Origin of the sequence: Sphingobacterium olei, from assembly GCF_005048855.1 — a bacterium.
GTDB lineage: Bacteria > Bacteroidota > Bacteroidia > Sphingobacteriales > Sphingobacteriaceae > Sphingobacterium > Sphingobacterium olei.
Map to the genome: position 1 here is coordinate 1 of NZ_SUME01000003.1, position 115,343 is coordinate 115,343.

General features: G+C 41.9%; 88 protein-coding genes (1 of these 88 running past the window's edge). 73 read left to right on the top strand and 15 right to left on the bottom strand.

Features of this window, described 5'->3' with window-relative positions; genetic code table 11:
* From FAZ15_RS07430 to FAZ15_RS07440, 3 genes are all read left to right on the top strand, one after another.
* On the top strand, positions 1-210 hold a 210-nt coding region (locus FAZ15_RS07430), incomplete at its 5' end, for a glycoside hydrolase family 88 protein (protein WP_202912346.1).
* A gap of 37 nt (positions 211-247) precedes the next feature.
* Positions 248-1,249 (top strand): alpha/beta hydrolase, encoded by a 1,002-nt coding sequence (locus tag FAZ15_RS07435; protein WP_136900698.1) that lies wholly within the window; start codon positions 248-250, stop codon positions 1,247-1,249.
* Between the two features lie 223 nt (positions 1,250-1,472).
* Positions 1,473-2,744 carry an acetylxylan esterase gene (locus FAZ15_RS07440; RefSeq protein WP_202912347.1) on the top strand — a complete coding sequence of 424 codons (1,272 nt, stop codon included), beginning with the start codon at positions 1,473-1,475 and terminating at the stop codon, positions 2,742-2,744.
* 67 nt (positions 2,745-2,811) lie between these two features.
* Here the strand turns inward: FAZ15_RS07440 and FAZ15_RS07445 are convergent, their stop codons facing one another.
* On the bottom strand, positions 2,812-6,159 hold the full coding sequence (locus FAZ15_RS07445; protein ID WP_136900700.1) for a DUF5107 domain-containing protein: 3,348 nt from the start codon (positions 6,157-6,159) through the stop codon (positions 2,812-2,814).
* Positions 6,160-6,192: 33 nt separating this feature from the next.
* Positions 6,193-7,578, bottom strand: coding sequence for a sugar porter family MFS transporter (locus FAZ15_RS07450; protein WP_136900701.1), 1,386 nt, complete (start codon positions 7,576-7,578; stop codon positions 6,193-6,195).
* A 117-nt stretch (positions 7,579-7,695) separates the two neighbouring features.
* Here FAZ15_RS07450 and FAZ15_RS07455 point away from each other — a divergent pair, with 117 nt between their 5' ends.
* The 11 genes from FAZ15_RS07455 (at position 7,696) to FAZ15_RS07505 (ending at position 22,832) form a co-directional block, all read left to right on the top strand.
* Positions 7,696-8,598, top strand: a complete 903-nt coding sequence (locus tag FAZ15_RS07455; RefSeq protein ID WP_136900702.1) for an AraC family transcriptional regulator — start codon at positions 7,696-7,698, stop codon at positions 8,596-8,598.
* Between the two features lie 164 nt (positions 8,599-8,762).
* Positions 8,763-9,647, top strand: coding sequence for a dienelactone hydrolase family protein (locus tag FAZ15_RS07460; protein WP_136900703.1), 885 nt, complete (start codon positions 8,763-8,765; stop codon positions 9,645-9,647).
* A 70-nt stretch (positions 9,648-9,717) separates the two neighbouring features.
* On the top strand, positions 9,718-10,392 hold the full coding sequence (locus tag FAZ15_RS07465) for an RNA polymerase sigma factor (RefSeq protein WP_136900704.1): 675 nt from the start codon (positions 9,718-9,720) through the stop codon (positions 10,390-10,392).
* Positions 10,393-10,472: 80 nt separating this feature from the next.
* Positions 10,473-11,669 (top strand): FecR family protein, encoded by a 1,197-nt coding sequence (locus FAZ15_RS07470; RefSeq protein ID WP_136900705.1) that lies wholly within the window; start codon positions 10,473-10,475, stop codon positions 11,667-11,669.
* A gap of 169 nt (positions 11,670-11,838) precedes the next feature.
* Positions 11,839-15,354, top strand: coding sequence for a TonB-dependent receptor (locus tag FAZ15_RS07475; RefSeq protein ID WP_238387189.1), 3,516 nt, complete (start codon positions 11,839-11,841; stop codon positions 15,352-15,354).
* A 12-nt stretch (positions 15,355-15,366) separates the two neighbouring features.
* Entirely contained in the window at positions 15,367-17,130 is a 1,764-nt protein-coding gene (locus tag FAZ15_RS07480; protein ID WP_136900706.1) for a RagB/SusD family nutrient uptake outer membrane protein, read from the top strand.
* Positions 17,130-18,047, top strand: a complete 918-nt coding sequence (locus FAZ15_RS07485; RefSeq protein WP_238387190.1) for a sugar phosphate isomerase/epimerase family protein — start codon at positions 17,130-17,132, stop codon at positions 18,045-18,047. The genes FAZ15_RS07480 and FAZ15_RS07485 overlap by 1 nt, the downstream gene beginning before the upstream one ends.
* A gap of 81 nt (positions 18,048-18,128) precedes the next feature.
* The gene (locus FAZ15_RS07490; RefSeq protein WP_136900708.1) at positions 18,129-19,823 is read left to right on the top strand and encodes a right-handed parallel beta-helix repeat-containing protein; all 1,695 of its coding nucleotides are present in this window, start codon (positions 18,129-18,131) and stop codon (positions 19,821-19,823) included.
* Between the two features lies 1 nt (position 19,824).
* Entirely contained in the window at positions 19,825-20,982 is a 1,158-nt protein-coding gene (locus FAZ15_RS07495) for a YdcF family protein (protein WP_136900709.1), read from the top strand.
* A gap of 25 nt (positions 20,983-21,007) precedes the next feature.
* Positions 21,008-21,889 carry a phosphodiester glycosidase family protein gene (locus FAZ15_RS07500; RefSeq protein WP_136900710.1) on the top strand — a complete coding sequence of 294 codons (882 nt, stop codon included), beginning with the start codon at positions 21,008-21,010 and terminating at the stop codon, positions 21,887-21,889.
* A gap of 145 nt (positions 21,890-22,034) precedes the next feature.
* Positions 22,035-22,832 (top strand): hypothetical protein, encoded by a 798-nt coding sequence (locus tag FAZ15_RS07505; RefSeq protein ID WP_136900711.1) that lies wholly within the window; start codon positions 22,035-22,037, stop codon positions 22,830-22,832.
* A gap of 15 nt (positions 22,833-22,847) precedes the next feature.
* On the opposite strand, the gene FAZ15_RS07510 is transcribed toward FAZ15_RS07505, so the two are convergent.
* The gene (locus FAZ15_RS07510; RefSeq protein ID WP_136900712.1) at positions 22,848-23,309 is read right to left on the bottom strand and encodes an Lrp/AsnC family transcriptional regulator; all 462 of its coding nucleotides are present in this window, start codon (positions 23,307-23,309) and stop codon (positions 22,848-22,850) included.
* A 215-nt stretch (positions 23,310-23,524) separates the two neighbouring features.
* Between FAZ15_RS07510 and FAZ15_RS07515 the strand changes: the two genes are divergently transcribed.
* The 4 genes from FAZ15_RS07515 (at position 23,525) to FAZ15_RS07530 (ending at position 29,835) form a co-directional block, all read left to right on the top strand.
* On the top strand, positions 23,525-24,538 hold the full coding sequence (locus FAZ15_RS07515; protein ID WP_136900713.1) for an NAD-dependent epimerase/dehydratase family protein: 1,014 nt from the start codon (positions 23,525-23,527) through the stop codon (positions 24,536-24,538).
* Positions 24,539-24,586: 48 nt separating this feature from the next.
* The gene (locus FAZ15_RS07520; RefSeq protein ID WP_136900714.1) at positions 24,587-25,576 is read left to right on the top strand and encodes a cobalamin-independent methionine synthase II family protein; all 990 of its coding nucleotides are present in this window, start codon (positions 24,587-24,589) and stop codon (positions 25,574-25,576) included.
* 375 nt (positions 25,577-25,951) lie between these two features.
* Positions 25,952-27,358, top strand: coding sequence for a glycoside hydrolase family 88/105 protein (locus FAZ15_RS07525; protein WP_136900715.1), 1,407 nt, complete (start codon positions 25,952-25,954; stop codon positions 27,356-27,358).
* Positions 27,359-27,465: 107 nt separating this feature from the next.
* Positions 27,466-29,835 (top strand): glycosyl hydrolase 115 family protein, encoded by a 2,370-nt coding sequence (locus tag FAZ15_RS07530; RefSeq protein ID WP_136900716.1) that lies wholly within the window; start codon positions 27,466-27,468, stop codon positions 29,833-29,835.
* A 79-nt stretch (positions 29,836-29,914) separates the two neighbouring features.
* Here FAZ15_RS07530 and nhaA read toward each other — a convergent pair whose 3' ends face one another.
* Positions 29,915-31,105, bottom strand: a complete 1,191-nt coding sequence (nhaA, locus tag FAZ15_RS07535) for a Na+/H+ antiporter NhaA (RefSeq protein ID WP_136900717.1) — start codon at positions 31,103-31,105, stop codon at positions 29,915-29,917.
* 250 nt (positions 31,106-31,355) lie between these two features.
* On the opposite strand from nhaA, the gene FAZ15_RS07540 reads away from it, so the two are divergent.
* The 4 genes from FAZ15_RS07540 to FAZ15_RS07555 all read left to right on the top strand — a co-directional run bounded on the left by FAZ15_RS07540 (position 31,356) and on the right by FAZ15_RS07555 (position 33,212).
* Complete coding sequence (locus FAZ15_RS07540; protein ID WP_136900718.1) at positions 31,356-31,592, top strand: hypothetical protein; 237 nt, start codon at positions 31,356-31,358, stop codon at positions 31,590-31,592.
* A 74-nt stretch (positions 31,593-31,666) separates the two neighbouring features.
* On the top strand, positions 31,667-31,951 hold the full coding sequence (locus tag FAZ15_RS07545) for a hypothetical protein (protein WP_136900719.1): 285 nt from the start codon (positions 31,667-31,669) through the stop codon (positions 31,949-31,951).
* A 23-nt stretch (positions 31,952-31,974) separates the two neighbouring features.
* Entirely contained in the window at positions 31,975-32,232 is a 258-nt protein-coding gene (locus FAZ15_RS07550) for a family 43 glycosylhydrolase (RefSeq protein WP_136900720.1), read from the top strand.
* 80 nt (positions 32,233-32,312) lie between these two features.
* A complete protein-coding gene (locus FAZ15_RS07555; RefSeq protein WP_136900721.1) occupies positions 32,313-33,212 on the top strand; it encodes a sulfite exporter TauE/SafE family protein in 900 nt (299 codons plus the stop codon).
* On the opposite strand, the gene FAZ15_RS07560 is transcribed toward FAZ15_RS07555, so the two are convergent.
* Genes FAZ15_RS07560 through FAZ15_RS07575 form a run of 4 tightly spaced genes read right to left on the bottom strand, consistent with a single transcriptional unit; the run spans position 33,209 to position 34,986 of the window.
* A complete protein-coding gene (locus FAZ15_RS07560; RefSeq protein WP_136900722.1) occupies positions 33,209-33,784 on the bottom strand; it encodes a DUF4256 domain-containing protein in 576 nt (191 codons plus the stop codon). The two genes, FAZ15_RS07555 and FAZ15_RS07560, sit on opposite strands and share 4 nt — an antisense overlap.
* A gap of 4 nt (positions 33,785-33,788) precedes the next feature.
* Positions 33,789-34,184: a DoxX family protein gene (locus FAZ15_RS07565; protein ID WP_136900723.1), complete on the bottom strand. Its 396-nt coding sequence runs from the start codon at positions 34,182-34,184 to the stop codon at positions 33,789-33,791.
* A gap of 6 nt (positions 34,185-34,190) precedes the next feature.
* Complete coding sequence (locus tag FAZ15_RS07570) at positions 34,191-34,658, bottom strand: SRPBCC family protein (protein ID WP_136900724.1); 468 nt, start codon at positions 34,656-34,658, stop codon at positions 34,191-34,193.
* Between the two features lie 7 nt (positions 34,659-34,665).
* Complete coding sequence (locus FAZ15_RS07575; RefSeq protein WP_136819306.1) at positions 34,666-34,986, bottom strand: ArsR/SmtB family transcription factor; 321 nt, start codon at positions 34,984-34,986, stop codon at positions 34,666-34,668.
* Between the two features lie 177 nt (positions 34,987-35,163).
* Between FAZ15_RS07575 and FAZ15_RS07580 the strand changes: the two genes are divergently transcribed.
* From FAZ15_RS07580 to FAZ15_RS07640, 13 genes are all read left to right on the top strand, one after another.
* Entirely contained in the window at positions 35,164-35,739 is a 576-nt protein-coding gene (locus tag FAZ15_RS07580) for an RNA polymerase sigma-70 factor (RefSeq protein WP_136819307.1), read from the top strand.
* A 210-nt stretch (positions 35,740-35,949) separates the two neighbouring features.
* A complete protein-coding gene (locus tag FAZ15_RS07585) occupies positions 35,950-36,942 on the top strand; it encodes a FecR family protein (RefSeq protein WP_136900725.1) in 993 nt (330 codons plus the stop codon).
* A gap of 128 nt (positions 36,943-37,070) precedes the next feature.
* Positions 37,071-40,487, top strand: coding sequence for a SusC/RagA family TonB-linked outer membrane protein (locus FAZ15_RS07590; RefSeq protein WP_136900726.1), 3,417 nt, complete (start codon positions 37,071-37,073; stop codon positions 40,485-40,487).
* Positions 40,488-40,509: 22 nt separating this feature from the next.
* Entirely contained in the window at positions 40,510-41,928 is a 1,419-nt protein-coding gene (locus tag FAZ15_RS07595) for a RagB/SusD family nutrient uptake outer membrane protein (RefSeq protein WP_136900727.1), read from the top strand.
* A gap of 17 nt (positions 41,929-41,945) precedes the next feature.
* Positions 41,946-42,698, top strand: coding sequence for a DUF4843 domain-containing protein (locus FAZ15_RS07600; RefSeq protein WP_136900728.1), 753 nt, complete (start codon positions 41,946-41,948; stop codon positions 42,696-42,698).
* Between the two features lie 13 nt (positions 42,699-42,711).
* The gene (locus FAZ15_RS07605; RefSeq protein WP_136900729.1) at positions 42,712-44,214 is read left to right on the top strand and encodes a PKD-like family lipoprotein; all 1,503 of its coding nucleotides are present in this window, start codon (positions 42,712-42,714) and stop codon (positions 44,212-44,214) included.
* Between the two features lie 51 nt (positions 44,215-44,265).
* Positions 44,266-46,218 carry a peroxiredoxin family protein gene (locus FAZ15_RS07610; RefSeq protein WP_162304898.1) on the top strand — a complete coding sequence of 651 codons (1,953 nt, stop codon included), beginning with the start codon at positions 44,266-44,268 and terminating at the stop codon, positions 46,216-46,218.
* A 10-nt stretch (positions 46,219-46,228) separates the two neighbouring features.
* Positions 46,229-47,299: an alpha/beta hydrolase gene (locus FAZ15_RS07615; RefSeq protein WP_162304899.1), complete on the top strand. Its 1,071-nt coding sequence runs from the start codon at positions 46,229-46,231 to the stop codon at positions 47,297-47,299.
* 205 nt (positions 47,300-47,504) lie between these two features.
* A complete protein-coding gene (locus FAZ15_RS07620; protein ID WP_136900732.1) occupies positions 47,505-48,722 on the top strand; it encodes an MFS transporter in 1,218 nt (405 codons plus the stop codon).
* 34 nt (positions 48,723-48,756) lie between these two features.
* A complete protein-coding gene (locus tag FAZ15_RS07625) occupies positions 48,757-49,317 on the top strand; it encodes a Crp/Fnr family transcriptional regulator (protein ID WP_136900733.1) in 561 nt (186 codons plus the stop codon).
* A gap of 161 nt (positions 49,318-49,478) precedes the next feature.
* On the top strand, positions 49,479-50,873 hold the full coding sequence (locus FAZ15_RS07630; RefSeq protein WP_238387192.1) for a TolC family protein: 1,395 nt from the start codon (positions 49,479-49,481) through the stop codon (positions 50,871-50,873).
* A gap of 8 nt (positions 50,874-50,881) precedes the next feature.
* On the top strand, positions 50,882-51,841 hold the full coding sequence (locus FAZ15_RS07635; protein ID WP_136900734.1) for an HlyD family secretion protein: 960 nt from the start codon (positions 50,882-50,884) through the stop codon (positions 51,839-51,841).
* A 9-nt stretch (positions 51,842-51,850) separates the two neighbouring features.
* Positions 51,851-53,044: an ABC transporter permease gene (locus tag FAZ15_RS07640; RefSeq protein ID WP_238387193.1), complete on the top strand. Its 1,194-nt coding sequence runs from the start codon at positions 51,851-51,853 to the stop codon at positions 53,042-53,044.
* A gap of 27 nt (positions 53,045-53,071) precedes the next feature.
* Here the strand turns inward: FAZ15_RS07640 and FAZ15_RS07645 are convergent, their stop codons facing one another.
* Entirely contained in the window at positions 53,072-54,034 is a 963-nt protein-coding gene (locus tag FAZ15_RS07645; RefSeq protein WP_136900735.1) for an isopenicillin N synthase family dioxygenase, read from the bottom strand.
* A 552-nt stretch (positions 54,035-54,586) separates the two neighbouring features.
* On the opposite strand from FAZ15_RS07645, the gene FAZ15_RS07650 reads away from it, so the two are divergent.
* From FAZ15_RS07650 to FAZ15_RS07740, 19 genes are all read left to right on the top strand, one after another.
* On the top strand, positions 54,587-55,039 hold the full coding sequence (locus tag FAZ15_RS07650; protein ID WP_136819317.1) for a MarR family winged helix-turn-helix transcriptional regulator: 453 nt from the start codon (positions 54,587-54,589) through the stop codon (positions 55,037-55,039).
* Between the two features lie 97 nt (positions 55,040-55,136).
* On the top strand, positions 55,137-57,563 hold the full coding sequence (locus tag FAZ15_RS07655; protein WP_136900736.1) for a 3-hydroxyacyl-CoA dehydrogenase/enoyl-CoA hydratase family protein: 2,427 nt from the start codon (positions 55,137-55,139) through the stop codon (positions 57,561-57,563).
* A 57-nt stretch (positions 57,564-57,620) separates the two neighbouring features.
* Positions 57,621-57,980, top strand: coding sequence for a four helix bundle protein (locus FAZ15_RS07660; RefSeq protein WP_136900737.1), 360 nt, complete (start codon positions 57,621-57,623; stop codon positions 57,978-57,980).
* Between the two features lie 65 nt (positions 57,981-58,045).
* A complete protein-coding gene (locus FAZ15_RS07665; protein ID WP_136900738.1) occupies positions 58,046-59,224 on the top strand; it encodes an acetyl-CoA C-acyltransferase in 1,179 nt (392 codons plus the stop codon).
* Positions 59,225-59,380: 156 nt separating this feature from the next.
* Positions 59,381-61,159 carry an acyl-CoA dehydrogenase family protein gene (locus FAZ15_RS07670; protein WP_136900739.1) on the top strand — a complete coding sequence of 593 codons (1,779 nt, stop codon included), beginning with the start codon at positions 59,381-59,383 and terminating at the stop codon, positions 61,157-61,159.
* A 432-nt stretch (positions 61,160-61,591) separates the two neighbouring features.
* Positions 61,592-64,183: a TonB-dependent receptor gene (locus FAZ15_RS07675; RefSeq protein ID WP_136900740.1), complete on the top strand. Its 2,592-nt coding sequence runs from the start codon at positions 61,592-61,594 to the stop codon at positions 64,181-64,183.
* A 243-nt stretch (positions 64,184-64,426) separates the two neighbouring features.
* Positions 64,427-67,591 carry a SusC/RagA family TonB-linked outer membrane protein gene (locus FAZ15_RS07680; RefSeq protein WP_136900741.1) on the top strand — a complete coding sequence of 1,055 codons (3,165 nt, stop codon included), beginning with the start codon at positions 64,427-64,429 and terminating at the stop codon, positions 67,589-67,591.
* 20 nt (positions 67,592-67,611) lie between these two features.
* Positions 67,612-69,114 (top strand): RagB/SusD family nutrient uptake outer membrane protein, encoded by a 1,503-nt coding sequence (locus FAZ15_RS07685; protein ID WP_136900742.1) that lies wholly within the window; start codon positions 67,612-67,614, stop codon positions 69,112-69,114.
* Between the two features lie 25 nt (positions 69,115-69,139).
* The gene (locus tag FAZ15_RS07690) at positions 69,140-70,120 is read left to right on the top strand and encodes a TlpA disulfide reductase family protein (protein ID WP_136900743.1); all 981 of its coding nucleotides are present in this window, start codon (positions 69,140-69,142) and stop codon (positions 70,118-70,120) included.
* A gap of 15 nt (positions 70,121-70,135) precedes the next feature.
* Positions 70,136-72,637 (top strand): M14 family zinc carboxypeptidase, encoded by a 2,502-nt coding sequence (locus tag FAZ15_RS07695; RefSeq protein ID WP_136900744.1) that lies wholly within the window; start codon positions 70,136-70,138, stop codon positions 72,635-72,637.
* A gap of 445 nt (positions 72,638-73,082) precedes the next feature.
* Positions 73,083-76,133: a SusC/RagA family TonB-linked outer membrane protein gene (locus tag FAZ15_RS07700; protein ID WP_136900745.1), complete on the top strand. Its 3,051-nt coding sequence runs from the start codon at positions 73,083-73,085 to the stop codon at positions 76,131-76,133.
* A 19-nt stretch (positions 76,134-76,152) separates the two neighbouring features.
* Positions 76,153-77,622, top strand: coding sequence for a RagB/SusD family nutrient uptake outer membrane protein (locus FAZ15_RS07705; RefSeq protein ID WP_136900746.1), 1,470 nt, complete (start codon positions 76,153-76,155; stop codon positions 77,620-77,622).
* 9 nt (positions 77,623-77,631) lie between these two features.
* Positions 77,632-79,221, top strand: a complete 1,590-nt coding sequence (locus FAZ15_RS07710; RefSeq protein ID WP_136900747.1) for an arylsulfatase — start codon at positions 77,632-77,634, stop codon at positions 79,219-79,221.
* 99 nt (positions 79,222-79,320) lie between these two features.
* A complete protein-coding gene (locus tag FAZ15_RS07715) occupies positions 79,321-80,946 on the top strand; it encodes an arylsulfatase (protein WP_136900748.1) in 1,626 nt (541 codons plus the stop codon).
* Between the two features lie 10 nt (positions 80,947-80,956).
* Positions 80,957-81,652 carry a thioredoxin domain-containing protein gene (locus tag FAZ15_RS07720; RefSeq protein WP_136900749.1) on the top strand — a complete coding sequence of 232 codons (696 nt, stop codon included), beginning with the start codon at positions 80,957-80,959 and terminating at the stop codon, positions 81,650-81,652.
* Positions 81,642-82,715 carry a formylglycine-generating enzyme family protein gene (locus tag FAZ15_RS07725; RefSeq protein ID WP_136900750.1) on the top strand — a complete coding sequence of 358 codons (1,074 nt, stop codon included), beginning with the start codon at positions 81,642-81,644 and terminating at the stop codon, positions 82,713-82,715. Before FAZ15_RS07720 ends, FAZ15_RS07725 begins: the two co-directional genes overlap by 11 nt.
* Positions 82,716-82,790: 75 nt before the next feature.
* Positions 82,791-84,224 (top strand): phytoene desaturase family protein, encoded by a 1,434-nt coding sequence (locus FAZ15_RS07730; RefSeq protein WP_136900751.1) that lies wholly within the window; start codon positions 82,791-82,793, stop codon positions 84,222-84,224.
* 3 nt (positions 84,225-84,227) lie between these two features.
* Positions 84,228-85,145: a TIGR01777 family oxidoreductase gene (locus FAZ15_RS07735; RefSeq protein ID WP_136900752.1), complete on the top strand. Its 918-nt coding sequence runs from the start codon at positions 84,228-84,230 to the stop codon at positions 85,143-85,145.
* A gap of 9 nt (positions 85,146-85,154) precedes the next feature.
* Positions 85,155-86,411, top strand: coding sequence for a YeiH family protein (locus tag FAZ15_RS07740; protein ID WP_136900753.1), 1,257 nt, complete (start codon positions 85,155-85,157; stop codon positions 86,409-86,411).
* A 74-nt stretch (positions 86,412-86,485) separates the two neighbouring features.
* Here FAZ15_RS07740 and FAZ15_RS07745 read toward each other — a convergent pair whose 3' ends face one another.
* Positions 86,486-87,223 (bottom strand): hypothetical protein, encoded by a 738-nt coding sequence (locus tag FAZ15_RS07745; protein WP_136900754.1) that lies wholly within the window; start codon positions 87,221-87,223, stop codon positions 86,486-86,488.
* A 557-nt stretch (positions 87,224-87,780) separates the two neighbouring features.
* Here FAZ15_RS07745 and FAZ15_RS07750 point away from each other — a divergent pair.
* Entirely contained in the window at positions 87,781-87,957 is a 177-nt protein-coding gene (locus tag FAZ15_RS07750; protein WP_136819328.1) for a histone H1, read from the top strand.
* A gap of 166 nt (positions 87,958-88,123) precedes the next feature.
* Here the strand turns inward: FAZ15_RS07750 and FAZ15_RS07755 are convergent, their stop codons facing one another.
* Complete coding sequence (locus FAZ15_RS07755; protein WP_202912348.1) at positions 88,124-88,339, bottom strand: hypothetical protein; 216 nt, start codon at positions 88,337-88,339, stop codon at positions 88,124-88,126.
* A gap of 145 nt (positions 88,340-88,484) precedes the next feature.
* Between FAZ15_RS07755 and FAZ15_RS07760 the strand changes: the two genes are divergently transcribed.
* The 5 genes from FAZ15_RS07760 to FAZ15_RS07780 all read left to right on the top strand — a co-directional run bounded on the left by FAZ15_RS07760 (position 88,485) and on the right by FAZ15_RS07780 (position 92,931).
* Positions 88,485-89,291 carry a CPBP family intramembrane glutamic endopeptidase gene (locus FAZ15_RS07760; protein ID WP_136900755.1) on the top strand — a complete coding sequence of 269 codons (807 nt, stop codon included), beginning with the start codon at positions 88,485-88,487 and terminating at the stop codon, positions 89,289-89,291.
* 109 nt (positions 89,292-89,400) lie between these two features.
* Positions 89,401-89,937: an RNA polymerase sigma factor gene (locus FAZ15_RS07765; protein ID WP_136900756.1), complete on the top strand. Its 537-nt coding sequence runs from the start codon at positions 89,401-89,403 to the stop codon at positions 89,935-89,937.
* Positions 89,938-89,987: 50 nt separating this feature from the next.
* A complete protein-coding gene (locus FAZ15_RS07770) occupies positions 89,988-90,575 on the top strand; it encodes a hypothetical protein (protein WP_162304900.1) in 588 nt (195 codons plus the stop codon).
* Between the two features lie 53 nt (positions 90,576-90,628).
* Positions 90,629-91,963 carry a sigma-54-dependent transcriptional regulator gene (locus FAZ15_RS07775; protein ID WP_136900758.1) on the top strand — a complete coding sequence of 445 codons (1,335 nt, stop codon included), beginning with the start codon at positions 90,629-90,631 and terminating at the stop codon, positions 91,961-91,963.
* A 26-nt stretch (positions 91,964-91,989) separates the two neighbouring features.
* Positions 91,990-92,931, top strand: coding sequence for a 1-phosphofructokinase family hexose kinase (locus FAZ15_RS07780; RefSeq protein WP_136900759.1), 942 nt, complete (start codon positions 91,990-91,992; stop codon positions 92,929-92,931).
* A gap of 74 nt (positions 92,932-93,005) precedes the next feature.
* Here FAZ15_RS07780 and FAZ15_RS07785 read toward each other — a convergent pair whose 3' ends face one another.
* On the bottom strand, positions 93,006-93,698 hold the full coding sequence (locus tag FAZ15_RS07785) for a potassium channel family protein (protein WP_136900760.1): 693 nt from the start codon (positions 93,696-93,698) through the stop codon (positions 93,006-93,008).
* A 13-nt stretch (positions 93,699-93,711) separates the two neighbouring features.
* Positions 93,712-95,451 carry a TrkH family potassium uptake protein gene (locus tag FAZ15_RS07790; RefSeq protein ID WP_202912349.1) on the bottom strand — a complete coding sequence of 580 codons (1,740 nt, stop codon included), beginning with the start codon at positions 95,449-95,451 and terminating at the stop codon, positions 93,712-93,714.
* A 583-nt stretch (positions 95,452-96,034) separates the two neighbouring features.
* Here FAZ15_RS07790 and FAZ15_RS07795 point away from each other — a divergent pair.
* From FAZ15_RS07795 to FAZ15_RS07840, 10 genes are all read left to right on the top strand, one after another.
* Positions 96,035-96,394, top strand: a complete 360-nt coding sequence (locus tag FAZ15_RS07795; protein WP_136900761.1) for a DUF7674 family protein — start codon at positions 96,035-96,037, stop codon at positions 96,392-96,394.
* A 5-nt stretch (positions 96,395-96,399) separates the two neighbouring features.
* A complete protein-coding gene (gene kdpF / locus FAZ15_RS23110; protein WP_136901194.1) occupies positions 96,400-96,477 on the top strand; it encodes a K(+)-transporting ATPase subunit F in 78 nt (25 codons plus the stop codon).
* An 81-nt stretch (positions 96,478-96,558) separates the two neighbouring features.
* Positions 96,559-98,247 carry a potassium-transporting ATPase subunit KdpA gene (gene kdpA, locus FAZ15_RS07805; protein WP_136900762.1) on the top strand — a complete coding sequence of 563 codons (1,689 nt, stop codon included), beginning with the start codon at positions 96,559-96,561 and terminating at the stop codon, positions 98,245-98,247.
* A gap of 20 nt (positions 98,248-98,267) precedes the next feature.
* On the top strand, positions 98,268-100,280 hold the full coding sequence (gene kdpB, locus FAZ15_RS07810) for a potassium-transporting ATPase subunit KdpB (RefSeq protein WP_136900763.1): 2,013 nt from the start codon (positions 98,268-98,270) through the stop codon (positions 100,278-100,280).
* Positions 100,281-100,362: 82 nt separating this feature from the next.
* Positions 100,363-100,923 carry a K(+)-transporting ATPase subunit C gene (locus FAZ15_RS07815; RefSeq protein ID WP_136900764.1) on the top strand — a complete coding sequence of 187 codons (561 nt, stop codon included), beginning with the start codon at positions 100,363-100,365 and terminating at the stop codon, positions 100,921-100,923.
* Between the two features lie 16 nt (positions 100,924-100,939).
* A complete protein-coding gene (locus FAZ15_RS07820; protein WP_136900765.1) occupies positions 100,940-102,019 on the top strand; it encodes a porin in 1,080 nt (359 codons plus the stop codon).
* Between the two features lie 152 nt (positions 102,020-102,171).
* On the top strand, positions 102,172-103,416 hold the full coding sequence (locus FAZ15_RS07825) for a glycosyltransferase (protein WP_136900766.1): 1,245 nt from the start codon (positions 102,172-102,174) through the stop codon (positions 103,414-103,416).
* Positions 103,417-103,571: 155 nt separating this feature from the next.
* Positions 103,572-104,483 carry a helix-turn-helix domain-containing protein gene (locus FAZ15_RS07830; protein ID WP_238387194.1) on the top strand — a complete coding sequence of 304 codons (912 nt, stop codon included), beginning with the start codon at positions 103,572-103,574 and terminating at the stop codon, positions 104,481-104,483.
* Between the two features lie 72 nt (positions 104,484-104,555).
* Positions 104,556-105,680, top strand: a complete 1,125-nt coding sequence (locus tag FAZ15_RS07835; RefSeq protein ID WP_136900767.1) for a sensor protein KdpD — start codon at positions 104,556-104,558, stop codon at positions 105,678-105,680.
* 83 nt (positions 105,681-105,763) lie between these two features.
* Positions 105,764-107,515 (top strand): HAMP domain-containing sensor histidine kinase, encoded by a 1,752-nt coding sequence (locus FAZ15_RS07840; RefSeq protein ID WP_136900768.1) that lies wholly within the window; start codon positions 105,764-105,766, stop codon positions 107,513-107,515.
* Between the two features lie 141 nt (positions 107,516-107,656).
* Here FAZ15_RS07840 and FAZ15_RS07845 read toward each other — a convergent pair whose 3' ends face one another.
* Together FAZ15_RS07845 and pepT are read right to left on the bottom strand one after the other, a co-directional pair.
* Complete coding sequence (locus tag FAZ15_RS07845) at positions 107,657-108,226, bottom strand: nitroreductase family protein (protein ID WP_136900769.1); 570 nt, start codon at positions 108,224-108,226, stop codon at positions 107,657-107,659.
* 27 nt (positions 108,227-108,253) lie between these two features.
* The gene (pepT, locus tag FAZ15_RS07850) at positions 108,254-109,516 is read right to left on the bottom strand and encodes a peptidase T (protein WP_136900770.1); all 1,263 of its coding nucleotides are present in this window, start codon (positions 109,514-109,516) and stop codon (positions 108,254-108,256) included.
* Positions 109,517-109,736: 220 nt separating this feature from the next.
* On the opposite strand from pepT, the gene FAZ15_RS07855 reads away from it, so the two are divergent.
* The 3 genes from FAZ15_RS07855 to FAZ15_RS07865 form a co-directional block, all read left to right on the top strand.
* The gene (locus tag FAZ15_RS07855; RefSeq protein WP_136900771.1) at positions 109,737-112,625 is read left to right on the top strand and encodes an exo-beta-1,4-galactosidase; all 2,889 of its coding nucleotides are present in this window, start codon (positions 109,737-109,739) and stop codon (positions 112,623-112,625) included.
* A 1-nt stretch (position 112,626) separates the two neighbouring features.
* Entirely contained in the window at positions 112,627-113,772 is a 1,146-nt protein-coding gene (locus FAZ15_RS07860) for a glycoside hydrolase family 88/105 protein (protein WP_136900772.1), read from the top strand.
* A gap of 83 nt (positions 113,773-113,855) precedes the next feature.
* A protein-coding gene (locus tag FAZ15_RS07865) for a glycoside hydrolase family 31 protein (protein ID WP_136900773.1) crosses the window boundary here: on the top strand, positions 113,856-115,343 show its 5' portion. 960 nt of this gene lie beyond the right edge of the window; only the first 1,488 of its 2,448 coding nucleotides appear in the window; its start codon is at positions 113,856-113,858; its stop codon lies beyond the right edge, outside the window.

The following is a 115,343-nucleotide window of genomic DNA, read 5'->3' on the forward strand; positions in this document are numbered from 1 at the left end:
GAAGCTTATGAACAATTTATCCAACATTTTACCAAGACAGAAAAGGACGGAACTTGGAGTATAACGAGCTGCTGCTCCGTGGCGGGATTAGGTGGTGACAAGAATTATCGCGACGGTAGTTTTGCCTATTATATTTCTGAACTGGTACGAGACAACGACCCTAAAGCCGTAGGTCCATTTATCATGACAAGTATTTTGTTGAACCGCTAGTGCAAAATCAAGATTTAAATAACGCTAAAATATACCTATGAAGAAGATGCTCTTCCATATAACGATGTTATTAGCTATACAGCTATGTTTTCAATCTGCACTAGCACAAATGTCGATTCCAACCGACACCACCTACAATATCATGCGGGTGTATCGACAGATAAAAAAAGAATATCCCTATGCAATGCCTGTCAAGGATAGCTTGCCGGCAGGTATTAAAAGGTATGACAATAATATATACCTTGAGCTAGAACACCCCACTTTTGGTACACGTCAGCTTCATCTTGATGTCTTTCGCCCTGACCATAAGAAAAAATTGCCCGCTATCGTACTGATTCATGGTGGAGGATGGCGTTCGGGGACAAAGGATATGCAGGTCCCTATGGCACAAATGCTTGCTACAAAAGGTTATGTGGCGGTTCCGGTGGAATACCAATTATCACTGGAAGCACAGTATCCAGCGGCCGTTCATAATATCAAGGAATCCATACGCTGGATTAAAGCCAACGCAGAAAGGTTTCATATCGATACGACGAAAATCGCAATCTCGGGCTGTTCAGCAGGGGGGCAGTTGGCTTCTCTAGTCGGCCTGACAAATGGTTTGTCGAGATTTGAAATGCCTGAAACTGGGCGTGGGGTCTCCAGCGAGGTGCATGCCATCGTCAATTTCGATGGCGTAATCGATTTTATGGCACCGAGCTCCCTGAATTTGGAACGAAAACCGGATGCAGCGGATATCTCTTGGTTAGGCGGAAGTTTTGAAAGCCACCCCGCTCTATGGAAAGAAGCATCACCTATATTTTGGGCCGACGAAAAGCGCATTGTGCCGATGCTGTTCTTCAATAGCGGTTTTCCGCGATTTCATGCAGGGCAAGATGAACTACTTGGTATGCTGAAAAGATGGAACGTCTATCACCAGGTTCACGAAGTTGATGTAAAAGTACATCCTTTTTGGCTGTTTCATCCTTGGATAGACGGCTGTGTTAATACCATAGATGCTTTTCTAAGTGCTATTTTTATGACGGATCATAATAGATAGCTTACGTGCTATCACAAGCAATTGACAAACCCTTTGGTGTGCGACCGGATATGCGGTTCGGGAAGATAGAACGTTCGCATAGAATTAACTTGCAAAGTCTGAAAGATTGCCTTAAGTTTGAAAAGCAGAACTTAAAAATTGCTAACTCATACATAAACCAACATCTAAATCAATGTATAAAATAAACCTCCTACAAGAAAATTTTTTCTTGAAAAGTATTTGGATGACGTGCTTCATCCTAACAACATTTATCGTCTATGGGCAGTCGGTAACTAATAATGACCTGAGGATTAGCGTATCCGCAGAAGCTCCGAATTGGACTTATGAGATCGGGCAAGAAGCTGTTTTTAATATTCAGGTGTATCGGGGACAGGAACTCGCTGATGATGTGGAGGTTTCCTACACGATTGGATTGGAAAAGATGCTGCCAACAGAAAAGGGAAAACTACGTTTGAAAGGTGGAAAAGGTACGGTTAAAGGCATGCTATCCGAAGCCGGGTTCCTGCGCTGCGCGGTTAGCATGGACGTGGACGGAACTCGTTATCGTGGTCTGGCGACGGCGGGTTTCGCGCCCGAAGCTATTCAACCTACACAGCAATTGCCTGACGATTTTTGGGAGTTTTGGAATAAGGCAAAAGCGGAGGCAGCACAAATCCCAATGGATGCTACGTTGACGCTGATGCCCGAGCGAGGTACGGAAAACGTCGATGTGTATCAGGTCTCTTTTCAACATTATGAAAAGGGAGCACGCCTTTATGGTATATTGGCAAAACCTAAAAAAGCAGGAAAATACCCTGCAGTTTTATCCGTGCCCGGAGCAGGCATACGCCCCTACGCAGGTATCGTGGACCTAGCAGAGCAGGACGTGGTTACATTACAAATCGGTATACACGGTGTGCCGGTTACATACGATGCCACACTCTACGACGATCTGCGCAACGGCGCACTGAAGAATTACCAGTTTTTTAATCTCGACGACCGGGACAAATATTACTACAAAAGGGTATACTTAGGTTGTGTTCGTGCCGTAGATTACTTATCATCTCTAGATGAAGTAGACAATGAAAAAATGTTGGTCTGGGGCGGTAGTCAGGGTGGTGCGTTGGCCATTATAACCGCAGCATTAGACGATCGTATCAAAGGATTAGCGGCTGCGTATCCTGCATTATGCGATTTAACGGGGTACCTGCAAGGCCGAGCTGGTGGCTGGCCACATATGTTCAATGAATCGAATGCGGCCTTCATGGTGAAGGAAGAAAAAATCAAGGTATCAGCATACTATGACGTGGTCAATTTCGCGCGTTACGTTAAAGTCCCCGGACTTTACTCTTGGGGATTTAATGACGAAACATGTCCACCGACCTCCTACTACGCTGCTTATAACATGATTCCGGCGGTTAAGGAAATTTCCTTGGATCCCGAAAGAGGACATAAAACATCCGACGAACAGAACCGTAAAGTGCGCGCATGGTTATTGGAAAAGTTGGGGAAATAAACCGGTATTTCGCCATTTGTCCCTTATCAGATTTGTTAACCTGTCGATTAGACCAGAGGAAATACGGTTATACACTCTGATACTGCTTCAATATCAAATGGCAGTCAATATGGTTTATATCTAATTGCAGTACTTTTTGCAGGTACTTTTTACCTTCGGCGGTATTTCCCAATCCCAATTCGCCCAGTCCGATTACATAATAGCAATGTATTTGGTTGCGTACATCCAGATCATCTTCCCAAATGGCTAAATCAGGGAGAGATACAGCAAAGTAATCGATGCGGCAGGTATCGAACAGGTGTTTTTTTCCATGGGCTATCAACTTGTTAAACCGGCTCCTGGCTTTATCTTCTAAACCTAAAGCCTTAAATGCGAGCCCTTGGTAGAAAATCTTGTCGGGCTGTTGATCATTATAGAAAAATGCTTGCTGGGGTTCTTGCGAGCCTACAGTTGCCAAATGAAGAAAATATAAAGATTGCTCTTGATCACCCAGACCGGCGTAGGCAACACCTTTATAATAATTGATGTCATTTTCTTCGGCATTGGCTAATTTTCCCTCGCCAAGATTATGTGGATAGCTGTCGATCTCGTGCAATAGCTGAAGCGCTTCGCGGTAATTTTGTTTTTCAATTTCCTGCTTTGCCAGTTCAACCCGACATACCGTATATTGCTTCGTAACCTTACCTTCACCGCCCTCCCAAGGATGGAAGATGTGATTGCTTATCATCTCCTTGGCAGAATGATAGTCGCCCGTTTGATTGTACAAGGTAATCTGCTCAATCAACAGGTCGTCCCGTTGTTCGATCAATTCGGGATAGGTATCAAACAAGGCCAGCCGTGATTCGTGGGATAAATTTAATTTCTTGTAAAGCTGGTCTAGCTCCATGAAAATCCGGGAGTCCGTTGGATCCAAAGAAAATGCTTTTTCCAATAATTCCCGCGCTTCACTTTTTTTGTCAAATTTGTTATAATAGGCCAATGCGAGATTACGCAAAGCTGTCGGAAATAGACCATTTAATTGAATCGAGGCTTCCCAAGATGATCTTGCTTCATCGTATTGACGATTTGCATACCAAAAATTGCCCAAATAGTAGGGCGCGAACGAATCTTCCGGATGGGTCTGTATGGCATCGATAAGGATGGTAACCTCCTCAAGCTTATTCGGAAAACATCTTTCGGGCGACATGGCCGAAGCCTTTTTGTAGTATGCTTTGGCTTTGACTTCATCCGCAAGCTGCTTGTAAAAATAACCGATCGCGTAGTAAACCATAGGGTAGACATTATTCTCGTCTTCAATGCCATGTTGTAAGAAGGTAATGGCTTCCGCATACAGGCCGGCGTTGGCGTAGTCCAAGGTGTACTCAATATAGGTATGGATCGATTGCGACAAGAGCTGCTGAAGTTCGTTCAGATCGTTTATGTCATTGGTGATCAGGTATTTTTCGAAGCGGCATCCAATGTTGAATTTATCAATGGCTAAGGAGTCTGAAATCAGTTGTAACGCATCTTCTGTTCTATTCAGCTTTCTTAATATAGTCGCCTTTAATTGACGGGCTTTATGGTTATGCCAATTTTTGATAAGGGCCCGGTCAATATTTTCTAAGGCTACGTCCCACGATTTGTTTCGTGTATCTATTTGGGCAAGAGTAAAATATCCCGAATCTTGCCATGCGGCATTCCAGGTTGCTTTAAAAAATGTTGCATATGCATCGTCAAACCGTTTTTGAAACTTAAGGCTTAACCCCAGATTATAATGCGGTTCTCCGTCATACGGATTTGGATTTCGTTCTGTTTGTGTTTTTATCGCTTCATCGAAATATTTTTCCGCTTTTTCAAATTGCCCTCTGCGTAAAAGCAGCAATCCGAGGGCATTATTGCATCGAATATCATGTGGTTCGCGACGCAGTGCTTCGGTATAATAATCTATTGGGTTATAGGTCGCATGGCGGTATTGTTCCAGATGCTGACCGGTTAAGAACAACTGCTCGATCGATGAAATATCTTTTGGATCTTTTGCACCTTTGGCAGGATCAGGTGTTGGTTCTATTTTGGGTTGCTCAGCCTGGTATTTCAATAGTTGTGTTCCCTCTGACGAAAGTACTTCGAGTAGCAGATTTTCAATCTTTTCTTCTCCAATTCGAACTTCTTTATGATAGGTATTCCGTGGACTACAGGAGGTGCTTTCATGTAAATATACTGTACCGTCCACATGGGATAGTTTGACGCCTAAATCGGCAAACTCAGCGGTTGTATAGAGGATTATATGTGCATGCCCGTCTATCATTTCCAAGTTTACAACGGCATCTTTGGTGGCGTTTTTGACATAACCAACTGCGGAATACGGCATAAAATATTGTACCCAGGATTTTTCCTCATTGGGCTGGATCCAGCTAAAATCAGGTTGGTTGTCGGTGTATACACCCGTCATCAATTCGATATAAGGGCCATCCTCGTCGGTGAGGTTACGGTCCCATGCCAAACCAAAATCACCGTTTCCCCAGGTCCACTGTTTCTTGCCCGGAGATACATGGTGGTTGGCAACGTGCAATAGTCCGGCTTGATGATCGTCCTGATAACCGCCAACAAAATCATACTTTGATTTAATGGCCATATATGAGGTTGGAACGGGAATGTTTTTGTATTTGGAAATATCGACACCTGCCGAGTAATCTTGTTTGTAATATTCGCCCGTAGCAATAGGAAAATTTGATACATCCCGCTTGCCGTGATCAAATACCGCATGAACATCAGGAGGGAAAACAGATTTATACGAATCATTTACGACAACAGCAGGATTCGCCCACCATAAGAATGTTTGGGGTAGCGCTGTTCTATTGTATACTTTTACCTTAATTTCGATATAGGCCTTGTCAGGATATACCGTAAACCCCTGCATACCCTTCATGCGGAATAAGCGCTCGACTTCGTTACACCAAATGGTGATGCTACCGTCGCTATTGTTTTCAATATAGTGGTCCGTAGGCAAAAAAGTACTGGGACGGTGATGCTGCGGCCAATTGAATTCTATTCCCCCAGAAATCCAGGGGCCGGTCAATCCGACCAAGGCAGGCTTCACGACCTGGTTGTAGTACACAAAATGCCGTTGTTTTATCTTATCGAATGCCATATGTATCCTGCCGCCCAATTCAGGAAGTACCATGATCTTAATATATTCGTTTTCGATAAATATGGCTTTGTACAGTTTGTCTTTTTTCTCGTCTGAAACTTTTTCAACAACGGCATACGGATACACCGCGCCCGAACTTCCCTGATAAACTCTCTTTTCCAAGAAAATGGGGTTTTTCTCTTCTTCGCCAATTTGATATGTGGGTAGCAATACGTCTTCTTCCCATGCACGCACTACATTTCTGTCATTCACAGTCGAACGCGTCAGATGATTTGTTATAGTTTCCATTGGATAGTATCTTAATATTTGATGTTTGTGTTGTTATTTAGTTAGTTCGTTCTCAATTTCTTCAAGTGTCTTCCCTTTGGTTTCAGGCAGATTTCTTTTGATAAATACGAATCCGAGAAGACAGATCACACCATACAGCCAGAATGTGCCGTAAGCTCCTAAAGATGAGTTGAGAATAGGAAAGGTATAGGTAAGTATGAAGCAGGCCGTCCACAGGGAGAACGTCGAAATAGCCATTGCGGCTCCTCTGATTTTTGTCGGGAAAATTTCAGAGATGACCACCCAGGTGATAGGAGCCAGGGTCATGGCATAGCAGCCGATGGCCAGCATAACCAGTACGAGTACGGCAAGACCCGATAACTCGTAATAATAGCATAGCCCCAAAAGTGTATAAATGCTTGCTAAACCTACCGATCCAAAAATTAATAGTGCTCTTCGACCGAGTTTGTCAACAGTATACATACCTATTATTGTGAATACTAAATTGGTAATCCCGGTGATGATAATATTGAAAAGAATATCCGAAACACCATATCCGGCAGCAGAGAAAATTTCCTCTGCATAGTTGAAAATGACATTAATACCACACCACTGTTGAAAAGCTGCGATGACGATACCGATTAACAGAATTCTAGGCATTTTTCCCCTAAACAGTGTTCCATAGTTGGTTTCTGTTTTTTCCGTGTGATCTATCTGATTCAATGCCAGCATTTCAGTCTTTGCATATTCTTCACCTCCAATTTTTGCTAAGGTTTTAGCCGCATCTTCCATTCTGCTGCGCGACATGAGCCATTTGGGACTTTCAGGTAATGCAAAAAGCAGTATAAAGAAAAGGATAGCCGGAAAGCCTTCAGACCAAAACATCCAACGCCATCCTGTTTGGCCGTTCCAGGTATCGATCAATTGTTCACCCTGACCGACAGGTTCCGCGATGAGGTAGTTCACGACTTGGGCCAGCAATATACCGATCACAATAGTCAACTGGTTAACGGAGACCAGTTTGCCGCGAATATTAGCCGGAGCAACCTCTGCAATATACATCGGTGATAGGTTTGAAGCAATACCTATGCCTATGCCACCAATTACGCGAAATATAATAAACAAGGTCAAGTCCTCGACGGCCCCGGTTCCATATGCAGAAATAATGAATATGAGTGCCGAAATAAACAACAGGGACTTTCGTCCAAACTTATCGGCTAAAAATCCCGTAATGAAAACTCCGATCAGACAACCTAATATAGCCGATCCCATTACCCAACCTTGCATATTGGGTGAATCGACAATCTCAAAATATGCTTCGTAAAAGGGCTTGGCACCACCAATTACGACCCAATCGTAACCGAAAAGTAATCCGCCCATGGCGGAAATAAATGTGATGATGTATAAAAAACCTTTTTTTGAATTTTTTGATTCTGACATAAGAGTGTCGTATAGATTTATAATTAATTCAAATTTATAGCTATTGTTGAGATAAAAGATGTAAGATTAATTGTAAAACATGTAAAAAAGAACTATTTTAGATATTTTATTGTGTTTATGGGAAATATCAAAGCAGATGGTTTTAAGGGCGAGAAGGCTATTGTTACACCGAATGTAATTCGCAGTATGCAAACGGAAAACCCCATTACGCGTCAATTGTACGTTACCCACATTGGTTATTATCCAAATGCAAGGTACCATTATCGCGAACGTCCGGATGGAGCTCCAGAGAATATCTTAATTTATTGCGATAAGGGCACGGGCTGGGTGGAGTATAACGATGAAAAGATATCTTTAAAAGAAAATGAGGTTTTTATTCTTCCGGCCAACCAAAAGCACGCTTATGGAGCGGATATCAACAACTTCTGGAGCATTTACTGGTTACATTTTAAAGGTGAGAATACGGTGATGTTTGATTCTATTTTGGGCAAAGTACTCCGTATTCCGGAAACGACCAATAACAGGAAGGCCGATCGCATGCAGCTTTTTGAAGAGATTTATAAAAATTTTGAGATGGGCTATAGCCATGAGAATATGGAATATATCACGTTTTGTTTGATGTATTTCCTCGCCTCACTCAAGTATATGCCGCAATACCAAGAACCCAATAGACTTGGACGCGATGACGTCATTCAAAACTGTATACATTATATGCGAGACAACCTGGAAAACAAGATTGTGTTAAAAGATATCGCAGATGCTGTTGGCTATTCTACAAGCCATTTAAATGCGCTTTTTGTGCAAGCAACGTCATTTTCACCGATTGAATATTACAATCAGCTCAAAATCCAGCGTGTGTGTTATTATTTACAGTTTTCTGATTTGAAAATTAAAGAGATTGCTTTTAAGCTCGGTTTCTATGACCCTTTTCATTTATCGAAGGCCTTTTTTAAAGAAATGGAAATAAGCCCGCGAGAATATCGCAATAGATATGGAAGAATGCATGCAAATAGGAATTAAAGCGGAGCGGAAACTATCGGCAAAACGGATAATACAAGCTACGCTGGGTGCTGTGCAAATGCCGGTTGTCTATTTGATTTAAAAGAAAATATGTAACTTGCTATATCGAACGAACTTCGCAGTAGCCCAGATAAAAAGAACGTAAACTTTAAAATAGAAACACGATGCGCACGCCAAAAAAAGAAGAAATAAAGCAGGAGATTTTTGACCTGTACGACGACTATGCACACAATCGTTTATCAAGGCGTGATTTTATGCGAGAGCTATCGCTATATGCAGTTGGCGGTCTTACGGTACCGACGTTGATGGGGTTTTTAATGCCCGATTACAAGGACGCTATTCAGATAGCGGCAGGAGATCCTAGGATCACGGAAAGTTATATAGACTACCCGTCTCCTCAGGGAGGGGGCACCATTAGAGCATTACTTTGTATGCCGAAAGGCAATACAAAAAAGTTGGGTGGCATCGTGGTGGTCCATGAAAACCGGGGCCTCAATCCACATATTGCCGATGTAGGGAGAAGAGCAGCATTGGCCGGATTTGTCAGTATTGCGCCCGATGCATTGAGCCCATTGGGGGGCTATCCGGGAACTGACGATGAAGGTCGTGAAATGCAGAGCAAGCGTGATCGGAACGAGATGCTGGAAGATTTCATTGCGGCTGCAGCGTACTTAAAAAGCTACGAGTACAGCAATGGTAAAGTCGGCGTCGTTGGCTTTTGTTTCGGTGGGTGGATCTCCAATATGATGGCTGCACGTGTACCGGATCTGGCTGCTGCTGTTCCGTTTTATGGCGGGCAGGCTCCGGTTGAAGAAGTGCCGAATATCAAAGCTCCCTTGCAGTTGCATTATGCCGAACTGGATACCCGGGTTAACGAAGGTTGGCCGGCTTATGAAGCGGCATTAAAAGCCAATAAAAAGCAATATACGATGTACATGTATCCCAAAGCCAATCATGGATTTCACAACGATACGACACCACGTTATGATAGAGAGGCAGCCGAGTTGGCCTGGAAACGAACGCTAGATTTTTTTAAGGATTCCTTATAACTCATGGGTTGACATGGAGGTCAGCACTCCTTATGTGGAGCGCACTTGTTTAACTTAATATTAAGTTAATATGCTAACCGTATCTTTGGATCAGATTGGATTTTTAGATTATTGTCTCTACCTTTATCAAGAATCTAAATTATCCTCGGTAATAGCTGACACCATGATTGCAGGCTCAACAGAGATATTATTACAAATTAAACAAGGGGACAAAGTTGCCTTCAGGCGGCTGTATGATGCCTATGCACCGTTGGTTTTCGATTTGGCATATAAGCTACTGAAAGATACTGCTGTTGCGGAAGAGATCGTGCAGGACTGTTTTGTAAAGATCTGGGCCAACCGCGAACAGATCCGAGTAGACCAGGATATCTGGCCGTTGATCTATGTGGTTGCAAAGCGATTGTGCTATAATCAATTAAGACATGCCCGCGTTGCACAAAGGTATCTCGGACAAGTAGAAAATACAGTCATCAACGATGTACAGGAGAAACTGGATCTCCGCGAACTGGAAGGCCAACTCGAACGGTCTATTGCGAAATTGCCCGAGCAACAAAAAACAGCTTTGCGACTGAGCCGTATGGAAGGTTACAGCCACCAACAGATCGCACATGAAATGGGAATCTCCCCCAATACGGTCAAAAATCATATTACACAGGCCCTGAAAAGTTTACGTAAGACGCTAACCCAAGCGGATTACAATTATTTCGTCCCTATCCTGTTAACTCTTTCATATTCTTTCATCTAGTATCTACATACTTTTTTTTATTCCAACTAGTCGTATGGTCCTACTTAGGTGTACTGTCTATAGATTAAGGATGTAAAAAGTTGGATAAAAATAAATTTAGGAATCTTTTTAAGCGGTATCTGGCTGGTACACTTGACGAACATGAGCGACAGGAGCTGGATGTCTATATGTCTCTATTGGATGAGTCCGACTTTTCGGAGGCCGTGGACGAGCTGGTAGAACTGGAAGAAAATAGGGACTTTGAGAAAGAGCGTGTTTTTCAGGGCATCTTGAATCGTATGGACAAGAAGGACGAATCCACAACAGCTTCCAGTCCACACTCACGGAAAATGCGCCTAGTACAATTCGGAAAGGTGGCAGCTGTGCTCCTCGTCTCGGGTTTATTGGGCTTGGTGGCGTATCAGATTTTTGATGTCAGACAGCATATGGATGAAGTGATATCGATGCAACCAGCTGTTTCGACTGGGGAAATAGAACTGCCTCAAGAAGATGCTCTTATTACGCTTGCTGATGGAAAACAGATGTCGTTGGATGAAATAAAGGAAGATACAATCTACTACAAAGGGTTGGCCATCACGCGTTTGGATGATGGTACAATCGTCATGAAACAAGATCGAGAGGCTCATTTTTTTCGGGCCGATGAAAAACATCATTTTGTAACGCCTAAGGGGGTTAGCCTACGTCTGATGCTCCCCGATGCCTCGATCGTGTATCTCAATTCCAATTCCAGCATGCAGATATATGCCGCCTTTGGAAAGAAGCAACGACAAGTGGCGCTATCGGGTGAGGCTTTTTTTGAAGTCGCACACAACAAAGAACTACCATTTGTAGTACATGCCAAAAATACAGAGGTAAGCGTATTGGGAACGAAGTTTAATGTATCGGCTTATAATGAAGACAGGCAGGTAGAGACCACGCTACTTTCGGGATCCGTGGAGGTGGGTGCTGACCAGAACCGATTGCGCATAAAACCTGGTCAACAGGCCGTAGTCCATTCATCGAATACGATCCAGCTGCGAAAAAACGTAGATATGGGTAATGTACTGGCTTGGCGGGACGGTTATTTTAGGTTTAAGGACGTGTCTATACGAACAATAATGGCCGATCTCGCCAAATGGTATCCTATCGAAGGTGTGGAATTTAAAGCAGGATCTTCAGATCAATTTACAGGTAGTATAAAACGTTCGAAAAAACTCAAGGATGTCCTGGAAAGTATAGAGCAGGTGTCTGATTTACGGTTTGATATTCAGGAAGGGAGGGTGATCGTGATGAAGTAAGAATTGGATATCATACAGGAGAAGAGGAGATGCAGCAACATCCCCTCTTCGATAGTACCCGCAAATAGCATCAGTTATGAATTAATAATATTTACCAAATACCTATCAAATGTATAAAAATATTACTGCAATCGTGCGGACTCATCGTCGATTGTTTACCTGTTTACTTATGATGAAGTTGTATTCATTCTTGCTCTTTGGTTTCTTCTTACAGGCGAGCGGAAGCACTTATGCACAGAAGGTGAGCTTGTCGGTGCAACAAGCCGAACTGGTTGATGTGCTGGCTAAGATTCAGGAGCAAACTAATTTAGATTTTCTTTACAACAGCAGCCAGCTGAAGTATGTGGACAAAATCGATCTGCATGTTAAAAATGTGGATTTGAAGAAGGTACTGGATGCCTGTCTTACCCCCCGCGGGCTCTTTTATGTTGTGCAGAACAAGACCGTTCTCATTAAGAAGGCTGTGGAACTAGATGGTACGGTACTGGAGGATGCGCAACAGCGACAGATCAACGGCGTGGTCTGGACCGGTGAAGGTGAGCCTTTGGTCGGAGCATCTATCCGTTTAGTAGAGAGCAATATTGCCGCAGCCTCGCAATTGGATGGTTCTTTTTCCATACCTGTGGTGCAGGATGAAGGTCAGCTAATGATCACAGCACTCGGATATGAAGAGCAGTTGTTAACATATGAGGTAGGTACTCCTCTGAACATTGTTTTACAGGCCAAGAAGAGTGACCTGGATGAGGTAGTCGTGGTAGGTTATGGTGTGCAGCGGAAGGCCAATCTCACAGGCGCAGTCGCGCAGATCAATGCAGAGGATATCGCTCTGCGCCCGGATGCGAATATCTCCGCGACCTTGCAAGGCTTAATGCCGGGGCTGAATATTCAGATCAATAACGGTGACCCTTCGGCTACGCCCGATATCAATGTGCGTGGATTTAACTCGATCAATGGAGGCAGTCCCTTGGTATTGATCGATGGGATTGAAGGGAATATCACCCGCGTCAATCCAAATGATATCGAATCAGTAACGGTATTAAAAGATGCGGCATCCTCTGCCATCTATGGAGCGAGAGGTACTTTTGGCGTGATATTGATCACTACCAAAACGGGCAAAGTGGGTACGACTTCGGTTAATTATACGAATAACTTTGGCTGGACAACACCCGCTGCACGGACCGATTATATTTCCGACCCTTATGTTTATGCGAAGACGGTGGATGCGGCCATATTCGGATACAATGGCAGCAGTTATAGCCAATACAATGCCATGGATTGGGAAGCCATTCAAATGGTAGCACGGGGAGAGATTGAACCCTTTCACGAATTGCAGGCGGATGGTACGAACAAATTTTTCTATAAGACGGATTGGTGGGATTACTTATTCCGCAAATATCAAGCTTCCAATTTTCACAATATATCGGTGTCTGGAGGATCGGATAAACTGAAAGGATATTTGTCTGGGCGTGTCTACGAGCGTCAAAGTATCAATAATATCAATAAGGACGCTGGTATTGACCGGCAGAATATGAAAGCAAATCTCGTATTTACGCCATATAATTGGTTGGAGGTATCCAACAATGTGCAGTTTATCAATGAAAAGGATAAAATGTATGGAGGTTATTCTAATGGTTTGGGCGGACTTTGGAGTACGACAACCTGGTACAACCTGATGCCTTTCTACCCTAATTTTGTAGATGGTGTCCCTACCGATATTGGTACGGGTTCGGGCGGCCAAGGAGGCAATGCAGGTCTAGTTTCTGGTAATTCGTGGGAAAATACCGGTGTCGAAGAGTTTACCAATACATTCCGGGTGGTAGCTAAGCCATTAGAAGGTCTACAGATTAATTTTGACTATAGCAATCGCATTGAAAATACAAGTCGCAGCACCCGTTTAAATCAATTTACCTATCTGAACGGCAATAGATTAACCCCGCAGACCGTAGGTTTAAATAGATTGTCGGAATATCGTTGGAAAGACAAATATAATGCCTTGAACTTGTTTGCTACATACAATAAATCGTTGGTGGATAAGCATAACTTTAAATTATTATTGGGATATAATCAAGAAGAATTTGACAGGGACAGGGTCATGGCAGCCGGAGATGACCTCTTGATCGACGATCTGTCTAACCTAGCATTAGCTACGACAATGAATAGTATGACTGGCAATGCGACCAATTGGGCCGTGCGTGGATTTTTCGGACGTTTTAATTATGATTATGACAATAAATATCTACTAGAGATAAACGCGCGTTACGATGGCTCATCGCGCTTCCCTACGGATAGCCGCTGGGGGTTCTTTCCGTCGGTTTCCTTCGGGTGGCAACTGGATCGGGAAACGTTCTGGGAAGACATCAAGCCCTACGTACCTTCCCTTAAATTAAGAGGTTCATACGGCAAGTTGGGAAATCAGACGGTAGATGTCAACACCTTTAAAGAGCTGATGAACGTCGCTCGGAATAACAGTTGGCTCAATATGGGCAATATGCTTACCATAGCACAGATGCCTGCTCCACTACCTAGTGTCGTAACATGGGAAACCACAAAGAGTTTAAATTTTGGAGCAGATTTAGGTTTGATTAAGAACAAATTATTCTTTAATGTAGATTGGTATCGCAAGGACGTCGAAGGGATGTATCTGCCCGGCGAACCCTTGCCATCTGTGTTTGGAGCGAATGAGCCCAAGGAAAATTATGCTGCGCTGCGCAACGATGGATACGAAATAGGTATTTCGTATCAGGACAAGGTTGACATGGCAGGTGCACCGCTAAGTTTCAATGTGACGGCAAACGTTTCTAATTTTAAAGGTATCATTACCAAATATAATAATCCCAAAGGTTTATTGAGCTCCTATTACGAAGGACAGCGTTTGGGCGAAATCTGGGGGTACCGTATTGATGGACAGTTTCAGTCGGATGAAGAAGCGTTGGCCTATCAGCAATCTTTTGATAACCCTTCGACCTCGTTGGGCCAAGTGTATGATGATGTCCTAAACATCATGCAGAACAGCGAGTGGAGTGTTTTGCGTGGAGGCGATATTAAATATCTGGACCTGAATGGCGATGGTAAGATTGATAAAGGCGATAATACGTTGACCAATCACGGTGACCTCGAACGCATCGGTAATGCCATGCCACGTTTCCCTTTCGGTCTAAACCTGAATGCAAAATGGAAGAATTTTGATTTGTCCGCTGCCGTAGCCGGAGTTGCTCGACAAGACTGGTATCCGACCGGAGAATTATATTGGGGAACATACCAACGACCATATCTATCCTTCATTCGGAAGGATTTAATCGATAACGCCTGGACTCCCGATAATAAGGACAATACTTACCCACAGATATATAGGGGATATTCTTCGTTGCAAAATAGACGGTCCCTGTACGAGATTAATGATTATTATCTGATAAATGTGGGCTATTTGCGCATGAAAAACCTTACTGTCGGGTATACAATCCCACAAGAATTGACGAGAAAAGTTAAAGTGGATAGATTGCGCATATTCTTCAGTGGCGAAAATATGTTTACCTGGAGCTTTGGGAAGCTGACCAAATACATTGATCCGGAGCAAGGTGGGTCTGCAATCAATTATTCATCTCCGGCGACAGCGGATGATCGAAGTGACCAAAGGGTGTACCCTATGGGTAAAACGTATTCTTTTGGTGTAATGTTGGGCTTATAAAATATGAAACTCATGAACTTAAATATAAAGACAATTGGACTATGGGTCGTAACTGCGCTGTTCTTCTCCTCATGTAACGAAGATTTTCTGGATCGTGCATCGGAGGATCGGGTAGAGGCTCCTTATTTTTTCAATACGGCGAAAGATCTGGAAGTAGCGACAAATGACTTTTACGCCATGCTGCCCGGTACAGAAAGTTACACCGATGATGCAAAATCGGACAACCTCATGCCGCTGAATCCGGACCCACGTATCCGTGGTGCACGGGTAGTTCCGGTTACAGGGGGTGGCTGGTCATGGACTAATTTGCGTAAAATAAATTATTTCTTAGCAAACTATCATAAAGTACAGGATGAAGCAGCAAGAGCCAAATATAGTGGTATTGCACGCTTTTTTCGGGCATACTTCTATTACGACAAGGTAAAGACTTTTGGCGATGTGCCTTGGTATGGGAAAGTGCTTGATGCTAAGGATCCTGAACTATACAAAGCGAGAGATTCGCGTACGTTGGTGATGGATTCGGTAATGGCCGATTTAGACTATGCCATCACAAATATTCCTGCCGAAAAGCAATTGAATCTGATCACGAGGTATACAGCAATGTTGTTAAAGGCAAGAGTAGCGCTATTCGAAGGAACCTTCCGAAAATATCATGGCCTTGCAGATGCGGATAAATATTTGGCGCTTGCTGCTGAGGCTTCGAATGCGTTGATCAGTACGGGGGCATATACACTGTATACCGAAGGTGGGGCGGAGTCGGCTTATCGAAATTTATTTTCCTTAATTAATCAGAATAACACCGAAACCATATTAGCGGTTGATTATGAACTAGGAATCAAAATACATTCTTTGGGATACTCTTTTACCTCAGCTACCGCCGGATCTTATGGGTTGCCCAAGGATCTCATTAATAGTTATTTGATGCGCGACGGTTCGCGATTTACGGATAAAGTCAACTATAACACGATGGGATTTTACGAGGAAATGCAAAACAGAGATCCTCGCCTTACGCAGACTACAGCTGGGCCCGACTTCCGGGTGAATGGCGAAACGAGAAATGAGCCTGTCAATCTGACCATTACGACGACCGGCTACCGGTTGGTCAAGGCTTTGCCGGAGCGTAGTCAATGGGCTACCTCAGCTGGTTATTTTGATATCATTCTCTTTCGCTACGCTGAGGCGCTGCTCATATTTGCTGAAGCAAGGGCTGAATTAGGTTTACTGACACAAGCTGATCTGAATCTGACGATTAATAAACTGCGTGCGCGCGCAGGTATGCCTAATCTCGATTTGATACAGGCGAATGCAAATGCGGATCCATATTTAGAGGCTATGTATCCCAATGTGGACAAGGGGGCTTTTAAGGGTGCGATTTTGGAAATACGAAGAGAAAGACGTGCTGAGCTATTTAACGAAGGTTTCCGCTGGGATGATCTGATGCGTTGGAAAGAGGGACTGAAGATTACGCAACCTATTGTAGGGGTGTATTTCCCAGGAGTAGGGGCTTATGATTTTACCGGCGACGGCGCGGCTGATGTATTTGTACATACCGGTAGTACTTCGGGAGCACCCTCGTCCGTAACATCGATGATCAATATCAACCAACGTACGCTACGTAATCCCATAACAGGTGCACAGAATGCGCCGGCGGGAAATATAGATCCTTTTCCGCAAGATGGAAAATTTAGGGAAGATAGGGACTATTTTGCACCACTGCCTACCGAGGATCTGCTACTGAATGATAACCTGAAACAAAATCCAAAATGGGACGAATAATGAGAAATGTTATCCATATAGTTATTTGGCTGTGGCTAATCGTTCCTTTCTCCGGTACTGCGCAACCAAGAAAGACGAATGAAATAGGCTATGCCCTAGATTTTCAAAAGATATCGCTGGAACGCATGCAGTATGCCAAATCTTTGGGTATCAATTATATCGAACTATCTGGTGTGTCCGCCGTGCTCGACAAGGATTTGAGCATCAAGGATTCTGCAATTTCCTGGACTCAAAAGATAGACAGCTTAAAAGATATATTGGATGCTTCCGGAATGAAGGTTTGGTCTATCCATATGCCTTTTTCAAAGCAAATGGATTTATCCATTTTGGATGAAGATACCCGACAAAAAGTGATAGAGGCACATCTACAAGTTGTAGCGTTATTCCGACCGTTGAAACCGCAAATTGTACTGTTCCATCCCTCATATTACCTCGAAAAAGGCGAGCGCGAGCATCGAGTAACACAGTTAATCAAGTCGGTAAAAGAACTGTATAAAGGTGTGCGTGGCCGCGGAGTAGAAATGGTGGTGGAGAATATGCTGGGACCACAACCGACAGTAGGCGAGCGTGAACGGCCGTTGTTAAGGACGGTAGCGGAATGTCAGGAAATCTTTAAGCACTTTCCTAAACAGGTGGGATTAGCGGTAGATATGTGTCATATCGCACAACCGGAGAAATTGTTGCTGGCATTCGGCAAACGGGTGAAGACCCTGCACGTATCGAATGGGAACGGGCAGGCCGAGCACCACTATCTGCCTTGTGATAGTCGCGGAGAAAACAATTGGGTAGCAATTTTTAAAGCCTTAGATCAAATCGGCTATAGCGGTGTATTCATGCATGAGTGTAAATATACGGACGAGCAGGAACTGGTGGATTGCTATCAGACTTTATGGAATCAATATTTAAATACTTTATAGGTAAGAATTTAAAAAAATAAACCGAGTGTAAAATGTGAACGCATTTTGTTGAAACGCTTACACTCTTAGAAAACTATTCCAATGAACAATATGAATTATATACTGCTTGCTGCGCTCATATTCCTGGGCTTGGGCAGCTGTAAAAAGGATAAGGACCCGTTTGTAGAAAAGCTTCTGATGGGCACAGACTATATGGAGGTAGGTAGTAAGTCCAACACCTACAATTTTGAAGTACTGTCGAATCAGACCATTTTGGTCGAATCGGATGTGGATTGGATACAGCTAGACACAGTGGCTTATGGCAAGGGAAAACAGCGCGTGGGATTTACAGTGGTGACTAATGCCGATGACGAGCGTACAGGAGTTATTCTGGTGCGGATTAACGACACAAATGTCAAACAGGTGCTCGTAGTACAGGAGTCCGGTAAAGTTCCTGTTTTCTATGTAGCTGTAGACGGTACGGGAGACGGGAAGTCTTGGAATTCGCCGACCGATTTGAATACGGCATTGGAGCAAACGACAACAGGTAGTACGATCTATCTGGCGGAGGGGGTGTATACACCTTCGAAGACAATCCGTAACGGAGATACCAATGAAGAATCGGATATGACGTTTGAAATTTCGAAGAATATTTCGCTGATCGGAGGTTTTGCCGCGGATGCCCTGCCTGGTGCTACACCAGATGCAGCTCGTTACAAGACGATATTGGATGGGAAAATGACATCAGGCAAAGAGGCCTTCCACACCGTAACGGTAACAGCTGTATTGGACAACGAATCCAAGGTGTATCTCGAAGGACTCACGATCCGTGGTGGAAATGCAACCGACAGGACCACCAATACCACTATCAATGGAACACGCTACAGTCGTGGGCAGGGTGGGGGCATAGTCATAGCAAATGCAATAGTGCACCTGAAGCAGGTAGAGATTATAGATAATAAAGCGACGGCAGACAAGGGGACTGCAGGTTTTGCAGCCGGTATGTATGTGTTCGCGGGAGCGAAGGTGACGATGGAAGACTCGAAAGTAAGTAATAATTCGAACAATAACAACAATGGTGGCGGGACCTGGGTCGCTGACGCGAGTTTAACAGCTTATCGATCACAATTTAATAATAATTACGCACGAGGTACCGCTGCAGGAATACATGGTTATCCGAATGCAACGATCCATCTGTATAATTCGGAAGTGCTAAATAACAGTAACACGTCATTTGGTGCAGGCATATATATGCGGGAAAAATCGGAAGCGATCCTTGTCAATTGTCTGATCATCGGCAATAAGAGCACGTCGCCTAATGGAGGTGGAGGCGTGATGCTGTATGCAGGAAGTAAGGCGGATATCATCAGTTGTACAATAACTGGAAACGAGATTGCCGGGCCTGGCGGAGGGGTATTCCGACAGTCTTTGGTGAATAATCTATCCATTGTCAATTCAATCATCTCGGGAAATACGCAGCGCAGTGGCTCTACGGATGTGGATGCCCATGCCGATAATGCTGCAGTAGTTCCGGTTATCAAGAATTCTGCTATCACAGCGGCGGTCTACGGAGGTGCAGGTTCTATTGTGGCTGGCGTATCGTTTTCTCCGGCCACGATGCTGAATAGTGCTTTCTTACCAGTAGGGGACAATAATCCGGCACTATCCTATGGATTGGATGGTACGCAATTGAAAGCGTTGGCGCAGACCTATAATCCGGTACTGGATGATGTGATAGCTGCAGATATCCAGGCAGAGAACAGATCTTCGGCTATCATGGGGGCTAAAGTGAAATAAGATGAAGAAAATACTGTGGATATCCGTGTATTGGATACTAGGAATAAACCTAGGGATAGCTGCTAACCCCAAGACCGTTATGTTGGTCTTGGGATCGGCAGACCCAACAACATTGGAAGAACGAATCGAAATCGCTGCTCGACTACATCGTACCCAATCTATCGATAAGATTATCGTTAGTGGTGGATGCGGTGCGCATGGCTCGGGTATATGCGAGGCGACGAGGATGCAACAGGGACTGCAAGCTAAGGGTGTCAAAGGAGAAAAGATCTATAAAGAAGAGAATGCCAAGACTACGGTGCAGAATTATATCTTTAGTAGAGTTTTGCGGGATGAGTATGATCGGCAAATTATACAACCTGGCGATACCGTATTTGTCGTGTCTAATCATTGGCATGCCATTTCGGTAGCGGCTAGGTTGCAGCAATATGATCATGTAATAGCCCGCTTCTATATCGAAGGAAATCTGATACCCAAGGAAACGGATAAAGTAGACTATGTTTCCATTTTTAATGGACAGCCCGATAACGATAAGTTTGTGTTGCGCGGAACATGGCTCACTCCTGAAGCGGTCTGGTCATCGTCGGATTCATTATACTACCTTTCGGGCGACCTGATTTATGCGACTGATGCAGGTAACAGTTCATTTACCTGGCAACAAAGTACACTGATTTTTCCTTTTTTGAACACATTGTGCCCCGATTGTTCGCGAGCTTTTATAGATGCCGGGGAGTTTTGGTGGATAAGGAGTGGTAATCGGCTGTTGAAAGTGGACAAAGACTCAAAACAGATCGTCAGCGAGGAAGCATGGGAAGAATGGATCGAGGGTGTACCCAATTCCTGGAAAAAGGCGGCATTTTCGACTGGTGTGATTTGGAATGAGACACTACTATTGTTTGCACCGGAAAAGATCTTGATTGCTAAAGAGGAGAAAGGAAGGTTTGTTTTTGTGGAAGAAACTGTAGCAGGCAATTATTTCAAGGATTGGCCTTTTTCCTGGGGAAATAGCAATGTGGCGTCGGCCATCGTCAATAGGGACAGCGGAACGCTAGCACTTTTTCGTAATAGGGAGACCGTTCGCATAGGCAAGGATTTGAGGTTGCAAGGCAAGCCTGAAGTTTTAAAATTGAAATGGATTGATGATTTAAATCATAGATAATATACACGCATAAATAAATAAGCGCATGAAAAAGAATTTTTTATATAGTTTGATGCTACTATTCCTTTTTATCTCTTGTAGTAAACAGGATGAAGGAACCCAGCTCCCTTACGATTATTCGCAGGAACAGCAGATAGATCTGACGGAATTATTGGCAAAGGCGGAATGGAAGAAAAAGGAGGTATCGGCAGGAGTAGTTTGGAAGTATTTTCAGTTTCCGCAGATTTTTGAATCCAAGCAGTATATCAACATATTTGAAATCGACTTGAGCAAGGGTTTTCAGATTGAAATACCGTACGTAACGTCGGGTTTTTTGAAAACAAGCGATGCCGCTGCGGCTAAGGATGCACTGGTTGCTTTTAACGGCAGTTTTTTCAATACCACTACGGGTGGATCTACAGTATTTTTTAAGAATGGTGGGCAACTTGTCAACCAAACCATAAATGGGTTTACAGCCTATCGGGAGAATGGTGCTGTCGTATTGGATAACGCTGGGCTGCCTAGTGTGGTCGCAAAACCCTCGGGCGGTTGGACTGCCCTTGCGCAGCCCGTTGCTTTGGCTGGAGGTCCATTACTTATCATGGACAGCAAACAGCTGTCCCAACTGGAAGTAGATTTTAACAATACTCGACATCCACGTACAGCGGTCGGCATTACGGCAGATAATAAGATGCTTGTCGTAGTAGTGGATGGCCGATCCTCGCAATCGCAGGGCTTGACCATACCTCAACTTTCTGAGCTGATGGCGGGGCTAGGCTGTACGCAGGCCTTGAATCTAGATGGTGGAGGTTCGTCTACAGCTTGGGTGAAGGGTGAGGGAATTGTTAACTTTCCGTCGGATAATGGAAAGTTTGATCATGAAGGCGAACGTGCTGTGGCAACAGTATTTACGGTAAAGAATAAATAGTAGCTAAGATGTATTATAAAAAAGCAGGAGGTGTGCTAAAACACCTCCTGCTTGCGCCAAATAGATATAAGTAGTACTACTTAGAATGCAAATAACAGCATAGGTACGGTGATAACATAACCCTTTGCCAAATAACTTTGCTGCTATGGAAAAGTATTTAATCAGTTTGGTAGCGGGTTTGGTATACCTATTCTCTTCATGCGCAGAAGATGCTGGCGACTTGGATCTGGATGATCCACTCAGCGACTACGAAGTAATCATCGGTTCTTCGAGAGCACAGCCAGGGCTGGGAGAAAATGACGGTACACCATTGGGTAGCGTACTGAATCTGCCTGAAGGAATCCGTATCGTCGAACGCAGCCATAAGGCTTTTGATCCAACTATTAGTAAACTTTACGCACATGCCAATTTTTTCTACACAGACGTTAATCTGGTAAACGACCGTATGCCCGGTACACCGCCGGTCTATGTGGAGTTTCCTCCGGGTTTGATCGTGGTGAGTATGGATCACGACAAACAGAATGGTGTCAGTTTTGAACGATTTCTGGTTCCAGTGCCACCCACGGAAAAGATAGGTGGGGGACGGGATACGACCACTGTTTACTTGGGAATGGCCTGTTTGAATGAAAAGCGTTCGATGCCATGGTATGATAATCAAGGGGATGAGCAACGGTACCCGATATCGCGAAACAATTTCAATACGTTCCTAGTCACTAATGATGTTAATCTGCTTAAATTCATCGACCTCGTCAAAGGCCATCCGGGCTTGAAGGTGACCCAGCATTGGGATCCGGTGGCAGCGCATGAAGAGGATTATGTGGTTCCAGAATGGATGAAGATACATGGTTATTTACAGGATTTAATCTGGAAAATCACAGATGGCCATGGCATCCTTAAAAAGGACATCAACGAGTTGAAACAGAAATTAGTGGCGTATAAGTAAGTGGGTTATTTGATCTCAGAAACTGATATTATGTAGGTTTTTGATTTCGGCCATCACAAAGGTGCTGTGTGTACTTCCAATACTTTGGACCTGGCCTAATTTATTAAATACAAATTCCTGATAATGCTTCATGTCCCTGGCGAATACTTTCAAGATAAAATCATAATCCCCCGAAATGTTATAACACTCTACCACCTCGTCGATCTTCAAGATATCGGCTACAAAGCGATGGCCAATTTTGCGGTCATGCTGTTTTAGCTTGATATTACAAAACACGATAAATCCCTGACTGAATTTTTCGGGGTTAAGTAAGGCGATATACTTTTTGATGTAACCGTTATGTTCCAGTCTTCGTACCCGTTGCAATACCGGCGTTGGCGACAGGTTCACCTGCTTAGCTAGCTCCTTAATTGTGTGACTCGAATCGTTTGCTAATATTTTTAACAACAGCAGATCCGTCTTGTCCAATTCATCCATAGCATAAAACTCTTTTATATTAGCGAATTTACTAAATAGAAAGTTAATTATGCTAAAATAGTTTTAAAGTAAGGTTTTTTCATCTGATTATTTAATTGTTTCTGGTAATTAATAATCAAAAAACTAACTTTGTGCAGTATATAAAACGGATCTGTGTAAGCAGCAGTTCTTTATATATTTTTTAGAACTGTTCAACATAAACACAGTGTTATTTTATGAAATTTTTAGTTACAGGCGGCACAGGATTTATTGGAGCTCGCGTAGTGGTCAACCTGTGGGAGCGTAAAATACCGGTAGTCGTTGCCGATTTGAGTCTGAATATAGAGTGGACGAAACAAATAGCTCTTTTAAAATATCAAGATGATACGGTTAAGCTTGCTGAGCTTCAGGAGCAAATCGATCAGACTTCTTTTATCAACCTCGATGTGTCAAACAGAGAACAGGTTAATAACGTGTTTCTCACATTTCCTGATATTACCCATGTGATCCACTTGGCCTACTTGATGAGTGCAGAAGTGGAAGCTGATCATCATCGTGGCGCTTCTGTCAATATGTTGGGGATGATCAATATCTTTGATATGGTGGTCGATCATAGGCTGTCACGTCTCGTGTTTGCCAGCAGCGAAACCATCTATGGAGCCAATCATAGTGCATACGGTGATGAGAACTATGCCGTGAAGGAAGAGGATTTCTGTTCGCTGGAAGATCATTTTTACACGTATGGTGTGATGAAAATGCTCAATGAATTTACGGCTCAGAAGTATATTAAAACAAAAGGAGTGAGTATTGCGGCTATGCGACCACCGATTGTATATGGTGACGGACGAATGAGAGGGTCGGTACTTTGGGCCTGTGAGTTTGCTACCAACCCTGCGCTCGGCAAGAAGGTTAGATTGCCGTTCTCGAAAGATTCCCGCGACTGCTGGATCTATGTGGATGATGTGGCCGAGCAGTTTGTGCGCCTTGCGCTCAAGCCAACACTCAACCATTTTGCATATAACAATGGAGGACATTCTGTAACGGCCGAAGAGCTCATGCAGACGGTTGAAGGCATTGTGCCTGATGCACAATATGAGTTTGACGAGAGTGTGCCGCGTACCGCATTGATAGACCGCTGTGATAGTGCCCGTTTGGAACAGGAGATTGGATTTACACCCCGATCCCTAAGGGATGGCGTCAGAGCGCAAATTGAGGAAGCCCGTAACAGACAGCTACAGGTCAATTACTAAAAAAGGTTATATTTATTTCGATTTAAGTATTATACAAAAGCAAGATATATGTCAGGATTTCGCAATACAGTAGTAGGTAGTTACCCCCGTCCGGAAAAACTAGAGGATACCATGAAACGGCCTGTGATGAACCGGGAAGAAGTGGACGATTACATCAAGTGGGCGGCAGAAGATCAGTCAGGTCTTGGTCTGGATACGATTACCGATGGTGAAGGGTACCGCGAAAATATGTACTATTTCTATCAAAAGCGTATAGATGGTATTACCTTCGAGGATATGCCTAAGGTCACATTCGGTACCGCTGGTTTTGGGATTGAATGCCCTAGAGTGATCGGTGAACTCAAGAACCCACGCTTTGATACTGCCCGTAACTGGAAAATCGCCCGTGATGCCGCACCAGCCGATGTAGAGGTGAAGCTGACCGTAACAGGCCCGCATGTGTTGTATCGCTTTAGTGTCAACGAACGTAAAGACCTTTACCCCGATGCGCAGGCCTTATGTCGTGCTTGGGCCAATGTTTTAAGAGATGAAATAGCTGAAGCCATAGCACTTGGGTGCGAGCATGTGCAGTTTGATGAGCCAATGTGGACAGAGTCTCCGGAGGAAAGTATTTGGGCGGCAGAGATCCTTGCCGAGTTGATCGAATCGTTGCCTAAGAAGGTGCGAATAGGGCTACATGTTTGCGGAGGTAACCCCAGACGAAAGCGGGTTTATTTTACCAAATACACCGATCTCGTTGAAGCCTTTAAAAAAGTTCCGGTTGATGAGCTCATGCTCGAACATTGTACCCTCAGCTACAATATGCTAGAGCTATTTGATGTGTGGGATTTTGAAGGCGATCTCGCACTAGGCGTAATAGATCAACGCAGTGATGAACTGGAATCTGTAGAGGAAATACGCGAGCGTATAAAGCCCGCCTTAGATTACTTCCCTGCTGATCGGTTGATATTGACCAGTGAATGTGGATTTGGACACGTACCCATTGATGTTACCCATGCCAAACTGCGACGCCTTGTTGAGGCTTCTAAAATTTTGTAACGAGAGATTGGTTGCGTCTCACCCAACCTGTACTTAAGACGGCGACGAGAAAGTCGATCAAAATATAAAAGCTCCTTTAAATTTACTCTAAGGGAGCTTTTAGTTTAATGGTAAAGCGGTACAGTCTCCGATTTATAGTAGCCATCTCAAATCTTAATACCCAATACTCAATACTTAATACCCAATACTACTGTTGATGTCAGGACGGTGCAGGTTGCTATTTTATGCATAATACAATATTTTTGATAATTATCGCAGTTAGAACCTAAAAGCTAAATTCGGAAATACGAAAAATATAATCGACATGGATATGCCTTATCGCAAGACAATCCATGCTGTTTTTAGATCTATATATTGTTTTATTTAGTAGAAAATATGAGAAAAAGACACGTATTAGCGGAGATTATTTCGGTAATGGGAATGATTTTATGTGTGGAAGTGACCGCTCAACAGACCGCGGTAAACGACTCGAATACCCCACTGCATTTGTTACAACCGGAGTATACGATTCCATATAAACAATGGACGACAGAAGAAATCAAGCAAAATTTGGATCGGATATTAGCGTATCTGGACAAGACGACCCCTACCCTTGTACGGGATACCTTATCGGGTAAAGAAATTACAGACTACACACAGTTAAACAAACATACCCAGTTGGAAAAGGGTGATTTTCGCCTAGCAAGTTACGAATGGGGAGTAACGTATACCGGTATGTTGGAAGCCGCGGCGGCTACGGCAGATCCTAAATACAGCGAATATGTCGCCAAACGCTTTGCTTTCCTTTCTGAAGTGGCCCCACATTTTCTGCGCTTGCGAAAAGAATATCGTGTCGTGGATCGGCAGATTAACCAGGTCATATTACCCGGATCGCTAGATGATGCCGGCGCGATGTGTGCGGCATTGGTTAAATTTGGGCGTACGGCATCCGGTGTGGATTACAAGGAGCTAATTAATAATTACCTAGATTTTATTGAGAACAAAGAACACCGTCTGTCAGACGGTACGTTTGCGCGTATGCGCCCACAGGCTAATAGCCTATGGTTGGATGATATGTATATGGGTATTCCGGCACTGGTGCAAATGGGCGTTTACACGGGAGAGAAGCGTTATTTTGACGAAGCTGTAAAGCAGGTAAAGCAGTTTACGCAACGTATGTTCGTGCCCGAAAAAGGACTGTATTTGCATGGTTGGATCGAAAGTTCGGACAGCCATCCCGCTTTTCACTGGGCACGCGCTAACGGATGGGCTTTGCTTACGCTTACTGAGGTGCTAGATGCCCTACCCCAGGATCATCCCGAAAGAGCGGATATTGTCTGCATTTATAAACAACATGTCAAGGGTATTACAGCTTACCAATCGGGCAGCGGATTCTGGCACCAGTTATTAGACAGAAACGATTCGTATCTCGAAACATCGGCTACGGCTATCTATGTGTATTGTATCGCGCGGGGTATCAACAGAGGATGGCTGGATCCGATCTCATACGGACCGGTAGCCCAACTGGGTTGGAGCGCTGTTGCCACCAAAATCAATGGGCAGGGACAGGTAGAAGGTACCTGTGTGGGAACGGGGATGGCTTTTGATCCGGCCTATTACTACCACCGTCCGGTAAATGCGTACGCAGCACACGGATATGGCCCGGCACTGTTGGCCGGAGCGGAGATGATCACCCTGATCAAAAAGTTTCATCCGAAGATGAACGACAGTGCTATTCAGTATTATGAAACAGATCCGAAAACTGATGCATCGATTTTCGGGGTAGATGGAAAGACATATTGATGTTTGGAACGAACGTACAGTAAGGATTTAACCAAGTGATAGAACGATGAAGTTTAGCAACTGGCTGCCGAAGTAACCTTAGAAATTACATTAAAAATTAAGTCACGATGAACAAAAAAATAACGCTTTTCCTTTTTTTTTCGATATGTATTTTTGATGCGCTCGCGACAGCCCGGTTTGAACTTGTCCGACGTGATAGGCAAACCCAGGTAACTTACAACGGTACGGATCCTGTCGTACAGACAGCAATCGATATGCTACACGATGATGCAAAACGGGTTACCGGGCAAGGCTTCATACATTCTCGAGAAGCCAAAAACGGCGGTATAATCGTGGGTATACCGGGTAAGGATGCAGTTTTAGATCAGTTGCTATCTCGATTTAAAGTTGATATTTCGGGCATAAAAGGGGAATGGGAAGCTTTTAAATTGCAGGTCGTGCAGGTGAAGAAAGAAAGCTACCTGCTTGTGATCGGCAGCGACGCACGCGGGGCTGCTTATGGCGTATTAGAGCTATCGCGTTTGATCGGTGTCTCGCCCTGGGTATGGTGGGCGGATGTGGTACCGGAGAAAAAGCAACAGGTATCATTACCTACGGATTTTAAGGTCGTGCAAAAGCCATCCGTACAATACCGGGGTATATTTTTAAACGATGAAGATTGGGGTTTAATGCCTTGGAGCAGTATGACGTATGAGCCCACTGATCGGAAGGGCCAGATCGGCCCCAAGACCTATTCGCGCATATTTGAACTGTTGTTGCGCCTACGAGCCAATACCATTTGGCCAGCAATGCACGAAGTAAGCATTCCCTTTTACTTTACTGAAGGGAATAGAGAAGCAGCTGATAAATACGGAATAATTGTAGGTACTTCACATTGCGAACCGCTGATGCGCAATAGTGCGACCGAATGGGATGTGTCGGGAAAGGGAGACTATAATTACGTTACCAACCGACAGGAATTACTGAATTATTGGTCCGAGCGTTTGCAGGAATTGCAGGGAGCGGAGAATATTTTTACCATTGGCCTCCGTGGTAAGCACGATGGAATGATGCAGGGGGTGAAGACATTGGCAGAACATAAAGCCGTACTTTCGCAGGTATTACCCGATCAACGTGAATTATTGAAGAAGTACATCAACTCAGATCCGACAAAAGTACCACAGGTGTTTATTCCTTATAAAGAAGTGCTTGATGTGTACAATGATGGTCTTGATGTACCAGAGGACGTAACGATGGTGTGGTGCGATGATAATTACGGTTATATCAAGCATTTTCCGGATGACAAGGAACGGGCACGTAGTGGGGGGAATGGTCTTTATTACCATGTATCGTATTGGGGGCGTCCGCACGATTACCTTTGGCTATCGACCATTAGCCCGGCCTTGTTACACCAACAAATGAGCTTGGCCTACGAAAAGGGGGTGCAAAAATTATGGATATTGAATGTAGGCGATATTAAACCGGCAGAATATCAAATAGAATTATTTTTGGATATGGCCTGGAATATTGAAGCTGTGAGTAAGACCGGTGTATCTGCACATTTGTTATCTTGGTTGAAAGGTAAATTTGGTGTGCCGGAAGCTAAAAGTCTATTGCCAATAATGAACGAATATTATCGTTTGGCTTATATCCGAAAGCCCGAACATATGGGCAATACCAGAGTAGAAGAACAGGATCCGTTGTATAAAATCGTCAAGGATCTGGATTGGAGTGAAGCTGAAATTCGACAACGTTTAAACGACTATGGTAAACTGTCGGATCAAGTAGCGGAAATTGCCAGACATATTCCTCTTGTTCAACAGTCCGCCTATTTTCAATTGATCAAATATCCTGTACAGTCTGCTGCGCAAATGAATAAAAAATTGTTGCATGCACAGCTATCACGCCACGGCAAAGGTTTATGGAACGACAGCCATAAGGCATTTGACAGTATTGTATCGCTTACTGCACAGTATAATCAGCTGGAAGGTGGTAAGTGGAATAGGATGGTAGATTACAAGCCTCGGGATCTAGCTGTTTATCAGCGGGTTCCCGAGCAGGAAGCGACGGGCAGTATGGCGCCGACGAAAGTTGTCCTACATGAATTTTCGGCTATGGATTTCAAATACAATACAAGTCGCGTAAGGACCATAGACGGTTTAGGTTATACGGGAAAAATGTTGGCTATCCCCAAAGGGGAGAAGATCACTTTTGGATTTTCTGCTTTGCAGAAAGATTCTGTACAGGTAGAAATTCGCCTGCTGCCTAACCATGCGGTAGACGGGAAAGAGTTACGTTTTGGTATTGCTATTGACGACCAACCAATGCAGGAAGTTTCTTACAAAACAGAAGGTCGAAGTGAAGAATGGAAATTGAACGTGTTACGCAATCAAGCCATCCGCGTCGTCACACTTCCGGCCAACGACATTTCCAAGCATGAACTTGTCGTGACAGCATTGGACGAGGGAGTTGTAGTCGATCAGGTAATCATATATTGACCGAAAAGTCTATTTAACTACCTAACTTGACGCAGTCTACCTATTTTAAATAGCTATAAAGTGATAATATCATCATGGCTTAAAGTTTTGCTGTTGTAATCATGGCCTTATTGCCCGCCGCCCGTAGCAGGTAGTATCCTGATAATCCGGCAATTAAAGATGCGATTAAGATCGATAGCTTTGCCTCGTTAACATATAAGGGGTGGTCAAAGGAAAGGATGGCGATAAAGATAGACATGGTAAATCCTATACCCGATAAGAGACCTACGCCAATAATATGCTTAAAATTGCTCCCGGCCGGTAAACTACTAATTTTTAGTTTGGTGCAAAGGAAGGTCATGAAAAAGATACCCAATGGCTTACCTAAAAATAAACCCAAACCGATTCCCAGGCCTAGCGGAGCGACGAGTCCGTTTAACATTTCATTTTGTAAGGTGATGTTGGTGTTGGCGAAGGCGAAAATAGGGATGATAAGAAAGTTGACCGGCTTCACTAAAGCGTGTTCCAAACGTTCCAATGGAGATTCTACATCCGTTTTATTCGTAGGAATGGTCATTGCCACGAGTACTCCGGCTATCGTAGCATGTATACCGGAATGGTGAACAAAGTACCAAATAAATATTCCCGGTATAAGGTATAGGTACGGATTCTGGACATTCATGCGATTCATAATGAGCAGTACAGCCATGCCTATTCCCGCGTAAAGGAGATAGGTTGCATCTACGCCAGAGGAATAGAAGAAGGCGATGACCATGATAGCAATTAAATCGTCAACTATTGCTGAAGCGGCCAAAAAGATTTTCAAACTTGCTGGAATGTGTTTCCCCAGTACGCCGATAACAGCTAATGCGAAGGCGATATCCGTTGCCATGGGAATACCCCAGCCTCCGGCGGTATCGGTACCTGCATTGAACGCTACGTATATCAGCGCAGGCACGGCAGCTCCGCCTAGCGCAGCTAAAATAGGTAACGATGCTTTACGGGGAGACGATAATTCGCCCTCTACAATCTCCCGTTTGATCTCAAGACCTACCAATAAGAAGAAGACAGCCATCAGTCCGTCGTTTATCCATAAGATTACACTGTAATTTAAATGGACCGCATCCGACTCATAGCCTAGCTCTACATTTAACACCGATTGCAGCGAGGGAGCTAGAGGTGTATTTGCTATAATAAGCGATAGTACAACGCCAACGAAAAGCAGTATACCGCCTGCGTTGGCGGATTTAAAGAATCTTCTAAAAACGTTGAGATTAATACGATTTGCCATGAACGGTGAATTTTGGAAGTCATTTTATGAGCACTTTTTTATATAATACAAATTACGTACGAAATGTTTTAAAAAAAATAAATCCGGCGCGGGCAGCTGCAACGCTGATCTTTGTCACCTTTGGCATATCGCTTTGCCCGCAAATGTCGGTACGAATAAACAATTTTGTATACAGAATGTTAAATATTAATATTGCCAAATAGTATGATACGATAAGGGAATCCAGATTTTTATTAGATGAGAAGTTCAGATGCGTAAAGAAGAGAAGCAAGGTGGCCAGCAGCGGGAGACGGTCGCCAGTGTGTTAAAGAAAAAGTTAGGTGCAGTTTACACGACCATACGAAACTGGATGCAGCCGTCTAAAGAGCAGCATACGATCGTCCAAGTCCTGGTTTTTATCTTAAAACTGCCGGTATTATTGCTGATTTTAGCAATGTCTCCGATATTTATACTGCTTATGGTTATTGTTGTTCTGATTGCGTTGTGAAGAAAGCCAATTATCAACACCTTTTTTTTGCGGTATGCTGTCTTCTTTTTTTTGTACATCAATATGTACAGCACATGAAAATTGTGTCGATTCCAATCGCACATAATTACCTCGATCCGCTACTGATCATGCCTATATTGTTTCAGACTGTAACATGGGAACACCAATACATTAGAGGAGAAAAAGATTTCTATCTGCCATGGTCCTATCTGCTAGGGTATTTTCTACTGGTATCGATATTAGCAGAAGTAGTTTTTCCAACGATTAACCGCCAACTAATCGGAGATCCATGGGATGTGGTATGCTATGCGGTAGGTACCGTTGGTTTTGCAGTAATGCAGAAAAAAAGAAATTTTTAGCGCATGGAAGAGCATGATAGTTAATCGTCGGTCGCTCAAAAACACTTCATGGTCCTTATCTGGATGATAAAGGGCTCGATATGAAAACTGCAGGTGGGAAATTGGTGATCGCCGGTGATCAGAATTGGCATGGCGTAGGACACAACGTGGTAGTGCGTTTGGATGATAACGATTATCTCGTATTCCATGGGTACGACGCTAAGGATGAAGGCAGAGCGAAGTTACGGATCGAAAAAATTACCTGGGACAATGCCGGATGGGCGCAGATAAAAAAATATTAAATTAAATCTATAGAAATGGTAGTCTTTTGGTTTTTTTATTTTACATTTGTATGTTGAATGTTTTACACAGCGTAATTTGTATGGAAAAAGCACTAGCGGTATTAAATCTGAATAAACTAAAAGGTAAGGTCACCTTAAAGCATGTGGGTTGGATTATTGTTTCTCTTAAAGTTATTATATTACTATATTTTATACATCTCGTCATTGAAGGTTTTCAGGCAAACACTTTTCAATTTGGATCTATGTTTTTCGGTTTTATATTAGCGGGATTCGTAGCACAGCTTATTGATGGAGCCTTAGGAATGGCCTACGGGGTCAGTTGCACGAGTCTATTATTATGGTTCGGTATTCCTCCCAAGTTTGCATCTGCGAGTGTACACACCTCTGAAATATTTACGACCGGCGTGTCAGGTTTGTCGCACATCCGTTTTAAAAATATTGACAAAAAGCTTTTCTTTCAAATTGCAATAACGGGAAGTATAGGAGCTATACTTGGCGCTTATTTGCTGTCTGACATACTTGATGGCAACCTAATAAAACCCTACATATCTGTCTACTTATTGGGATTGGGACTGTATTTGCTTTTCAAAGCCTACAGAAATAAGGCCAAGGCTGCACGTAAAATAAAGAATGCACCGCTTTTAGCATTCTGCGGTGGATTATTTGATGCCATCGGTGGTGGCGGGTGGGGACCCATCGTCACTTCTAACTTATTAAGCCAAGGGAAAAATGCCCGGGAATCCATAGGTACGGTTAATACCGCAGAATTTTTTGTCACCTATTTTGCGACCGCCGTATTTATTTTCGTTCTAGGCGTTCAACACCTAGAAATCGTATTGGGTCTTATCATCGGTGGTGTTATTGCAGCGCCCGTAGGCGCATATGTAGCTTCCCGAATAAATCCACGTGTTTTGCTTACGCTAGTGGGCGTAATGGTGGTGTTGATTTCTTCTTGGAGTATCTTTCAAGCCTGGTTCTAGACTTTCAACAGTCCGCGAAATCCCCTAGCTCCATAATACGACTCCGCGCCGTTGTGATAGATGAATACGCGGCCAAAACGCAAATCGCCAAAAATTGCCCCACCTAGCTCTCTAATTTCGGTTGGAGTCGCTACCCAACTGGACGTTTTGGTGTCAAACTTGCCCAATTGTTGCAGGTCACGGTACTGTTCTTCCGTCAGTAGCTCAATACCCATTTCGGCAGCCATACCAACAGCACTGTTTTTTGGTTTATGCTCTTTTCTTGATTCCAATGCCTCGTGATCGTAACAAACGCTTCTGCGTCCTTTTGGACTTTCCTGGACGCAATCGCAAAAAATAAATTCATCTGTTTTTGCGTCGTAACCGATCACATCCGGTTCGCCACCTGTTTCTTCCATTTCATTAAGCGACCATAACTTTTCGGCGTTATCTTCCAGTTTGGTTTGTATTTTACTCCAATCCAATCCTTCATGACGGTTCATGTTCTTCTCAAAGCGGGTATGTAGAATCTGGAATAATTCCAATATCCGTTCTTGCGGTAGTTCTATTTTATTGTTTACTGTTTTTTTCATCTATTTAAATTTTTCTATCTAACGGTCTGTAATACCACGATATTATAGTAAGTACCAAAAGTAACACGGACGGAAGTATTTCGGTTATGGGATCTCCAAGCACGATATGGGAGACTGTTGCTCCTGATGCCACAAAGAAAAAACCTGCATACGCCCACTCTTTTAATAATTGAAATTTAGGCAGCAATATAGTAACTACTCCTAATATTTTCCAAATACCTAATAAGGTAAGTAGGTAACTTGGATATCCTAAATGACTAAAGGCTTGAATCTCTTCGTCCATTTTAATGAATTGTACTATCCCGGTCGAAAGCATTCCCAATGCTAACCAGATAGTAGCAATCCAGTAGGTGATTTTTTTAAACTTTGTTGCGCTCTTAAATTCTGTGGTTGTTGTCATAGTGGTTTATTTTATGGTGGTCATAATTTTTTGCAGTTGATTGTGTGCCATATTGATTCCTTTCGCAAAAGGCATTTGTAGCATCAGATCCCTGTCGGCAGTTGACTTGTAAATAATGTGTATTGTCAATTTGCTGTTGTGCTCAGTCATTTCGGTAAATTCCAAAAACTCAAGCTGAACAGGAAACGGCGTGTTTTCCATTTCAAATGTCCGGGTAATTTTATGATTTGGAATGAATTCATGAATGACTCCATTGGCCCTGAATAGCACATTTCCTTGGTTATCTTTTGTTTCAAACTGATAACCTCCATGTACTTTGCTTTCCATCTTTAGTACTTTATTGCCCATCCATTGTTCTACGAGATCAGCCTCGGTATATGCTTTAAAAAGTAAGTTTACGGGCAATTCAAACTCCCGTGTAATGATTATTTCCTGTTTGCCTTCTTCGGCATTTACCTTCGTTTTTAATTCCATTGTACCGCTATTTAGATTTATAGTTTTTCATCACGTCTTCCAGTTTATTGAACCTCTCATCCCACATCTGACGGAACGGTTCCACAAAATCCGCGATTTCCTTTATTTTTTTTGGATTTAGCTGATAATAAATTTCTCGACCATTTTGCTCTTTTTCCAGCAAGTCACACTCCGTTAGAATTTGTAGGTGCTTCGAAACGGTTGGTCGTGCCGTATCAAAGTTTGATGCTATTGCTCCTGCTGTCATGGATTGCGACGCAAGTAACAATAGTATCGCTCGTCTTGTCGGGTCGGCTATGGCCTGGAACACATCTCGTCTTAAATTCATTATGAAGTCATTTGACTACAAATTTAAATGTAGTTATTTGACTACGCAAGTTTTTCTGGATATTTTTTTAACGATGTCCTTAGTCAGTAATAATTGACAGACAAAGAGAAGAATAATGTTCAAAAAAAAATATATTTGTAAACATACTAAGTGTAGGGGTATAGGGTAATTGGATCGATGGAAAAATCATTTCAACATACGGAAGACATTTATGTCACTGGGCTGAAAGCTCAGGATGAAGTGATCTTTGGTAAGGTATATGATCTCTTTTGGTCTCGTCTCTACATTTCTGCTTTTAATATACTTCGTGATCGGGAGCAGGCAGAAGACACTGTACAAGAGGTTTTTAGTTACTTGTGGGATAATGCGTCTACTTTAGAGATCAAGAGTCTGACCTCGTGGCTTTTTACGGCCGTACGGTACCAGGTGTTCAATGTGGTCAGATCTGGAAAGGTCCGGGACAGATTTGAGCGTTTACACCTCATAGAGGAAACAGCCTCAAACCTTGCGGAGATAAAGTTGGATAACCAAGATATCCAACGGAGACTGATGGAAGGCTTGGAGCAGCTTCCGCCACGATGTAAGGAAATTTTTGTAATGAGCCGTTTTGAATACCTGTCTTACAAAGAGATAGCACAGAAACTTCAGCTGTCCGAAAAAACGGTGGAAAACCAAATCGCCATCGCACTCAAAAAATTACGAATTTCTTTAAAAGATCTCGCGTTTATATTACCGTTTTTATTGGACAGATAACTCAGGGTTCTTGTTTTTTCTTTTCATATCTTTTTAGTCTTCTTGTTGGGAAAATAGCATTTGGCATGAAGTTTTTTTTAAGAATTAACCCTTATCTCATCTTTTTTTAACGAAAATTTAATTTCCCTTGGGGGTTATTGCTTTCGAATGTTACATACATATAAAGGCTCTTCTTGAGCTCCTCTAATTTTTATTAGCTTGTTTTCAAAAATGGAAGAAAATTTAAGAAATAATCTTATCGATAAGTTGCAAAATAATACCATTTCTTCAGAAGAGCGAGAAGAATTGTTTAAACTTTATAATTCCTATCAATTTTCGAAGGAGTGGAACGAAAATACAATGGGAAATTTTGAAGATGTGCGAAAAAAAATACTAAAAGGAGTGAAACTAAAAAGGAATGGAGCTTCGAGGGGGAAAATATATGCTATAAACTCTTTTCTACGTATAGCTGCAGCCTGTCTTTTGGTGTTTTTTACGGGCTGGCTAGGGTATACTCTTATTTTAAAACCCGATCCAAATGTAATCGTGGAATCTGGGAAATCAAGGAAAGAGGTTGTGCTGCCTGATGGTTCAAAGATCACCATGAATATCAATAGTACGCTGACCTATCCTAGGGTATTTGAAGCAAAGCGTCGTGAAGTAAAATTTGAAGGAGAAGGCTTTTTTGAAATACAAGCAGATAGATCTCATCCCTTTATTGTCGCTACGCCTCACGTTAAGGTAAGGGTATTGGGAACCGCTTTTAATCTTAAGGCGTATAAAGAGGATCCTGCTATTGAGACTTCTTTAATTCATGGAAAGGTCGAAGTGCTCACGGCCAAAGAAGAACGTACACTTTCTATATTGACACCAAACCATAAGTTTGTTGTAGATAAAATCGCATTGATTACATCTCACTTGCCACAGACAAAATCACAGATCGAAGTTGTTCCAATGGAATTTATCGATCCGAGCAATACTGCCCCTGTTGACCTAGCGTGGAAAGAGGGAAAGTTTGCCTTTGCTTCCTCTCCGTTTCAGGATATTGCACGGGAGATGAAACGTCGGTATGCGGTGGACATAATTTTTGAAAATAAGGAAGCGGCTGATTTTAAATACACTGCCTCTTTTGAGCAAGAAGATGTTGTTGATATCTTGGATGCACTTCAACTTGTCAAACCGTTCAAATATAGAAAGGAGGGGAACAAAATTGTAGTGTACTAACTATTAATTAATAGTGCACAAAATACGTTAAGAACGATTTTGTACACTAAAGGCTTTAATCGTCAAGAGGTGTTTAGATTGGCGTCCGACCCTCTTTATTGATCAACTATTAAATCCATTCTAAATTTATGAATAATATTTTAAAGCAGGAGCGCTTTAAGGAAACTTCTGCTTGTCTTCAAGCGATATTGTATATGAAGCTTACGCTTTTTCTGATGTGCATTGGGCTATTGAGCGCCTCTGCTGGTGCTTACTCCCAAAACAAGGTTTCGGTTAATCATCGGAACACATCATTAGCTCATTTTCTACAGGATATTGAAAAAAAATCCAATGTCCGTTTTGTTTACAGCGATGATATTTTAACGCAAAATATCCAGATTACGGTGCGTGCGGCCGATGCAGATGTGAGTGAAGTGCTTAAAGAGGCCTTGACCGGAAAGGGACTCGAAATATCGAAAGTAAATCCAAACTTATACGCTATTTACAAACCAGATAAAAGACCTTCATCAGCAGGTGCACAGGAGCGAGAGGTAAGCGGACGTGTAGTGAACGGTAAAGGAGAAGGGCTTCCCAAAGTTACTTTTTGGTTCGTGGGTACACGCATAGGCGGCGCGACCAATGAAGGTGGGTACTTTAGAATCGTATTTCCCGAGAATGCGAAAGAAATAGAATTCCGTTACATAGGATTCGTTACGAAAAAAGTTATATTGGGTGACGGAAACTTGGGGAACGTCGTGCTGCATAGCGAAGATAATACCCTTGAGGAGGTTGTGATTAACACCGGTTTGTATGAGCGGAAAGCCGGTACATTTACCGGAAGTACAGTGACATTTAACCAACAGCAAATTAAAGAGGTTTCTAATCAGAACGTACTTTCCGCATTGGCTATTTTAGATCCATCATTCCAGATGTTGACCAATAATGACTTCGGGTCTAATCCCAATATGATTCCCGAGATCCAATTACGAGGTCAGACTGGGTTTTCGGAAGATCTGCGTACCGAATATAGCAATATTGCAAACCAACCACTATTTATTGTTGACGGATTTGAGACGACTATTCAACGTGTATTTGATTTGAATATTAACTTCATAAAGAGTGTCACGATACTAAAAGATGCCGCTGCCAAGGCGATGTGGGGTGCGAAAGCAGGAAATGGTGTTATTGTTATTGAGACATTACGTCCGCAGGTCGGACAGATGCGTATTTCGTATAATGCCAGTGCCAATATTCAGGCTCCAGACTTGACAACTTATCACCTGACCAACAGTATGGAAAAAATCCAGGGAGAGGTGTTGTCAGGAAAATACAGCTCTCCTATTCCAGAGACCCAGGCTGCCTTGACAAAAGTGTATACCAATAATTTAAAGGCGGCGCTAGATGGTGTTGATACCTATTGGTTATCACAACCCTTGCAAAATGGTATTGGCCAGCGGCATACAATGACCTTAGATGGAGGTGAGGAAAACTTTCAATATTCGGTCAATCTAGGCTACAATAATAACAAAGGGGTAATGAAAGGTTCCGACCGAAATACGTATAGTGGCCAGTCCGTTCTCGTTTACCGTAAAGGTAAGATCTCCGCAACGAATAATCTCTCGGTGGATCGTAATTTTGCTAGGAATAGTCCGTATGGAACTTTCCGCGACTACGCGAGGATGAACCCCTATTGGCGGATTTATGATGAGAATGGCAATTTGATAAAGTCGTATACGATAGGTGCCGGTTCTTCCAGTACTCCGGTCGGTAATCCCTTATACAATGGAACACTGAATTCTAAAGACGGTAATAATTATACGACTATCACCGAGAATTTTCAGATTGACTACCGTCATAATGATAATTTGAGGTTTAATGCACGTATAGGGTATAACCAGCAAAATACACTAACGGAGTTCTTCCGATCCGCATCACATACAGATTACATCAATATTTCACCGTTAAATCCGGAATATCTGAACAGAGGGACTTATCGATTGAATAATGGATTCCAAAAGGCATATACCGTAGACTTAAGTACGGCTTACAACAAAATAATAGGCAAGCATGAGTTTTATTTAAATGGAATCCTTACCGCTAATGAAAACAAGACAGAAACTACAGGCATGACGATGGTAGGTTTTCCCAATGATGACCTGAATAACATTGCTATGGGTAAGCAGTATCAGGAAGGCACAAAGGCCGTAGGTACGGAGAATACCGTGCGAATTGGAGCGGCGACTGCTGCATTGAATTACGTTTTTGACAAACGATTCCTATTGGATGCTTCTTTCCGTAGAAATGCCTCGTCACAGTATGGAAAAGATTCCAAATGGGGTAATTTCTGGTCTTTGGGAGCTGGTTGGAATCTGCATGAAGAAGAGTTCGTTAGAAATTTGAACTGGGTCGATCTATTCCGCATCACAGCAAATACGGGGGTCACAGGTACGCCCCCGGGACAGAACGCATACCAGTCATTGGCTACGTACAACTATATCCTAGATAGGACCTACAACGGGGACATGGGCCTAGAGCTGATGGCTTTGGCGAATCCGAATCTACAATGGCAAAAGGTGGCCGAAACCAACTACCGTGCAGAAATTGGTTTTTTAAACCGCTTCAATGCCAGTTTCGATTACTATATCAAGAATACCAATAATTTGCTACTGAGCATGGAGATAGCGCCGTCTTTAGGCTTTACGGACTACGCAGAGAATATTGGTGATGTTCAGAATAAAGGCTTTCAAGCTACATTAAATTATAGAATGATTAAGGATGCAGGTAGAGGCTTAAATGTGAATATTTTTGGAAACGTCGCACATAATACCAATAAAATACGTCGTATTTCAAGTTCGTTGGAGGCATTGAATAATCTAAATAGCGATAAGTTTGATGAAACAGGCGGAGCAGGCAACGAAACTGCGCCAAAAAGCGATAGACAAAGACCGGCGAGACGCTACGAGGTGGGGCGATCGATGAATGCGATTTGGGCTGTACAATCCTTGGGTATTGATCCGTCCAACGGGCAGGAAATCTTTTTGAAACGAGATGGTACAATGACCTATGTATGGTCGGCTGAAGATCAGGATGTATTTGGTGACACGCAACCATTATACAATGGTACTTTTGGTGCCAATGTGCAATATAAGGACTTGAGTGTCAATTTCGCTTTTACTTACCGTTGGGGTGGGCAGATGTACAATTCCACTTTGGTTAGTTTGGTGGACGATGCCGACTTTAATTATAACGTAGATATTCGTGCATTAGAGGAACGTTGGAAGCAACCTGGAGATGTGTCTTTGTTCAAAGGTATTGCAGAGACTAGCTTTACAGCAACCAGACCAACTTCGCGTTTTGTTCAAGATTATAACGAGTTTATTTTCTCATCAGTCAGTTTGTCCTACAACTTTACACGGATGAATTTTGTGCAACGATCACCTTTCAAAAGTTTAATGGCGACTTGTAATCTGAATGATCTGGGTAGATTGAGTACGGTGCGTATCGAGCGAGGATTAGATTACCCGTATGCGCGTACCATTTCTTTTACCTTGGGCGCTAGTTTTTAATTGTGTTTAAAAGAATAGAAAGATGAAAGCATATAGAAATTACATACATATAGGGGTTGTTACCTACATTTTGCTTTTTGCCTCTTGTGATAAGTGGTTGGATGTGGCTCCACAAACCCAAATTGAAGCTGAAAGGGTGTTTGAAAAAGAATCGGGTTTCCAAGATGCGCTGACGGGCGTCTATGTCAAGATGACAAACGAACAATTATACGGTCGTGAACTCACTTTTGGAATGGTGGATGGATTGGGTGGACAGTTTAACGGACAGACCTCAGCGAATCAGTACTACTCTACGGTCAATTATGATTATGATGAGGAGAATTTTATTAGTAAATCCGGCGACTTGTTTGAAAACAGTTATAATACGATTGCAAATATCAATACACTTATCGATCAGATAAATGAGAAGGGATCGGGATTGTTTTCTGGTGTTAATTACCACGTTATACGAGGCGAGGCTTATGGTTTACGAGCGCTATTACATTTTGATCTGGTTCGTTTATATGGGTCTTCGATAGCCTCCAATGGGGAAACAGAGTTAGCATTGCCGTATATGGATGCGGTTGGTACAGTGCCCAAGGAAAGGTTAACTACTCGTGCTTTTTTAAATCGGGTCATTGCCGATCTGGATATAGCAACGGAGGAGTTAAGAGGTTATGATCCCATTGTGCCCACCAATGCAGCTAATGCCTCCGTGTATCTTCGTGACCGAACATTTAAACTCAATTATTATGCTGTTAGAGCGCTACAGGCTCGTGTTTTATTGTACGCTGGTGATAAGGTAGGCGCATTAGCTGCGGCTAGAGAAGTTATAGAAAGCAATGTGTTCGGATGGACACCATCTTCAGAAATCGCAACTTTTGACGAGAGTAACAGAAATAAGATTTTTACGCAAGAATTAATCTTCTGTCTTAATATCTCGAACATGGCTACTGTTACCAGTCCGTTCTATGATCCTGAGGTGTCGGGTAACTTGTTGGCCCGATCGCCCTATGAATATGAGTCCCTTTTTGATCCTGTTGATTATCGATTTGTATATCTGACACGATTCAATGAGAGCATTTGGAGGCGTTATTCTACAAAGCTTATTCAAAACGGATCGACAGCATTTTCGAATCGTATGCCGATTCTTCGAAAGTCCGAGTTGTATTATATTGCAGCAGAGTGCCTTTCTGATACGGACCCTACTGCCTCAGTAGCATACCTGGATGAAGTCCGCAGGCATCGAAATCTGCTTGATGAACTTTCTCCAACACTGACATCGGATCAGATTGAAGCTCAGATTCGGTTAGAATACAGGCGTGAATTTATTGGAGAGGGACAGCTGTTTTACTATTACAAGCGTAAAAACGCAAGTCAAATAGATGGTGTATACGTGACAATGAACGAGGAAACTTATGTGTTGCCGTTGCCTGACCGGGAAATATTTTATGGACAATAAATGAAAGGAAGAGCAAAATGAATTTTTTATATAAAGTAACCATAGGAGTATTATTAATTGTAGGCTTATTTGCTTTGGCCGGTTGCGAGAAGGATATTGACGGGTATACACAGGATCCTCGATTGTATTTTTTTGAGCGTGCTAACGATGTCAATCGTACACGTGTGAGCAGCCGCACATTTACATTTTTGACCTTAGCGGATGAAGAAATGAAGGATACGCTTTATATCAAGGTAAAGACTATGGGGGAAATCGTTAACCGCGATAGACAAGTTATGGGTAAAACGATTGCCGAGGGAACCACGGCTATAGAAGGAGTAGATTTCGATTTTATTCCTGGTTTGGTGCCCGCAGGTAATATTGAAGGGCTATTGCCGGTTGTACTTTATCGTACCCTACGCTTAAAAAATGAAACTGTTGTTCTGAATCTCACCATTGGCGAAACTGCAGATTTTAAAGCGGGTGTGATAGAAGACGAGGTTTTTACCTTGAGTTGGGCAGATCGACTGATCCAGCCGAACCCTTGGCCATTTTATTTTGGTGCGTATAGTAATGTAAAATATCAATTCATTATCGATGAGTTGGGTATTGCTGAGTTTCCCTCGCAATTGAGCCCACGAGTGGAAAATTTGCCGGGAGAATACTCACTTGCAGATTTACAGGACATGGCGAGTCGATTACGTGTTAGACTGAGAGAGGTGAATACCGAAAATTTTGGCAAGCCTAACTATCCGCTACGTGATGAGAATGGCGCATTGGTCGTATTTTAAATAAGGAAAAAGGATGAAAAGAATTTTATATATATATATAGCGCTAGCTGCAGTCTTTATACAGAGCTGTAAAAAAGATCTCGGCAATTATGATTATATGGATACCGAAGTTGTTCGGATAGACACGGGCGGTATAGGGGCGACATATAGGATCCTACGGTTGTCACACCTTCAAATCGAACCAGAAATACAAATTCCAGAAGGACAGGATTTACAATATCAGTGGTTACTTTATGGAAAGCAAACTACAAATAATGCTGTTCCACCGGCTAAAGAAGTGTCAAACCAGCTCAATTTGGATTATATTATTTCTGAACCGGTAGGCGAATATATTGCCGAATTAATCGTGACCAACAATACAAATGGATTAAAATCCAACGTGCTTTTTAACGTGAGTGTGACGGCAAATATGGAATTCGGGATGATGATTTTGTATCAAACGGCGCAGGGAGGCGATGTGGATTTTATCCGTACGCCTGCACTTTCCGCAGATATCGCTACCACTACCCAAACAAAAGGGCTGTATAGTTTAACAATGGGCAAATACCTTGCTGGGCAGGCCAAATTTATTTGGAGTGCACGTCAAGCTTATCAGATTACAAATTGGATTACGGTAGGAAGTGACAATAGTCTCGGTAGGTTTTTGGGTAGCGATTTCACATTGATACGGGATCAGGAAGAGTTATTTCGTAACAGAGAATTAGAGATTAATCCCCAAGCCTATGTGTTCACGATTGGTTCGCAGCAGGTCATGATTAACGGTGACAAATTATTGGTGGCGACTACAGGTTTTTTCGAAAGCGATATTAAATTTGGTAGCCCTGCGGACGGAGATTATGAATTGGCACCTTATCTATCACCTAAGGTTTCTTCTGGTCTGGGTGCAGTTGGATACGATACGAAACATAGTCGCTTTATCCGGTATTTTATATCAACCAATACTGTGGGTGATTTTTCTGCTCCAGTCGAAGGCCAAGCGTTTGACTTACGTAATATAGGTAAGGATATGCTCTATATGACTAGTGGCGCATCAAATTATACCTACGCCTTTTTCAAAGACAAGACTGGAGATGCGAGATGGCTTTACGGATTGAATTTTAGCGCAACGGACAATGGAGCTTTGGCAATTGGTGCTTACAACATGACTTCCCTTCCTGAAATTTCAAGTGCGAAGTTTTATCAGGTCAGTGGATTTGGCGGATACGCTTACTACGCGACAGCAGATAAGATCTATAATTATGCTTATCAGTCAACCAATACCGCTAGCCTTGCCTTCCAGATTCCTGAAGGAGAAGAGATTACCTGTATGAAATACTACCGACCTACACCGAATTCGATGGTAGCTGATAAAGAGGAACGGGTTCTATATGTCGCTACTTGGAATGGCACAAATGGAAAGGTATACGAACTTGCTATCAATGAAACCTCGGGTGTAGTCAATCAAACCCCGTTGAATGTGTTTGAGGTCGATGGTAAAGTGGCAGATATGTCTGCGAGAGCAAAGGGATTCGGCTAAGAAGTTATTTGTGATAGATACAGTAAAGAAATGATGTATAAAAAAAACAGCATGATATCAATAAGTAGTATAATAAGAAAATCAATTTTAAGTATAACAGGAACACTTTTATTAAGTGTTCCTGTTATAGCGCAGCAAATGCAACCATTTCGTGTTATCCCCGAATTTCCGAAAGAGCAAGATACCGTTCAGCTGGTATATGATGCCCGGACGACGGTGTTGAAAAATGCAACGGAAATATCAGCAGCAATGACTGGATTCCAGGATTTTAAATGGATACAGGATAATCTGAAATTTACAAAAAGAGATTCTGTTTGGACAGCAACCTATGTGTTGCCCCCGAATTTAGGTTTAATGAATTTGACTTTTCAATCTGACACTATTCAAGATAATGGAGGCGAGTTAACGTATTCCTATATTCTTACTGCAAACGACGGCCGTCAGGTCTCAGGTGGTTTGCTGGGCTGGGGTATGTTGCGTACCCCACATATTGTGAAAGGCGTTCCTTATGTGGTGGATACAGCGGCTTACAAGACAGATGAAATTTTGCTGATGTGGGTCAAGTATGAATTGCAATATCATCCGGAGAATCGCTTTAAGGTGTTGTATGCAGCCGCAAGTGCACTGAAGCATATGGATAAAGAGGAGTCTTTAGGTAAACTGAATAACGAATTGGATGCGCTCCAGCAGATTCCTGATTTAAAAGAAGATAACTTTATGCAGCTTATGAAAGTGTATAAAGAGGTATTGCAGGATACAAGCAAGGTCAAGGAAATTGAAGGTAAAATACGTTTGCAATTTCCCGATGGTAAATATGTAAGTGATTATCAGCGATTGGCTGATTTTAAATCAATACAAGAAGCAAAAACGGAGGAAGGGCGCTTAAAGGCAGCCATGTCATTTGTGGATAAACACCCTTACAACGAATCGGATGAGGAATTCAATGAAGCGAATCGCATTAGCCACATTACTGCCTATTGGATAATCTCGGTCTATACCAGTATGCAGAAAGACTTTGCGGCTTATTCCAAGTATATCTCAACAGCTGCCCCTTATGAATCGCTATCTAATGTCATTTACAGATCCTTATATGTTCCCTATATTTCTCAGGCTAGTATGAATGCGCAGGAGATTTTACCTTATACACGGGTGGTATTAGAACGTTTAAACTACTACAAGGATAACTTTCAAGGGGACCGATTTTCCACACTTTACTATGCCAACGCGGCTCTTTTTGCCAAGATATTGGTAGATAATAACCTGTATGACGAAGCCTTTGTTTACGCTGCCGCAGCACAGAGTACCAAAATGTATGAAGACGCTAATCTAAACGACAGTTATGTCCGTGTTTTAGAGGGGCAAGGGAAAGCAAAGGAACTGCAGATGGCGTTGGAGAAGAGTTATTCGCTCAACCAAAGTTCAACTTACATGTTAGAGCTGATGAAGACGTTGTATACCAAACGCAATAAATCAGAGAAGGGATACGAGAGTTATCTGGCTAGTTTGAAGGATGCGGATAAGGGAAAAGAATTGAAAGAGAAAGTTCAAAAACTACTAATCAATAAGGATTTTGCTGATTTTCAGTTGCTGGACCAGAATGGAAATAATGTGCGTCTGTCTGATCAGAAGGGTAAAATCATTGTCCTTGATTTTTGGGCGTCTTGGTGTGCACCTTGTAAAGCAGCCTTTCCAGGGATGAAACTTGCCGTGGACCACTTTAAAAATGACCCTAATGTTGTTTTTTATTTTGTAGATACCCAAGAGAAAAAGGATATGAAGGAGTATGTCACCAACTATATGAAGGAAAATGATTATCCGTTTACGGTGTTGTTGGATGGCGATAGTAAAGCGTCGAAGGCAGCTGGTGTGGGCGCAATCCCGCATAAGATGGTAGTAGGTCCTAATGGTAAATTGCGCTTTTCCGAAGTAGGCTATATGGGCAGTTCCTCCGAGCTTGCGGATGAAATTATTGAAATGGTACAGGTATTAAAAACGGAAAAATAAAATGACTAGGATGTTAAAAGGATGTTTGCTGATTGGACTCTGGTTCTCTGCTTTAAATATAGCAGGTGCGCAGCAGTTTAACTCGGAAGAGGTTATATTTGAAGCAAAGGGTGATACGATCCAAATCGGCGCAACAATTACCAGTCCCCGGGAGGCTGGACAATTTCCGGCGCTTGTGCTTCTCTCTGGAACCGGACCGCAAGACAGAGATTGTACGATGGCGGGTCAAAAGTTATTTGCCCAAATAGCCGGTTACCTGAGCGAGCGCGGCTATATTGTATTGCGAATGGATGACCGTGGCGTGGGGAAGACAACAGGAACCTATCAACAAGCTACTACAGCCGACTTTGCAAAAGATGCTTTGCAGGCTGTTGATTTCTTGAAGACCTATCCAAACGTAGATAGCAGAAAAATTGGTCTCTTGGGCCATAGCGAAGGTGGAGCTGCGATGTCTATCGCCGCGTCACAGTCTAAAGATGTCACTTTCCTCGTTAGTTTGGCTGGACTAGCCACCAACGGTATGGAGTCATTATTGATTCAGAATGAAAATATTGTACGCAATTCGCCTGCGACACCTGTGGATCAAAAGCGATATAACCAGATAAATAGACTGATGTTCTCGACAGCTTATCAGTATGCCCAATCCGATAGTTTGGAAAGCAAGCTGAATGAGGTTTATGACTACTGGAAAATCAAAGATGACCTCTATTTCAAAACCTTAGGTAAGGAATGGGATCACTTTCGTTTTCCGATCTATTCATACGCCATGCAGGCCGTTGGACCGTGGTACCGTTATTTCGTTCGCTATAACGCAGAATTGGTGTTGAGCCAGGTCGATGTGCCTATATTAGCATTAAATGGCGACAAGGATGTTTATGTGGATCCTACTAATCTGGAGGGATGGCAGAAATACAGCAAGTCCGGACAGAAGGGGTTGGTAACGACTCATTTATTGCCAAACGTCAATCACCTAATGCAAGCGTGTAAGACCTGTGACGCCAAAGAGTATGCGGAACTGGGGACGATACCGACAAGTACATTGGCTATCATTACCGCATGGTTAAATAAAACAGTAAAATAGTGAGCAGGAACCAAGGAAGAGTATAGTTGTCCTTCAAGGAATCCATGGACTCATTTGGCGTCGCAGTTCTTCCGATAACAATAGTGTAAATGAGCTCATTTTGTTGGGTTTGTGAATACAATACATTTTGTCTAAGTTTGCCCCTTATCTGTGATGAGGGGCATTTTTTTTAGTGTGGTTGGGTAGGAATTGAATTGAAAATTTTATGAATAGAGATATAGATACACCAACTTCTCCGGTAGTTAAAAATACAGTATATGCTATTTTGTTTGCTATTAGTTTCAGTCATTTGCTTAATGATCTATTGCAGGCAGTCGTGCCGGCTATCTATCCGATGCTTAAGGAGAATTTTAAATTGAGCTTTACGCAGGTGGGGTTAATTACGTTGGTGTTCCAGTTATCAGCTTCAATATTTCAACCTTTAGTGGGATATTATACGGATAAACGACCTAATCCGCTCTCCTTGGCCATTGGTATGGGATTTACATTGATTGGATTAATCTGTATATCGCTTGCCCCAAGTTATGGCTTTGTTCTTGCTTCGGTGAGCTTGATCGGGATAGGATCTTCCATATTCCATCCCGAAGCTTCGCGTGTTGCCCAGCTGGCATCAGGAGGCAGGAAAGGTTTGGCACAGTCCATCTTTCAGGTAGGAGGAAACGCAGGGAGTGCGATTGGTCCATTGATTGCCGCTCTAATTGTTATACCGCATGGTCAGGCTTATATCAGTTGGTTCGCATTGTTCGCGCTATTGGCCATTGTTATCCTGACGGCTGTGGGTAAGTGGTACAAAGCAAACATGGTCGTGAACACTTCTACATCCAGAGTAGCTAAACTTGAGATAGGGGCACCGGTTCTGAGCAAAGGAAAAATTACGCTTTCGATCGGTATTTTATTGGTGCTGATCTTTTCTAAGTATTTTTATATGGCTTCCATGACAAGTTATTTCACGTTCTATTTGATCGATAAGTTTGGTCTCTCGGTTCAACAATCTCAAATCTATCTTTTTGCTTTTCTAGCGGCGGTTGCTGCAGGTACTATTCTCGGCGGACCTTTGGGAGATCGGTACGGGCGCAAGCTTATTATCTGGGTTTCTATTTTAGGGGCTGCTCCTTTTACGTTGCTTTTACCTCATATGGATCTTTTTTGGACGGTTGTGTTAGCTGTACTGATCGGGGTAATTATTTCTTCGGCTTTTTCAGCTATTTTAGTCTATGCGACAGATTTGGTCCCAGGAAAAGTGGGGATGATAGCAGGTCTATTTTTTGGTTTTGCTTTTGGAATGGGTGGGATAGGATCGGCGCTCTTAGGATGGCTGGCTGATCACACCAGCATACAATACGTCTTTCAGGTTTGTGCTTATCTTCCGCTGATCGGTATTATTACAGGCTTATTGCCCAATATTGCAGGTAAACGGAAGTAAGGGTTTAAATTGGATATAAAAAATAGTAAAAGAGATGCAGCTCATCACTTATCTTAAAGAAAAATTCCGCTTATCTGACGACTTGTTGTCACAGATCGAACTGGTTTGTTCAACAAAGATCTTTAATAAAAGAGACGTGATTTTATCTCCCGCACGTTATTCCAAGCATATTTTTTTTATAGAGAAGGGATTGGTACGTATTTTTTACGAAAAAACGGATAAAAAGATCACCCATTACTTTTGTCCGGAGAATACGTTTGCGGCCGGGTCGGAAAGTGTTTTTTACAATAAATTGTCGCAGTACGGGATTGAAGCGATCGAACAAACTGAAGTAACCATTATTCCTTTCTCTGTTATTGAAAAGCTAGCGGATGAATCTCTTGCAATGAATAAAGTCGTTCAGCAGATATTGTTGGATGCATTAATTGGATTTTCTTCCCGATTGCACAGTATGCAGTTCGAAACCGCTCAAGAGCGTTATCAAAAATTTTTAGAGACGAATCCCGAAATTCTACTGCGTGCACCCTTAGGTGACATTGCGAGCTATCTCGGGATATCACAACAAACCCTAAGCGTAATACGCGCAGGCAAGTAGCCCACCCTTTTACTGCTTTCTTTCTGCTAATTCAATGTTTTGAACAACAAGTTTCGTTTTTTAAGATATCTTAAAAAAAGTAAATCAAATTTACGAGACCTTTGTTTTAGAATTGAAAATGTATAATGATACCATTATTACCACGGAATAAAAACAGGCAGATGAAGAATAAATCACGGGTGTGTTATGGTTTAGTAGGCACTATGCTTTTAATGGCACCCATTGTAAAAGCACAAGAATATGTCTCTCCGAAATTAAAACAGGTCGTGCAGCAGGCATTGCTGTCTAATAGGGGGTTGAAATTGAAATCATATGAGGTAACAAAGGTACAGCTAGAAGCGGAAGGTGTAGATGCGAAAAAGTTGCCGCATGTTTCGGCAACGGGATTATACACGTATATCAACGGAAGTGGTCAAATCGATCTACCTGCATCCAGTATCCCACTGTTTGATTTGGGGTTATTTGAAGGTGCTACTGATTTCGGTCTGCGTTCGCAGGCAGCCTTTGTGGGGGTCAGTGCCAAACAGATCATATTCTCCGGACTACAGATTCCAAACGGTCAAAAAGCACTTCAGGAAAAGGCAAAAGCACAACAGTATCTCGTAGAGGCCAACAAGGAAAATATCGTAAAAGATATCATCTCGACTTTTGATCAACTCATGTTACTTAAAGAGGTGGATAAATTAATAGCAGATTCTGAAATTAGATTAAAGAAAGAACAGGAAAAAGTAAATAAGGCGATAGAAAATGGACTGGCGATTCCGTATGACAGAGATAAGCTAAAGTTGGCCATGCTGGAGCTGGATGAAAAAAAGGTCGAAGTAGAAGGCAATAGAAATTTACTCTACAAGAAGTTGGAACAGGAAACCTCTTTATCTTTCGATGAGTTAAATCGTGTGGTTTATTCATTAACACCGTGGAACTTATCCGAATTGCCGGCTGGTGTAGAAAATCGATTGGAACTAAAAGCGCTAAATACTTCCGCTAAAGCCTATGAATATGTTTATAAGAAGGAAAAGGGGGCATCTCTACCTGCAGTTTTTGCTTTCGGGTCTGTTAATTATTTAAATGTATTTGATACGCAATTGACGATCAAGGATATGCCTGTTGTTGGGAACGTAGACTTATCATCAAATCACCTGAAGTTGCGACCTAATTTCATGGTAGGGGTGGGTGCGAAGTGGGACATTTTCACAGGAGGCGAACACCGGAATAAATTGAAGCAAGTTAAAATAGATCAAGAAATCAATGCAATGAAACTCGCTGATACGGAAGAAAAATTGAATCTATTGTTGGAAAAGAATAAGGTTACGTATGCGACCTCCCGGCAACGATATCGCGTGGGGGAACAACAGATCAAGATCGCAGAAAACAATTTGGTATTGGCGACTAAACAATATGAAGCTGGTTTGATTGAAATGACAGAAAGACTCTCTGCCGAAAATGATTGGTATAAGGTGAAGTTAAACTATTACAACAACATACTTCAGCAGAGGCAGGCCGCAATGGATTTATTGCACACCTCTGGCACATTGGTACAAACGATGTTTGAATAATTATACATATGAAGCATATACATATAATCCCATTTCTACTACTGATTGTGGCTTGTCAGAGTCAATCAAAAAGAGTCGACCAAGTTGACGGAAAAGTGGAACGCGAACAAATAACCGTCGTGACTAAAGTCCCTGGAAAAATCGAAAAAATCCTTGTTCAGGAAGGTGACATCGTACAGGCGGGAGATACCTTGGCTATATTGGATATCCCGGAAGTAGACGCAAAAGAAGAGCAGGCGTTAGGCGCATTGGAATCCGCCGAAGCCCAATATAATATGGCAGTAAAAGGAGCTACTGCTGGTCAGTTGGTACAGCTGCAGGCTAAAGTCGATGGCTTAAAGGAGCAATATGATTTTGCGCAGAAGTCGATTGATCGGTTAAATAATCTGCTGAAAGATAGTTTGATTTCCCAACAGAAATATGACGAAACGTATGCGAAATACCAAGGCGCTAAAAATCAGTACTTAGCGGCACAGGCCGAAATAGCTGAGGTGAAAAGCGGCACCCGGTATGAACAACAGGTGATGGCATTAGGCCAAAAGGACCGGGCGAAAGGAGCCGTGTCGGAAGTACGTGTCGCTGCAAGGGAAAAGTTTGTTGTCGCGCCTCAGCAAATGACCATTGAAACGATCAACCTCAAAATAGGAGAATTGGCTCTTGCTGGGTATCCTATATTTAACGGTTATTTAAATGAATCTACTTACTTCAGATTTACGATACCCGAGAATAAAATTGGGAAAGTAAAAAAAGGAGCAACGATAGCAATACAGGTCCCATATTTAGACAACAAGATTATACAGGGAAAAGTCGTTTCTTTGAAGACCTTGAGCTCCTACGCTAACATTGCGACAGCTTATCCAGATTACGATCAGCAACAGACCTTATTTGAAATTAAGGTGCTGCCTGTGGATCCGCAGGTTGGACAGGATTTACTCACCAGGACCACGGTGAAACTAACATTAGATTAGATGGGACGTATGTTGAAAACAATCTTAACATTGATCAAAAGGGAATTTAACCTATTTTACAACAATAAGGTCCTACTCGTCCTCTTTATTGGCGCTCCTATTATGTATAGCGTACTGATAGGAAATGTATACCAAAAAGGTAAGGTAACGGATCTACCCGTTATTGTAGTCGACGAAGACAATAGTCCTATGTCGCATACATTCATTAATATGTTGGAAGATAACGAGAGTGTTGTGGTATCGGCTATTTTACCATCTTTATTTAATTCAAGGGATTTCGCCATTAAAGCTGACGCAACAACGGTGGTACACATTCCCAAAGGTTTTGCATCTGGTGTACAACAAAATCGATTGCCCGAAGTAACGGTATTTGTAGATGGCTCCAATACGTTAACATCTAATACGGCATTAATGGCCGTAAATGTGGTTGCTATGACAATGAAAGCTGGTGTGCAGATCGAATCGCAAAAGAAAAAAGGTGTACCCGAATACATTGCTTCGCAACAGTATGAGCCCTTTAAAACGACTATTATAAAACAAAATATCCGAAGCGGGAATTATTTGTATTTTATGTTACCAGGTGTTTTGATTACTGTTTTTCAACAGGTTTTGCTGTTGGGTTTAGCGCTGTCTTTTGCGTCGGAGTTTGAAAATAAAACGTTTAAGGATCTGGCGACTAAAATGCCTAACGCCTTGGGATTGATGTTGGTTAAAGTGATTCCCTATATACTGATGTCTATTGGTATTGTGGTTCTATATTGGATGGTAGGTGTATATTATCACATGCCACTGCACGCTAGTTTCTGGTGGTTTATATTGTCCACTTTTGTGTTTGTCATGGCAGTTTGTGGATTAGGAATATTGGTAAGTATCCTGTTGCCCAGTCAATTAAAAGCGACGGAAGTGTTGATGGTTATTGCTACGCCGGCTTTTATTGTAAGCGGATTTACATGGCCGCTGAGCCAGATGCCGAGCTGGATTCAGCACATCTCGTCGGTTATTCCCACGACCCATTATTTAAAAATATTTAGACTCCTATTTATCCAACAGGCAGAAACATATCATCTCCATATGCCCCTGCTTGCTTTAGCAATAATCACTACAGTCTGCTTTATAGCAGCATGGATTATTCTTTCCATTAAGATTAAAAAAGTCGGGAGTATTGCACGAACAGGAAAAGATGAAAAAAGTTCGGTAACATAAAAAAGGGGTATTAAAATCCCCCTTAAATTACATTTTCAACCCTATCTCTCGCAGTCGCTCGTCCAAATATTGCCCCGCCGTATAATCGGGATATGCTTTTGGATATTCCTCCGAAATACAACTATCCAGACAGGTCAAACTCATAGTAGATTTTGGGTGTAGAAAGAACGGCACGGAATAGCGGGAGGTCGTCATCAATTCGCGGGGTGGATTGACCACGCGATGTGTGGTGGATTTCAATTTATTGTTTGTGAGACGTTGCAACATATCGCCCACATTCACGACGATATCTTCCCCTTTGGCCTTGATAGGAAACCAAGCTCCATCTTTAGTTAATACCTCTAATCCATCTGCACTGGCACCGATTAATAACGTAATTAAATTGATGTCTTCATGTGCCCCTGCCCGTACGGCGTCAGGCGATAAGGTATCGGGATTTTCAATCGGAAAATAATGTATTGCCCGTAATATGGAATTGCCGTTAATGACGAATTTTTCAAAATAATCTTCTTCTAAATCCAAATAAACAGCAATGGCTTTTAACAGGTTGCGTCCCGCATCTTCCAGTTTTTTGTAAACCTCCGATGTGATTTCATTGAATCGCGATAGCTCAGCTACTTCTGGATTATCTGGAAAGTCTGCTTTTGAATACGTTTCACCCACAATGGTCTGGCCACGTTGCCAAAATTCTTTCAGATCGGGTGTACTGGCATCTTTCGCTTTTTCACGTCCTTTTGCGGTGTACCCGCGCTGTCCGGCAAGTTCCGGAAATTCATATCGGCGTTTCGTATCTTCAGATAAGTCGAAGAATGCTTTCACCACTTCGTACAAATCATCAATCAGCTGTTGACTCAATCCGTGATTAGCGATGGTAACAAAGCCGGTTTCGTTGAAAGCCTTGCCGATATCCTGAGAAAACTGCTTGCGTTGTGCTGCTGATCCCTGTGTATAGTTTAAGAGGTCTAGCCGAGGTATGTTTACGATTGCCATATTTAACTGTTTGTTTAATGCAAAGTTACGGAATAATATTGTTTGGAAAATTTTTGTAACGAGAATGTCAAAGGGTATAGATTGAAATGGTAAATTTAAGGAACTTATTTTTTAATCAAATTTCTTTTACTGATTCTAGATTGTATTTGCATGCATTATTATCCTTATTTTCTATTTGCCACTCAAGCCGTGGCGGGGCTCTTCTTTTTACCTCAAAAAGAAGCAAAAACTCGTCGCTGTACCCATTTGCCACATTGGCTAGTGCCTCCTTCTGCAATTGGCAAATGACTAAGGCGACATCATTAGTGAATGTAAGGATAGTGCATTGATTATATTGTATTTTTATAATTTAGCGTAACATTGACCAAGTCTTGAATTTTGTCAAACTTTTTTTCAAGAAAAAGTTTGGAGCCCTGCCACGGCCAGTGGCGGAAAGGTGGTGAAATGGGGATGCCATTAAGAATACATTAAAAAAATCGAGAAAATATTTGGAATCTCAAATCAAAGTGGTAAATTTGATATGCTTGCATAATAAAAAAGCAAAATCCAAACATGAGCCAAGATAACACAATAGATTACTTTATGAAGACTGCGTGGCAGACCGTTGCGAACAAGTACAATTTTATTGCTACGCAGCATGGGTTCACTCAGGCCGCCGGTTATATTTTAATAAATATTCATAAAGACGGCACCCCTGTTTCCCAAATTGCAAATTCAACAGGTGTTAAAACCACATCGCTATCCCGTGTGTTAAACAATTTAGAGGCCTTGGGGTTTATCTATCGAGAGACCAGTGAAACTGACAAACGGTCCGTGAAAGTGTATTTAACGGAATTGGGTAAAGAAAAACGAAAGATTGCAAAAGATGTAGTCCGAGAATTTAATGAGTATTTAGAATCTCAACTTCCAGAAGAAGAGCGTATCCAACTCGTTAAGACGCTTAGTAAAATCAACGAGTTAGCGAGTAGCTACATGCCGGGATTGCGCTTAGAATCTTTGGATTAATAGATCTAATGAAGAAAAAATCATAGACAGATGGACCCGACGTGAATTATTTATTCATCGAAGGCTCCACTGACCATAACGAAAAAATCATAGAGAGATGAACAGAAGTATTAAAAAAATCGCTGTTTTGGGTTCGGGCGTAATGGGATCGCGCATTGCATGCCACTTCGCGAACATTGGTGTCGAAGTATTGCTACTGGATATTGTGCCAAGTACTTTAATACCTGCTGAAGAGGCCAAAGGACTTACCTTAGACAGTAAGATCGTGCGAAACCGCATTGTCAACCAATCGTTGGAAACCGCAGTGAAGTCAAATCCTTCACCACTCTTTAGTAAATCGTATGTAAAACGGATTAAGACTGGAAATTTTGATGATGATCTAGCACAGATCGCGCAGGTGGATTGGGTTATTGAGGTCGTGGTTGAGCGTCTGGATGTCAAAAAATCGGTATTCGATCGGGTAGAGCAATTTCGAAAACCGGGGACATTAATTACATCTAATACATCGGGTATACCCATACATATGATGACCGAGGGCCGCTCCGACGATTTTAAAAAGCACTTCTGCGGGACACATTTTTTTAACCCTCCTCGATATTTGCAGCTTTTGGAGATCATTCCGACGGCAGATACCGATTCCGATGTCGTAGCATTCTTAATGGAGTTCGGTGATAAGATGTTGGGTAAAACGGTCGTATTATGTAAAGATACACCTGCTTTTATCGGGAACCGTATCGGTGTCTATTCCATGTTGGCATTGACACATTTAGTTGAAAAACTAGACCTTTCGGTAGAGGAAGTGGATAAGTATACGGGGCCGGCAATGGGACATCCAAAATCAGCCACTTTCCGTACAGCTGATGTAGTAGGTCTGGATACCCTGGTAAATGTTGCCAAAGGACTGAAACAGAACGCCCCGGGTGATGAAGCGAAAGGCGTATTTCAGCTACCCGCCTTCATTGACAAGATGGTGGAAAATAAATGGCTGGGTGAGAAAACAAAAAAAGGATTTTATGAAAAAGTAAAAGATGATAAGGGCGGCTCGGAGATTCTGTCTTTAAATCTAAAAACAATGACCTTTGGTCCGCAGCAAAAGGTGAAATCGACCACCCTAGAAGCGACCAAACCAATTGAAGATATTCGTAAGCGCATGAAGGTTTACGAGCAGGGCACAGATAAAGCTGCTGAACTCTTCCGAGCGATGCATTATCCGCTGTTTGAATATGTGTCCAAGCGTGTGCCTGAGATTACGGACGATTTCTTCCGTATAGATGACGCGATGCGTGCTGGTTTCGGCTGGGAGATAGGTCCATTCGAGGTATGGGATGCATTGGGAGTCCGCGAAACCATTGAAAAAATAAAGACGGAAGAAAAACGACTTCCAGGACAAGAAGGTGCAGTTGCATCGTGGGTACATGATATGTTGGCAGCGGGGCACGAGTCGTTTTATAAGATAGAGAACGGGGTCCGTCAGTTTTATGATATTGCATCGAAGTCCTATAAGCCTATACCAGGGGCCGAGGAGCTCATTGTACTTGACCACATCCGCGAAGCAAAAACAATTTGGAAGAATTCGGGTGTGTCCATTATTGATCTTGGCGATGGGATCATCAACTGTGAGTTCCATACCAAGATGAACACGATTGGCGGCGATGTGATCCAAGGTGTGAATAAAGCGATCGATTTGGCTGAAAAGGAATATCGCGGTCTCGTCATATCGAACGACGGGAAAAATTTCTCTGCAGGGGCGAACATCGGAATGATATTTATGATGGCCGTAGAGCAAGATTACGATGAGCTGAATATGGCCGTCCGTATGTTTCAAAATACAGCCATGCGTATCCGCTATTCGTCTATTCCAGTTGTAGCAGCTCCTTTTCAACTCACATTGGGAGGAGGATGTGAATTTTCGATGCATGCTGATTTTGTACAGCTACATGCCGAAACGTACATGGGGCTCGTCGAATTTGGCGTGGGTGTTATTCCAGGAGGGGGAGGCTCCAAAGAATTTGCCTTACGCGCCTCCGATGAATACCGCGACGATCAAATTGTACAAAACACATTAAAGGATAGATTTTTGACCATCGGGCAAGCCAAGGTGTCGACTTCAGCCGTAGAAGCTTTTGAACTCGGTTATTTACAGCAAGGAAAATATGCTGTGACGATGAATAGAGCACGCTTATTGGCAGATGCAAAAGCAAAAGCCTTGGAGCTAGCAGTCGAAGGATATATACAACCTGCTCCACGAAATGACATTAAAGTGTTAGGTAATCAAGGTTTGGGTATCGTTTATGTGGGAGCAGCATCGATGCGGGCAGGTAATTACATCTCCGATCATGATAAAAAAATCTCCGAGAAACTAGGTTGGGTGATGTGTGGAGGAAATCTTTCGGCGCCAACTGAAGTCTCCGAACAATACCTGTTAGATCTCGAGCGTAAAGCCTTTTTAGAACTTTGTGCTGAGCGCAAAACACTGGAACGCATTCAGCATATGCTGACGAAAGGGAAGCCGCTTAGGAATTAGACAGAGAAGATATTAGATGTGAGATATCAGATGCTAGATTAATGATATTTAAGAATTATGCACAATTTACAAGAACTTCTAATATGGCAAAAGGCAATTGATCTTTCTGTACATGTATATAAATTAGTTGCTGATTTTCCCAATGACGAGAGATATGGATTGTCCTCACAGCTAAAAAGATCTGCCATTTCCATCCCGTCCAACATAGCGGAAGGAGCTGGACGAAATTCAGAAAATGAATTTGTTCATTTTTTAGGAATCGCTAACGGTTCTTCATATGAATTGCAAACACAGATAGTAATAGCTCATAAACTATCTTTTATCAGCTACGAAGAAATGAACTTTGTTTGTGATAGCGTGGCCGAAATACAGAAAATGAACTACGGTTTTCAAAATAAACTGAGAAATAAGAAATAATTATGTGCGGGTTTTGGACAGAGCAAATTCTCATATCTAAAATCTCACATCTCAAATCAAAAGCAATGGAAGCATACATAGTAGCAGGATATCGCACAGCAGTAGGAAAAGCGCCCCGTGGCGGATTTCGGTTTATGCGAGCAGACGACTTGGCCGCCGATGTGATCAAACATCTGGTCGCCTCAGTTCCAAATTTAAATAAGGAAGAAATCGACGATGTGATCGTTGGAAACGCAATGCCTGAGGCGGAGCAAGGATTGAATGTCGGGAGGCTGATCTCTTTAATGGGATTGCAGACCGATAAAGTACCTGGTGTTACCGTCAATAGGTATTGTGCCTCTGGATTAGAGACTATTGCTACAGCAGTTGCCAAGATTAAATCGGGGATGGCTGATTGTATTATCGCCGGAGGTGTAGAGGTGATGTCGGGAATGCCTTTTGGCGGGTGGAAAATCGTGCCGAATCCGACTGTTTCGAAAGACCATCCCGATTGGTACTGGGGAATGGGAATAACGGCCGAGGCCGTTGCAAAGGAGTACAAGGTGTCACGCGAAGATCAGGATGCTTTTGCTTTAAAATCACATCAAAAGGCAATTGAAGCCATAAAAAATGGACATCTGCGTGATGGTGTAGTGCCCATTACAGTAAGAGAAAATTATCTTAAAGACGGTAAGACGATGGAAACACGGGAATATATCGTCGATACGGATGAAGGTCCGCGTGCGGATTCTTCTTTAGAAGCGTTAGCGAAATTACGACCGGTTTTTGCTGCAGACGGAGTAGTAACAGCAGGGAACTCTTCGCAGACTTCGGATGGAGCAGCCTTCGTATTGGTGATGTCGGAAAAGAAAATGAAGGAATTAAACCTTCAACCTATTGCCAGGTTAGTGAGCTATGCTGTCGCAGGTGTACCCCCGCGCATTATGGGAATTGGTCCGGTTGCAGCTATTCCAAAAGCGTTGGCGATGGCAGGATTACAAAAGGAAGATATTGATCTGTTTGAATTGAACGAAGCATTTGCTTCACAATCCCTCGCGGTGATTCGGGAACTGGGTTTGGATGAAGAAAAGATTAATGTGAATGGAGGTGCTATTGCCTTGGGACATCCCCTCGGTTGTACGGGAGCAAAGTTAACTGTTCAAGTTTTGAATGAGCTTAAACGTCGAAATAAGAAGTACGGTATGGTCACGATGTGTGTAGGTACCGGACAAGGTGCTGCAGGAATATTTGAAATGATGAATTAGATTGGAGATCTGAGACATTAGATTGGAGATGTCACCTTTCTAATGACTTAAATCTCAAAAAAAGATTAAAATCAATTTTTTCTGTTATCAAGTTTAATAATTAAAATCCGATGTGAACGATGAGAAAAGAATCTCACATCTCAAATGTAATAAGAAATGAAACAGACTATTAAGGGTGGTGAATTTGTAATCAAAGAAACCGAATATGCCGATATTTTCATTCCAGAGGAATTTGACGAAGAGGCCCGGATGATACGGCAGACCTGTTTGGATTTTCTGGATACTGAAGTGTTGAACAAGCTCGATCGCATCGATGCACAAGAAGAGGGATTAATGACCAACCTGCTCGACAAGGCAGGAGAACTTGGAATGTTGGGTGTGTCGATACCTGAGCAGTACGGTGGTTTTGGCAAGAATTTCAATACATCGATGCTGGTTGCCGATGCGGTCGGTGGCGGATTTTCTTTTGCGGTAGCTTTATCGGCACATACGGGTATCGGTACCTTGCCTATCCTATATTATGGGAATGAAGCGCAAAAAAATAAGTATATTCCAAAATTAACGACCGGTGAATGGAAGGCTGCCTACTGCTTAACGGAGCCTAATTCGGGTTCAGATGCCAATTCAGGTCGCACCTCGGCCAAACTAAATGCAGAAGGGACGCATTATTTGATCAATGGCCAAAAAATGTGGATCACAAACGGTGGTTTTGCAGATATATTCATCGTGTTCGCTAAAATTGATAACGATAAGGATTTAAGTGCGTTTATTATCGAACGGAATTTTGGCGGTATTACCATGAATCCGGAAGAACACAAATTAGGTATTAAAGGATCATCCACCCGCCAGATATTTTTTAACGACTGTGCAGTTCCAGTAGAGAACATGCTTTCTGATCGTGAAAATGGATTCAAGATAGCCGTCAATATCCTAAATATTGGCCGTATTAAATTAGGTGCTGCGACCATTGGGTCTTCCAGAGCAATCTTGACGCAATCTATTAAATATGCAAATGAGCGGGTTCAGTTTAATCTGCCTATTTCAAAGTTCGGTGCTATTCGTTACAAATTAGCGGAAATGGCTACACGGCTTTTCGCGGTGGAATCGGCGGCTTATCGTGCAGGGCAAAATATTGATGATGCCTATGATGCATTAGTTGAAGGAGGAATGGATGAGGCGAAAGCGAAATTAAAATCTGTCGAACAGTTTGCTATTGAGTGTGCAATCATCAAGGTATGGTGTTCGGAGATGTTGGATTATGTGGTGGACGAAGGCGTACAAATCTATGGTGGGATGGGATATTCTGCCGAAGCCCCTATGGAAAGAGCTTATCGGGATTCTCGTATCAACCGTATTTTTGAAGGAACGAACGAGGTAAATAGGCTGTTGGTGGTGGATATGTTGCTAAAACGGGCGATGAAAGGCGAATTGGATTTAATGGGACCCGCGCAAGCTGTCGCCGGAGAGCTCATGTCTATCCCTGACTTTGGTGCAGAAGACGAAGCCCCATTTGCAGCGGAGAAGAAAATTATTGCTAACCTGAAGAAAGCAGGATTACTGGTTGCCGGTGCCGCGGTTCAGAAGCTGATGATGTCGCTTTCTAAAGAGCAGGAAATCCTGATGAATATTGCTGATGTGATTGGATACGTATATGTAGCTGAATCGGTATTATTGCGTGCAGAAAAACTCCACCATTCAAGAGGGGAAGAGGGGGCATCGCTGACTACCGATATGGCACGTGTCTATTTATATTCGGCAGTGGATAAAATAAATATCGCGGCCAAAGAAGCACTGTACTCATTTGGAGAGGGTGACGAATTAAATATGATGTTAGTTGGGCTACGACGTTTTACTAAAGCGCAGCCTTTCAATGTGAAAGACGCCCGCCAGCGGATTGCACGGAAGCTTATTGAGGAAAATAAATATTGTTTTTGAAGTTTTTAGGTTTAGATTGATATTGGGCCTGCAACGAAAGTTGCGGGCTTTTTTTAGGCATTGTAAAAAATAATTAAATAAAATCTACTTATTTGGTAGACTATTTAAAAAAATTTATATATTTGTCCCATAAACGTAAACAATGGGCGTTGGCTACGAAGTATTTATTATAAGAAACAATATGAAAACAAACTATCTAAACCGCGAGTTTTATTTCTGGAACTCGACAGATCTAATCAATCTTTATTGTCTTTCGATGCGCATGCGAATGTGTTCCTAAATTCGATGCTGTAGTATATTTAAATACAGACCATACATAACAATTTCTTTAACACAAGTGAAGGCGACGAAAATCGACTATCGATATGATGCGCATATATAGCGTCAAGCTATCGTGTTGACCTGTTCGTCAATAATTTAGAAAACAATTAGATGAAAACAAAACATACGTTTCAAATCTGCATCCTCATCAGTGCTTTTATACTGACAGTTTCTTCTGTTTATGCACAGAATGAGCCAAAACCAATTATTAATGCATCTTTAGCAGGGACGATCATTGACGCGCTTACGAAGGAGCCTATCTCCGGTGTAACCGTGCAGCTGGAGGCGGTAACCCATCAGGTAAAAACAGACCGTGATGGGAAGTTTCAATTCGTGACCGGACAAAAACTGCCTTTGACATTAAACGTATCATACGTGGGGTATGCAAGCCGAAAAGTAGTCGTTGAGACTTCGCCTACCGTGATAGAATTAACACCTAGTTCCACGGCTTTGGAACAGGTTTTGGTAACATCACGAAGAAGGACTGAACAGATTCAAGACATTCCGATTCCGGTATCGATCGTTAGGGCGAGTACGATAGAAGATGCAGGAGCGTTTAATGTAGCCCGGATTAAAGAAGTGGTCCCTACCGTGCAATTATATTCTTCTAATCCGCGTAACACGACGTTAAATATCAGAGGATTAGGTTCTACTTACGGTTTGACCAACGATGGAATTGATCCAGGGGTCGGTTTTTATTTAGATGGAGTTTATTTGGCACGTCCCGCCGCAACCTCATTAGACTTTATTGACGTTGAGCAAATAGAGGTACTACGCGGACCACAGGGAACATTATTTGGTAAGAACACCACATCAGGCGCATTTAACATTACATCTCGTCAGCCCGAATTTACACCTAATGCAAATTTTGAATTGAGCTACGGTAACTACGGCTTTATACAGGCTAAAACCTCCTTAACTGGTCCATTGGTCAAAGATAAGTTAGCTGCCCGCGTTTCCTTTTCAGGAACACAACGTGATGGAACATTATATAACGTCTACTCGGATCGGCAGATCAATGATATCAATAATTTAGGTGTTAGAGGACAATTGTTATTCACGCCAAACGATAATTTGAAGATATTATTGGCAGGGGATGTCACGGCACAGCGTCCAGACGGCTATGGTTGGGGTGTCGCCGGTGTGGTCGAAAATCAGCGGTCTGAATATAGACAGTTTAATAGCATCATCAAGGATCTGGGATATGAAATTCCGTACAAAAGCGCCTTCGAAAGAAAGGTCGATCTGGATACCCGCTCAAAGGCAGATAACGAATTAGGTGGAGCATCATTAAACGTGGACTATAAAATAGGAAATGGTACCTTGACTTCTACATCTGCATGGAGATATTGGAACTGGGTGCCATTAAATGATAGGGATTACCTCGGCGTGCCGGCCTATACCATCTCTGCGGGTAATTCGGTTCATGATCAATGGTCACAAGAGTTTCGTTATTCAGGCAATCTCAGTGAGAAGGTAAGTGGTGTAATAGGTGTGTTCGGATTGTGGCAGGATCTAAGAACAGATCCTGTACATACCGAAGAAGCGGGTGATGCGCTATGGCGATTTCAGCAAAGCAGTGCATCTCAGACACAATGGGCTCCAGGTTTGATCGATAAGGTAGGTATTCGTACGAAATACGGTATCAAGAGCACCAGTTTGGCCGTGTTCTCTCAAGTAGATTGGGCGATAACCGATAAATTGCATGTGTTGCCAGGAATACGCTACAACTATGATAAAAAAGTAGCCAACTACGACCGGACGAAATACATTGATAACAATATCGAATACACAGCGGAGCAACTTGCTGCAGTAAACAGCATTTATTCCAATCAGACCTTCGATGTTAATGCGGATGCCGGAAATCTGTCGGGACAATTATCCTTGCAGTATAAATTTACACCAAATTACAATACCTATGTTACTTATTCGAATAGTTATAAGCCAATAGGTATTAATGTCGGTGGGCTGCCGGTTATAGATGGGCAAGTAGCAACGGATTTAGCCGAGGTAAAACCGGAGTCCGTAAATCATGTGGAATTTGGCGTAAAAACTAACCCGAGCAGGAATTCCTTCCTAAACCTTACGGTGTATCAAACCAATATCACAGATTATCAAACGCAGGTTCAAACACCAGATCCTGGTGTAAACAGAGGATATTTGGCGAATGCAGAAGAAGTTCGGGTAAAAGGATTTGAGTTAGATGGATCTATCCGACCTTGGAAGTTCCTTCGGTTGAATGGTGCTTTGGCTTATACTGATGGGAAATATGAGAAGTTTACGAATGCACCTGTTCCGTTAGAAGAAGTGGGCGGCGCACAGGCATTCAAAGATATTTCAGGAGGTGAATTGCCTGGAATTTCTAAATGGTCTTGGACGCTGGCTGCAGAATTAACAACAAAAGGGAATTTTCTGAACTTACAAGGGAATTACTTCTTGGGCACAGATCTTTTTTACCGTTCAAAATTTTCTTCCAGTCCATCCCCCTCGCAATACCTAAACATAGACGCATATGCTTTATTGAATGCGCGTGTTGGATTTAGAGCCACCAATGGACTGTCTGCCATCGTATGGAGCCGTAACTTGACGAATAAGGATTATTACGAGCAGCTGCTTGCAGCACCAGGAAACTTTGGCCAATATGCTGGTGTAATCGGCGATCCGCAAACGTATGGTGTAACGTTGCGCTATAATCTTAAATAACCATCTAGCTGAAATAAATATGAACAATACCAACATCATACCAGAAAGGACGTTCTGGAAATCAATAGATTTTATTAATCTCTATTGCCTGTCCCTTCGAATGCGAATGTGTCGCTAAATCTCCCTCCCTTAATATAGCAACAGAAAGGGAAGCCGAGGCTTCCCTATTCTGTTCAATAATGAAACAAGTAATCAATTGGCGTTGGCACTTGCAAGTATTCACTATTAAAACGTAATAAAAATATGAAAAAATACGGAGTATTCCGCTATTCTTATATACTTATCCTATCCATATTGAGCTTTCACAGCGTACACGCTCAAGAGGAACCTAAACCCATCATTAATGCATCGCTTGTAGGAACAGTTGTTAATGCACAAACAAAAGAGCCTATAGCTGGAGCGACGCTACAACTGGAAGCAGTGACACATAGTGTCACGACCGATAAGTTTGGAAAATTTCAATTCGTTACCGGACAAAAGCTTCCTTTTACGGTAATTGTATCTTATTTGGGGTATGAAAAGAAAACGTTGGTTATAACGAAATCACCAACTGTCATTGAACTTGCTCCTTCCGAAAGAATTTTAGACGAGACTGTGGTAGTGGGATATACCACGGCCAAAAGATCAAGTTATACCGGATCGGTAGCGGTGGTGGGTGCTGCAGAATTGGATCGATTACAGATTACCTCTATTGGTAAGGCGTTACAAGGAACCGTTCCGGGACTTCAATCCATTGCGCAGTCGGGACAGCCTGGAAGCGATGCAGACTTGTATGTGCGTGGCGTCGGTTCTGTTAATGCCTCAACAGCACCACTCTACGTTGTTGATGGTATCCCAGGTGCGAACCCTAATAACTTAAACCCGAAAGACATTCAATCTATTTCCGTATTGAAAGATGCCACGGCAAGTGCACTATATGGATCGCGTGGTGCTAATGGCGTGATTGTCGTTACAACGAAATCGGGAATCCTAAACTCGAAAACAGCAGTAAATTTCTCGGCCAACTATGGCTACACAGGTCGTGCGGTGGCAGATTATGAATATTTATCTCCGCAGGAATATTATGAATTACAATGGGAAGCCATCCGTAATACACAGCTGGATCAAGGTAAATCGGCTACTGATGCAGCGATATATGCAACAGATTATTTGGTCGACGGTTCGCTGAAAGTAAATATCTTTGGCCCGCAATATGCTAAACCTGTAGGTTTAGATGGCAAATTGGTTGCTGGAGCCACACCTTTGTGGAACGACAACTGGGGTAAAGCGATCTCACGTCCGGGACGTCGCCAGCAATATGACTTGAGTGCAAGTGGCGGTAGTGCCAATACGAGATATTATTTTTCAGGAGGTTATTTAAATGAAGAAGGTTGGATAAGAACATCCAACTTCGAAAGATATAATGTTCGGACAAACATACAGTCAAAAATAAATAATTGGTTTGAAGCAGGGGCAAATGTATCGCTTTCATCGGGTTTTCAACGCTCTCCGAACCAAAGCGATAGCAACACGGGGAATTTCCCGAATTTCCAGCGACTTATTTCCAATATTTATCCGATTTACGAGCGTCATCCTGATGGATCGTACATACTAGACGAAGATGGTAATAAAAAATGGGACTACGGTAGATGGCGTCCCACAACTGCTGTCAGCGGTTCAAATATTCTGGGAAGTGCAGAACACGCCATATCAGGTAGCCGGACAGATGCCGTTTTATTGGGAACAAACGCGAGTATTAAGTTTTTTGAAGGGTTGTCTTTGAAGACAACTGCAAATGTGGATTATCGTGCGGGTAGTTCGCATTCATACTCTCATTCTTATTACAGTACTGGCGTTATCACAGAAGGCGCGGGATCAGCAAGCAGAAGTGCAAGTCGCACGCTTAATTACACGGTAAACAGCTTTCTGAATTATGCTCTTGATTTGGATAGTAAACACCATGTCAGTTTATTAGCTGGTCCAGAAGTATATGTGGAGAATTCTTCATCTTTGTCTGGTAGCCGTTCCGGTTTTCAAGTATTGGGGAAAACAGAACCTTCAGCGGGAACCGTAAGCGGCACATTTAATGGAACTTCCAGTGATTACCGCCTGGCCAGTTTGTTAGGTCAGTTAAATTACGATTATTTGGGTCGTTATCATTTTTCGACGAGCTTTCGAAGAGATGGTTCTTCTCGCTTTAGCAAACAGTCACGATGGGGTAATTTTTGGTCCGTGGGTGCCGCATGGAATGTTAAACAGGAAAACTTCTTAAAAGATGTATCTAATATCGACAATCTTAATCTTCGTTTAAGTTATGGAGCACAAGGTAATGATAAGGTTGGTAATTTTGCCTATGGCGGGTTTTACTCGATCTACAACAGTTTAGATATGTTGGGACTGTTACCCTCTGATCTTCCTACCCCAGAATTGAAATGGGAGACAAACCTGAACCTCAACTTCGGAGCGGATATTTCCTTGTTCAATAATCGATTAGTAGCCCAAATTGATGTTTTTGATCGACAATCGAGAGATTTGTTATTTACGAAACCACTTTCTCCTTCAACAGGTTACGATGGTATAAATGCCAATATCGGTTCCTTGAGTAATCGGGGTATTGATGGACAGATCACTGTTGTCCCCTTTCGTAATCAAGATTTCCATTGGAATGCGACCATTAATTTTGGACATTACACCAACAAAATAACCAAACTGCCCCAGAAGGAAATACTCACCGGTTCGATAGGGCAATATGGCAACACAAAGAAAATGGTGGAAGGGGGATCGATTTACGATTTCTACATCAAAGAATGGGCTGGAGTTGACCCCGAAAACGGGAAAGCCACCTGGTATAAGGATGTTGTTGACGACAGCGGCAATATTACAGGAAGGACCACTACCGCAAATCAAACTGAAGCAACCCCTTATTTTCAGGGAAGCTCACTTCCCGATCTATATGGTGGTATAAGTAATACCTTTGCCTATAAGGGCTTTGAATTTTCATTCCTTGTATCATACAACATCGGCGGGAAAATTTTTGATGGAGATCAACCTATGATTATGCATGTAGGATCTGCACCAGGGCGCAATTGGTCAAAAGAAGCATTGAATCGCTGGACTCCAGAAAACACGGATACAGATTTTCCAAGACTCTCTTATGTTTCCGACCCGTGGAATACAATTCCTTCGACACGCTTTTTGTACAGTGCAACACATGCCCGTTTGAAAAATGTTAACCTGTCTTATAGATTGCCAAATGATTTGGTATCTAGATGGTCTCTCACAGATGTGCGGCTTCGTTTTGTAGGTGAAAATTTGTTGACATTTTATGGACACCAAGGATTGGATCCCGAGCAAACTGTTTCCGGTTCAACGTTTTACCGATATCCTGCACAGAAAGCGTATTCACTCGTACTTAATGTATCATTCTAATAAAAATTACTCATCAGACTATGAAACTGAAATTTAGTTATATATTGACTGCTTTGGCACTATTAACATCCTGCAGCGACGATTTTTTTGATACCGCACCAGCGACACAGATTACCACGTCGGAAGTATTCTCTTCGGAAGATAATATCAATGCTTTCGTCAATGGTGCGATTCGTTACCTTTTGGAAAATAGTACCTCGCAGGATAATCCAGGGCTTCCTACAATTTTTCTTACGCACGATGTAATGGGCGAAGATGCCATCGCCCGGGATGGAAGATATGGATTCCGTGATTCGTATCCATATCGCGATCCCTTCGACAATACAACTCGTCGTGCGCTGTTTTTTTGGACATTGCAGTATACATCGATTGATCATGCTAACAATATCATCGCCAACATTCCGATTAATGAAGACAGCAAACCGAGTTTAAAATATCTTAAAGGACAAGCCTATGCACTACGAGGGCACAATTATTTAAACTTGGTGCGACAATATCAGTTTACGTATGCGAAAGATGCAAATGCTAAGGCCGTCCCGATTTACACAGAACCTACAACTCCAAGTACAGAGCCTAGACCGCTCTCTACAGTAAAAGAAGTATACGATCAGATCATAGGCGATCTAACGGAAGCAGAAAAACTATTGCCTGGATTTGAGCGCAATGTGAAAAATCGCCCCGATCTTAACGTCGTTTACGGACTACTGGCCCGTACCTATCTCACACTCGAAAACTGGGATCTTGCTGAAGCGTATGCTGCTAAAGCACGTATAGGGTATCCTATTATGACTGCCGAACAATACACCCAAGGGTTCAGTGATGTGAGTAATCCCGAATGGATTTGGGGACATCCACAAACACAAGCTCAAAATAAAGGAGGTGCATCGTTTTTAGCTTATATAGAGACCACACCCTATGCTACCGATGCCAACGGGACGAATTTGTATTATGGGTACAACAGTATCATCCCTGATCCTCATTTTATTGCATTGTTTGCTGATGGAGACATACGCAAGTCATTGTTCGAAATTGCCAAGCAACCCGCGGAAGCGATTTATAGGTCTTACCGGTATAAAAAATTCCGAAATAAATATCCCAATCATGACGGACATATTATTTTGATGCGTGCTTCAGAACAGCTTCTTATTGAGGCCGAGAGTAAAGCGAGGCTGGATAATGTAACAGGGGCGATAGAGACATTAAACGAATTGCGGCGAAAGAGAAATCTTTCCGATTTGTCCGCCAATGACTTTAATAAGACGACGATAATTGAAGAGATTCTGCTCGAACGCCGGAAGGAACTTTGGGGCGAGGGCTTTCGTTTATATGATATCCTGAGGACGCAAACTGCACCCGTGAGAAAGGAAACTACGGAAACGTTTGTTGACAATGCAGGAAACACAGTTGGGGTATTAGGACATTGGATTACAAAGTTTCCGGACAATTCAAATTTGGTGCCTAATAGTAAGTATTATCTTTTCCCGATTCCATTAAATGAAATCAGCACCAATCTCAATTTGTAAATAGAAACAAACAAAGTATATACATATGAAAAAGATTTTAATATTAATTGCAATCGTTTTTGTCCTCTCATCGGGCAAGAACCACAATAACCTAAATATTAAAGGTAAGGTTGAAGGAGTTCAGTCCGGCAAGGTGTATTTGCAGAAGTTTTACAATAAGATGTTCTTCGTTATTGACTCCGCAAGTATCGTGAATGGAGAATTCCAATTTGCTAAAAATGTAGAACTCCCCGAAATATATGGGCTGACGTTGGATACCACTAAAAGTACATACCTGGTTTTTTTGGATGAAAATCCGGTAACTGTACAATTGGACACATCAACCTATTACCGAAATACGGTAGTGAGCGGATCCAAATTACAGGATCAATATGTGGAATACGGAAAGCAACGGGGTGTCAAAATCGATGAATTTATAAAAGCTAATCCAGCATCATTGGTTTCTGCTTATGTCTTTTATCGATACTATTCATACCGTCTGTCCCCGGAAGAAATTAAATCTAATATCCAATTACTGAATCCTTCTTTAAGAGAAACACCTTATGTACGGGTTTTGACCGAATTGACAGAAACGCTTGAAACGGTTGCAGTAGGCAAGTCTGCCCCTGATTTCACTGCAAACGACACAGAAGGAAAACCTCGTGCTTTCTCAGCTCACTTGGGTAAGGGCTATGTGCTTTTGGATTTTTGGGCGGCTTGGTGTGGACCATGCCGAAGGGAAAATCCAAATATCGTGAAAGCCTATAATAAGTACAAAGAGAAAGGATTTGATATTGTCGCCGTGTCTTTAGATAAAAATAAGAATAGCTGGTTAGACGCGATTGCAAAAGATAATTTGACTTGGGCACATGTTTCGGATCTATTGTTTTGGGATAGTGAGCCAGCAAAATTATATGGCGTAAGAGCCATTCCTGCCAACTTTCTGATAGACAAAAACGGTGTTATTGTCGCGAAAAATCTACGTGGGGAAGATTTGGATAAAACTTTGGGAGAATTGTTAGACTAATTTATCCGGATAAACATGAGAGTATTATCGTTATTAACCATCTGTTTTTTGTGGCTATCTGTTAGCGGTGTTAAAGCGGAAAAAATAGATTATTTTTTTGGTTCTGAAATTGTATTTGATCCTAAAATCCCGTCTCCTCAGGAATTTTTAGGTTATGAAATCGGAAGTCGTGTCACCGAACATAGTCGGGTCAATTCTTATTATGAAAAACTCGCGGAACTTTCGGGTCGTACATCCCTAGTAGAAATAGGCCGTACGCACGAAAACCGTAAAATCTATGTGCTGATTGTTTCGTCTGCAGACAATATTAAAAACTTGGAGCGTATAAAAGATACACGTAAGAAAGTGCGTCAAGGAGAGCGCGTCACTGGTCCACTTGTTGTATTTTTAGGAAATACGGTGCATGGTAACGAAACGTCATCTGCCGAAGCAGCGTTGCTGTCTGCATACTATTTTGTTGCTGCGCAAAACGATTTTGTGAAGAAGCAACTCGAAGAAGGGATCTATTTCATCGATCCTGTCCGTAACCCCGACGGGCAAGAACGTTTCGCTTCGTGGGTAAACGCGAATTCAAGTGTGAATTTTTATAACACGTCTTCTATCGATAGGGAGCATACGGAAATATGGCCTCGGGGCAGGGGTAATCACTACTGGTTTGACCTGAACCGTGATTGGGTGAATATCGTGCATCCCGAGAGTAAGGCACGAGTTTCTCTGTATCAGGATTGGCTTCCACACGTGCAAGCCGACCACCACGAAATGGGGACAAATAGTACATTTTTTTTCGAACCGACAGATCCCGATGGAAACGAATCTCGGTTTGTACCGCAATCTACATACAAACTTAATAGGCTTTTTGCTGACCATTTTGCCAGGGCATTGGATAAAATAGGATCTTTTTATTACACAAAAGAGTCCTATGATAATAAAAACCCAAATTTTGGTTCGACCTACCCTGATTATAATGGGGGTGTAGGGATACTGTTTGAGCAAGGGTCTTCTAGAGGGCTACGTCAAGAATCTAATAACGGTTTGGTGACACTTGAGCATACCGTTCGAAATCAGTTGGTAACCAGTATCGCCACGGTCGATGCCGCTCATGCGAACAAAGACGGTTTATATGATTTGCAAAAAGAATTCTTCAATCCAGCACGCTCTGGTAAAGAGGCTTCGAAATCTTATATTATCGGTGACAACTATGATATATCCCGTTTACACAAATTTGTAAAACTGTTACTCGATCACAAGCTGGAGGTATATGAAAATGCAAATGACGTTACCATTGACAATGTGAAGTATGAAAAGGGTAAATCGTATGTCATTCCGGTAGGACAACCCAACAGCGCATTGGTTGGAATTATCTTTGATGATAAGAAGGATTATGCAGATGCAAGTAAATTAGGTTATGGGGCCGGATTTTCAGTTGCATACTCTACAGGTCTTTCTTTCGCGATTTCAACACCATCGCGTGGAGCGAAGGTGGAAACATTGCCACAAAAGGCTGTGGACAATTTGCAACAATCGGAGTATGCTTATTTGGTAGATTTTCGCGATTCAAAGAGTCAACATTTGCTGTTGAGGCTGTTGGAAGAAGGTGTTTTGCTAACTACTGCTTCCAAACCATTCTCTATCAATACCAATAATGGAGCTAGGGACTTTTCGTATGGTACGTTGCTTATCCCAGTTGCAAATCAATCCATTCCATCCGCAGAGTTGTTTGCCAAATTAAAAAAATTAAGTGAGCAAGAAGAGGTCGACCTGATTCCTATATCGACCGGTTTCAGCGTTAAGGGAGTAGATTTAGGGAGTAGTGCGTTTAGAAAAATAGACAAACCAAAGGTTCTTGTTGTAACCGGAGAGGGGGTAACATCTACGGAAGCAGGTGAAGTTTGGCATCTGTTCGATCAGGTCTTGAAGTATCCTTTGGTACGCGTAGAATCTAATGTCTTTGGACGGGCGGATCTTCAACAATTTAATCGAATTGTATTGGTAAGTGGTGACTATTCTTTTTTGAATCCAGAGGGTATTGAAAATTTAAAAAATTGGATTAAGAATGGGGGGACACTTATTACGATTAATCGAGCATCCCAATGGGCGATTAGCAACAAGATAGGTTTCGAAAGGCGGGTAGAAGCAAATGAATCTGACGAAAAGCAAAGAACCGGAAGTATTCCGACATCTATCTTTCAAACCAAAGTTAAATTGGAGCATCCGTTGGCGTTCGGGTTAACCAGCGCATATTTACCTGTAGTCCGCGAGGGATTTTCGTTTATTTCTTCGTCAGAAGTTGGAAATGTCGTTGCTGCTTTTACTGATGATCCATTGCTCAATGGCTATATCTCGACCAATCAATTACAAAGTTTAAAAGGTTCTGTTTCTCTAGCAGTAAATTCCTTTGGCAGAGGAAATATAGTTCTTTTTGCCGATAACCCTTTGTTTCGTGGAAGTTGGGATGGAACGAGTCGCACGTTTATTAATGCTATCCTCTTTGGTGGAGGTACTTCGGCAAGATACTGATCCTAATAAATTATAATAGGATCGTCGATTATACAGGATGATTGAAGTATTGGAAAATCCAATGTAGTACGTAGTGAATATTACTTGTTCTAATAAATGAATTAAATATTTTTTAAAAGTCTATTAATTTAGTAGACTTTTAAAAAATATATTTATATTTGTGGTGTGATCATTGAAATAGATTGATAGCGAGTTGTTTACTAAATCAAAATAAATTAACACAATGAGAAAAACTTACCAAAACTCAACGGATTTTTTCTGGAAATCTTCAGCAAATAGGAATTTTTATTGCTTACCTTTTCGAATGCGAATGTGTCGCTAAATTTCTCTCCCTTATAGAAACAGAAAGGGAGGCCTAAGCTTCCCTCATCTGTTCAATAATGAAAACAAGTAATCAATTGGCGTTGGCACTTGCAAGTATTCACTATTAAAACGTAATAAAAATATGAAAAAATACGGAGTATTCCGCTATTCTTATATACTTATCCTATCCATATTGAGCTTTCACAGCGTACAGGCTCAAGAGGAACCTAAACCCATCATTAATGCGTCGCTTGTAGGTGTTCTCGTGGATGCGGATACGAAGGAACCCATAGATGGCGCAACGGTACAGCTTGAAGCGGTTACACATAGTGTAAAGACAGACCGGGATGGGAAATTCCAGTTCGTGACCGGTCAGAAGTTGCCGTTTACATTGATCATCACATATGTAGGTTATCAAACAAAGACTATTGTCATTTCTCAATCTCCAACAGTCATTGAACTGAAATCTGATGATAAAAACTTGGATGAAGTGGTTGTGGTAGGATATGGTACCATAAAGCGTAAAGACTTGACAGGTTCTGTTGCATCGTTACCAAGTGATTTACTGAAACAAAATGTATCATCGTTGGATCAGACGTTGAAAGGAGGGATTTCAGGGGTTCAGGTTACACAGACATCAGGACAACCGGGAGGTGGGGTGAGCATTCGAATTCGTGGAGGAGCTTCTATTCAAGGTGGGAACGAGCCACTCTATGTTATAGACGGTTTTCCTATTTATAACCAGACAGAAAGTACTGGTGTAGGGTCTGGAGCATCAATTAACCCATTAGCGAGTATCAATCCTTCTGACATCGAGAGTGTTGAAGTGTTGAAAGACGCTTCTGCAACAGCGATTTATGGTTCTCGTGGGGCGAACGGTGTGGTATTGGTTACAACAAAAAAAGGTGTGACGGGGCGGGCCAAATTAACGTATGATGGGAGCTTTGGTTTACAAAAGGTACTGAAAAAAATTGATGTATTAGGTGCCAAGGATTTCGCAATTTTAAGAAATGAAGTCTTGTATGATGCAAATCCATCATTAGGAACAAATCAATACTTGACCCAATCGCAAATCGATGCTTTAGGGGAAGGTACAAATTGGCAAAATGAGGCTTTCAAAACAGCTCCTATTCGTAATCACCAATTGTCCCTGACAGGTGGTGGAGATCAAGTGCAATACTTTCTTGGTGCAAATTACTTTGACCAAGAGGGTGTAATTGTAAATACAGATTTTAAGCGGCTAGGGTTTAGAAGTAATATCAACGCTAAACCCTATGAAAGGCTGAGTGTCGGAGCCAATCTGTCCATAAATCGGACTCAGGGTCAGGTTGCCCCATCAGGCATCGTAAATTCATTATTGATCATGCCTCCTACCGCCACTATTTATGATGCTGATGGTTCATATACATTACGAAATCCTTTTGAAAATATTTTTGCAAATCCAATCGCAACATTGTTAGAAACTACGAATCAGGAAGTCGTATTACGTACACTCGGGACAACCTTTGCACAATACGATATACTTGACGGACTACAGTTAAAAGTTCTATTGGGTGTAGACCTGAATAATAGAACAAACAAGTATTATCTACCATCTTACATTTATGAGGGATCGGGTAGCAGTGGTAGGGCCAACCTTGGTAATTTGGATTATTATTCCTGGCTGAATGAGAATACATTATCCTATAACAAATCTTTTAACAACCATAATTTAAATGTATTGTTGGGATTTACCCAGCAAGAAGCGCGTAATGCCGTGTTTGGTGCCGGGGCAGAAAATTTTGTCACAGATGAATTGTTGTACAACAATTTACAAAGTGGATCAACATTATTAAGACCGACTTCAGGAACCTACGAATGGGTGCTTCATTCTTTTTTAAGCCGTATTAATTACAATTATCAAAATAAATACTATGTATCAGCAAGTTTAAGAAGAGATGGTAGCTCTCGGTTTGGTGCGGAAAACAAGTGGGGTAATTTTCCATCTTTAGCATTCTCGTGGCGAGCCAGTCAAGAAGGTTTTATTAGGGACAATCTATCCTTTCTGAATGATCTTAAACTACGCACAAGCTTTGGTACGACCGGGAATCTAGAGATCGGGCAATATCAATCTTTATCGACATTGTATTCTTTAAATTACCTTATCGGAGGTAACATACTTACAGGCTTCACCTCTCAACGGATCCCCAACGAGAATTTGGGATGGGAAACAACATATCAATATGATGCAGGAATTGATTTTGCATTGTTCAACAGTAGACTACAATTCACTTTTGACTGGTATTATAAGAAAACGGAGGATCTGTTGCTGAATGTAGAGATCCCATGGACTTCGGGATACGCAAGTTCGCTGCAAAACTATGGTTCAGTTCAGAACAAGGGGGTCGAGTTTAATGTAAAGAGTAAGAATATCGATAATGACTTCTCTTGGTCGACAGACCTAAACCTATCTTTTAACCGGAATAAAGTATTGTCGATAGGAAGTGGAACGTCATACATTACAGGGAACTACATTATAAAGGTAGGTAAACCTTTAGGAACATTTTACGGGACAGCGACAGACGGGATTTTACAGGTAGGTGAAGAAGCTGAAAAAGGAGATTTCACGGGTAATGCTACTCCGAAGGCCGGAGATCGACTATATAAAGATATCGATGGCGACGGAAAATTTACGACGGCGAATGACCGTACAGTCATTGGTAATGCGCAGCCAAACTATATTTTTGGTTTTACCAATACATTCAACTACAAAGGTTTCGATTTGAATGTCCTTTTACAAGGTTCGGTGGGCAATGAGATATTGAATATCAATAGACAGAATCTGGAAATGTTCACCGGTCAACAAAATGCTTCAACAGATGCGTTGCAACGTTGGACTGCAGGTAATCCTTCTCAATCATATCCCCGTGCAAAATTAGATCCTGCTCCTGTTTTTTCGGATCAGTTTGTTGAGGATGGTTCTTTTGTAAGATTGAAATCACTCCAGTTCGGATATACAGTTCCGAAGACATGGATTCACAGATCATTGTCGAATTTAAGGTTCTATGTTGTTGGTCAAAATCTTTTGACATGGACAAAATACGCCGGCTTTGATCCAGAAGTAACTTCGGGAAGCAATGTGCAAATTGGTTCAGATGCAGGAATCTATCCAGCTTCAAAGTCATTTTCATTTGGAGCATCAATAACATTTTAATTAGGAGGAGTAGAACAATATGAATGGTAAGAATATTTTAATCGGATTTATCGCTTTGGCTACCTTGTTTTCATGTTCCAAATTGGAGGAAAAACCAGACTCTATTTTGGTGTCCGAACAATTCTATTTAAATGAGGAACAAGCAATATCAGCAGTAACAGGTACGTATCGTAAACTATATGAAAGTGGCCAGTCGCTTTACAACAGTTTGTTTCAAATAGGTGTTGAAATGGCAACAGATGATTACGAAGCAGGGCCGCGTGCACGTAACGCACATGTACGTGCCATTAGTGGATTAACACACGACCCGTCAAATGATCGAATGGAACAGCTCTGGAAGCAGAGTTATGATGCGATAAACGCATCGAATCTGAATATAAAGAATATCAGTGAAATGACGGAGGGTCAGATTACTTCCACTGTCAGGGTACGTCTTGTTAACGAAGCAAAGTTCTTAAGAGCATTACATTATTTCAATTTAGTAAGATGGTTTGGCGATGTTCCTCTGGTAACTGAACCGGTATCAGTGTTAAGTCCGGAGCAATTGTATGTGTCAAAAGCCTCTGAAGAGGATGTTTATACACAAATCGTAACCGATTTGTCCGATGCGGAGAGTTTGCCGAATTATCTTGAATATGGAGATAAAGACAAGGGAAGGGCTTCACGAGGCTCTGCAAAGAGTCTATTGGCCAAAGTTTATTTGACGCAGAAGAAATGGGAATTGGCCCGAGCTAAGGCGAAAGATGTCATTGACAATGAAAAATATGATTTATTCGAGGATTTCGTGGATGTGTTTGCGGTGGATAAAAAAAATGGGAAAGAACATATCTTCTCAGCACAATTTCAGGGAAATAGCGGATATCATGGGAATAGTTTAGCGAGTCGTTCTGCACCGGCAGATATTCCGGGGATCAACGGAGATTACGCCGATGCCCTACATGTAGAAGGAGGCTTGTATGAATCTTTTGAAGTGCAGGACGAACGTTTGCCTATTACATTTACAGTAGGCAAAGTATCTCCGACTAATAATCAATATTATGCGTTGAGTACACCGCAGTTTAACAAATATTACGATGAAAGTGTCATCGGGAACCAGAGCCAATCATCTAAAAATCTACCCATAATTCGCTACGCTGAAATTTTGTTGATATATGCAGAAGCGGATAACGAGTTGACTTCAGTACCATCTAATAGTGCTATTGAATCCCTGAATAAAGTTCGAGGAAGGGCGAATGCAGCGCTTCATGTAGGAGCGGGTTCTAAAGATGTTTTCCGTGAGTTGGTATTTGAAGAAAGGCGTAAAGAGCTGGTATTCGAGTATCAACGTTGGTTCGACTTAGCGAGAAGAGGGGCGGAGTATTATGTAACTAAGCTGCGTGCTGCAGGTAAAACGCAAGCAGCGGCAAGACACATCCATTTCCCTACACCACAGCGAGAATTGAATTTGAACCCTAATTTAAAACAACACCCGGATTGGGTAAATTATTAATCAATAGCTATGAAAAGGACACTCAGTTTAATTCTATTTTTATCGCTCTGTGTGATAGGATTTGCACAGGACAAACGACCAAATATTATTTTAGTACTCGTTGACGATTTAGGTTTTACGGATATTGAACCTTTTGGAGGACTGGATGTAAAAACACCTAATCTCTCTAAACTAGCCGCTGAAGGAACACGGTTTCAGGAGTTTTATAATAATTCAATATGTGCACCTACCCGCGCGTCATTATTGACCGGTCAATATGCGCATAAGGCGGGGATCGGATATTTTAATGTGAATCTGGGTTTACCCGCCTATCAAGGATTTCTAAATAGGGAATCTTTGACGTTAGGTGAAGTACTGAAAAACGCAGGATATTCTACCATTTTGTCAGGAAAGTGGCATGTTGGCGACGATTATGACCAGTGGCCTGCTCAACGTGGATTCGAAAGATCGTTTGGATTTATTGGCGGTGCAGTTAATTTTTATGAGATCAATGATAGGGAAAATCCTTCTGTTCCTTTGTTGAAGAATAATGAACCTTTTTATTTGCCGAAAGATCGCTATTTGACAGATGAGATTACAGACCAAGCTATTTCTTTTCTTCATGAGCAAGACAACGAACAAAAACCATTCTTTTTGTATTTGGCTTACAATGCGCCACATTGGCCCCTACAGGCACCCGAAGAGGATATACAGAAATATAAGGGAGTATATCAGCATGGTTGGGATAGTTTAAGAACAGACCGTTATCATCAGGCTATTGAAAAAGGGGTATTCCCAGAAGGGCAAAAAATAGCGAAAAGAGATAGTACTATTCAATTGTGGGACAAATTGACGTATGATGAACAACAATATTGGCAAAGACGTCAACAGGTTTTCGCAGGAATGATAGATCATGTTGACCAAAGCTTGGGTAAATTATTAGCAACACTTAAAGAGTTGAAAAAAGATGAAAATACCGTAATCATCTTTTTATCAGACAATGGTGCACAAGGAGGTGAGCGTACCAGAATATATACGACACGCAATACCGAAACAGTGGGGCGTCCGGGCTCTTATGATGTCCAAAATAACAATTGGTCACAAACAGGCAATTCACCATTGCGTAGTTTTAAAGACAATCCCTACGAAGGAGGAATCGGAGCTCCGTTTATAGTTTGGTATCCAAAGGAAGTGAAGGCAAATGTCATAAAAAAGGGAACAGGTCATATTATCGACATCGCACCTACGTTGTATGATTTTGCCCAAGCTAGGTACCCTGAAACATTTAGCACTATCAAGACCAATACACTGTCTGGCGTGAGCTTCAGAAATTTGCTCTCCACCAATCAGAATCAAATTGATCGATCCAAACCTTTGTTTTGGGAACGTGCCGGAAATAGAGCTGTGCGTCATGGAAAATGGAAATTGGTTTCTTTGTACAGTAATAATTATCAAGTCGAGCTTTATAATATTGATGAGGATCGTGCGGAGAATAATAATGTAGCTGACCAATTTCCAGAAGTTGTTCAAGAACTGGAAAATCTTTACGCACAATGGGCGAAAGAAACAGGAGTGGTCGACTATGATCGTATAAAACCCCAAAGAAATTTACTCCGTTAATCAAGACTATTTTTATGAAACCTGCATGAATTACCATTCACAAACAGATAGAAGCAATTCATGCAAGTTTCATTGCCATTTTTAAAAAAAAATATTCCAATGAAAAAGATATTTATAACATTGTTTAGCGCATGCCTTGCTTTTACAGGTTTCGGACAGACAAAAGGCAGACCTAATATTGTCGTTATTCTGGCAGATGATCTTGGCTATTCAGATTTGGGCTCATATGGATCAGAGATTGCTACACCGAATTTAGACCGATTAGCAAAGGAAGGCGTCAGGTTTCAACAGTTTTACAACAATTCAATTTGTGCCCCCACTCGGGCGTCATTGATTACGGGTCAATATCAGCACAAAGCAGGTGTGGGATATTTTTCAAATGATTTGGGATTACCTGCGTATCAAGGTTATATCAATACCGAATCACTCACCTTTGCGGAGGTGCTGAAAGCAAATGGTTACGTTACCCTAACATCGGGTAAATGGCATGTTTCGGGAAAAGACCAGAGTTACCCGTGGCAACGCGGTTTTGACAAGGTATTCCCTAAGAATGATGGTGCCAATTCTGGTGCGCCGGGTTTTGGTAAAGTAGAAACAGACGCTGAAGGGTATCCTTTATCAGAATATTATTCAACAAATGTTATTAATGCGCATGCTGAGCAATTCTTGGATGAAATTAAAGACCAGAAGAAACCATTTTTTTTATACTTGGCGCATACAGCACCTCATTGGCCTCTGATCGCATTGCCAGAGGATATTGCCAAATATAGGGGAAGATATGACAAAGGATGGTTTACTCTTCGACAAGAGCGGTTTGAGCGTCAAAAACAATTAGGCATCCTCAATCAGGATGCGGTTCTCTCTACTCGAGACCAAGACTTATATGATTGGGATAGGTTGTCTTATGACCAGCGGCAGCTATGGGCGAAGAAGATGGAGGTTTTTGCGGCAATGGTCGATAGGCTGGATCAGAGTATCGGTTCTTTGTTGGATAAGTTAAAACAAAATGGGCAGTTAGAGAATACGGTCATCGTTTTCCTGTCTGACAACGGTGCTCCAGCTGAAGATTTAGTAAAATGGCACAATGGGGCTCAAAGAAATACAGGTCCGGTAGGAACTACTGGATCTTCTGAATCACAAAGTAAAAACTGGTCATATGCTTCAAACACGCCTTTCAAAGCCTATAAGGATTACCTGCACGAAGGGGGAATCAATACGCCATTTATAGCGTGGTTTCCAACTAAAATAAAAGCAAATACTATTGTTAGAGGAACAGGTCATATCATTGATATAGCACCAACTTTATATGAGTTGGCACAGGCTAAATATCCAAAAAATTATCAGGGGGTCAAATCAAATGAATTGCCCGGGAAAAGTTTAGTACCTGTGCTTACCAGTAAGGCTGATGCAGTGGAACGTCCAGAAGGGTTGTTTTGGGAACGTGCCGGGAACAGAGCCGCCCGGATAGGAAAATGGAAGTTAGTCTCCACCTGGCCATCTTATAATTGGGAGCTTTATGATCTGGAAAATGACCCAACCGAAACAAAAGACGTTTCCAGACAAAATCATGCCGTCGTTTCTCAATTGTCTCAGGCATATTTTAAATGGGCAAAAGAAAATGGTGTCGTAGATTTTGCTGAACTGGAGGACAGAGAGCCTAAGAGCATGAAGGATTTTAGAAGAAGTAAAGAACAAGAATTGGCACCGCCTGCTTTTGGATTTTAATCATAATACGATGAAAACAATATTATTAGCATTATTTATTACTTGGCAACTGGGATGTTTCGCACAGGAGGAGAGTTTCAAGATCAGTGCAGAAGATTTTTATTCAAAAATCAAAAAGGAGCAATCGCCTCAAATATTAGACGCCCGCTCAGAAGAAGAGTATGAACAAGCACATTTTCCTGAAGCGATTCAGATTGATCAAAAATCAGATGATTTTTCGCAAAAAGTCGGAAGTCTCGATCACAAACGACCTGTTTTTATTTATTCCATACAAACGGGACGTTCTTCCAGGTTAGCTGAGCATCTGAGTGAGCAATCTTTTAAGGAGGTTTATGTGCTGTCTCCTGGTATATCTGCATGGGTGGGTTCGGGATATCCTTTGGTTGTTTCCCAAACAAATAATAAAAGGGTAACACTACAAGCATTTAAGGATGTCTTAGCATCTAATGACTACGTATTGGTAAATTACGGTTCAAATTATTGTGCCCCATGTAAGAAAGTTGTGCCGGTTCTTGATTCACTACGAAGCGAATCTACAGATCTAAAAATTTTCAAGATAGAGATTGATGTGAATCCGGATATTATAAAGGAAAATGAAATTAAGACTATCCCTACCACAATTTTGTATAAGTCGGGGAATCCTGTTTGGGCAAAAACCGGTATACCAACTGTTGATGAAATCCGAATAGCGAAGAATGAAAATTAGTTTATCCGTGTCTTTTAAAGTAATGCTATCATCTTGTGTGATTTTTGCAATGATGGGAGAACTGTTTGCACAAGAAGTGCCTTCTTGTTGTGTCGAGGGAGTCGTTTCACGAGGTACATTCCTTGCACAGCAAAATGATAAAAGGGAAGTTTTTGTCGGGAAGGATAGTGCTAGAATGTTATTTATTCCGGGAGGCAAGTTTACCATGGGGTCAAGCAGATTTCAAGATGCGAATGTGCTCAGAGAGATCGAGTTATCCCCTTATTGGATAGATGAACACGAGGTAACGAATGCACAATTTGCACAGTTTGTAGCGGAGACCAGATATGTGACGGTAGCTGAGCGCGAGTTAAATTCCAAAGATTTTCCCGGAGTTGATCCTGCATTGTTGATTCCCGGTTCAGCGGTATTTAGTCCACCAAAAGAGGCGAACGGCTTAAACAATCATTTACAATGGTGGCAATATGTTGCTGCTGCAAGTTGGAAACAACCTGAAGGATCGGGTAGTACCATTGTAGGCCGTGAGGATCATCCCGTGGTACATGTGGCTTATGAAGATGCTGAGGCCTATGCCAAGTGGGCGGGAAAGCGATTGCCTACAGAAGCGGAATGGGAATATGCCGCAAAAGGAGGAGCAAACTCCGACGAAACATATTATTGGGGTACAGATCTGAAAAAGAACGGAGGCTGGCAGGCCAATATTTTCCAAGGAAAGTTTCCGGAAGGAAATACGGCTGATGACGGATATACTATTACCGCTCCTGTAAAGTCGTACCCGGCCAACAGTTACGGGCTTTATGACATGTCTGGTAATGTATGGGAATGGTGCTCGGATTATTACCAACCTCAATACGATAGCATCGAACAGAAAAATCCCAAAGGACCAAACGCCTCGTATGATCCTCAGGAACCCGGACTAATAAAGCGTGTCCAGCGGGGTGGATCATTTCTCTGTAATGACAGCTATTGTGAACGATATCAAGCCGGTGCCCGAGGAAAGGGTGAGATAAATAGCCCGACAAATCACATCGGCTTCCGCTGTGTGGCAGATGTAAAAGAATAAGTTAGCGGGGGAAGAATTATCATCAGGAAATAGTCTGTAATTTTGTAAATTGCACTATATTAAAATAGTAATTCTTTGAAACAATATGATGCGATAGTAGTGGGTTCGGGACCCAACGGATTTGCCGCAGCAATTACGCTGCAACAGCAAGGAATCAGTACGCTCTTGATCGAAGGTGCTGATTCTGTTGGTGGAGGCATGCGTACCAAAGAGCTGACAATCCCTGGGTTTAAGCATGATGTATGTTCTGCTATTCATCCAATGGCTCTAGCATCACCTTTTTTTGCAACACTTCCGCTCGAACAGTTTGGGTTGCAGTTTACCTATGCCCCGTATCAAGCTGCACATCCATTGGACAACGGGGAAACCGCCTTTTTACATAAAGATATTTACGAAACGGCGGCCGACCTAGGCAGGGATGGAACAACTTATTTAAAACTAATTCAACCCATTGTTAACCGCTGGAAAACTTTGGCTCTTGATACAATGGGACCATTACGTTTTCCTAAAGATCCTGTATTCTTGGCCAAATTTGGGTTGAATGCCTTGCAGCCTGCAACATGGATTGCAAAGCGTTTCAAAACGGAGAAAGCAAAGGCACTTTGGGGAGGAATGGCGGCACACGGCATTCAACCACTGTCTAATTTAACGACTTCGGCCATTGGTATCGTTTTATCTGGTGTAGGACACAAATACGGCTGGCCTATACCTGTGGGTGGCTCACAATCCATAGCGAATGCCCTGGCAACTTATTTTCGATCTTTAGGAGGTGAAATACAGACCGATTTTTGGTTAACCGATACGGCAGATTTGCCCGATCATAAGATTCTTATTTTGGATTTGACGCCACAACAGATATTGAAGATCAAAGGCTTAGATTTGCAGGAAAGCTATAAAAAGCAATTGAAACGTTACCGGCAGGGAATGGGGGTTTTCAAAATCGATTGGGCGCTTTCAGAACTCGTGCCATTTAAAGATAAGCGTTGTCAGCAGGCGGCTACTGTTCATTTAGGAAATACATTTGAAGAAATAGCTCGAAATGAGAAGCTTAGTCATGAGGGGAAGTTAGTGGATAAACCTTTCGTATTATTTACGCAGCAGACTGCATTCGATAAAACTCGTGCACCCGAAGGGAAACATACCGGCTGGGCATATTGCCATGTACCAAACGGTTCAACGGTTGATCGTACGGATGTCATTGAAAATCAGTTGGAACGCTTTGCTCCTGGATTTAAAGACACGATTATTGCGCGATCGACAATCAATACACGTCAATTGGAAGAGTATAATCCCAATTATATAGGAGGTGACATCAATGGAGGAGTAATGGATATTTTGCAATTGTATACACGTCCGACCTGGAGCTTCACACCCTATCGTACCTCCAATAAAAAAGTGTATATTTCCTCCTCAGCAACGCCTCCGGGAGGCGGAGTGCACGGGATGTGTGGATTCCATGCTGCGAAAACGGCATTACAAGATCATTTTAATATAAATGTTAATCTTTAAACAATGGCAAAAATAATTTTAGCAGGAGGATCTGGAAATTTAGGACAATTGCTGGCTGATCTATTTTTAAGAAATGGTGATAAGGTTAGTATTCTGACCCGTTCAGCGCGTCAGTCTTCCGTACTGGGACTCGATTATATCCAATGGAACGGTACCACACCCGGGAATTGGGCTATGGCATTGGAGGGTGCAGATGTACTCATTAATCTGAGTGGAGAAAGTATCAATACCCGCTTTACGCCGGAGAACAGGAAAAGGCTCGAAGACTCGCGTTTCCTGCCTACCGCTGCGTTGGGGGAGGCTATTGAACATTCCGAAGACCCTCCCAAGTTATGGATCAACATTTCTGGAATTTCCATTTTTGGAGGGGTACAAGGCATACAAGACGAAGACAGTCAACACTATGGTCATGATTTTTTAGCGGAGCTGGCGAAAGAATGGGAACGAATTTTTTTGGCATCAAATACGCCAAACACAGGAAAAGTTATCCTGCGTTTAAGTCCGGTGCTAAGCAGGTCTTCCGGGATGTTTCAGGAGCTGTATCCCTTAGCCAAATGGGGGCTGGGAGGCAAAGTAGGGACTGGACAACAGTACATCAGTTGGATAAACGAGCAAGACTTTATCCGCATCGTAGCGTGGATTAGTTCGGGTTCGGCTAAAAATACGCTATATCATGCCTGTAGTCCTTTCCCGGTAACCAATGCCGAGTTTATGAAAAGCCTGAGGGAATCCGCGGGAACGGCAATTGGTTTACCCTTGCCAAGTCCATTGGCGAAAATTGGCGCTTTTATCAAGGGTGTCGATGCTAGTTTACTGCTGCAAACCACACCGGTCACGACCAAAGCATTATTGGAAGAAGGATTTGAATTCCGCTATCCTGAAATTCATCAAGCATTTGAACAACTTATCAACTCAAAATAATATAATTTTATGTCGTCATCAAAAACATTTTCTATTTCCGAAGATTGGGTTGTCGTCCTGCTCGGATTAGGGATCGTTTTCTTAGCACTGTCCGGTGTAATCGTACCAAAGCCTAGCTTTAGCTGGTCGAACACCACTGAATTAACAGAAAAGGTATTTGCTATAAAAAATCTATCGGCCATCGGAAGTCAATTCGTACTGGTATTCGTCACGGCAATTGCAGGCGCGACACTTCTGGGAAAGAATGTGAAAAGCCTGCTCGTTGTGCTTCCCGTTGTGTATGTCTTGACACTGTTCGCACTTCTCGCGGCTGGTAATGCGGTTGTCAAAGACTACAACCTCGAAGCAGTTATATTCAGTTTGGGGATTGGTTTATTGATCAGTAACTTTTTTCGTTTACCGCAATGGTTCAAAAATGCACTCAGTACCGAGCTGTATGTCAAAATTGGTCTGGTCTTATTGGGGACGACCATTATTTTTGGCGATATCCTCAGAGCGGGTTCCTTAGGACTTATTCAGGCACTGGTAGTAGTGCTATCTGTTTGGTATTTTGCCTTTTGGGTCTGTAAAAAACTAAAAATAGATAAGGAAATGACGATGATGCTCTCCAGTGCGGTATCGATATGTGGTGTTTCAGCAGCCATCGCCACCTCAGGAGCGATCAAGGGAGATGCTAAAAAGCTGTCTTACGTCATATCCCTGGTACTGATCACTGCGGTTCCGATGATGATTTTTATGCCGTATATCGCAGAATGGTTAGGGCTTTCACAGGAGGTAACCGGTGCGTGGTTAGGCGGTTCTATTGATACCACGGGAGCTGTTGTTGCTTCAGGATCCCTTGTAGGAGATAAGGCACTGGAAATCAGTACGATTGTGAAATTTTCACAAAATGTGCTGCTGGGGATAGCTGCATTTGCAATCAGCATATATTGGACCTACGCCAAATCTGTGGATGGGGAGACTAAGCAGGAAAAACCGACACTGAAGATTATCTGGGATCGTTTCCCGAAGTTTGTCATCGGTTTTGTATTTGCTTCGCTCTTATTTTCATTTTTTGTTTCTTCCGAAAGTAACGCCATGGTCAAAGATAGTCTGAAAAGCCTTCAAGGCCTTTGGTTTGCACTTGCGTTTACTTCGATTGGATTGGAAACTAATTTTAAAGAGCTGTTTGGACAGGAAAACAAAAAACCACTTTACGCATTCTTAATTGCGCAGACGTTTAATGTGATCGTGACCTTGTTGATTGCATTGGTTTTGTTTAGCTAAGTGGGCATTTCATCAGCACTTGACTTTACGCGAAGTGCTGATGAAGATTTCGGTGGATGATGATGTTTTTCTAGTTACGTAATGTTAAATGCGCCTACTATACTTGCTGGATGAAGTTCTTTGGAGTTAAGCAGTATATCTCTGCCCCTGGAGTTATTCAAATACAACATCGATAATCCAACAAAAATCGCAGAGCCCTTGAATGCGTTGCAATCTATTGCTATCCGCTCGGCTTCGCGCCAGCCATCCAGCGTTAAGCAATCGATTTCTATTTCTGTGTACGATACTATTTTAACGTCTGCGTTAGCGATATCGATAGCCATTGCGTTTATGACAATAACCATCTTCTCAGCAGCATCGTGAAATTTGATGTCGCGATCCTTTTTAAACCTCGGAATGTCTATTGCGAGTAAATTCTTCTCGTTAAGTGATAGTTCGACGTCAAAATTGAGGTAATCCTGCGTGTTACTTTTTTCATTGAACTGGAAGTTAGCCAAGCGGTTCAGTTTGCCCTGCTGAAGACACATTCTGCCGCGTATTTGATCGGGATTAGCACGCATGGTGCGCAGTATTTGTCCGTTGAGCCGACTCACCATCCTGCTGTCGTATAAATCCAGGTGGGTGTCTGATAAACACGCCCGGATGAAGCCCCCAAATTTGCTAGCCCGCCCAAAGTCGGTGGAAGCCTCTTTGGTGGCGACCGTTTGTTTAAACTTACGGGGCCTCGATTGTATAATTTGTTGATTTCCAATTTTTCGTGCCACGAGATTTCCAACTAAACCTCGAATTGCACCATTTGCTGCTATTTTCATATGGTTGAAATTAGTAAATCAAGTGGCTGTAAATCAAATAAATGTGAATTTTTACGAAATTTTAAAAGCGAGTAAGAACGCTTTTGCGATTTTCATAATGCCTATTCGAGAAGCCATTATCATTTTCGTAACGGTGTGTAACAAGACAACGTTGATTCTGAGGAAACGTGGAACAACTTATCACCAACCCCCAACCAACTTGCCCCTGAAAAAATATTTCCTACATCTTGGGAGCACTGTGCTCCCACATCTATAAGACGATATGAGGAGTCATGGTGTAGTCAATGTGGACTTAACATGGACTCATGGGCAATTTGGGGAGAAGTTGGTAGCCTTTTGTACCCTTGCTAAAGCAAGCACTGTTCGATACAGTGTTGCATACGATTCCATTATGGCAATTTGGGATGATGTACTGATATAACGTTATAAAAATTGATGAAAATAATGCAGGATCGGGTATCCGGATTAATGATAATACGGTAGAGAAATAGGTTTGGTACGGTTTTGGTTAAATGGGGGGAGATAATCGCATTATCACTTAAACAAAATTTATTAGAATGAAAGAATTAATCGAAAAGATCAGTGCCGAATTTGAGGCATTCAAAAGCGACGCCGATGTACAGGCAGAAAAAGGAAACAAAGCAGCTGGAACAAGAGCTCGCAAAGCAACATTGTCCTTGGAAAAACTATTGAAAGAGTTTAGAAAAGTATCTCTTGAAGATTCAAAAAAATAAGTCAATACTTGCACAAAGTAAAATAAGATAGCCGCCTTTTTTGGGTGGCTATCTTGCCTTTTATATAGTTTGTGATCCTTTATACTACAATTTCCTTTTCTTAGGGCTCCGTCCAATAAATCTTATAACCATTTTTCATAATGCTTCTTAGCCTCCAAATGCGGTTTCATTTTTTGTTGTCAGCGTTAGCGATTCCCTGCGCGATAGAGACCTTCTCCTCATCAGATACATTATCCCACCAATCTTTAGTTTCCTCTTTCCTGAAAGTTGCCAATTTTTCAATGATTAAGCTATCTTCCAACGTGGAAAGCCATTGGATAAGTTCTATCTTTTTATCTAATAATTTGGCGTCCATTTCCTGCCTTAAATTTAGTTCTACCATCCTAAATTTACGGAATTTAGTTGCAAGTTGTTTTACATATTTGCTACGATGAAGCATGCCGCCGTATATCAAAAAAGAGATGGCAAATTTGGGAGATTAGAGAGTTACACATATATTTGATTATTAAGTAATTAAAAACATCAAAATGAACAAGACGACATTCTATAAGCCTTTACTATTCGATTTCATTTGGTTTATAGTACTTATTGCAGTTGTCTGGGCCGCACACCGTACAATAATTGGTGTATTTTCAGGTAACAATTTGTTTCCGATTGTGGTAAGGTCGGTCGTTACAATAGGTCTTCTGATCTTCTCTTATTATGTAAATTATAGGTTTCTCAGAAGAAATTTGTTGAATCAAGATATATTGCAGTTCAAATTTCACTCAATTAGTCAATATTTTGGGGGAATTATACTAGGCTGTCTGCTAGTCGCTACTATATGGTCTGTTTTCTACCTGATCTATCCTTTTGAAATAATAAAAAACCACGATCCCACAATTATTCCTGGAATTGACCTAATCTCTTATAGTTTGGGTAATACGCTCGAAGAACTATTATTCAGGGCCTTTTTATTGATTGCATCTGTAAGACTTTTTGGGAAAATAGGTGGTATTCTGGTTGTATCGCTTTTGTTTGGACTTTTTCATCTACAAGGAACAGGACCTACACCAGAGGGACTAAGCATAGTTATGACAACTTCAACAATGTCATTGCTTTTTATTTCAGTAATATATTACACAAATTCTATTTGGACAGCCGTAACACTTCATATAACAGGAAACCTGCTATTGCATACCTTAGGCTTTGACGGAACAAACAATGGTCTATTCCAAATTAGATTTTCTGTTTCAAATATGGATGGATACAGTATTTCCTTTCTCGTAATATACCAAATTGCCGTATTAACTTTTGCGTTATTAATATTTATAAAAGGTCGAAAGCGAATATAGAATGCCGAAAAAACTAGCATATCCCACCCGACCCAACGATGGTATTTCTTTATAGTTTTCTTATGGAATTCCGTATCTTGAGGCATCATATAATTAACGTATACTATTCATGGACGAAAAGGAGTTGCTTACATATTACAAACAGACAGGGGATCTAAATACCCTCGGTACATTGTATTCGCCGTATATGTCCTTGTTATATGGGGTGTGCTACAAATATCTACAGGATGAAGAACATAGTCAGGATGCCGTCATGCAGATATTTGAAGAGCTGATCGTTAAGCTTCGGGGGCATGAGGTCGAAAATTTCAAAAGCTGGCTTTACGTCTATGCACGTAACTACTGCTTAATGCAGTTGCGAAAAGGGAAAAAAATAACAAATGTCGATATTGAAGATAACCTGTATGAGAGCGAACAACAGCTTAACCAATCGGATGAAGAGGATTGGACGGAGGGTGATTTTAAAAAATTAGAAACTTGTCTGGGGACTCTAAATAGCGAACAGGAAACCTGTGTACGTTTGTTTTATTTGGAACAGAAATGCTATAGAGATATTGCGGAAATAACGGGATTTGATTTAAATAAGGTAAAAAGCTTTATTCAGAATGGTAAGCGAAACCTTAAAATCTGTATGGAGAAGAAGTAATGGAAAATAATTATCAACTATCAAGAATTCATAATTACGTCATGGGTCTCATGAGTAAGGAAGAAATGTATGCTATTGAACGGGAGGCTCTGCAGGATCCTTTTTTACAAGATGCCATTGATGGATACAAGATGCAACAAGGGGTTGATGCAAAGCAGCTCAGCATTTTGCAACAACGTCTGGCTCGACGCGTAGAAACACAGAAAACGGATAACAATAGACGTTTCTTTGGTTGGCAGCGTTTAACCGTGGCATTAGCTGCTGCTGTACTTTTTGTGGTCGCCTGCTCATTGGTGTTTTTTAAATTTTTCTCGTCGCAACAGGAAAAAAAGACAGAAGTGATTTTAATGGAGCAACAGCTACGTGTAGATTCACGTACATTGGCTAAGAATGATGCTATTCCGGAAATGGGCTGGACGCAATTTAATGAGGAGCTGAATTCTGAAGTCCGGGATATTTTATCAACGGAAAATGTTATTGTACAGTTTGACGTGGAAAATGGCTTAGCCACAGCGGTCGATGTTACCGGCACATCTTCTCCAGCAGCGACGGAGCTGATAAGCGATTTTATACAGCATAAAATCAAATGGACAGGAACCCACGGTGAAATAAGCATTGCAATTGATTCAAAAGAATAAGAATCGAACCTCATAATAAATAGTAAATTTGTGCTTTATAATTTATCTTGAACGTGACGAAAGTACTTGTAATAGACGATGAGGAAAAATTAAGAACTCTTCTCTCAAAAATAATTGGATTTGAAGGCTTCGAGGTTTTTCAGGCTTCCGGCATCAAGGCCGGATTAAAAAGACTAGAAGGTGCGGACATTGATGTAGTTATCTGCGATGTAAAGCTCCCGGATGGAAATGGTGTGGCAACGGCTAAAATAATTAAAGACAGGTACCCGGTAGTAGAGGTTATTCTTTTAACCGCTTTTGGAAATATTCCGGATGGCGTTCAGGCGATTAAAAATGGAGCTTTTGATTATATTACAAAGGGCGATGACAACAATAAAATAATACCGCTTCTATATAAAGCCAGTGAAAAAGTTGTATTGAACAAAAGAGTTCAGCAACTTGAGAAACAGTTGGGTGAAAAGCATTCTTTTGATAAGATTATTGGGAGGTCTAAATCTATTTTAAAAGCTGTTGAATTGGCTCAAAAAGTTGCTGTTACCGATGCTACTGTCTTGTTAACAGGAGAGACAGGGACAGGGAAAGAGATTTTTGCCCAAGCGATACATCAAGGTAGCACGCGTGCCAACCATAATTTTGTTGCGATTAATTGTTCGGCATTTAGTAAACATCTATTGGAAAATGAGCTATTTGGGCACAAAGCTGGTGGATTTACAGGAGCTGCCAGAGATCAAAAAGGACTTTTTGAAGAGGCTCATAACGGAACTATTTTTCTGGATGAAATTGGAGAAATGGCACCGGATTTACAAGCCAAAATCTTACGTGTATTGGAATCTGGAGAATTTCTTCGTGTGGGTGACACCAAACCGATTAAGGTCAATGTCCGCATTATTGCAGCAACCAACCGCAATTTGGAAGAAGAGATTGAGAAAGAGCATTTCCGGAGCGATCTTTTCTATCGCCTATCTGTATTTGGTATCCATCTTCCTGCATTGAGAGAACGCCCGAAAGACATTAAGCTTCTGACAGAGTTTTATGTAGCGTTGTTTGCCTCAAAATCCAATAGAAAACCTTTGCAATTAACGAACGAGTATATTTTGGCATTGGAAAATAATTCATGGAAAGGAAACATCCGTGAGCTGAAAAATGTTATTGAAAGAAGTGTGATTTTGGCTGACTCAGGTATATTGGACTTGGACACACTACCCCTGGAACTTCAGTATAGAAAATCTGATGTACAGTTGTTATCCGCATTTTCTTTGGCTAGCGCTGAAAAGTTACATATTCGAAAAATGCTCAATCACACCGGTGGCAACAAAGCAGAAGCGGCAAGGTTGCTTGAGATAGGTATAGCAACACTGTATAGGAAAATAGATGAGTACAAACTTTAAAATGACTCTAATATCAAAGTGAAACAATGAATAATTTGACTAATATAAAGAAAGTCCTGACAATTACGATCAACCCTTGTGTGGACAAAAGCAGTTCTGTAAGCGGTATTGTCCCCGAAAAAAAACTACGATGCCAGCTTCCGAAATATGAACCAGGTGGAGGAGGTATTAATGTTTCTAGAGCATTAAAAAGATTGAAAGCTGAATCGTTAACGTTGTTTACGTCGGGCGGTAGAACGGGCAAGTTGTTGGAGGAACTCTTACGAAAAGAAAACCTGGACATATTTCCCTTCACTGTCGAGCATGAAACAAGAGAGAATTTTATAGTTACGGATAGCCTAAATGAGCAGCAATTCAGATTCGGATTTCCGGGGATGCCCATTTCAGAACGGGAGCAGATAGCCTTTTTGAATACCATTCAGAAAATAGAAGATTTTCCGGAGATATCAGTCATCAGTGGAAGTCTGCCAGATGGCGTTGATCCATATTTTATAAAAGAGGTTATTCAGGTCTGCAAACATAAAAACAGTAAAGTCATTATGGATACGTCTGGAAAATCGCTGGAAATTGCCGCCGAAGAAGGTGTTTTTCTGCTGAAACCCAATATTGGGGAACTATCCGCGTTGACGGGAAATAGTGAGTTAAGCAATAGCATGTTGGATGTGGCCGCAGCGCAACTCATAAAGAAAGGCTCGGCGAAGGTCGTTGTGGTTTCGTCCGGAGCGTCTGGCGCCACCCTATTTTACGATACTAAAAAAATATATCAGCCAGCTCCGCTTGTAAAGGTAAGAAGTACAGTAGGTGCTGGAGACAGTATGGTAGCCGGTATGGTGTCTGTTTTAGCAATCAATGGAAGCATGGAAGAGATGCTGCGTATGGGAGTTGCTTGTGGCTCTGCTACTACTATGGCAGAAGGTACGGGACTTTTTCAGACTGAAAATGTCAATAAACTCCTAATGGCATTGTAGTAACACCTCTATAACAGCATATTGTTGCGATCTCACAAGGTGATGTTATACGTTGCTCTTTATGCCCGTTTGAACTAGTCGTGTTCTCTTTTTGCAAACTTCTGTAGATCTTCCTTAGCCCCGTAAATAACAATGATATCATCTTTTTGAAGCATAGTTGTTGGTTCCGGAATGCCTTGTACATTGGCAACTGTTTTACTCTTGCCTAGAAAACTATTTTCCTGTGTATCTCTAATAATGGTCAGAATAAGTATGTTGTGGTATTCCCTGAATTTTACCTCTTCAATTGTTTTACCGACATATTTATTAGGAAGGACTATTTCTACGATGCTAAAATTTTTATTCAGTTCAAAAGAATCGATCACACCCTTCAGGCATAATTTTTTAGCCCACCGCTCCGCTGTTTCTTCTTCTGGTCTTACAATTTCGCTTACCCCTATGGCTTGCAATACATTTTCATGAAGGGGATTAATAGAACGGCTGATTAGTCTTTTGACCCCTAAGTTTTTGAAGTGGGCCGTTACCATAATGTTTGCTCCTTCGTCTTCGCCGATACAGACCATGACGATATCGGTGTTTTTCAGCGGTAAGTGTGTAATAGCAGATTGGTCGGTAGCATTCATACAGATCGTATGGGATAATCTGTCTTTTAAGGCTGTCACTTTCTCCGATCTGGAATCCACGCCGATCACTTCGTTTCCCTGCTGTGTTAATTTCTCCGCCAATGAACCTCCAAAGTTTCCTAGTCCTATAATGATAAATTTCATTTTAATTCTCTTTTTAGTTGATTAATATTTCATCTGAAGGATAATGATAGTTTGCTTGTTTTGCCTTCTTAAAAAATGCGATAAGAATGGTCAACATGCTCACCCTTCCTATAAACATGGTGCCAATCAGCACAATTTTACTTTCATTGCTTAAATTTCCCGTGATACCTAAACTAAGGCCTACTGTACTATAGGCTGAAAAACTTTCAAAAGCAATGTCCAAAAGTGGTATATGGTTGTCATAATGCGCTATTAAAAAGACACTGCAGCCGATAACCAGCAACGATAAACTCATCACTGCAAAGGCCCTTCTTACCGAGATATCTGCTACTTCCCGTCGGAATACTTCAATTTTACGCTTGCCTCTTGCTAGGCTCAGATAGTTTAAGGTAGCAATGGCAAATGCACTTGTTTTTATCCCCCCACCCGTTGAGGCCGGTGAAGCACCAATCCACATCAACAATAGGATGAGAATGGTGGATGAAAAATGCAACTGGCTAAAGTCTATAGAATTGAAGCCAGCGGTTCTCGGGGTAGTTGCCGTGAATAATGCGGTGATTATTTTACCTATCCCACTATGAGGCATTAATACGTTATGATACTCTTTTATATAAATTGTAATTGTACCGATCACAATTAGTAAAGAGGTCGTGATCAGGTTGATCTTGTTGCTCAAGGTCAGTATCCAGGGGCGATAATTCCCTTTTTTGTCGGTAAACCATAAAATATACCTTATAATAAGGTGTTTTAAATACCTGACCGAATTAATTACAATTGGAAACCCTAAACCTCCAAATACAAATATGCCTATGATGATAAGCTGCAATGAATAATTATACAGGTAACCGGCTTCCATCATTCCATTGGGTAATGTCGAAAATCCGGCATTACAAAAAGCTGAAATAGCATGAAAGGCAGAAAAATATATCCGGTCAGAAATAGAAGGGATAAGTGCTTTGTCGAGGTTAATGAATATCAGTGTTGCCCCAATAGATTCAACCAAAAAAGTAATCACTAGAATCCGTTTTACGGTGGTAAATACTTCGCCTATCTTTTCTGAATTGGTCATATCACTTAATGCCAGTTGATTTTCGTAAGTCGAACCACCTTTAAAAAAATAACTGAAATAGCTGGCAAACGTCAAAATGCCCAATCCGCCTGCCTGTATCAATAACATAATCACGGTCTGTCCAAAAGAGGTGAAATAACTGCTTGTATCCACCACGATCAGTCCGGTTACACACACAGCGCTCGTTGACGTAAACAAGGCGTCTATAAGGCTGATTCCCTGGTAGGTAGCTTTGGGAAGCATCAGCACTAATGCGCCTAGAGCGACAAGTCCCATAAAGCTTATGATGAACAATTGCGCTGGGTTCAGGAAAGAGCGCTTATATTTCAACCTTGGTCGGGTAAATTCCCGTACCAATTTTAAGACAACGGCGACCGGTAGCCATGGGGTGATTTCTGAAACCCCACCTAAACTAGCTTGCTTGAACAGGCAATAACAAATAAACAATATGCTTAGTACATCAAAAATAAAGACACTTGGAATAAACTCCCTTCGGTGGTAGATATATTTCAACACGGTATAGAAAACGCCAATAAATAGAACGAAAGTATATAGGACCATCACGCCTACTTTTAGGGGCTCTGTCAAACCAAAACCGAGATCGCCAATGATGGCAATCAGGGCCAAAAGGTGTAGGACAAGAATTAAACGTTGGATCCATTTAGCATATAGAAATTCCTTCATTAGCTTATTTTTCGATTTAATCGAATTAATAATGTCGGCTCGCTGCTTACTAAGCGGTAAATAACCTTGAGATCTCAACCTAAAAAAGATCTAATAGAGCTGCCCATGTTGGCCTACATTATATATTCCTAAAGTGCAAAAATATAAAATTCGGAACGATTCTCCCTACAAATAAAGGTGAGATCCTCCGTTAGGAGTGTCTTATTTCTACGGTGAAATAACAACCGACCTATCATTCTGATAATTATCTTATCAAAATGATAGACTTATTCTTTTCTTTAACGCTTGATTTGTTTCGTAAATGACTCATTTGTAGTATTTTAATTTGTGTTTTTTTAACTGGCATATCGTTTGGCATATAGGAAAACAAAACATAGACAATGAAGATAAAAAATGTGAAATCATATCAATTGTTACTAATTGCATTGATGATGATGTTGATTTTCGGAGCACTAATGAAATATTTAAGTCAGTAAATAAAATATAAAAATATGATAACATCCATTTTAGTAGTAGCGGGACTTGCCTGCTTTGGTTTGCTCTTCAAATCGATAGACTTTTTTGAAAAAATTTAGAACAGAAAATGAAAACAAAAATCATAAATACCATTCGCCAGTGGGCTCCCGAAGCCGCGAGTCTTATACCCGACATTGACCATCTGGATGATACCGTAGCAGACTACCAACTATTACACAAATTAGCAGAAGTATGTATGCATAAAATCCATTCGGGGCTGGAAAATGAACTGGAACGAGTGCAGGAGATAGCAAAAGTAGTTAACCTGCTTTATCAGGGAGGAAATCAATATACCCGCAATGCGATTGAAAATGAATTTCTAACAGCATTGTCCTTTGAAGAAAGTCCTGGAAGCCTGAAAAAGCATCTGGAACTATTTCCAGTCGAACTTAGAAAAGGATATATCAAAACAATCTTAGAAAACTAAAAATTATGATAGCATTATTCATAGTAGCCATTGGTGTATTTGCTTACATCTGCTACGTACTACTGAAACCGGAAAAATTTTAAGTCAGCGAAAAGTTTTTAGTAAGAAGTAAAAAGTGTCCTCACCTCTTACTGCTCACTTTTCATTCAAAACAAAAATAAAAAATGAACACAGAAATTTTAGGAATAATCGTAATGTTTAGCTTATCGGTATTGCTGGCAATACCTTTCGGGAAATACATTGCAAAGGTTTATGGAGGTGAGAAAACCCTTCTTGACCCTATTTTCAATCCGTTTGAAAGACTTTTTTACAAAGTGAGTGGTATCAATTCCCAAACGGAGATGAACTGGAAGCAACAAATGGTAGCCCTGCTCACCATTAATATGGTATGGTTCCTTTTGGGAATGCTGATACTGATGACACAGGGAAGCCTGCCGTTAAACCCCGACAAAAACCCGAGTATGTCGGCATATTTGGCTTTCAATACGGTCATATCGTTCGTGGTGAATTGTAACTTACAGCATTACTCGGGCGAAACTGGATTAAGCTACATCGGGCAGTATTGGTTGATGTTCTTACAGTTCGTAAGTGCAGGAACCGGTATGGCGGCGGCTGTAGTCCTTTTCAGGGCTTTCAGGGATAAGAGTACAGCGGATTTGGGAAACTTTTACAACCATTTTGTGAAATCCTGTACCCGCATTTTATTGCCTGTCTCGCTTATAGTAGCTGTGGTTTTACTTTTCGAGGGAACGCCAATGACCTTTGAGGGTAAAGACAGTATTACTACCTTGGAGGGCGATGTACAGGAAGTTTCCAGAGGTCCTGCTGCGGCATTCATACCCATTAAGCACGTAGGAACAAACGGTGGAGGTTTCTATGGCGTAAACTCTGCCCACCCGTTTGAAAACCCCTCCTACCTGACCAACATGGTGGAAATGGTGGCACAGCTTATCGTTCCGTTGGCAATGGTCTTTGCATTTGGATACTTTATCTGCAGGAGAAAATTATCCTGGATGATATTCAGCGTGATGACCGTCGGCTTCTTGATGCTTACTATTCCAAACATCAATATGGAAATGAACGGTAATCCGGCAATCGCTCAAATGGGAATTGACAATACACTGGGTGCAATGGAAGGTAAGGAAAGTCGCCTAGGGGCTCCGGCCTCCGGTTTTTGGAGTATCGTAACCACGGTTATCTCCACGGGTTCTGTCAATTCGATGCACGATAGTTCAATGCCATTATCAGGGATGAACGAATTGCTAGCCATGATGATTAACGCCTTTTACGGTGGTGTAGGTGTCGGTATGCTTAACTTTTTTGTCTTCGTCATTTTAGCCGTATTTATAAGCGGATTAATGGTGGGGCGTACACCTGAATTTTTGGGTAAGAAAGTGGAAGCACGGGAAATGAAGATAGCGATGGTAATAGCCCTGCTGCACCCATTCTTGATACTGGTAGGTACAGCGTTGTCAGCGGCATTGCCACAATATACGATGGAAACACTCAACAATCCGAGTTTTCATGGATTGAGCGAAATGCTTTACGAAAACACGTCTTCGGCAGCCAACAATGGTAGCGGCTTTGAAGGTTTGGGCGATGATACGATATGGTGGAATATCAGTACCGGATTTATCCTGATACTTGGGCGTTTCCTGCCGATTATCGGTCCAATAGCCATTGCCGGACTGCTAGCTCAAAAAAGATACATTCCCGAGGGCGACGGAACCTTAAAAACGGATACGGCAACATTCGGACTGATGGTATTTGCCGTAATCGCTATCGTAGCAGCATTGGCGTTTTTTCCTGTATTAACGCTCGGTCCTATTGCAGAGTATTTTTCACTGTATTAATTGTTTAAAGAAATTTAGAAATGAGTAAAAATAATAAATCATTGTTTCAGAAAGAACTGGTTCGAGAAGCCTTAACCCAGTCTTTCGTGAAGCTCAATCCGAAAATAATGTTTCGCAATCCGGTCATGTTTACCGTATGGATTGGAACGCTCGTCATGCTGATTGTTAGCCTGTGGACATTGTTTGGTGCAGAAGGTCAGGGAAGTTTTATGTACAATTTCGTAGTATTCGTAGTCCTTTTTAAAACCCTTGTATTTGCCAATTTTGCTGAAGCCATTGCCGAAGCCAGAGGAAAAGCACAAGCAGACAGTTTACGAAAAACAAGAGAGGAAACCCCCGCAAAATTGAAAAATGGCAAGACAATATCATCTGCTCAACTACAAAAAGGTGATGTTTTCGTTTGCGAGGCAGGGGATATTATTCCGTCCGATGGTGAAATAATTGAGGGATTAGCAACCATTGACGAAAGTGCCATTACCGGGGAAAGCGCGCCCGTTATCAGGGAAGCAGGTGGTGATAAAAGTTCGGTTACAGGCGGTACAAAAGTGCTGTCGGACAGGATAATGGTACAGGTCTCCACACAGCCGGGCGAAAGCTTCTTGGACAAAATGATTGCATTGGTAGAGGGGGCAAGCCGTCAGAAAACACCCAATGAAATCGCCCTGACCATATTACTGGCAGGCTTTACATTGGTATTCATCATCGTGTGTGTAACCCTGAAACCATTTGCTGATTACGCAAATGTCAGCATTACCATCGCCTCATTTATCGCTTTATTTGTCTGTTTGATCCCAACTACAATCGGCGGCCTATTATCCGCTATCGGTATTGCAGGAATGGACAGGGCCTTGAGAGCCAATGTGATTACCAAAAGTGGTAAAGCCGTAGAAACGGCAGGTGATATTGATGTTCTTTTGTTGGATAAAACTGGGACGATTACCATCGGAAACCGTAAAGCCACGCATTTCCATCCTGCTAACGGTATAGAAGAGAAAAGGTTGATTAAAGCGGTTGTATTAAGCTCAATGGCAGACGAAACCCCCGAAGGAAAATCTATTATTGAGCTGGCTGGTATCAATCCTTTAAGCTATATAGTAAAAGACCCGAAATTTATCAAATTCACAGCCGAAACCCGTAGCTCAGGTATTGATTATGAAAATATCCGTATCCGGAAAGGGGCAACAGATGCTATCAAAAATCTTGTAATAGAAGCAGGGAACCCTTTTCCAAGAGAAGTGGAAGAAACCGTTAAAGCCATTTCCCAAAACGGGGGTACACCTTTGGTGGTATCTGAAAACGAAGTGGCTCTGGGCGTAATTGAATTGCAGGACATCATCAAGCCCGGTATTCAGGAACGTTTTGAACGTCTGCGAAAAATGGGCATCAAAACCGTGATGGTAACGGGGGATAATCCTTTAACGGCAAAATTCATTGCTGAAAAAGCGGGAGTGGATGACTTTATTGCTGAAGCCAAGCCGGAAGATAAGATGAACTATATCAAAAAAGAACAGGCAGAAGGACGTTTGGTGGCGATGATGGGTGACGGTACGAACGATGCTCCGGCATTGGCGCAGGCAGACGTTGGTGTAGCGATGAACAGCGGTACACAGGCAGCAAAAGAAGCTGGGAATATGGTGGATCTGGACAATGACCCGACCAAGCTAATCGAGGTTGTGGAGATTGGAAAGCAACTCTTAATGACAAGAGGAACGCTCACCACGTTCAGTATTGCCAACGACGTAGCGAAGTATTTTGCTATAATTCCGGCATTATTTATCACGGCTATCCCCGCATTGCAGGGATTGAATATTATGCGTTTGCATTCGCCCGAAAGTGCCATCTTATCGGCGGTTATTTTCAATGCGATTATTATTCCCTTATTGATTCCATTGGCACTTAAAGGCGTTGCCTATAAACCTATAGGGGCAAGTGCCCTGTTACGCAGAAACCTGTTTATATATGGTCTGGGTGGTGTGCTTATTCCCTTTGTAGGGATAAAGCTTATTGACATGGTGGTGTCCGTTTTCTTTTAATTCACAAAAATCAATATAGAGATGAAGCTATCAGCAGCAACAGCTGCTGATAGCTTCATCTCCATCAAAACAAATAAATAAGATGAAAAAACATATTTTGCCCGCTATCAAACTTACTGTTGTTATGATACTTTTTTTTACGGTATTGTATCCATTAGTGGTTTGGGGTATCGCACAGTTTGCTCCCAATTCTGGTAAGGGAGCAATCATTGAACACAATGGCAATACGTACTACGCCAATATTGGGCAGTCCTTTTCCGATGATAAATATTTCTGGTCACGTCCATCAGCGGTAGACTACAATGCAGGAGGTTCGGGCGGAAGCAACAAAGGTGCTTCAAACGAAGAATATCTTGCAGAAGTTCAAGCTCGGATAGATACTTTTCTGGTACACAATCCCGAAGTTAAAAAATCTGAAATCCCTGTTGATTTAGTAACAGCAAGCGGCAGCGGACTTGATCCAAATTTCTCGGTACAAGCTGCAAAAGTACAGGTAAAACGTATTGCCAAAGTAAGAGGTATTGAAGAGGTCACATTGAATCAATTAATTGAGAAACACACCGAAAAACCTTTATGGGGTATATTTGGCCCGGAAAAAATCAATGTATTAAAACTAAATATCGCGTTAGACGAATTAAAGTAAGTTAAAAAACAAAGAAATGAAGAGAATAATAACGTTCTCCACCATTATGTTGGGAGCAGGAAGTATATTGGCACAGGAAACAGAAAAAAAACCGCTAACTATCAGTGGATATGCTGAGGTTTACTATCAGCAGGATTTCAACAATCCGAAATCAAATACAAGACCGGGTTTTGTATACAGTCACAATCGAAATAACGAAGTAAGCCTCAATGTAGGCTTGATTAAGGCATCCTATGAAAACGAAAAGGTACGGGCTAATCTCGGTTTAGGAGTAGGCTCGTATATGAATGCCAATTATGCTGCCGAAGAGGGTGTTTTAAAAAATGTTTTCGAGGCAAATGTAGGTGTTAAGTTATCCAAAGAGCACAATTTGTGGCTGGATGCGGGTATTATGCCCTCCCACATCGGTTTTGAAAGTGCTATCGGAGCAGATTGCTATACGTTGACACGCAGTATGCTGGCAGATAATTCTCCTTATTTTGAAACCGGAGCAAAACTGTCTTATAGCACCCTAAACGGTAAATGGGATATGGCAGTGCTGGTCTTGAACGGTTGGCAACGCATCCAGAGAGTGGAAGGCAACAGTACTCCAGCCTTCGGACATCAATTGACCTACCGACCTACCGAAAAGATTACCTTGAACAGCAGTTCTTTTATCGGTAATGATAAGCCCGATGATACAAAACAAATGCGTTACTTCCATAACCTCTACGGGCAGTTTCAGATTAATGAAAAATTCGCAATGATAGCAGGATTTGATATAGGTGCAGAACAAAAGAGTAAAGGTAGTAGCGACTACAGCATCTGGTACAGCCCGGTGCTGATTGCGAAATACAGCCCAACAGATAAAATAAGCCTTGCAGCAAGAGGAGAATATTATCAGGATAAAAACGGTGTCATTATAGCTTCTGGCACAGAAAACGGATTTCAGACTTTTGGGGCTTCGTTCAACGTGGACTATCAGATTTTGTCCAACTTCGTTTGGCGTACCGAGGTCAAAAGCTTAAATAGCAAAGATGCTGTTTTCTTAGACCGGGATGATCGTATGAAAAAAGGCAACGTGATGGCTGTTACCTCGCTGGCGATACAATTTTAATAAAACCAAAATGGGTAAAAAGGGGCTGTCTAAAAAGCACAACATCGTCGTCATTCTTCCTCGATGACGCGTTTTCTTGTAGGTGACGACTTTTTTAGACACCTTCTTTTACCCATTTATAGTAAATTTGATTGACTGTAAAAATATATGATATGAAAATAGCCATATTGACATTGGGAACAAGAGGAGATGTACAACCATATGCTGTATTGGGAAAAGCACTGAAAGATAGAGGGCACGAAGTTGTACTATCCACAGCGAAGAACTTTGAAAGCCTTGTTGCTTCTTACGGGCTAGACTTTGTACCTGTTGAACTGGATTTTCAAGAATTGGTTAAATCAAAAGAAGCCGGTAAGTTGATGAAAAGCCCATTAAATGCTCTTCGTTCAGCCAAAAATCTAAAAAAGCTAATGACTCCGTTAGTATTGGACGCACTCAAAATTTTTTATGATTTATCAAAGCGAAGTGATAAAGTACTTTTTCATATTAAAACAATGGCAGATAATTTTGCAGACCAGTTTCCGGAAAAGATGATTAAAACGGATGTCGTTCCTGCAAGCCAGCCTACAGCAGCATTTCCTAATCCCGTCTTTAGTGCATTTTGCTTGCCGCCTTTTCTAAATAGGTTTACTTTTAAGTTGACTGAATTAGGGTTAAAGATGTGGACAAAACCCATTCAGCAGTTTCGGCAAAGTGTAGGGCTCCCTATTAACTCCAGCAAACCTGATTTGATGTCTATCTATGGTGTCAGCGAACTGCTGCTGAAAAAACCAGATGATTTTCCAAATAATAGCTTTTTCACTGGATTTTGGTTTGACCATTCCTCTGCCGAATTAAGCCAAGACCTCGTTGATTTTATTGCAGGCGGAGAGCCACCATTACTGGTGACATTCGGAAGTATGCCGTTTGATAAAAATCTTGATATTCCCGAGCTCATCAATATGTTGAGCAAACAGTTAAATATACGAATAATTGTAGTAAAAGGCTGGGGACTTTCCGATACGGAAGCACTCAGCCAAAATCCGGATGTAAAAGTGATTGACGCAGCTCCTTATGATAAATTATTTCCATTGGTAAAGGCTGTAGTCCATCACGGAGGTATCGGTACAACCGCCTCATGCCTGAAAGCAGGGAAACCATTTCTGACCTGTCCCGTATTGCATCCGCTTGGCGACCAGTTTTTTTGGGGTAAGATAGCATTTGAAAAAGGCCTAGCCTTATATCCTCTACCGGTTAAAAAATTAACGAAAGAAAAATTTATGGCGGCCATCAAAGCACTTTTAGGAAATGAAAGCCTTTATATGAAGGCAAGGGAATTTTCAAAACAACTTAACCAGGAAGACGGAATTAAAAATGCGATTGCGTACATTGAAAAGGATCAGAGCTGGGTCAAATAGTAGATATTGGAATAGAGAATAAACGCAATATGCTGAAACAACCAATAGTTGCAGGAATACAACTGAAAGTAGCACAAAAACAACTAAAGGTAGCGTGATTTTTTCACTAACAAAGACGAAACGAAATAATTTTGTGGTATCAAAAAACATATAATATGATGCTGAATTCAAAATCAATTGGCAATAAAATTGCCGAAGCAAGAAAGAAAAATAATCTTTCCCAGGCGGAACTTGCACAGCAAGTACTAATCAGTCCACAAGCTGTTGGTAAATGGGAACGAGGGGAATCTATGCCAGATATCACGACATTAAGCAGACTAGCAGAAATTCTTGGGGTCGACCTTAATTACTTCTCTGACAATTTTCAGACCGTTGACGCAACATTGGTGGCGCAAGGTGCAGGTAACGATGAGTCTATGGAAATTCCGATACTTAAAACCAATAAAAGGTTTAACCGGAACTGGGATATGTCTCAAGGAAACTGGGCTGATGCTGATTTTTCAGGTTTAAACAATTTGAAGGAAAAATTTAGTTCTTCAAATATGAAGAACTGTAAGTTTTTGAACGCTGATTTATCAGGACTGATTCTCGGAAAGAACAATATTGAGCTTTGTGATTTCTCGGGTTCGGACATCAGAGAAAGTAAAATTCAATCTTCAAACCTCTCAAATAATCAGTTCAATAAGTGTTCCTTTACAGAGGCTGAACTTTTCAAAAGTAACGTTGAAAAATGCGATTTCTCTGAAGCGGACTTTTCAGGAGCTGAAATTTTGGAATCAAATCTAGACAGTAATATTGTAAATGAGGTGGTTTGGAAGTTTACGAAATTTTTAAAATCTAACATTAGCAATATTACTTTTACCGGAACTTTTGAGGATTGCCATTTTGAACGTTGTGCCTTTTATGGGGTTAAGTTTGAAAATGCAATTATTCTAAACACCTTTTTTAAATATAATGACAGGTTTAAAAAGGTTCAGTTTGTGAACTGTAAGGTGGACAGCATAACTTACGCCTTTTTAAAAAACAACCAGGCCAATTTGACCGGCATTACATTATTAACCCAATAAACAGGGATGACATAAGCGTATGGACATAGTAGAAGTTGAAACGTCAGACCAAACGATGTAAAGCATTTTGACATGGAAGAAACAAGAAAAAGTGCCGAACATTTTTTGGATCTAATCCAGAAGTCCCGCAGGGGAAAATTCAAACTCTATATCGGGATGAGTGCCGGTGTGGGCAAAAGCTACCGGATGTTACAGGAGGCACACACTCTTTTGGACAACGGTATAGACGTAAAGATCGGCTTTATAGAGACCCATCAACGGAAAGAAACCCACGCCTTGCTGGAAGGACTTCCTGTCGTCCCGAGAAGAAAACTGTTTTACAAAGGCAAGGAATTGGAAGAACTCGATGTACAGGCGGTGATTAACCTGCGTCCCGAGGTGGTTATTGTGGATGAGCTGGCGCATACCAACATTGAGGGAAGCAAAAACGAAAAACGCTGGCAGGATGTAATGAATATTCTCGATGCGGGTATCAATGTCATCAGTGCGGTAAACATCCAGCATATTGAGAGCCTTAACGAAGATGTCAGGGAGATAACGGGAGTAGAAGTAAAGGAACGTGTACCGGACAGCGTTGTTTCCCAGGCAGATGAAGTTGTAAACATTGACCTAACCGCAGATGAGCTTATCACGAGATTGAAAAAGGGAAAAATATATGAGCAGGCAAAAATAGAAACCGCTTTGAATAATTTTTTTAAAAGCGAGCATATTTTACAGCTCCGTGAACTTGCCTTAAAAGAAGTAGCCTCACAGGTAGAGCGAAAAGTGGAAACAGAGATTACAATGGTCAACCCCTTAAAAAGGGAAAAATTACTCGCCTGCATCAGCTCCAATGAGAAGACGGCAAAAAATGTTATCCGGAAGACCGCAAGGCTTGCCAATTATTATAACGGGAAATGGTATGTGTTATATGTTCAGACTCCTAATGAAAGTGCCGATAAAATTGCTCTGGATAAGCAAAGACATTTGATTAACAATCTTAAACTGGCAACGGAACTGGGTGCTGAAATCATAAAAACAGAAGGCAGAAACGTTACAAGGGCTATAATGGAACAGTGTGAACAGCGAAAAATTACGACTGTCTGTATCGGGAAGCCCCACCTTAACCTGTTAAAAGTACTATTAGCGACAGATACATTCAATTCACTTCTGAATAAGCTGTCAAAAGAAAATATTGATTTAGTAATATTATCGTAAAAAGAGAAAAGTAAGCAGTAAGAAATGATAGAAATATATCCTTTACTTCGAACTTGTGATCAGTAATTTAAAAAAGTGTAAAATTGAAAATAAAAGCAAAATTAACCTTTGGTGTCGGGCTGCTGTTCCTGCTCATACTGGCACTGGCAGCAGTGAGCGGCAGGTATATCCATCAGCTCAAAAGAGACACAAACAATATCCTTGTGGCCAATTACAATACGTTACAATATTCCAGAAATATGCTGATTGCCTTAGAAAGTATTGGTGAGGACACGACAGCAATAAATACTTTTAATGAGAATTTAATCAAACAGCAACAAAATGTAACTGAAATCGGAGAAAAGGAAGTGACAAACCTGGTTATGAAGCATTTTTCGATGCTCCGGAACAATCCTGAAGATACCGTTTTAATATCTTCCATCAGAGGAGATATTACAGAACTGATGCGGTTGAATATGGAAGCTATTGAACAAAAAAGTAACATTGCTGATGCGACTGCCCAAAAGGCAATCGTTATCATTTCAGTTACCGGCTCGCTGTGTTTTCTGATTGCCTTTATTTTATTGGTGAATTTACCTTCGGGTATTGCTAATCCTATTAAGGAACTTACGGAAAGCATAAAAGAAATCGCAGCGCAAAATTATAAAAAGCGGGTACATTTCGAAAGCCATAACGAGTTTGGAGACTTGGCAAAATCGTTCAATACAATGGCTGAAAAACTGGAAGAATATTCCGAAAGCAGACTGGATAAAATCCTCAAAGGGAAGAAGCGGATAGAAACGCTTATTAATAATATGCACGACCCTGTTATCGGGATTGATGAAACCAACAAAGTGTTATTCGCCAATGACGAAGCACTGAAAATTACAGGCTTGGAGGAAAAAGATTTGATAGGCAGACAAATTCAGGACATAGCGGTTACCAATGACCTGATAAGGGATATTGTCAAAGATATTTTCCGTTCTGAAGCCGGAAAGATAAAATCTGAACAGCTAAAGATTTTTGCAGACGGCAAGGAAAGCTATTTCGAGAAAGAAATTTTAGACATCAACATCATACCTACCGGGGAAACACAATCTCAATTTATCGGGCAGGTCATTATGTTGCGAAACATTACCCCGTTCAAGGAACTGGATTTAGCTAAAACCAATTTTATGGGAACGGTTTCCCACGAATTTAAAACGCCTATTTCATCTATACAGATGAGTTTGCAATTACTGGAAAACAAGCAAATAGGCAACTTGAATATCGAACAGAAAAATTTGGTTGAAAGTATTAAAGAGGACACCCTCCGTTTACTGAGAATTACGGGAGAATTATTAAACATCACGCAGGTTGAAAGCGGCTCTATCCAAATAAATCTGCAGCCGTCACCAATAAATCCTATCATTGAATACGCTGTTCATGCTAATAAGTCGGCGGCGGATCATAAGAAGATAGCTATCGACGTAAATACCGACGATACTTCAATCGTGTATGCCGACAGCGAGAAAACAGCTTGGGTGATGACAAATTTGATTTCCAATGCAGTTAGATATTCTTACGAAAATTCAATAATTTTTGTTAAATATAAAAAGGAAAATAATAAAATACAATTTTCTGTTGCAGACACTGGTCAAGGAATACACCCGCAATATCTGACCAAAATATTTGAACGCTATTTTCGTGTTCCAGGTGCTAAGAAAGAAGGAACAGGGTTAGGACTGAGTATTAGCAAAGAATTTATCGAAGCGCAAGGAGGTGAAATTTGGGTAGATAGTGAGTACGGAGTGGGAAGTACGTTCTATTTTACTTTAAACATCGCTCCACACAACATGAAAAATGAGGAGAAATAGGTGTTGAAATTGATTCAAAAGAATAAGGAGCTTTTTTATATCGTCACTGCGAGAGGCACGACGCGACAGTCTTTCCATTGATGTTGATAGATTGCCACACCTTCGTGCCTTCAGTTCGCAATGACGACGAAAGTATCTTTATTACTCTTCCCAGCGAACTTTCTCGGCGATAGGATTCCGTACAGCTTCCCGCTCATCACTCTGGTGATGACCTAAGTAAAAGAGTCCGATACATTTTTGATTCGGTGCCAATTGCAAGAACTCACCCATATGATTGATAAGCCCAGGGGATGCCCAATAACCACCTAATCCGATAGAATGTGCGGCGAGCCACATGTTCTCAACGGCACAGGCAGTTGCGGCCAATTCTTCCCATTCCGGTAGTTCGCCCGTATAGTTTACGATGATAGCAATAGCGGCATTAGAAAGCGTTGCTTTTTTTGCCATATTGATCTCTGTAGCCTCCGCGTATTTTTCAACAGGCGTGATGTGTTTATAGACACGACCAAGTTCGGCACCTAGGCGGTCCAATCCGTCTTTGCGAAACACCACAAATCGCCACGGTTGGGTGCGTTTATGTGTTGGAGCCGAATTTGCCGCTTCTAGTATGGTTTCTAGATCTTCTTTGCTTACTTCCTGATCCGTAAAATTTACTTGGAATACGGATCTCCTTAAGTGGATAGCTTTTAATACTTCGTTTTTATAACTCATTTCTTTTATCGTTGAATATGCGTGCGCTTAATTAGTTTTTTCTTCCCATAGGGAAGCGATGTGTAGTATGGTTAGTACCGCCTTCTCCATATCTTGGCGACTTACCCATTCCTGCTTGCCGTGAAAAGCATGTCCGCCGGCAAATACATTAGGACAGGGAAGTCCCATAAAGGATAATCTTGATCCGTCGGTGCCCCCTCGTATACTTCTACGCTCTGGGTTCATGCCCGCCCGTTGGATGGCTTCGATCCCTATTTCCATAATCTGTGGATATTGATCCAAGATTTCCTTCATGTTTCGGTACTGTTCCTGCACTTCAAAGGTATAGGTACATTTGGGGTATTTACTTAAGATATTCTTGACATGGTTCTCCAATTCTGTTTCGTATCGGCTCAGATTGGACGTCGCGTGATCCCGAACGATAAATTCGATCGTAGCCTTCTCCACTGTTCCTGACATATGTATAGGATGAACGAAGCCCTCTTTCCCGGAAGTGCTTTCAGGAGAGAGACGGTCTTCGGGAAGTGTACCGATGATCTTCGAGGCGATTTTAATGGCGCTTTGCATCTTATCCTGTGCAAAGCCCGGATGTACGGATATGCCATGTATGGTGATTTTAACCCCATCGGCAGAAAAGGTTTCATCCTCTATTGTGCCTGCCTTTTCGCCATCCATGGTATATCCAAATTGTGCACCTAGTTTTTCGATATTTACAAAATTTACACCCAGACCGATTTCTTCATCCGGTGTAAAAAGAATTTTGATATCGCCGTGTTTGATTTCGGGATGATTTAGGAGTAGGCGTGCAGCATCCATGATCTCGGCGACGCCAGCTTTATCATCCGCCCCTAATAAGGTGGTGCCACTCGCGGTAATAATATCATTCCCGATCTGGTTGGCGAGATCGCGATGTTCGTCGTAGCGGATTACAATGCTCTTATCGTCGGGAAGCACAAGGTCTTGACCTTGATAATTGTGGTGTACAACAGGTTTTACATTTTCGCCGGAAGAGTCGGGCGATGTGTCAACGTGCGAACAGAAGCAAATTACAGGTACATTCTTAGCTGTATTGGAGGGAATGGTAGCGTATACGTAGCCATATTGATCTAAATGAGCGTCCGTAACGCCCATCGCCAATAGTTCCTCTACAAGTAATTTACTTAGATTCTTTTGCTTTTCCGTTGAAGGAAATGTTTCTGAACTCGGGTCAGACTGTGTGTCTATTTGTACGTAGCGAAGAAAGCGTTCGGCTACAGAGAAATCTTTTATAGTATTGATTATTATACTCATTTAATTTGTTTAAGGAGTCCAAAGTTAGTAAGAATATGCAAATACGCGAATATGCGAATTCGCAAAAATTGTAACGATAACTTTATAGATTAAATATTACCTCCCAATGTCGCTTGCAAAGCAATTGGAGGCATTTTCGGACAGTTCGCAGGACACAGCAGGTTGCCCAGCATGAGAATTAGTATTATTATCGCATGGTAACACGTAAAAATAAACCTGAGTGAGAGCCTTTTTTATAAGTATTAGCTTCTATTTTCTGTTATGCCAGAGCGGCATTGGACAGGAGAATTTTATTGATTTAACAGGTACCTGGCGTTTTGCGTTGGATAGTGCGGATCGTGGAGTGCATGAACAATGGTATAACAAAAAGCTTTCACAGGAAGTCGAGCTCCCGGGATCGCTAAATGAACAGAATATAGGTCACGATATATCATTGACTACGCCATGGACAGGTAGTATATACGATAGTTCCTATTATTTTCATCCCCGGTTGGAGAAATACAGACAGCCCGGAAATCTCAAAATACCTTTTTGGCTAACGCCCTTAAAGCACTATGTCGGCCCGGCTTGGTATCAGCAGGAAGTTCAGTTGGATAAATCTATGCTGAACAATAAACTGATCCTTCACTTGGAACAGCCTCATACGGAAACCACCGTATGGATTAATGGGAAGAATGTCGGATCGCGAAATAGTATGGTCGTCGCGCACAATTTTGACGTTACACCGTACCTAAGAGCTGGCAAAAATTCGATTTCTATCCGTGTTGATAATCGCATTAAAGAAATAAATGTCGGTCCCGATTCACATAGTCTCACCGATCATACACAGGGTAATTGGAACGGTATTATCGGGAAGATTGGAATACTACAACTACATCCTATTCATTTTGACGACATCCAGATATATCCAGATATACATGGTCGGCAGGCTACAATACGATTGAACACAACTGTGCCTAGAGCGCAGCAACTGGAGGTGCGATATTCTGCAGAGAGTTTCAATAGTAAACAGCAGCACCGGGTCGCCCCGGTTTCGAAATCCTTGACTTTCACATCTGCTTCAGATACCGTTGCGTTAACGATGGATATGGGCGAGGATATGCTACTATGGGATGAATTCGAGCCCAATTTGTATAAAGTTACCTTTCAACTATACCAAAAGGATAAGCTGCTGGACGAGAGAGAAGTGACTTTTGGTATGCGCGAGTTTAAAGCCGTTGGAAGGGATTTTTACATCAACGGAAGGAAAACGTTTTTACGTGGAACCTGCGATAATGCCGTTTTCCCGCTTACGGGATACCCCCCCACAGACGAAAAATCTTGGCTCCGTATCTTTGCGAAGATAAAGGAATATGGTCTTAATCATGTGCGTTACCATTCCTGGTGTCCTCCGGAAGCGGCTTTTCAGGCTGCCGATAAAATTGGAATTTATCTGCAACCTGAAGGGCCAAGCTGGGCAAATCATGGCTCCTCACTGGGTAACGGCGAACCCATAGACCAATACATCTATGCCGAGACGAATAGAATGGCAAAACATTTTGGCAACTATGCGTCGTTCTGTATGATGGCGTACGGGAATGAACCGCGAGGAAATCAGGTACCTTATCTAACTGCTTTTGTTAATTACTGGAAGGCGAAAGATACAAGAAGACTGTATACCGGTGCCTCGGTAGGCGGAAGCTGGCCTGTGATTCCTAACAATGAATTTATGGTGCGAGCAGGAGCCAGGGGCTTAGATTGGAATAGGCAACCCGAAAGTGTTTCTGATTTTAGGGATAAAATCGCACAGTTTGAAGTGCCTTTCGTCGCCCATGAAATGGGACAGTATTGTGTCTTTCCTAATTTTGATGAAATTAAAAAGTATACAGGTGCGTACCGTGCCAAAAATATGGAACTTTTTGAAGAAGACCTGCGCGATCACCATATGGGCGATCAGGGGAAAGCGTTTTTATACGCTTCCGGGAAATTGCAGGCCTTAGCGTATAAGTCTGAAATCGAACGTGCCTTAAAAACGCCCGGATATTCAGGATTTCAACTGCTTTCGTTGAACGATTATTCCGGACAAGGAACGGCGTTAGTCGGATTATTGGATGCTTTTTGGGAAGAGAAAGGTTATATCACTGCTTCCGAATTTAAGCGTTTTTGTGATACGACGGTTTTACTTATCCGTGCCCCGAAGTTCACCTTTACCAACGATGAAACACTGCGGGTAGACGTCGAAATGGCCCATTACGGCAAGGAAGTCATGTCTTCGGTGGCGGTTAAATGGAGGTTATTAAACAAGGACCGTCAGCCTTATGCCCATGGAATACTTAAGGGACAAGATATACAGATAGGAAATAACAATGCGGTAGGAACGATCGAGATTATATTGGATGGGTTAAAAGACGCTCAGGAAATGAAGCTTGAGCTCTTGCTGGAGGGGACAAACATTTCCAATGACTGGGATTTTTATGTTTATCCAAAATCACTTCCGAAACTATCGGAGGAAGTGTATTATGCGAATGAAATAAACGATTCTGTAAAACGGGTTCTGGAAAGCGGCGGTAAGGTGTTTTTGAATCTGTCGGGTAAAATAAAAAAGGGAGCAGAGATTGTTCAGCATTATCTTCCGGTCTTCTGGAATACGTCCTGGTTTAAAATGCGGCCGCCACATACGCTAGGCTTTATTTTGGATAGATCACATTTGGCTTTTTCGTCCTTTCCAACCCAGAATTACAGTACCATCCAATGGTGGGAAGTTGTGCATAAAGCACAGGTGATGCATCTCGAAGATTTTCCGGCAGACTTCCGTCCGCTGATGCAGCCTATCGATACCTGGTTTATGAACCGGAGGTTGGCACAAATCTTCGAAGCGAAAGTCGGAAACGGAAAGCTTGTAGTGAGTTCCGCCGATCTGTCTGACGATTCTAAAAAAATAGTAAGTCGGCAGTTGTATCATAGCCTGATCAACTACATGTCGTCTTCGTCCTTTGAACCGAAGGAGGTAATTGATTTTAAATTAGTTGAGGATCTTGTCACAAAACCTTCGAAATTGACCTTTGATACATACACTAAATCATCTCCGGATGAACTAAAACCGAATATTAATGAATTTTTACAAAAATAATATGAACCTTAGATTTTTTGTTTTTTTAGGGATGCTGACTACAATGGGTCTGGTATTGACAAACTGTTCCTCCGCCAAAAAAGCAGTAACGGAAAAGAACAATGCAGACGTATTGCAGGTGATGCGGCTGACGAATCAGTATTTTATGAATAAATGGCCAGACACCGGAAAACCTATTTATACAACGCGTTGGAGACCAAGTAACATCTGGACCCGTGCGGTGTATTATGAAGGTTTAATGGCACTTTATCAGATTGACCCCAATAAAGCTTACTATGAATATGCGGTAGATTGGGGGAACAAGCACAAGTGGGGTTTACGGAATGGAATAGAGACGCGTAATGCAGACGACCATGCTTGCGGGCAAACCTATCTGGACCTGTATGAAATTGATCCCCAACCCGAACGGATTAAGGATATTAAAGCGAGTATCGATGGAATCATTGCTTCCGGTAAATACGATGATTGGACTTGGATTGATGCCATCCAAATGGCCATGCCGATTTTCGCTAAGCTGGGTGTCATGTACAAGGACGATAAGTACTTTGATTTCATGTATAAAATGTACCACCACTCGAAACACGTAGAGGGCGGTGGACTATACAATAAAGAAGACAAATTGTGGTGGCGGGATAAGGATTTTGTTCCTCCATATAAAGAACCGAATGGAGAAGATTGCTATTGGTCGAGAGGAAACGGTTGGGTAGTGGCCGCTTTGGTGCGCGTACTGGAACTGATTCCCGAGAATGAAAAGCATCGCGCGGAATACCTGCAAGATTATATGGAGTTGATGGAAGGTGTCGCAGCAGCGCAACGTGAAGATGGTTTTTGGAATGTCAGTTTACATGATCCAACCAATTTTGGCGGTCGGGAGACCTCTGGTACGGCCTTATTTGTTTATGGTATGGCCTGGGGTATCAACAATGGTATTCTGGATGCGGCTACCTATAGACCGATGATTGATAAGGCTTGGGATGCTATGGTGAAAGAAGCGGTACACCCCAGTGGATTTTTGGGTTACCTCCAAGGAACGGGGAAAGAACCTAAAGATGGGCAGCCCGTTAGCTTTTCAAGTGTGCCGGATTTTGAAGATTACGGTTTGGGATGTTTTCTATTGGCAGGAGCTGAAGTATATAAACTAAAATAGAAAATGCCGAACAGCTCATTGCAGATAACCGAGTGGAGAGAACTCACACCGAGCTTGCGAGCTCATGAAGTAATAATATACATATGAACAAAATAAGTAGTGTATTTTGCCTGTTTTTACTTTGTTTTTCGATGGGAATGACGACAGCGCAGACGGTAGGAAGTTATGTTACCGGGTTTAAAGTCGATGGAAACCGCATTCACTTTAAAAATGAACATGCGCAAACCCAGGTGGAGGTTTACTCGCCTACTACAGTGCGTATACGACATACCTGGAATTCAGATTTTTCCAATCTGGAAAATTATATGCTAGCGCCAAAGGCACCCACAAAAGTAGATTTCACCGTACAGGAGGATGCAACGGTATTCCGGTTGAAAACTGCTTTCCTAACAGTGGAGTTGAATAAAAGCGATTTCAAAACCGTATTTAAAAACAATGCGGGAGAGATCATCAACCAAGACGAAATTGCCCCCCACAAATCTTCAGAAGAGGTGAAGGTGGTAAAGAAAATGCATGCCGATGAACACTTCTTTGGATTCGGTGAGCGCATGGACTTTCTGGATCGTCGAGGAAAGACCTTGACCTTAGATGTGGGTCGGGGCAAAGGTATGCCACATGCCGTGGGAGCCTATGATGTGTTGCAGGCTAATTATGCCCCTGTGCCTTTCTTTATGAGTACCAAGGGCTATGGAATATTTTTTCATACTCCCTATCGAACACACTGGGATATGGGAAGCTCCAGTTCAGACGAATATTCTTTCGCAGCCGTGAATGGCGAAATTGATTATTTCTTTATCTATGGTCCGCAATTTAAATCCTTATTAAATCAATATACGAATATTACCGGTAAGGCCCCGTTGCTTCCTAAATATGCGCTGGGACTGCATGTCGGCACCTACAGCGGCGGTACCTGGGGACACGAAGAATTGACCAGCGATGCGTATGTCGTGGAGCTGGCGAGGCGATTGCGTGCAGAAGGTATTCCAACGGATATCCTCTGGTTGGATTCGACCTGGAGACTGTTTGGTAAAAATGGTGGGAAGGGCGCTACCTCTTTTGAATGGAGGGAGACGTTCAAGGATCCGAAAGGTATGTTTGATCGCATCTATGCCATGGATTATAAGATGGTCGGGGTACACCTACGGCCGCGATTCGATAATGCTAAAAGTCTTAATCTCTTAGATCAAGCGCGGGAGTTAGGGTATACGTATCCCGAGAAAAATAGTCCCGGCGAGTTTGTGAATTTTTTCGATCCGAAAGCCGTCGATTGGTGGTTTGAGAACGGTGTGAAGAAAGCGGCGAGCTTGGGCGCTAAATTCTTAAAGACAGATGAAGGAAGTGCATTTGGTGCATTAGCAAATGAAAGTGATAAAATTGGTCCTACAGGAAAGGAAGCAGAAAGGTTACATAATGTTTTCCCGTTGGTCTATGCAAAGGCCGCCTATGAATCTTTTGAAAAATTCAATGGTGTGCGTGGCCTGAACCATACGCGTGAAGGATACGCAGGTATTCAAAAGTACCCTTTTATTTTTGCAGGCGACTGGCCAAGCGAATGGCAATACTTCGAACCC

Excerpts from the sequence above, each read along its gene's own strand:
- FAZ15_RS07435 (WP_136900698.1), top strand. The coding sequence starts at position 248 with ATGAAGAAGATGCTCTTCCATATAACGATGTTATTAGCTATACAGCTA.
- FAZ15_RS07440 (WP_202912347.1), top strand. The coding sequence starts at position 1,473 with ATGACGTGCTTCATCCTAACAACATTTATCGTCTATGGGCAGTCGGTA.
- FAZ15_RS07445 (WP_136900700.1), bottom strand. The coding sequence starts at position 6,159 with ATGGAAACTATAACAAATCATCTGACGCGTTCGACTGTGAATGACAGA.
- FAZ15_RS07450 (WP_136900701.1), bottom strand. The coding sequence starts at position 7,578 with ATGTCAGAATCAAAAAATTCAAAAAAAGGTTTTTTATACATCATCACA.
- FAZ15_RS07455 (WP_136900702.1), top strand. The coding sequence starts at position 7,696 with ATGGGAAATATCAAAGCAGATGGTTTTAAGGGCGAGAAGGCTATTGTT.
- FAZ15_RS07460 (WP_136900703.1), top strand. The coding sequence starts at position 8,763 with ATGCGCACGCCAAAAAAAGAAGAAATAAAGCAGGAGATTTTTGACCTG.
- FAZ15_RS07465 (WP_136900704.1), top strand. The coding sequence starts at position 9,718 with ATGCTAACCGTATCTTTGGATCAGATTGGATTTTTAGATTATTGTCTC.
- FAZ15_RS07475 (WP_238387189.1), top strand. The coding sequence starts at position 11,839 with ATGATGAAGTTGTATTCATTCTTGCTCTTTGGTTTCTTCTTACAGGCG.
- FAZ15_RS07480 (WP_136900706.1), top strand. The coding sequence starts at position 15,367 with ATGAACTTAAATATAAAGACAATTGGACTATGGGTCGTAACTGCGCTG.
- FAZ15_RS07485 (WP_238387190.1), top strand. The coding sequence starts at position 17,130 with ATGAGAAATGTTATCCATATAGTTATTTGGCTGTGGCTAATCGTTCCT.
- FAZ15_RS07490 (WP_136900708.1), top strand. The coding sequence starts at position 18,129 with ATGAACAATATGAATTATATACTGCTTGCTGCGCTCATATTCCTGGGC.
- FAZ15_RS07495 (WP_136900709.1), top strand. The coding sequence starts at position 19,825 with ATGAAGAAAATACTGTGGATATCCGTGTATTGGATACTAGGAATAAAC.
- FAZ15_RS07500 (WP_136900710.1), top strand. The coding sequence starts at position 21,008 with ATGAAAAAGAATTTTTTATATAGTTTGATGCTACTATTCCTTTTTATC.
- FAZ15_RS07505 (WP_136900711.1), top strand. The coding sequence starts at position 22,035 with ATGGAAAAGTATTTAATCAGTTTGGTAGCGGGTTTGGTATACCTATTC.
- FAZ15_RS07510 (WP_136900712.1), bottom strand. The coding sequence starts at position 23,309 with ATGGATGAATTGGACAAGACGGATCTGCTGTTGTTAAAAATATTAGCA.
- FAZ15_RS07515 (WP_136900713.1), top strand. The coding sequence starts at position 23,525 with ATGAAATTTTTAGTTACAGGCGGCACAGGATTTATTGGAGCTCGCGTA.
- FAZ15_RS07520 (WP_136900714.1), top strand. The coding sequence starts at position 24,587 with ATGTCAGGATTTCGCAATACAGTAGTAGGTAGTTACCCCCGTCCGGAA.
- FAZ15_RS07525 (WP_136900715.1), top strand. The coding sequence starts at position 25,952 with ATGAGAAAAAGACACGTATTAGCGGAGATTATTTCGGTAATGGGAATG.
- FAZ15_RS07530 (WP_136900716.1), top strand. The coding sequence starts at position 27,466 with ATGAACAAAAAAATAACGCTTTTCCTTTTTTTTTCGATATGTATTTTT.
- nhaA (WP_136900717.1), bottom strand. The coding sequence starts at position 31,105 with ATGGCAAATCGTATTAATCTCAACGTTTTTAGAAGATTCTTTAAATCC.
- FAZ15_RS07540 (WP_136900718.1), top strand. The coding sequence starts at position 31,356 with ATGCGTAAAGAAGAGAAGCAAGGTGGCCAGCAGCGGGAGACGGTCGCC.
- FAZ15_RS07545 (WP_136900719.1), top strand. The coding sequence starts at position 31,667 with ATGAAAATTGTGTCGATTCCAATCGCACATAATTACCTCGATCCGCTA.
- FAZ15_RS07555 (WP_136900721.1), top strand. The coding sequence starts at position 32,313 with ATGGAAAAAGCACTAGCGGTATTAAATCTGAATAAACTAAAAGGTAAG.
- FAZ15_RS07560 (WP_136900722.1), bottom strand. The coding sequence starts at position 33,784 with ATGAAAAAAACAGTAAACAATAAAATAGAACTACCGCAAGAACGGATA.
- FAZ15_RS07565 (WP_136900723.1), bottom strand. The coding sequence starts at position 34,184 with ATGACAACAACCACAGAATTTAAGAGCGCAACAAAGTTTAAAAAAATC.
- FAZ15_RS07570 (WP_136900724.1), bottom strand. The coding sequence starts at position 34,658 with ATGGAATTAAAAACGAAGGTAAATGCCGAAGAAGGCAAACAGGAAATA.
- FAZ15_RS07575 (WP_136819306.1), bottom strand. The coding sequence starts at position 34,986 with ATGAATTTAAGACGAGATGTGTTCCAGGCCATAGCCGACCCGACAAGA.
- FAZ15_RS07580 (WP_136819307.1), top strand. The coding sequence starts at position 35,164 with ATGGAAAAATCATTTCAACATACGGAAGACATTTATGTCACTGGGCTG.
- FAZ15_RS07585 (WP_136900725.1), top strand. The coding sequence starts at position 35,950 with ATGGAAGAAAATTTAAGAAATAATCTTATCGATAAGTTGCAAAATAAT.
- FAZ15_RS07590 (WP_136900726.1), top strand. The coding sequence starts at position 37,071 with ATGAATAATATTTTAAAGCAGGAGCGCTTTAAGGAAACTTCTGCTTGT.
- FAZ15_RS07595 (WP_136900727.1), top strand. The coding sequence starts at position 40,510 with ATGAAAGCATATAGAAATTACATACATATAGGGGTTGTTACCTACATT.
- FAZ15_RS07600 (WP_136900728.1), top strand. The coding sequence starts at position 41,946 with ATGAATTTTTTATATAAAGTAACCATAGGAGTATTATTAATTGTAGGC.
- FAZ15_RS07605 (WP_136900729.1), top strand. The coding sequence starts at position 42,712 with ATGAAAAGAATTTTATATATATATATAGCGCTAGCTGCAGTCTTTATA.
- FAZ15_RS07610 (WP_162304898.1), top strand. The coding sequence starts at position 44,266 with ATGATATCAATAAGTAGTATAATAAGAAAATCAATTTTAAGTATAACA.
- FAZ15_RS07615 (WP_162304899.1), top strand. The coding sequence starts at position 46,229 with ATGTTAAAAGGATGTTTGCTGATTGGACTCTGGTTCTCTGCTTTAAAT.
- FAZ15_RS07620 (WP_136900732.1), top strand. The coding sequence starts at position 47,505 with ATGAATAGAGATATAGATACACCAACTTCTCCGGTAGTTAAAAATACA.
- FAZ15_RS07625 (WP_136900733.1), top strand. The coding sequence starts at position 48,757 with ATGCAGCTCATCACTTATCTTAAAGAAAAATTCCGCTTATCTGACGAC.
- FAZ15_RS07630 (WP_238387192.1), top strand. The coding sequence starts at position 49,479 with ATGAAGAATAAATCACGGGTGTGTTATGGTTTAGTAGGCACTATGCTT.
- FAZ15_RS07635 (WP_136900734.1), top strand. The coding sequence starts at position 50,882 with ATGAAGCATATACATATAATCCCATTTCTACTACTGATTGTGGCTTGT.
- FAZ15_RS07640 (WP_238387193.1), top strand. The coding sequence starts at position 51,851 with ATGTTGAAAACAATCTTAACATTGATCAAAAGGGAATTTAACCTATTT.
- FAZ15_RS07645 (WP_136900735.1), bottom strand. The coding sequence starts at position 54,034 with ATGGCAATCGTAAACATACCTCGGCTAGACCTCTTAAACTATACACAG.
- FAZ15_RS07650 (WP_136819317.1), top strand. The coding sequence starts at position 54,587 with ATGAGCCAAGATAACACAATAGATTACTTTATGAAGACTGCGTGGCAG.
- FAZ15_RS07655 (WP_136900736.1), top strand. The coding sequence starts at position 55,137 with ATGAACAGAAGTATTAAAAAAATCGCTGTTTTGGGTTCGGGCGTAATG.
- FAZ15_RS07660 (WP_136900737.1), top strand. The coding sequence starts at position 57,621 with ATGCACAATTTACAAGAACTTCTAATATGGCAAAAGGCAATTGATCTT.
- FAZ15_RS07665 (WP_136900738.1), top strand. The coding sequence starts at position 58,046 with ATGGAAGCATACATAGTAGCAGGATATCGCACAGCAGTAGGAAAAGCG.
- FAZ15_RS07670 (WP_136900739.1), top strand. The coding sequence starts at position 59,381 with ATGAAACAGACTATTAAGGGTGGTGAATTTGTAATCAAAGAAACCGAA.
- FAZ15_RS07675 (WP_136900740.1), top strand. The coding sequence starts at position 61,592 with ATGAAAACAAAACATACGTTTCAAATCTGCATCCTCATCAGTGCTTTT.
- FAZ15_RS07680 (WP_136900741.1), top strand. The coding sequence starts at position 64,427 with ATGAAAAAATACGGAGTATTCCGCTATTCTTATATACTTATCCTATCC.
- FAZ15_RS07685 (WP_136900742.1), top strand. The coding sequence starts at position 67,612 with ATGAAACTGAAATTTAGTTATATATTGACTGCTTTGGCACTATTAACA.
- FAZ15_RS07690 (WP_136900743.1), top strand. The coding sequence starts at position 69,140 with ATGAAAAAGATTTTAATATTAATTGCAATCGTTTTTGTCCTCTCATCG.
- FAZ15_RS07695 (WP_136900744.1), top strand. The coding sequence starts at position 70,136 with ATGAGAGTATTATCGTTATTAACCATCTGTTTTTTGTGGCTATCTGTT.
- FAZ15_RS07700 (WP_136900745.1), top strand. The coding sequence starts at position 73,083 with ATGAAAAAATACGGAGTATTCCGCTATTCTTATATACTTATCCTATCC.
- FAZ15_RS07705 (WP_136900746.1), top strand. The coding sequence starts at position 76,153 with ATGAATGGTAAGAATATTTTAATCGGATTTATCGCTTTGGCTACCTTG.
- FAZ15_RS07710 (WP_136900747.1), top strand. The coding sequence starts at position 77,632 with ATGAAAAGGACACTCAGTTTAATTCTATTTTTATCGCTCTGTGTGATA.
- FAZ15_RS07715 (WP_136900748.1), top strand. The coding sequence starts at position 79,321 with ATGAAAAAGATATTTATAACATTGTTTAGCGCATGCCTTGCTTTTACA.
- FAZ15_RS07720 (WP_136900749.1), top strand. The coding sequence starts at position 80,957 with ATGAAAACAATATTATTAGCATTATTTATTACTTGGCAACTGGGATGT.
- FAZ15_RS07725 (WP_136900750.1), top strand. The coding sequence starts at position 81,642 with ATGAAAATTAGTTTATCCGTGTCTTTTAAAGTAATGCTATCATCTTGT.
- FAZ15_RS07735 (WP_136900752.1), top strand. The coding sequence starts at position 84,228 with ATGGCAAAAATAATTTTAGCAGGAGGATCTGGAAATTTAGGACAATTG.
- FAZ15_RS07740 (WP_136900753.1), top strand. The coding sequence starts at position 85,155 with ATGTCGTCATCAAAAACATTTTCTATTTCCGAAGATTGGGTTGTCGTC.
- FAZ15_RS07745 (WP_136900754.1), bottom strand. The coding sequence starts at position 87,223 with ATGAAAATAGCAGCAAATGGTGCAATTCGAGGTTTAGTTGGAAATCTC.
- FAZ15_RS07750 (WP_136819328.1), top strand. The coding sequence starts at position 87,781 with ATGAAAGAATTAATCGAAAAGATCAGTGCCGAATTTGAGGCATTCAAA.
- FAZ15_RS07755 (WP_202912348.1), bottom strand. The coding sequence starts at position 88,339 with ATGGTAGAACTAAATTTAAGGCAGGAAATGGACGCCAAATTATTAGAT.
- FAZ15_RS07760 (WP_136900755.1), top strand. The coding sequence starts at position 88,485 with ATGAACAAGACGACATTCTATAAGCCTTTACTATTCGATTTCATTTGG.
- FAZ15_RS07765 (WP_136900756.1), top strand. The coding sequence starts at position 89,401 with ATGGACGAAAAGGAGTTGCTTACATATTACAAACAGACAGGGGATCTA.
- FAZ15_RS07770 (WP_162304900.1), top strand. The coding sequence starts at position 89,988 with ATGAGTAAGGAAGAAATGTATGCTATTGAACGGGAGGCTCTGCAGGAT.
- FAZ15_RS07780 (WP_136900759.1), top strand. The coding sequence starts at position 91,990 with ATGAATAATTTGACTAATATAAAGAAAGTCCTGACAATTACGATCAAC.
- FAZ15_RS07785 (WP_136900760.1), bottom strand. The coding sequence starts at position 93,698 with ATGAAATTTATCATTATAGGACTAGGAAACTTTGGAGGTTCATTGGCG.
- FAZ15_RS07790 (WP_202912349.1), bottom strand. The coding sequence starts at position 95,451 with ATGAAGGAATTTCTATATGCTAAATGGATCCAACGTTTAATTCTTGTC.
- FAZ15_RS07795 (WP_136900761.1), top strand. The coding sequence starts at position 96,035 with ATGAAAACAAAAATCATAAATACCATTCGCCAGTGGGCTCCCGAAGCC.
- kdpF (WP_136901194.1), top strand. The coding sequence starts at position 96,400 with ATGATAGCATTATTCATAGTAGCCATTGGTGTATTTGCTTACATCTGC.
- kdpA (WP_136900762.1), top strand. The coding sequence starts at position 96,559 with ATGAACACAGAAATTTTAGGAATAATCGTAATGTTTAGCTTATCGGTA.
- kdpB (WP_136900763.1), top strand. The coding sequence starts at position 98,268 with ATGAGTAAAAATAATAAATCATTGTTTCAGAAAGAACTGGTTCGAGAA.
- FAZ15_RS07815 (WP_136900764.1), top strand. The coding sequence starts at position 100,363 with ATGAAAAAACATATTTTGCCCGCTATCAAACTTACTGTTGTTATGATA.
- FAZ15_RS07820 (WP_136900765.1), top strand. The coding sequence starts at position 100,940 with ATGAAGAGAATAATAACGTTCTCCACCATTATGTTGGGAGCAGGAAGT.
- FAZ15_RS07825 (WP_136900766.1), top strand. The coding sequence starts at position 102,172 with ATGAAAATAGCCATATTGACATTGGGAACAAGAGGAGATGTACAACCA.
- FAZ15_RS07830 (WP_238387194.1), top strand. The coding sequence starts at position 103,572 with ATGATGCTGAATTCAAAATCAATTGGCAATAAAATTGCCGAAGCAAGA.
- FAZ15_RS07835 (WP_136900767.1), top strand. The coding sequence starts at position 104,556 with ATGGAAGAAACAAGAAAAAGTGCCGAACATTTTTTGGATCTAATCCAG.
- FAZ15_RS07845 (WP_136900769.1), bottom strand. The coding sequence starts at position 108,226 with ATGAGTTATAAAAACGAAGTATTAAAAGCTATCCACTTAAGGAGATCC.
- pepT (WP_136900770.1), bottom strand. The coding sequence starts at position 109,516 with ATGAGTATAATAATCAATACTATAAAAGATTTCTCTGTAGCCGAACGC.
- FAZ15_RS07860 (WP_136900772.1), top strand. The coding sequence starts at position 112,627 with ATGAACCTTAGATTTTTTGTTTTTTTAGGGATGCTGACTACAATGGGT.